Raw genomic sequence first — 115,343 nt, forward strand, 5'->3', positions numbered from 1 at the left:
AGATGTTTTTATTAACTTATGGTGACGGATTAGCAACAATAAATATTAACGAACTTATACAATTTCATAAAGACAAAGGAAAAGTCGCAACATTAACTGGTATTAAAAAAAGTAGTCAATATGGTCTTTTACAGATTGAAAACGGGATTGCTGTGGATTTCAAAGAAAAACCGCTATTGAATGCTGTAATAAATGGAGGTTTTTTTGTATTTAACAAAGAAATATTCAATTATTTGAATAATAACGATTGTATGCTTGAAGAAGAACCTCTACTAAATTTAATAAAAAACAAGGAACTTGCAGTTTATGAGCACAATGATTATTGGATTAGTATAGATACACCAAAAGATCTTAAAGATGCAAATGAAAGCTGGAACCCTAACAAAAATAGTTGAAAGGAGTGAATAAACATTGCGTTTTAACAAGAGAAATAAAAATTGGCCGCACCGCTATACTCCCTCTAAAGTAGAAAAAGATTTCCCATTATCTTCAGATGCTTCAGCTATTGATCGCTCCAAAAAATCTACAAGCGAACAAGTCTATCCTCAACCTCATAATAAACAGCCTCACTCCGAAAACCATTTTTGTGCCATAGTTGGAACAGAATACGCCTTGAAAATAATTGCTTTACAGCAATCCCTAATGAAAAATTCAAAAAGATTCACATTATGGATTTGTTGTATAGATGTGTTTGTGTATTCAATATTGAAAGAAATGAACTTGAATAATGTAAAGCTCTTACAGGTAGGTGATATAGAGGATACAACTTTGAAAGATATTAAAAAAAATAGGACAGTTAGTGAATACTGTTGGACTTTAAAGTCCGTACTTATTGAATATTTGTTAGTAAATTATAATTTGCCATCTGTTCTTTATTGTGATAGTGATTTATATTTCTTCTCTGATCCTAACATGATATTTAAAGAATGGGATGACAATTCTATTTATCTTTGTCCACAGAGAGACCTTGACTGGGTAGAAGGAAAATATGGAAAATATCAAGCTGGATTAATTGGATTTAAAAACGATTTCTACGGATTAAAGAGCGTACGATGGTGGAAAGATAAATGCTTAGATTGGTGTAGTGCTAATCCTGATAACGGAAAATTTGGTGACCAAAAATATTTAGATTTTATCCCTATTTATTTCCCAAAAGTAAAAATCTCCAGAAATCTAGGTATAAATGCTGCACCTTGGAATTGTATTTATAATAACAATTATAAAATTGATAAAAACCAAAATGAGATATACATCGAAACAGATAAACTAATTGTATATCATTTTGCGTGCATTACCATTTTCAATGAACAAGATTTTGACCTTTGGTCTTTAGGTAAAATTTCAATACCAAATAATATATTGCATCTTATCTATACCCCTTATCTAGAAGAAATTCAGTTTATCCTCACAAAATTAGCAAAAAAATTAGGTGACAAAACACAGCGCCTGTTAAGTGTTAAAGACATAAGTGCAGCGCAAACTTTATATAAAGATTCACAATTAAGAAGAAACATGAATCAATCAAATCATTTTATGAATTATTCAATGATTATAAGTCAAAAACGTTTAATTCAAGGCCTAACTTGCTATTATTCCCTTGAAAGCCACGGTACCGATTTTATAATGTGGATCTGCTGTATGGACAATTTAACTTATCGAATTCTAACAAATCTAAAATTGAAGAATGCTATACTGATCCATGTGAAAGACATAGAAAATCAAGAACTCCTAAGTATAAAGAATGAAAGAAGTTTGCAGGAATACTGTTGGACATTAAAAGCTCCTCTATGCCTCCATATTCTTCAATATTATTCTGAAGTCGATCACATTATATATTGTGACGCAGATATGTTTTTCTTTACAAAGCCTACCATAATTCTTGATGACTGGTGGAAATATTCTGTATTTCTTTGTCCACAGAGAGGTACTGCTGAACTAGAAAATGTACATGGCATGTATCAGGCGGGTTTAATAGGATTTAAAAATGATCAAAACTGTAAAGATATTTTAACATGGTGGAAAGATAAGTGCCTAGAATATTGTAAAGATGTATATGATATTGAGATGAATAGATGGGGAGATCAAAAATATTTAAATCACATCCCTGATTTATTTTCGAATATCAAAATCATGACTCATAAGGGGATTAATGCTGCACCTTGGAATCTAATTTTAAATAATCATTCTTCTATAACAAAAACAGAAAGCAAGATTTTTATAGATCAAGATGAATTAATCGCTTTCCATTTTGGGAGTATGCAAATTATTAATAAAAACGAATTTGATTTATGGAAACAAGAACCTGTAGAAATTGATCAATCAATTTTAGAATATATCTATATCCCTTATATCGAAAAAATAAGAAATACATGTCGCATACTTAATACTGCTTTTTCTCTTACTCCTTTATTTGCTGGACAATTAGATAATTCCTCAGTAAAAAACTATTTCCAATACCCTACCTCACATTTCAGATAAAGTCCATTCTCTCTTTTATACAAATAGCATTATTTTCTAACCTTTACAAAACAACTAAGTAAAATTATTTATTCCCTTCACCTAAAAAATTTTTAAGGAGACGAATGAAATTCCATGAATAGAATTTATAATTTTGAAAATAAAACGTTTCTTATCACTGGCGGATACGGTTTTATTGGTTCTCATTTAGTACGAAGATTACTAAGATCACAAGCAAAAATCGTTATTTTGGCAAGACATTCATCTAACACGTGGCGCCTTAAAGACGTATTAAAAAATGTCAAACTGTATGAAGTAGATATACGCAATAAGATACAAGTTCAAAATATTATAAAACAAATTCGTCCAGATTATATTTTTCATCTCGCTGCATATGGGGTAAATTCAGCTCATACAGATTACATGAATGCCATTGAAACGAATGTTTTAGGTACAATTAATATTATTCAAGCAGCAAAGTCTATAGATTGCAAAAAGATTATTAATATTGGAAGCAGTTCTGAGTATGGAGATAAAGCAGAATCTATTCATGAAGATATGGCATTAACACCGGTAGATATTTATGGAAGTAGCAAAGCAGCAGCCACTATACTTGCCCATCAAATTGCTGCTGAAAATAATACTAACCTTATCACCTTAAGACCTTTTGGAATATTTGGAGAAGGTGAAGAACCACATAAAATTTTTTGTTATATTATTTTACAAGTATTGCGGAATAGAACTGTAGATTTAACCCTATGTAATCAATTAAGAGATTACTGCTATGTAGATAATATTATAGATGCTTGTATGCTAACAATTGAAAATAATTCTATACAAAATGAGATTTTTAATATTGGAAGTGGAGAAATTTACCCTTTAAAACATTATGTAGAATTACTCTTTAAACACTTACAAACCGATAAAAGACCCAATTATGGTGCATTATCCTATAGAACGAATGAAAGAAGAATTTCTAAACCTAATATTAATAAAATTAAAAGTATGCTCTCCTGGGAACCACGCATAAGTATTGAAGAAGGTATTATTAAAACTGTAAATTGGTATAAACATAATGTACATCTATATCCGAATGTATGAAAATCTATTTCTAAGGTGTGAATCAATTGTTAAATAATAGCTTTAATAATGTATTTGATGGAAAAAAGATTTTAATCACAGGACACACCGGCTTTAAAGGCTCTTGGCTATCCATATGGTTAAAAGAGTTAGGTGCAACTGTAATTGGATATTCTTTAGATCCTAAAAATAAAAAAGATAATTTTATGTTAACAAATCTCCAAAACGACATAATTGATATTCGTGGGGATATAAGAGACTTTAATAAGTTAAATAAGCTTTTCAAAGAATATAAGCCTGAGATTGTATTTCATTTAGCCGCACAACCACTTGTTAAATATTCCTATGAGAACCCTAAAGATACGTATGATATAAATGTTATGGGAACAATGAATGTATTAGAAGCAATTCGTTTACATGAATCAACTAAAGTGGGAATTATAGTTACAAGTGACAAATGTTACGAGAACAATGAATGGGTTTGGGGATATCGCGAAAATGACCCAATGGGTGGACATGACCTTTATAGCTCTAGTAAAGGATGCTGTGAACTTTTAATTTCTTCCTACCGTAACTCTTTTTTTCCAGAAAAAAAATATGAGCATCATAAAAAAATAATCGCAAGTGTTCGAGCAGGCAATGTAATTGGCGGAGGAGATTGGTCAATAGACAGAATTATTCCTGATTGTATACGAGCATTGGAATCAAATCGAGAAATCTTTATTAGAAATACTAATGCAATAAGACCTTGGCAACATGTACTAGAACCCTTAAGTGGATATTTACTTTTAACAGAAAAAATTTTAACAGATGGTATCCTTTTTTCTGGTGCATGGAATTTTGGTCCAAAACTAAATAATATTGTCTCAGTAAAAGAGCTTGTTACCGGTATAATAAAGTCCTGGGGATGTGGGAATTGGATATCTTCAAATGTAAATCCAGAAGAATTTCATGAGGCAACACTCCTAAACCTGGATATAAGTAAAGCAAAATTCAAGCTCAACTGGGAACCAAAATGGTCTCTTCAACAGACTTTAGACCATACGGTAGACTGGTATAAAAATTACAAGGCGTACTCCAGTACAGAAATGAGAAATTTATGTATTGATCAAATTAAACAATATGTGCAGTCTTAAGAAAAGAAAATAACAATTTTGGTAGACCAAGTTGTTATTTCAAGGTGAATATCAATTTTCTCTTATACGTATTAACTTGAAACTTTTTATTCCTGCCAACAGTATTTCCTTTTAAGAAGTTAGCAAAAAACGTTTTAATATTAGGGAAATTCAATATGAAATTTTCATTCCATTTTCTCCTTTAACTGATACACACATATATTAATAATCTAAATAATCATTTTAGCTCTCTCCAAAAAAGCACTATTCGAAAGTGCTTTTTTTGGTTGATCCAGTCTTCGAGCGTAATGTTATATGACTGTCTTATTCTCACAAAATGTCTTTTGCATAATTAGATATGTCATTATCAAACACTTTTCTGCGGTATTTAAAATGATCATGCAGAAGAAAGACTGAATATTTATTACTATCTAATTCCATTGTGTTCTCAACTTTCTATGTGTATAGATTTATTTTGACAAAATCATCAGATAACTATAAGCACTTTAACTTACGCCACCAAAAATTCATCTCCCACTTATCGTTGAGCTACGCCCTTCACACGATTGAAGTGAGAGGATTCTTTTCGGTAACCTAGTTAAAAGATCCCGCTCCTCTTATATGAAAACATGTCCATTAAGCGTCTATTTTAGTAATAGGATTCTTCACCTGCTGTTTCCCTCTAAACCATGCAAAGATGATTGAGGCTATGAGAATAAATCCAAGATAGCCCGTTAGAGGGTATACAGTTCCTACTAGTTTAGTAAACCCGATGAAGCTCGCACTAAACGCTGCAATTCCAAATAGAACAACAAACATTTTGAATTTAGGTAATTCTGGTTTTATAATCCTTGCTGTGAAAGCATATAACATTCCTACGGCAGTATTGTAGATCATACCTAATAATACAATAGACATAAATATGCCGAATATTGGGGAAATCTCATTCGCCAAAAAGAGTATAGGCATATCTACGTCTGTTATTTTGTTTAGTTTTGTAAGCATACCAAGATTAATAAGTAAAATAAGAATGCCTAACCCTATACCACCGAGTATCCCTCCTAGCCCCGCCGTTTTCTCATCTTTTATTGTTCCTCCCATCACGATAAGCATAGCAGCACCTGCGGCAATGTTATATGAAACATATAATAACGCTCCTAATCCCCAATTCGATGCAGCTGCGTTTTGCTTATCTGCAATTTGTTGTAATTCATAGAAACTTACATCCATTGTAAAAAAAGAATGAATAGCAATGATGATGACAAGTATAAGTAAGAACGGTGTAACAAGTCCAATTATCGAAATAACTCTTTGAATGTTAAAACAAACTGTTACAATAGTTAATACAGTCATAATGATATTTCCGGCAATACCAGGAATACCAAACTGTTGTTCAAAAATCGAACCAGCTCCAGCCATCATCACAGCTGTAACACCAAATAAGAAAAATATAATGATTACATCAACAACAATACCCAGGTAAGAACCGCAAATATAGTAAATCACATTTTTGTGAGAAGTTGTCTGCAAACGGCTTCCCAGTTGAGTTAGATTCATTCCTAAAAATGCAAAAAGAATAGTTGCGACGCATGCGCCTATAACACTCATCCATCCAAAGCTTGTGAAAAATTGTAAAACTTCCTGTCCTGAAGCAAATCCCGCTCCGACAATTAAACCAATAAATGCTCCAGCAATCCGAATACTTCTCTTCATACTTACCTCCTTATAAATCTGAATTTTCCGATAAATTTAAGCGAATTAAGAAAAGGAGGAGCCTATCTCCCTCCTCTTTGGCCCTATTAAAAATAGTTTTTTTCGTAATCTGTAAATCGTTGAATCATTTCTCGATTTGGTTCATAGCCAATTCCTGGTTTATCAGGGACGCTAATCATTCCGTTTTCAACAACTACTTCAGGTTCAATAATATCTCGCTCCCAATAGCGAGAAGACCCCGCAGTATCACCAGGCATAACAAAGTTTGATAATGTTGTTAAAGCAATATTATGTGCTCTCCCTATACCCGATTCAAGCATGCCACCGCACCAAACTGGAATGCCTTGTTCCTGGCATAGATCATGTATTTGTTTTGACTCTGTTAGCCCCCCAACACGTCCAATTTTTATATTGATAATCTTACAGCTTCCCAGTTCAATTGCTTTTCTGGCATCTTCATACGAGTGAATACTCTCATCCAGGCAAATTGGAGTTGAAAGCTCCTTTTGTAACCGTGCGTGATCGATAATGTCATCTGGGGCTAAAGGTTGCTCAATCATCATTAAATCAAATTCATCAAGCGCCTTTAATCGCTCTATATCTTTTAGTCGATAGGCAGAATTGGCATCAGCCATCAGCGGAACATGAGGAAAATGTTTACGGACTTCCCTGATGACTTCGACATCCCAACCCGGTTTTATTTTTATTTTCATTCTTTTATATCCATCATTGACGTACTCATCAACCAATTGAAGTAAATCGTCAACCTTATCTTGGATGCCAATACTAATCCCGACCTCTATTTCTTTCTTTTCCCCACCAAGAGCGGCCGCGAGTGGAATTCCTTTTTGCTTTGTATATAAGTCCCACACAGCACCCTCAATCGCGGACTTTGCCATATTGTTCTTACGGATATATGATAGACGCTCAAATACTTCCTGCGGATGTTCAATTTCTTTATTAAGTATACTAGGGATAATAAAATCCTCTAATATATGCCAATTTGTCTTTAATGTTTCCTCATTATACCAAGGAGAATGAAATGCAACTGATTCTCCCCATCCACTAATACCGCTTTCATCTTTAGCTTCAAGTAAGAGAAATTCCTTGTCTTGAAATGTTCCAAAACTTGTCGTAAACGGCGCTTTCAATTGCATTTTTATATGTCGTAAAATAATCTCTTTTACTATCATTTTTCGTTTCCCCCTCTATATTTATATAAGTATAAATGCATCTTCTGTTATTGAATTTTTCTTATTATTCCATTTCCCTCCAAATTTTGCTGCTTAACTAAAACATAATAGTGAACAAGCTCACCAGCATTTTTTATTAACGAAACAGCAACGTACTGCTGCGAAAATAGAGTTTGGAAGATTTCTCTCGTTTTAAAACGCCAATCAATTGCAAGATCATAATCTGTATTTTTCATCTGTTGAAAGTTGGATGGTACCGGTACTAATAAAGGTGTATCCATAGCAGCAATATTATGTAAATCTTTTTCAAGATTTATGAGTTTTGGTAAATGATCCTTCGATTGTACCCATTGAATAACATGTTGTGCTTGATTCATGTAATCCTCTTGTTGCTTAGAAACATGCGAACTATCAATCCACCATTCAACTTTAAAACGATCAGAAGGGAGTCCCCGATTCAAGTTATCTTCCATTTCCCCATAGCAATTTTCCATATATGTAGAGCAAATAGCACGTAGCTTCGATAAGTTTAAATAAGCGTTTCGCGTTTCAAGTGGATCATACGTCCATGTGATTAAGTTATATCCCTTTTCATAAGCAAGTTTCTTTTGAGCTTGTTTCAGTCCAGCTCCAACTCCTTTTCCTTGATGACTTGGATGAATACCAAGCATGTGGGAACATAAATAGCTTTGTCCTTCAAAAAAGCCAGGAAAACTGTAGCTAAATCCAATCATTTCTCCATTTAAAAAGGCTCCTAGTAAAAGACCCCCATTTTGAGAAGCTGTAATCGTTTGATGAAGTGGAATTGGCTCCATATCCCATACATCTTTTTCAAGATTTTGCACGAACTTCATATCGGTATAATTGTTTAGTTCACGTATTTCAATTGTTGAATTCACGTTAACTCCCCCGTTTTATATGCTTCTATTGTATTCAATACTGTCTTTGCAAGAATTTCGATACCAGCATATATAGCCTTTCGATTAAAGTTCATTTGTGGATGATGAAGCCCAGGCTGCAAATCGCACCCTAATCCCAACATTGTTGCTTTAACGTCTGGATTTTCTAACGTATAAAAATGAAAATCTTCTCCCCCTGAAGTAATAATGGGTTCTTGAAGCTGACGTTCACCTAAAGACTCCACAATCGCTTTTCTCATAAAATGCTGCGCCTCTTTACTCACCTCAGCTGCAGCTACACTCGCTTTTGTTTCTAACATGATTTCAACCCCGTAAATCTTCTCCATACCTTTAACAATGTTCTCGATTTTTTCAGTAAGTTCATGCATGACTCTATTTGTTTGCGCTCGTAAATCAATACTAAATAAGGCTTTACCCGGAATAATATTTCCTGACTCACTCCCGGCATGGAACTTTGTCATTTTGGCTGTGTAAGGTACCATCGGATCTAAATGAATACTTTTCATTTCATTAATTATAGATGCCCCAATTTCAATGGAATTTTTCCCCAGATGTGGTCGTGCCCCATGTGCATCCTCACCATGGATTTCACCTGTCAAAAATTTGGCTGCCCCATGATAAATCGCAGGTGCAGCTTGACCATCTTGTAATTCTTGAATTGGTCTAAGATGAACACCGTATAAAAAATGTACATCGTCTAACACGTGCTTTTCGATCATCTTTAAAGCTCCGGTTCCCTTTTCTTCAGCAGGTTGAAAGATGAATTTAAGTTTAGTAGTAGAAACATTTAAGCTTTGAAGCAGAAGCATTGTTCCAAGAACCATTGTCATATGTGCATCATGTCCGCAAGAATGGTTCGCTTGGAATTGACCATCAACTTCTTGCCAAAGCGCATCCATATCTGTTCGTAAAGCAATACAAAATTCTCCTGTTCCTACCTCACTGACGAGACCTGGACAATCATCAAAAGTTTGCACCATAAAGCCCCGTTCCTGTAAAAAATGTTGAATATATTCCGTTGTTTTATACTCCTGCCAGCTAATTTCTGGATGATTATGTAAATGTTCGTAGACTGAGTCAATCTTCGGTTTAAGTTGTTTTATATATTCCTTCAATCTTTTCTTCCCCCGCTTTATACAAAAAAGTAATCTCCATTCAGCCTTTCGTACTGTTCCTTGCGCTTTTCAAATCGATCTTTATCCTTGATAGAAACACCAGCAACAATAGCATTCAAAAACGAAAACAGTACTGGAGTAGCATCAATCGTTGATTTCTCAGATGAATACATTTGGAAAATAGCATCTGCATATTCCCTAATTGGAGCAAGAGGAGAGTCCGTAATTCCAATCACAAAAGCTCCTTGTTCCTTAGCCATTTCGGCCACTTTAATTGTTTCCTTCAAATAACGATGAAACGAAATAGCGATTAGGGTTGATCGATGATCTATCTCACTTAAAGTACATAACAAATCGTTTGTTTCAGGATGAAGAATCTGGACGTTTCCCCTCACGAGACCGAGAGTCATTGTGAGCCAATTAGCTGCAGAAAATGAAGACTTTAACCCTAAAACATAGATTTTATCCGTCTTTACTAATTGATCGACAACCCGTTCAAATTCATTTTCATCAATATTATTGATGGTTTCTTGTATATGTTGACAATCTCGTTCCATTACTTTCGCATAAAAATGAGGTTGTTCGGCTAATTCAAGTTTGTTGGAAAAATATTGTCCAAGACTGCTCTTCATAAAAAGAAGTTGCTCACGAACCATTTTTTGAAGTTCGGAAAATCCTGATAATTTTATAGAGTAACAAAATCGAATCACAGTTGTTTCACTTACTCCAACCTGCTCTCCAATCTCACTTGCTGATTTAACAGCAAAATCGCTAGGCTTTTCTAATAAATATTTAGCAACTTTTTGTTGCCCTTTAGAGAGTTGATTGTATTCCTCTTGAATAATTTCTTTTAGATCCAAACATTTCATCCTTCCGAATTGAATTTAAAACTTCTACCAATCGCAATTATGAAGTTTAAACTTCATAATTGCGATTGATAGAAGAGTAACACATACCAAAACATAAATCAATAAAATTCTAAAAATTCAAACATAATAAATTTTAATACATTTTTTCTTATTTTGCTGATCGTAACACTTCGAAAACGCCCTTTAGGAAATTGAATGAACCGATACGATAGCTTAATTCTAGATTTAGAGTGAAGTAAGATACCCATCACGATAAACAAATAATGTTGACAATACACTATCCTTTGTAATACTTTTCATTACATATGCAAATTGACTCTATCAAAATACATTTCAAAGAAAGGGGCTATCAAATGATTATAAAAGTTGTAGATTATGATCAGAATTGGAACAACGAATATCGACAAGAAGAGCAATTGATAAGAAATATCCTTCAAAAAGAATTGGTGAATAGTTTTCATATTTGAAGTAAATCAGTTCCAAATTTAAAGGCAAAACCTATTATTGATATTTTACTTGTAGTCAATGATGTGAATAAATTGGATTCATTTTCTAACCAATTTCAAAATATTGGTTATGAAATTATGGTGGAATTCGGGATTCCTGAAAGAAGGTATTTCCGTAAAGGTGGAGATCATCGTACTCACCAAATTCACGCTTTTCAATATAACAACATAGAAGAAATTGAAAGACACTTAGCATTTAGAGATTACCACCGCGAACATCCAGCAATCTGCGAGCAGTATGGAGAATTAAAAAGCAAACTTGCGGGGCAGTATCCAAATGATATTGACGGATATTGCGATGGGAAGGACGAGTTTGTCAAATGTGTTGAAAAAGAAGCGATAAAATGTTATTGGACTGTACGTTAATATTCATTTTCAAATTACATTTATAACTATATTATGGTTTTGCAACTTTCTTCTTCAGCTCTCCTTATTTTTCTTAATTAAAAATACTCCATTAGTACAATAAGAAAAATAAAATATAATAATATTATTGTTACTTTAATATAAATTTGATTAAAAACATCCCATGAATCCCCATTTTACTCACATAAAAAGAATCCATTTTGAAAATATTAATCAAAATAGATTCTTTTCATGTGAACGATTATATAGAGGTTATAAGAATTTGATTCTTTTATTTTTTAATCATCATTGATGAATATAATCTTAGATTTTAAGATTCATGCATTTAAATCTGTTATGGCAGGAATAATAATTTCCTTTACACATGAAACAGGTGATAAATTTATCACGCATTGGACAATGGCTACAATATCTTGTACGGGAATACGTGTACCTTCATACAACATAATTGCCTTTTCTGCACCTTCTTCATAAGGGACTTCAGCAGCAAGCTCTCCTGGATTTATACACGTTACAGAGATCTTGTCTTTTCTCACATGCTCGCGTAAAGCATTTGTAATACCACGTAAGCCAAATTTAGATGTGACAAATGAAACTTGTGCATTATTCGTATGACCTAACCCTGCTGTTGAGCCAATTAAAATAATTTTTCCGTTTTTCGCCTGTCTTATATTAGGTAAAAGCGCCTGAATATAAGTAATAGTAGAGGTTAAATAAATATTGATTAAGTTCGAAATATCTTCAATTTCATCCTTATCGAACGTATAATCATCTTCAAAACCATGCTTTTCCCATACGCCGACATTATAGATTAATACATCAATAGGAACATCTTTTAACGTTTCTTTTAAAGAAGAAATTTGTTGTTGACTAGATAAATCAATTGCGAGCCATTTACGATTTACACCATCATTTATATCTAAACTACTTGGCCTAGTGCGTGACACCACCCATACTGTATCTCCCTTGGTGGGTAAACCTTTTACAAATGCATCACCTAGCCCTTGGCTTGCTCCAAATATAATAAAGTTCTTACTCATCCCATCACTCCTTCTTAACAACTAAAGTAATCCTATATAGGGGCACTCAACTACTTGTATGCCATTTCAAAAGTCTCTTTCTTTCCATCCCATTCAATTGTAACAAGAAACGCTTCTTCCTTATCATGCACTGCACAACCTGAACATGATGATTTTAATTGAATCGTTCCTCTATCAATGAATCCTGTTCCTTCTTGATTGCCACTATTACTTCCAACTTTCCATTTTACTTCATTAACTTTTTCTTTATTTTTTCCTTTGTAAGTAATCGTACCTTCTCCAGACTCATTCGTATCTGTTTGTGAAATGATATATTTTCCTTTCCAATGCTTACTTTCTCCAACATATGAATAGGTGCGATCACAACCACTTAACAGAAAAAAACATATCATTATACTGAGCACACTAATGAATTTCTTCATAACTTCCCCCTTTTCAAGATTTCATTAAGATATTGCATCTCCATAAATCAATAAAAAAGGTGTGGTTATATTATTTGCTCTCTCCTACTTATTTCGCATTGGTATTATAAGGACTTTTTTACATTTTCATTGATCCATCCCCGCATCATCAGCAATTCCTCATTTGAAGCAGTTCCTTCCCCATATCTCACTTTCTCATAAATTGGAATAATATCATTACTTTTGCGAATACGAGAAAACCATTGTTGAACCGTCTCTTGTAATCTTCTCTTTTCAAACTTCGGTAATGTCATTTCCCATTTGATTAGCATTGCTCTTACTTCTTCTGCTGGAAATATGAAACTATCTTGATTTTCTTGTTCTGCATTTCCCTCAGCTTTTCGTATTTCTTTTTGTTTCAAATGTATATGATGAATCGGCTGCTTCTTATTCCGTTTACGGCGAAAGATAAAAAGTACAATTAAAACCACTAAAAAAAGGATGCCAATCTGTATAAATACATTTCCATTGTTAAATCCTAAAAACTCTTCGCCACCAATTGGCACCTTTTTATCTCGAGGGATTCCTTTGAAATCCCCTTTCTGATAATATCCATCTTTATTAAAATCTGGTGAATCTTCAATTTCATATAATACTCCTGAATCCTCCCCTGGTTCCATCGGCGTTCCTTCTCCTATGAATTTCCATTTTCTTTGTGTTAGCGGTTCACCACCCTCTCCTATCTTTGATTGAGAAGAATCTATTACCTGTTCCTTTGCAAAAAAAGCGCCTTTCGTTATTCCAATCGCTAATATAAAGCAAAGACCAATAGCTAGGAAACAAAATATAACACGTGATCCCCATTTCAATTTACTCACCGTTCCTCCCTTTACTTCACGATTTGCACCCACCCCTTTTGCTTCTCAGGTGGATATCCAATAATTAATGGAATACAGCCCGCTTCTTGTCTTCGGAATCCTGTTTGATAAAAGAAATGCGCATTAAGCGGTGTATCTTTTTCTGTTAACGAAGACAATAGATCCATTGCTTTATAAAGTTGTTTTCGGTGCTTTCCGCCATTTAAGTGAATCACACCTTGTTCCCGTATTCCATTTATCCATAGTTCAAACGAGCAGTCTTGTGAAATTAACTCCCGACATACCCCAGCAGCGACTTGAATTAAATATTCCATATCCGTACGAAGCGTATATCCTGTTTTCCCCAATAGATTTACATACAGCGCATACCGATCGCCTTGTGTATATTCATACTTTTTCGCACTAATCACTCCAGTTTTTGCGGTTGCACCCCAATGAATCGAACGAAAAGATTCTCCTTCATATGCTTTCACACCTACTATTTTCGTTTCATCATATAACGGAGAAACAGCCGCTCTGCGAAACCCATGCTTCCAAGTTGTCATTTCTGGTATTGTTACTTTCGACATTTGCGGAAGAATATGAAATACAGGAAGTTTCTTTTGTTCGATAGGTAAGTAATATGTTAAAAGACCGAACGGATCTGATATTTTCACTTCTGCTGCTTGCCACCCTTGTCTTCCTCTTTCATTTGCATTCCCCTCTAACGTAATTGTTATCATATCTCTCCCTTCTATCTGGAAAGGGATTTGATAGGAGTGATTCGAACGCTTCATCTTCTGATCCGATTCCCACTCCACTTGTTCGTCAGAGCGAAACTGCAGAGCTGCTTTAAAAATTGGGAAACGGGCCTCATTTATAATTTGTATGACACATTCTCCTCTTTCGTTCATAAATAGTCTCTGTTGATTTTGAGAGATGCCCCATCTCACTCTCATGATTGCTTTCATATATAAATACAAAAATCCGACTAATAACAAATAAAACAAAAAGATAGCCACAATGAAAAATTGATTGGTAAATACGACGAGAATAAGACAAATAGCACCAATTCCCCCTATAAAAAGAGACTCTAACAACGGATGTTTCTTTTTTATAGTCTCATTCATACGCTTTCCACTGGAACTGCAAGTTTTTCTAAAATCCCTTGCAGTACATCTACTTTAGTTGTTTTCATATCCCCTTCAATTGTTAACGTTAAGCGGTGTGCACAAACCGGAGCTGCTAAAGCTTTCAAATCATCAGGAGTTACATATTCCCGCCCCTTTAATAAAGCCCTTGCTTGAACAGCTCTCATAAAAGCTAAAGATCCACGCGGACTCACCCCAATTTCTACTAAATCATGATTTCGCGTCGCTTCTACAATATCAAGCAAATATTCTTCCACCTCATCATGTATGTGAATCTTTTTAGATTGCTCTTGCAACTCCAATATGTCAGAAAGAGTTACAACGCCTTGTAAGTCATTAAATGGATTGTTTTCTTTAAAGCGTTTCAACATTTCCTTTTCATATTTACGATTTGGATATCCTTGGCGAATCGTTAATAGAAAACGATCTAACTGCGCATCTGGAAGCGTAAATGTCCCTGCCGACTCTAACGGATTCTGCGTCGCCAATACAATAAATGGGCTTGGTAATACATGTGTTATCCCTGCAATTGTTACTGTTCGTTCTTCCATTACTTCCAATAACGCTGATTGTGTCCGTGGAACGGCCCTGTTAATTTCATCTACTAAAACAAGATTTACAAAAATAGGTCCTTTCCTTGTTTTAAAATCACTCTCTTTCATATCAAAATATTCTAAGCCTACTACATCACCAGGTAACGTATCAGAGGTAAACTGGATACGTTGAAAGGCTCCATCAATACTTTTCGCAAGTGTCTTCGCCAGTGTTGTTTTTCCTGTTCCTGGTACGTCTTCTAATAAAACATGTCCGTTTGCGACTAGCGCAATCATTGCCAAATCAATTACTTCTTCCTTTCCTACAATGACTTTCGAAACATTTTCTTTAATTTTCTCTAATATAGACATATTTTGTATCCACCTCTATTATTTTACTTTTCTGATATTTTAACATGATAACCTTTTTCTATAAACTGGAAAATCTTTTTCTTCAGCCATACTTCACATATTCTTTTTTTCATGTAAAAAACTACTTGTACAAAAGAAATAAACCGTGAAATCTAGCGAATAAATGATAGGTTTCATCTATATAATCAAAGACTAAAATTTTGTAATGTTTATACCTTTCATCTCAATGGTATAAAGTGAAACTTCTATTAGTGGGGGTTTCTTCATCCCCCACTAATTGTTAGCCCTCACCAATCAGGCTTTTACGGGCAGTCACCTCCCACCTATCTTCCTCGTTTCACTTTGAATATTAAGATGGGGGACTTATGGCCCATAGATCAGGATATTTAGCTGAACGTCGGGAAAGATACACCTAAAAATGATTAGGGTGGTGTCGATGAATAGAATTTTTTACCTTTTCTTGTTATTTATTTTTTTCCAAATAGTTACTGTAAATAACGTATTTGCAAATTCAAATGATAAACCCCAACCTTTTGAACAAATCTATTCTGAAATTGGATATACAACTGTCGAAGAAGCTGTACGTGAAGTTGAAAAACATTTCAAACAAGACTTAAAACTGCCACTTAGAGTTCCTCCTATCGAATTCACACACTATTTTGGAAGATTTAGTGATTTAGAAGGTGAAATGAACGACTCATTTGAAATGGAATTTATTAGTGATAAATCTCCTGAAAACCATTACAAAATTGATGTGCGACCTGTTAAGCATAAAATCCCAATAAAAGATAAGTATGTTTTGGGTGTTTATAAGCTGAAAAATGACATTCAAGCCACATATATGAATATTTCTAGTTTTAATGTATTAGTTTTTGATAGAGATAATTGGCAATATATGCTTAGTTTTGATAAAAGGGGTTCTGACAAGGTGACACCCAAAGTATTAGTTAAAATAGCTAATTCAATTGATTACTCTTCCGAACAGAAAAACAAATATGATTGAAGGTATCGGGAACTTTGTATGAAGTTCCCTAATTTAGTTTAAAAATCTACATTAAAATTTAACAGATCCATTTCTTTAAATGTACAACACGATACATATACATTTTTCTCTTTCTATTACATTACAAAATTATTATTTCATTACCAGTGTTTCTATTTCCTTACTAACGTTTTAAAGCCTAATAACATATTGGAAAAGTCACTTTCATTCCTTTTAAAATAGGTGTTGGTATTACAGCCAGGAGGTGAAAGCATGATAAATAAACAACGTGAATTGTGGCTTGATTCAGCAAAAGGATTTGCAATGATTCTTGTTGTTGCAGGGCATGCTTACAATCATAACAGCCTTATAACCTACATCTATTGGTTTCATATGCCTGCCTTTTTTTTGTTTAGCGGTTATGTATCTAAACCGGTAGAACGATGGTCACAAATCGGACCTTATCTAAAAAGAAGAGCACATAGCCTTCTCATTCCTTATATAACGTACTTAGGTCTCTTCACAATCATTCGCTATGTAGAAGAATTAATACAAGGGAATGTTTCTTTAAATTGGTATATAGAAGATATTGGAAATGTACTGTTTGGTGGAAGGTTTATTACAAGCTATTACGGAGTATTTTGGTTTGTAACTTGTCTGTTCTTTACACAAGTATTATTCCTTGTTATCTTTCTTATTTTTAAAAGAACAAAAACCCGCTTGTTGTTTATTATACTCTTATATATAGTGTCTCATATTGAAGGAAGTTATATCGGTACATTGGGCGGCTTAGAGCCTTCCCTACATGTATGGATCCCTTGGAATATAGATGTGTCTATGCTTGCCCTTGTATATTATAGTATAGGGTATTATATAAAACCGTATATACAACAAATCCCTTCTGTACTTACAGGGGTCTGTATCTTATTGATAATTGGATTTATTACAATTCAGGAACTGAATATGATGGATTATCATTTAAGTATGAAGTATGTATCATATGAACACTATGGTTTGGATGTAGTGATTCCGTTAGTAATGACCATAGCATATTGCGGGATATTCCAGCTCATGAAATCCGGAACAATCCTATCGCTTTTTTCTCTTATTAACAAAAAAGGCATGGCTATCATGTATATGCACATAGGGGTTAATAAAATCCTCCTTCAATTTACAGATTACGGAAATATAATTTATACAATTGTAGGAGTAACAATCCCCCTATTCATTACTATATTTATTGTAGAGAAAAAAGATAAAGTTAGGAATCTCTTCTTATTCATAATACAAAGGCGTAGTGAATTAAGACGCTCTAGAAGGATGAGAACAGGATAAAGTGAAACTTCCATCAGTGGGGTTTTTCTTCATCCCCCACTGATAGTTAGCCCTCACCAATCGTGCTTTTACGAACAGTTGATTCCCCACTTACTTTCTTTACTCCTGCTGAATTTTGAGATGGGAGTCTTACTGCCCGTTAATGCGGGATAAATAGTGTATACAACTCTCTATACAAAAAAAGATGTCTAAATTAGACATCTTTTCATTTAGATACTAGATTAGCAAGTTTCCAATGGATATCTCCAAATGGATCAAGCTTGCTATCCATATATAGATACATACTATTGAAATCTTTTGGTAGATTTTCCATCTTAAATGAAACGTCAAAAGTTAAAGAGTAGCCAGCTGGAACACTTTTGAATTTCTCTTCGTACATAGGCATAACTTGACCTTCATATTTTTCTCCCGTCTTTTCATCTTTAACAAAATACTGTATTTCTGAAAGATCAATTGCTTTTTCATCAGCCCGAGCATTATTAATCGTAACACGAGCTACAATGCGCTCTATTCCATCTACTTGCTCATATTTTGCATTTTCAACTGTTGCTCTGTAGTACCCACCTTTTGCAATTTCTCCATATAGTAGTGCATCCTTCTCCATTTTGTTCTCTTCAGACACTTCTTTTGATTGAGTAGTTACTTCTTGCTTTGTTGTCGTTTGTTCACTACAAGCTACCGTTAAACTTGTAAGTAAAAATGCTGTACATGTTACTTTTAGTAAAGATTTCATAGAACTCCCTTTCCCTATCCAAAAAATTAAAACACAGGAATAATTTTACTCCAAAAGATAGATAGAAAGGAAGATTTTTTAGGGAATTTGTTTTTATTCCTAGAACGCTGATTATGTCAATGAAAAGTTCCTTAAGTATTTCTAATGTACTCTTTGTAAATGATTAGCCAAGCGTTCAGAAACAAGAATGGTATAAACCTTCACAACAGAGAAATAATACCAGTATAAAGTAACTATCTATTTAAGGAGGAACAATGCATATGTCTACTCATAAGCCAAATCGTTCAAAAAAAGAATTAACAACCAAAAAAAACCAACACACAAATGAGTTGAACGCCACGGAAGATGTAAGCATGCAGGATGGCGATAACATCTCAATTTACTGGGGCGATGAATGGAATGTAGAAGAGGGAGAAAAGAAACAAGAAAAATAAGGATAAACCTTAGAGATATTATATAAAGTGAAACTTTAATCAGTGGTTTTTTCCCCATCCTCCACTGATTCTCATTCCAATTATCTCGTAAAAAATATGTTCTGTTTAATCAGTAACGATACAGTTTTCAATAAACCTCAATATTCCATCAGTAATGTAGATACAATAATCTTTCTCCTCCCCCTGGAAGATGAGCAGTTAGCTATTTCTAGCTGCTCTTTTTAATTCATGTAATTTCTTTTCAAGTTCCTCCATTCGTTCATCTCTAATTTAAACATTATCTCTTAAAAACTCATTTTCTTCTTTTTAAGAAAATTCTTTCTAAATATTTAGCAACACTAACATCTGGAGGTATTTGTAAAATAAAAACGAATTCCTATATTTGCAAGATATAAAAATTTTAGGAGGATGTTAAAATGGAAAAAACAATGATGGTAGGAACAACAAACATGATGATGTCTATGGAAAAAATGATGTGCGAAATGAAATGTATGAAAATGATGATGAACAATATGATGCAAATGGATGTAGAAATGGATAAAGCTATGGTGAATAAAATGCAAGAATGTGATGAAATGATGAATTCTACTATGTCTATGATGAAAGCAATGAAAGAGAAATGTTGTTAATAAACAAAATTGTTTAAATACGTATATAAGGAAAGCTAGGTTTTTATCAGTCTTTCTTTAATTCATTTTTGATACGATTATATTTTAACACCTTTTTTTCAAAATGTTTGCCACTAAAAGGATATAACAAAATGTTTGAATCAAGAAACTTTTTGAGATTTTCAATGTCGTAATATATTTACATTAGCACTAACAATTGTATACATGTATCTTCTTACATTAGATTAGTTTTGCTTATCAACAAAAAAGGAAAAGAATTATTATAATTCTTTTCCTTTTCTAGTAGGGAAACTTCATATTCATTAGTTTTCCAATGAAAAATGTTGTAGAATTTATATCCCCTATTATAACAATATAAAGCATACATTAATATGAAATATTGCATATTAAAATGTATTTATGCCTAATACTTAGATTTTTTCTGGCTTGATAAATTGAAGGAGCTGTCCAATTTTTGTTTACTCGCTTGATAGTGATGTGAAGCAATCCATTTAAGATTGAATAAAAAAGAAGGAATTCCTACCTTTTCTCTTGAAAAGAAATATCGTCATATAATTGCTTCTAAGCAATAAGGCGCCCAAGCAGTTAATTGAAAAAATCCACTTCAAGAAGGTGTTGACCGTAAAAGAATTGTAAGCTGATCTAGATTAAATTGGCGCATTTCAAAAGAAACTTGTAGAGAAAAGGACACGATTGATGACGAGTATGCTCAAAATTTTTTCAATTAGATGAATCGTTTTCGTAGCATAATCCATCATTAATTTTTCTAGTAAAGAGGATATATAAGCCTTTTCACTCACCAATTAAACTGAAAGGAGTAAACAAATGAAAAAAATTACTCTTAGTGATTTAAACTCACCTGAAACTATGCGTGATCCTATTATGTTCTATAAGCCTCTCTTCGAAAAACAAGAACCCCTCTTTCGTCTGGATGACTTTTACGGTATGGGGGGAGCTTGGATCGCATTGCGCTATGACGATGTTTTTTCCATCCTGAAAGATCCTCGTTTTCTCAAAGATTTGCGAAAATTCGAACCACCCAAAGATAAACAGAAATTTATTGAAGAGAATACATCTGTGAGCAAGCTGTTTGAATGGATGATGAATATGCCAAATATGCTGACAGTCGATCCACCTGATCATACTCGCTTACGCCGGTTGGTCTCTAAAGCCTTTACCCCGCGTATGGTTGAGAACCTTCGTCCCCGTATTCAGGAGATTGCCGACGAATTGTTGGATGCGGTAAAGGAAAAAGGAAAGATGGATATTATTGCGGATTTTGCCTATCCTCTGCCCATTATTGTTATTTCAGAAATGCTTGGAATTCCCACTGCTGATCGAAATCGATTTCGTGCCTGGACACATGAACTCATGAACGCTGCTATGGATCCTCGTCAGGGTGCTACAGTTACTGCAACGCTCGAAAAGTTTATTCATTACATTGAAACATTACTAGCACAAAAGCGCGTAAATCCTAACGATGATCTGATGAGCGCTCTAGTCCAAGTACAAGAAAAGGAAGACAAGCTAAGTAAGAACGAGCTTCTTTCGACGATTTGGCTTCTCATTATAGCTGGGCATGAGACAACCGTCAATCTAATTGGTAATGGCATACTCGCGTTACTGCAACATCCCGAACAAATGGACCTGCTACGAGCCAACCCTTCGATGCTTCCCTCCGCTGTCGATGAGCTGTTGCGATATGCTGGTCCAATTATGGTAGGTAACCGTTTTGCCGGTGAAGACATCACGATGCATGACAAAACGATTCACAAAGGTGAAATGGTGCTGTTCTCTCTGGCAGCTGCCAACATTGATCCGAAGAAATTCTCTAATCCTGAAGCATTAGATATTACACGCGAAGAAAATGATCATCTAGCTTTCGGCAATGGTATCCATCACTGTTTAGGTGCTCCGCTGGCACGCCTAGAAGGACAAATTGCATTTGGCACATTGCTGCAACGTCTACCTAATCTGCGTCTAGCAACTAAACCCGAGCAACTCGTTTATAATTATAGCAAATTCCGTTCTCTTGCAACTCTACCAGTAGTTTTCTAGCTCTTGCTGCCCGTGATTACCAAAATCATTAAAAAAATTGGCTTTGCCTAACAAAAACTCATCCCCCACTTTCATTGATGTTTTCACACCTTCATGTTTAGACGTGGGGGATGAATTTCGAGATAGTATTAAATTTTACCCAGCAAATATTCTTCTTCGATCATAAGCAAAAATAGTCATCATTACACCTAAGATAGCACAAACCATATACATAAATGAGTATGAGGTAAAGTCAGCTATCGGCCCCATAATGACACTGCCTAGCGAAACACCTAAATCAGCCATGGCAATAAATAAACCAATTAACACATTACGATTCTTTTGTGGCAAGACAAAAGTCAAATACGTTGTTAATGCTGGATAAAGAAGAGCCTGAGGTATTCCCATTAAAATTGCACCTATGTAGAAAAAAACTGCTCCGCCTATTATAGAAAAACTTACACACTGTGCAGCTACTGCTAAAAGAATCATAGTCCCCATAACAAAAGACGAGTGCCATTTACCGTCTGAAGGAATTTTTTTTCTTAAAGCAAAACGAACGAAGACAACAGTCCCCGCCTGAAGCATTAAATAAACTCCAGCATTTCCACTTTTCAACTGTATAGCGTATAGTGGTATAAATGTTGTAATAGCTCCAAATACGATCGAAGCAACTAACATTAATATACTGCATTTGAACAAAAGTGGATTTTTTACTAACTGCCTGAAAGATTTAAGTATACTTTCTTCTTGCTCAGTACTATCTGAAACAGGTTGCTTCTTTCTTTTTTCTATTTTAACACTATAGCCAAACATCCCTGTAAAGATGGCAATTGTTATCAGCACCACTGTAAAATAATCCATACCTCCTGCCTTCCAAATGTTATATGCTACTACAGGCCCAATAATACCTGGCATATTAGCAAATAAAGAGTAAAGTGAAATTCCCTGAGAGCGATCCTTCTCTGACAGTGCATCAATTATCCCCAGCTGTAATGCCATTGAGAAGAAAGCTGTCGAAACTCCTTGTAAAATACGTGCAACGAAAAAGCCCCCTAACCCAGAAATAGTATATAATATTAAAGCAAAACCATTGAGAATGAGAATAATACGTAATACGTTTATCGGACCGTACTTTTGAATAATATGACCTGCCCACGGGCGAAAGAACATAGTTGTAAATAGATACCCTCCCATAATTAAACCAATTGTTGTATTGTTCGCCCCTAATATTCCCCCTTGCAAAGGAATAATAACGTTTAATATGGCATTAGCACTAAAATAAAGAAAAACTAATATATATAAACGTAGAAAAGGCCAAGACATAGCTCCATTCACAATTTCTCCTCCTAATTCTATACCTCTTTGCAACGAACTCTTTTTCTGAAATCGTTTCATTATTTACCTAAAAAGACCTACTCTTTTCATACCTACACTATAATAATGATGCATACTCAACATGGATCATATCAAAACGTTACTACCATCCCCAGTAATTTCCTTGCATATTCTGACCGAACATCCTTTAATTGCTCAATCTGGGCTATTTCTTCAATCTGACCATCTTTAAAGATTATAATTCTATCACAGATATAGGCAGCAGCTTGAATATCATGTGTTATAAAAATATAACTCATATCATAAATCTTTCTTAATTCCTTTAATAATTCAAGTACTTGTTTTTGAACAGATACATCTAAAGAGCTGATTGCTTCATCTAATAAAATGCATTTGGGCTCCGTTGAGATAGCTCTTGCGATACATACTCTTTGAATTTCCCCTCCCGATAACTCATGAGGGTATTTCTTTCTATAGGACGGATTTAATCCAACTTGACTTAGTAAATTATTAATCTTGTTGTTAAATTCTTTTCTATCCTTTTTCTGAGCTTTTAAGGGCTCCATAATCGCTTCTTCAACAGTAAAAAATGGATTGATTGAGGAAGCATAGTCTTGAAAGACAGCGCTAATGTTACCTAACCTCACTTTTCTGTCCTCTACACGATTTCCCTCAAATAAAACTGTTCCACGGTCAGACTTTTCAATTCCTAATATCAAGCGTCCTAATGTTGACTTTCCACTGCCACTTTCTCCGATAATGCCGAGACATTCGCCATTCCTACATTCAAAACTAACTTTCTTCACGATTTTCTGCTTTTTTCTAGAAAATAATCCGCCTTTATTATAAGATTTCTCAACACGATCAACTATCAACAATTAGAACTCCTCCCCACTATTCTCTTAAAATGATTGCTTAGTGCTAATCTAGTGGATACTAAATATCTTGTATATTCATGTTGTGCTTCTGAAAAGATGGTTTGGGTATTGCCCCTTTCAATAACTCTCCCATCCTTCATTACCAAAATGTTATCGGCAATTTTTTTTACAATACCTAAGTCGTGGGAAACAAAAATCATCGAACACCCCATTCTTTCCCTTAATTTAACAAATTGCTCAACGACCTCAAATTGTGAAATTGTATCTAGTGCTGTGGTCGGCTCATCAGCAATTATAATGTCAGGCTTCAATACTAATGCCAATGCAATCATAATTCGTTGTAACATTCCACCCGATAGCTGGTATGGATATTTATGCATTATCTCTATCGGATTTTTCAACATGACACTTTCCATAGCATGTTTCATTTCACCCACTATTTTGCTATTATTCCAACCAAAATGTTGGGCAAGCGTTTCCCTTAAATGAACACCAATCACACAGGAAGGATCAAATGCACTCATGCCATTTTGTAGAATCATACAAAGTTTTTTTCCTCTTTTCTTTCTCATCTCTTTCTCAGAAAGACTATTCAAGTTTTCTCCTTTAAATAGAATATCTCCCGATTGATGAATACAAGGTTTATTCAATCTAATAATTGACCTACACGTTACAGACTTCCCACTGCCACTTTCTCCCACGATTGCTAGACAGCTTCCATGCTCTAAATGAAATGAGCTATTATAAATAATCACTTTATTAGTGTTGCTATTCCAGATTCTTAAGTTTTTGACTTCTAATATATTCATAAATTTATTTTGCCACCTCTTTTTCTTTTAACTTATCTTTAGGGGTGATCCAATTTTCTCGAGCATTATTTTTAGAAGTTCTTAATTTAGGATCTAAAGCAATCTGAAATGCATCAGATAAAAAATTAAACGCCGATACCACAATAATAGTAGCTAGTCCAGGTGCTAACATTAACTCTGGTTTTGAAAACATAACTTTTCTCGCCTCATTTAACATCATTCCCCATTCGGCATCTGGGGCTTGAACTCCTAAACCTAGAAATGAAAATCCAGATATTTGTAAAATCATTGAACCAATAGAGCTACTTGAGATCACCGCTATATCAGGCAATGCAACAGGAACAATATGCTTACATATAATTTGCATATTACTAATACCAGATGCTTTAGAAAATTTCACATAGTTTAACTCAGAATACTGCATAACAGATGTTCTGATTACTCGAGCAAACCATGCCCATTTGATGAAAATAAATGCAATTAATATATTCTTAAAACCCACGCCTAGAATACCCACAACTGCTAATGCCATAACGTACCCTGGAAAAGAAAGCATAATATCACAAATCCTCATGATAAAAGCATCTACTCTTCCTCTAAAATAACCGGCTATGAGCCCTAAAATAGTTCCAATTGAAACAATTATCAATAGCGTAACTAAAACCCATAGAATACTAGGACGAATTCCATAAATCAGTCTAGATAAGACACATCTCCCTAAGTGATCATTACCTAATAGGTATTCCCACGATGGGGCTTCATACCGAAGTCTCATATTTACTTCCTCGGGATCATGTGGCGCAAGTAAAGGAGCAAATATACCGGCAACAATTATCACAACAATGACTACCAAAGATATAATGGCTAACCTATCTTTCCCTAAAGCTTTTAATATTTTCATTTAGAGATCATTCCTTAATTTAGGATTCATTACAGCATTTATAATGTCGGAAATCATATTAAACAACACAAATGCTACCGCTAGTATAAGGACATACGCTTGGATAACCGGTAAATCTCTACTTAGAATAGATTTAACACTCAGACTTCCTAACCCCGGCCATGCAAACACATTTTCTATTACTACTGTGCTTCCCAATATTATAGGTATAGACATACTAAATATTGAAACAGCAACTTGCAGTGAATTTCTTAAAACATGTATAGTAATTTTCCCCTCTGTTAAGCCACATGCTCTTCCATACAGTACATAGTCTTCATTTAAGTTACTTAACATCGAACTTCTAACAGTTCGAAAGTAAACACCTGCATAACTTATCGTGATGACAATAACCGGTAGAATATAACTTTTATACGAATTCATCCCGCTTGTTGGTAATAGATCGAATTTAACAGAAAAATACCAAATCATAACGGAAGCAAGCCAGTATGATGGCATTGCTGTTAGAAGAAATAAAATCCCTCTTACTGATTTATCAATTATCCTTCCTTCTTTCATTGCACAGATAACACCTAATAATATCGATAAAATAATAATAGAAACAGATGACACTATGGTTAGTTTTAATGTATTTAGAAAAGCTGGTCCTATTAATGACCAAACTGGTTTCCCTGTAACATATGAATTCCCAAAATCTAATTGCAAGCAGGCAATGGTCCAATGTAAATATTGTTCTATAAATGGTTTATCCAGCCCTAACTTCTCTTTCGTTTGTGCAATTAATTCACCTGTTATTTCTGGAGTATCTTGTGCACGTAATACCACTTCTGCCGGATCTAAAGGAGAAAGATTGATTAAAACAAACGTTGCCAATGAAATAACGAAAAGTAAAGGAATAGATATTAATAACCTTTTAATAATATAGCTTCCCATAGAAAATCTCCTTTTAATAAAAGGGGGAACCCCCCTCTATATCTTTATTTAAAGTTCATTCTCTCAAATGGTAACTCATATTGTGTTTGCTTAAATGAAATGTCTTTTAAGTTTTTGGGAGCAACTACAGTGACACGACCATATGAAATTGGAATAAAGACTGCTTCATCATGAACAGTTTTTAAAATATCAGCATACAATTGTTTTCGTTCTGCCTCATTCGTAGATACCATAACCTCAGCAATTTTATTGTAAAGCTCATCTGCCTTTGCAATACCACTAGTAGTCTGCAAATAAGAAGCATTGGAAGTAAAACCAGCTATTGTGCTTTGTGGATCATACGCTAGTCCCCATGTTTGATTGAATAGTAAGTCATAGTCTCCTGTTGACCTTCTATTAGCGATTGAAGTTGATTCTTCACCAATAATTTTTAATTGAATACCTATACTTTTTAACGAACTTTGAATAAATTCAGCCTCTGCTTTTTGGGAAGGAGAATTACTATCATAATAAAGATTCATTGCTAGTTTATTGCCGTCTTTAGTTCTAGCAACAGCATCACCTTCCAATACCCAGCCTGCTTTTTTTAAAATTTCTTTTGCTTTTTCTAAATCATAGCCTCGTTTCTTCAATGGAACATCTGCATAATTAACATTAGAAGAGAACAGTGTATTAGCTACTGTTTCGGTATTATTTAAAATATCCTTGGTAATTGTTTCTCTATCAATAGCGTACCAAATAGCCTCGCGAACAGCTTTTTCACTTACTGGATTATGAGATTTACTACTATTAGCCACGATCATTTTCGTATTCATTGCTTCACTTCTAGTAATTTTATAGTTGCCTGAATCAATCAATTGCTTCATTGCCTCAACATCAATACTGTCTGCACCTCTATCATCTGTGAAAGCAAAATTAACTTCTCCTTTTTGTAATGCTAAAAATGTTGTTTCCCCTGCTGGTAGAACTTTAGAAGTTATCTTCTTAATTTTAGGTAAGCCACCCCAATAGTTTTCATTTGCTTTAAAGGTTGCGGATTCATTGATTTTATGTTCATCGAGAATATATGGACCTGTACCGTTATATCCATTTACACCATCTTTTGTTTTCCCATTCACAAAATTTTCAGGTGATATAAATACATAAGGTCTAGTCATAGACAATTCAACTAGAGTTGGATAATATGCCTCTGATAGCACCAATTCAACTGTATATTCATCCACCACATTACAAGCTACTATTTTTGTTGATAGTTTAATCCATGAATGCTTTTCTGCATTATTTTGTATAGCATCAATATTTTTTTTCACTGCTTCTGCATTAAATGGTTCCCCATCATGAAATTTCACGTCTTTCCTTAGATGAAAAGTATATATTTTTCCATCTTTTGATATCTCCCATGATTTAGCAAGTAAAGGCTTAATCCCTTCTTTTGTATTTTCAACTAATGATTCATATACCATTCCTTGAGCGGACATTGAACCTGTATACAAATGCGGATTCATATCATTAATATCTTTAGATACTGCATAAGTTAATTCTTTTTTGTTACTTATTGAATGATCACCTTCCTTTTTCTTGCTATCTGAGCTTTTCAAAATTATAATGCAGGCAGCTAGAAGGCATAAGACCGAAAAAACTAGAATCGCTACCTTAAATCTTTTAATCAACAAAGTATTCCTCTCCCTTTCGTCTTCTTAATTTAGATGTAATTTATTTTTGCTATTTAACTATGATTGACGTTCCAAACATATTAATCAAAATATGAAAATAGTAATCATTACGATTTAAATAGTGTAGTGATTTACTTTAAGTGAAAGCTTATTCCACCATCTTATCTTCAATATTTTTTCCTATTTCACTACAAATCATATTCAAATCTTCATCAAAACTTTGAATACAATATGCATTAGATAATAATTCTCCTTTATAGAATTGAGCAACTTTTTCAATTTTACTCTCGTATGTCTTAATAAATTTATCTATTGTTGGACAATTTAAACCTAAATATTTTGCAATTCCTTGTATTATTTTAATACGATAATAGTCTTCCTTAGGCATTCTCGGGATATCCCAATACCCTTCTCTATTGACAAACATTTTTCTAATTGGAACAGCTGAAAAATCAAAATATTTTCCATCCTTATCTGGTTCTGAAAAAGGATCAATTAATAATGAGGAATAACGAATATACAATAAATATTCTTGATGGATATCTTCTAAATGATTAAAGTTTTCTATATCTTGTCGAGATAGACTTTCCAATCTTACTGGATAATTATCATCTGTCATGAATTTCAACAAATTAAGTCTTTTAATCTTCATTTTCTCTACAATATTCATAATTTCCTTCCATTGGGCCAGCATATCACGTATTAAATATTGTGTAATTGGACCTTCAGGGTAAATTTTATACACAAATTTTTGGGTATCTAAACCTCCGAATATTGCACTTAACGAAAAATCATTCATAAATAATGGTGGGTGAACATACAAAGAAATATTTCTTGTTTCTGCCTCAATTGGAGATTTCATGATTTCTAGAATAATTCCTAATTGTTCATATGCCTTACAGAGCATGTCGACATTTTTAGATGGATAATCCGTCGATCCTATAGCAATTCTTTTCTTAATCGCTGTTGTCAAAACATGATTAGAAGGGCTATCGTCCATCCATCGTGTATCCCCATAATATGTAGAAAAGCTAATAATTTCTGCTCGCGAATTAATACGATTCATATAATTACTTATTAAGCTATTTGAACCAAAAGTCGGAGAAATTAGAACAATACACCTTACTTGTTTCAAAATCTCTTTATTAATTTGCTTTATTACTTCAATATATGCATCCGTTGTTACAGAGAAAATAATGGTATCCCAATTACCTTTAATAGTTTCATACCCTTTAAAAACTTGATCAACGAAGCATTCACCTTCCATATTTCGATGTTGTTCATTTTGAATACTTACACGAATTAGATGATTACTTTGTTTAAGAGCCGAAAAAAAGTTCTCTGAACGAACTGATTCTCTTCCAGCAATCCCTACGTCACTTTTCAATTTCTTTTTTAAATTTACAGCAAGTTGAATAGATGTAGGACCAGTTCCTAATACTAAGACACGCTTAAAAGCACTCATAAAATCTTTCCTTTCTCATAAGTAAGCAATTTAAACCTTTTGATACAACTCAATATCAAACACATTATCTGGACGCAATATATCATCAACTTTATTCCATTTTTGTTTATCAACTTCCCTCGAAGGGTAATTAAATAGAGACTTTAACTGATTACCATATCTCATAGCTACCACTACATTATCATTTGTTAATGTATGTAATTGTTCTAGTATGTCATATTTATCTTTAACGGTTGAACTAAAAATGATATGAGTCGCATCTCTTGTAAAATCAAGATTTTCTACTGGTACTCTTTCTAATCTAATATTTAATCCTGCACCTATTCTTTCTACAACGTTTAATCCAAGTTTGATAGCCTCATCATCAATATCTATGCCAATAACCTCTGCTCCCGTTCGCTTAGCAATTAATATTGGTGTCATTGGAAATGAGCCAGCCCCTACTAGTAATACTTTTGAATCAGAAGTAATTTGAAAACTACCAAATTCCTTTTCAATACATGATTCTATATTCTTAAAGTAATCTGTTATTTCAGCAACTCCACTAAGAAGCTTTAATGCACGATATTTTTCCATAATAGCTACACAAAGCGCTGATTTTTCTCTTAAAGACACCGCAAGTTGGTTCAAATCACAGTATCCTTGTTGCTGTAATTTCTCCCACATTTCTTTGTTCCTCGTGTTTATAATGAAGTGTGAGTATTCATCTATTAAGGTCTCTAACTCCAAACAATCATTGATAGTGTGATCATATCTTCCTATCAAGGCATTAAATTTCTCTAGGTACTTACTCAAATATTTTAGAAAATCCCCTAAGTCATTCATTTATCTTCGCTCCAATACAATGTAATAGTTAAACATTTATAAACGCTTTTCCTTGCGCTACTATCTCAACACCCCCTTCAATTTTAAGACTTGAAAGCTCTTCTTTATGAAAGTTGGCAACAACAGTAATAGTTCCACCAGGTTGTCTTACATGTGCAACAACCTCCTTTTGATTTTTCCAAGCCAAATAAGCTCCTAAAGAGGCAGTACCTGAGCCGCATCCCCGTTCCCATACCATACTATCAAGATATGGAACATAGATAAGTGGAGCCAATTCATTAGAATTTGATTCATATAATAGGATGCCTATCAATTTAGTGTTTAAGGTTAGTGCCAGTGATTTTGCTAATGTTTGAGCTTTTTTTCTCATTGCTTTATTAATAGCCTCCACTTCTATCACAATATGAATAGACTCTTGATAATTCACTATAACGATGTCCAAATCATTTCCTTCATGCTTTATAGTTTTCTGCTCTATCTTTTTAGGGATAGGCATTGTAACTTGGCAATAATATTCCTCTAACTCTCTTCTCACTTGACACACTATGAGTTCCTCTGTTCCTGAAACTTCTAATAATATTTCTGATAAATCATTGTGTTTCAGTCCTTTTTTAGATGCAATAAAAGCTGCTAATGCCATACAGGCGTTACCACAGAACTCACCTCCAGCCATTTGTAGATGTGCGTCGGCTTCATACTTTGTAGATTCTTCTATAAATCCTACTTGTTCTGCATACACGCTGTCATACGACATAATTTTTTTTGCAATCGTCTTATACTCTATAACTGGATGATTAGTCTTAACGAGAATCGTCATATTTTGAGTTGGATTAAATTTTATAAACTCTATTTCCTGTGTCATCTCACTTATCCTTTACGTCATATTTTTATTGAACTTTCTTTGCTCAGTCAAATGAAAATAGTAATCATTACGTTTTACATCACGGGAATAGATTATATCATAATTTTGATGGTGTCAATATTTATTCTTAAATTAATTGGATGCTTCTGAGGCCGATGAAGAGCCGTTTTCTTTAAATCTAATTCTTACACTCTCTCTTTGTTCACAAAAAGTTCGATTATTTCACATAATAGGATACCCTATAATTATGATAAAATAATTTTGAATCTGCTATAACATAACTCCTGGGCAACTAGGAGTTTTTGCTATATTACGATTATAGTGTGAAAATACAATAGGAATCTACGAATCAAAAACTAACATTACGAATTCTACTTCAGGAGGTATACAATGAAAAAATTATATTATGCATCGTTCGTATATTTAGTCATCGGTTTATTATCAGGTGTATTTGCTAGGGAATATGCAAAATCAAAGGGTATTCTAGGATCTACACTGCTGAACCTTTTACATACACATACGCTCGTACTTGGGTTTTTATTCTTTTTAATTGCCTTAGCATTAGCAAAAGCATTTTCATTCCATAAAGTGAAGGGTTTTAATATGTGGTTCATCGTCCATAATATTGGATTAATTTTAACCCTTTCTTCACTGGCAACTCGAGGGCTTCTTCAACTAAATGGTGCTAATTTTAAAGAATTAACCTATATAATCGGATTCTCTCATTCTCTCATCGGCCTTACCCTAGTTTGGTTTATGATCCTATTAAAAAAATCGTTCTAAATGTAATGTGTAACAAAACATCACCAAAAATAGAAACGAGGCTGTCTATAAAATTTTTGTAAAGACAGCCTCGTTTCTATATGGATCATTCCCCTATTTCAGCAAACTTCTTAATGCGTTCACCAATCTCATCACGAACACGTTGGAATACTGACCACTCTTGTCCTGCTGGGTCATCAAATCCCCAGTGAACACGTTTTACATGTGATGATGTAGTTGGACATACATCATTCGCATGACCGCAAAGTGTAACTACAAGATCCGCTTTATTTAAAATGTCGCGATCAATGACATCAGATGTTTGATTCGTAATATCGATTTCTACTTCTTTCATCGCTTGAATCGCATTTGGATTTACGCCATGTGCTTCGATTCCTGCAGAATATACATTCCATTTGTCACCTAAATATTTCTTTCCAAATCCTTCAGCAATTTGACTACGGCAAGAGTTACCTGTGCATAAGAAGTAAATTATTTTTTTGCTTTCCATGTAAATTCCACCTTTATTACAATTGTTTTTGAAAGTATTTTTTCTGAAACATAAGTGCTATATTTACAAGCGCAATCATGACTGGCACTTCAACTAGAGGACCAATAACCGCCGCAAATGCTGCTCCAGATTGAATCCCAAATACCCCTACAGCTACAGCGATTGCTAATTCAAAGTTATTACTTCCAGCTGTAAACGCTAATGTTGTTGTTACCCCATAACTTGTACCAATCTTCTTACCCATAAAGAAAGAAACAAAGAACATCAATACAAAATAAATGAGCAATGGAATCGCGATACGTACAACATCGAATGATACGCTAACAATGACTTCACCTTTTAATGAGAACATCACAATGATTGTAAATAATAATGCGACTAATGTAATTGGACTAATCTTTGGTATGAATATTTTTTCATACCACTCTCTACCTTTTACTTTTACAAAAATCAAGCGGGTTAGCATGCCAGCGATAAAAGGAATTCCTAAGTAAATAAAGACTGACTTTGCAACCTCTCCCATTGTAATATCAATAACAGCACCTTCAATCCCTAGCCATTCTGGAATGACTGTTACAAATACATAAGCATACACTGAGAAAAATAACATTTGGAATACAGAGTTAAATGCTACTAACCCTGCCGCATATTCTGTATCACCTTTTGCTAAGTCATTCCAAACGATAACCATTGCAATACAACGCGCTAAACCGATCATGATGAGTCCTACCATATATTCTGGCTTATCCTGTAAAAATATAATAGCTAAAGCAAACATGAGGACTGGTCCAATAATCCAGTTTTGTACGAGTGATAAGATGAGTACCTTCACATCTTTAAAAACACGTCCCATCTCTTCATAACGAACTTTTGCAAGCGGTGGATACATCATTAAAATTAATCCAATTGCAAGCGGAATAGAGGTTGTTCCTACCTGTAACCGATTCATCCCATCCACAAAACCAGGTGATAGATACCCTATTACAATTCCCACTATCATCGCAAGAAAAATCCAAAGGGTTAAAAATCGATCTAAAAACGATAATCGTTTCATTTTTTCTCCTTTTTGTTTTAACAACATGAAGTTGAATTTATATTCTTTTCATCAGAACTTACACAGGACATTTCTACTTTATGAATTTCACTATCAGCCTTCGTATAGAAAAACTCCCATTCATTCCTGTCAGAATCCGTTACCCAAAACTTATCTTGCACAGCATAGCAACAAGTTGTATCCATTTCCTCACGAGCAAAGAACCCTTCTTTTTCTAAACGCTCTTTATGCATGACTATTTCTTCTTGATTCTCTACTTGGAAACCAAAATGATTGACCTGGCTTCCTTTTACTTCATCTCTTACATTTAAAGTGAAATTTAGTCCTGGACTTTCTAATAGAAACTTCGCATAATCTTCTTTTACTTTCACTGGTATTACCCCAAATACCTTACTGTAAAACTCAATTGATTTTTCCAGATTCGTCACATTAATCCCCACATGTACATATTGCATATTCCATTCCTCCTATACAATTAATCAAAAATATTTGATTTATATAACACAAAAAACTCAGTAGCAACTACCTCTGCCAGTTTTTCGGAACACACAACAAAGTTCTTCCGACAACAAATTATTCACTTCTTCATCATTTAAATCGTAATAGCTCCATGTTCCTTTTGTTTCTTTTACAATTAAATTCGCATCAAGTAATATTTTTAAATGATACGAAAGTTTTGATTGTGAAATCCCAAATACTTCTGTTAAATCGCATACACAAGTCTGTCCACGTTGACATAACTCATACATGATCTCTAATCTTTTTTTGTCTGCAAGAGCTTTAAACTTTTTTTCAAACTGACTGAAGTTTTCTTTCACACACGCCACTCCTTTCATCAACTTTTTTTGATATTTATATTATATGCACTGTTTCATTATAAATTCAACAAATAAATCAAAAAAAATTGATTTATTTGTTTGTTACATGAATACTAAATACTAGCCTTAAAGGGAAAGGATGTTCAAAACTACTCCTTTCCCTTTCTTTAATCTTTTCCTAACAATGTGAATTCATAATTTCACCCAAAGCAAAAAAAGAGTCTCATTTCGTCTATGGGACTCCTTTCACCTTATATATTTGTAGTTTTATATTTAAGCAGATTTTTTAATCTTATTATTATAAATAAACATCCGACTTAGAACTGTCATGACAACTGCAAGTAGAAGAAAATATACAGGCATAACAAGTAAAGAACCTGTATGCAACTGACTCATTCCCCATATCGTAATTGTAACAATTACATAATACCCTAAACTAAATATAGCACCTGCTGTTCCAATAACTTCCTGGAAATCTACTAACGCTAAGCTTAAACAGTTCGGCAAAGCAATCCCTATTCCTAATAGCAATACAAATATAGCTATAAGAAAGAGAATCATGTTTATCATATTTGCACTAGTGCCAGTACAAGCAACGATTGATAAAATAGTCGCTCCTCCCGTCATTACGATGCAACCTATATAAATAATCTTTTCTGGTTTATAAACTAAAAGTAACCGCTTTGAAATTTGCGCTCCAATAACGGAAGCGAAAGCTACCACTATACCTAAAAAACCAAATACGCCAGGTGATAACTTAAAATATTCAATGAAGATGAACGGTGCTTCAGCGTAATAGCTAAATAATATACCGTTTGTTCCTCCAATCAGCACACCAAATGTTACGACTTTTGGATCTTGAATCATTCGTTTTATGACAGAAAAAATGTTTATACTATTTACTGTTACATTCTTACGAGTTTCTGGCAAGTTCATACAAGTACAAACCAATAGCCCAATACTTATCAAAACTAAAGTAAGAAAAACACTTCTAAATCCAAATATTTGATCCATCCACCGATTAATGGGCCAATAGCTGGCGTGAATGCAATAACTGCTGAAATTTGCGCAAACATAACATGTCGTTTATGCCCATCTACACTTTCACGCAAAATAGTTTGTGTAACAACTGATCCTGTACTCGCTCCAAACGCTTGTACAAAACGGCTAAATAGCAATACTTCAATTGAATGTGCCAAGTAACATAATAAGCTACCAAATCCATAAACTACAATTCCCCAAATCATTGCTGGACGACGCCCAATTATATCAGACAACCACCCCCAGCAAAATACACCTAAAGCAAATCCTGCAAAGTAAATGCTAAGCGTTAGCTGCGTAGCATTATTACTGACATGCAACGCTTTCGAAATATCTGGTAAAGATGGTGTGTAAATTGTTTCACTAATTTGTGGGAATGCCACAAGAATAATCATTAACCATAACGATGGTACTGAGACTTTTTTCATTTTCTAATACCCTCCTATAACTTAGAAAATCTCAGATATTTAGAGTTTTTCTTCGCTACGGAACTGGAGGGGCCATTATCGAAATACGATCATAAAACAACAAACGAAACACCTCGATTGCTTCATGTTAATACCTATAGGAGGGTATGAATTAACATTAATTTTTCATTGCTTCTATTTACAAAGGTTAACATATATTATGAGTTTTTGTATATAAAAAACCTACTAATCAAATAGTAGGCTCTTCGTTTCATTCTCATAACCCGTCTACAAAGCATCTCTATTTTTCAGGTGTAAACCACACAATCTGCTGAATTCTCACAAATACCGGTATTTCATTTTCTTCTAATACAACATGATCTGGCTTCACACTTCGCAAAGTTCCATTTACACTTCCCCGAATTGTTTCCACTACAATTCTTTTTCCAACGATAGATTGCAATGTTTGTACAACATATGGATCAACAAGCGCAACCACTTCACCACTTATCTCATAACCATCTCGAAAATAACCGAACACGTCTTCATATGAATAGTACATATGGCTCCCCTCTTTTCAAGATTTACTGTAGTGTATGTGGCCTGCATGCAGAAAGTGCCTATCTAACAGAAAAAACGACGCCATAATATGACATCGTTTTCGTATGTAAGGAAGACTAGAAGAGACTCTTCTAACCTACTCCCATTTATAAGTCCAAAATTGTTCAATTTGTAACCATTTTAATGTTGCAGCATCTTTGTTTTGCAGTTTTACTTCCGTTTCTTCTAACATCGCTTCTGTTTGTGAACGATGCGCACGTAAAGCTGCTAATTTTTGTTCAAATGCTTCACTAATGTTGTTAACAACATCTGGTTCACCTAATACTTCTTCACGATTTTTTGTAATCGCAACTGCATGAATAACCGGGCGCGTTTCTTTTGGCATACGTGATACTGCACGGACTGTAGCACGACCGAATGCATCATGGTCTGGATGAACACCGTGCTCTGGATAGAATGTAATAATTCGTGATGGCTGCACATCGCGAATGACCGTTTCAATTTTATCTGCTACAAAGTCTATATCTTCAAATTCTAATGTTTTATCATGAAAACCAAGCATTCTTAAATCCTCAATGCCCATCGCTTCACATGCATCTTTTAATTCCTTTTCACGGATATTTGGAATTGTTTCACGGTTTGCAAACACATTCTTTCCCATGTTACGTCCCATTTGTCCAAGCGTTCCGCACGCATATGTTACAGGTACTCCTTGCTTTCTTAATAAACTAATTGTTCCTCCTGCTGCAAACGATTCATCGTCTGGATGCGGAAATACAACAAGTACGTGTCTTTCCATACTTTTCCCTCCTTCTTATTTAAATGGCGTTAAGCTTAACTCAAGTGCTACGGCTAAGCGACCTTTATTGTCATGTCCTGCTAGTAATAGACGATCTTGCTCGTCTACTTCCCAATGCGTAATACCTTCAGCATATACCCAGCCATGCCCCATTTTAAGACCTACTCGGTATGGATTTGTTCCTGTTATTTTCCCGCGTTCGAAACGAATCATTGCATTTCGAATAAATGCTCCAACTGTCATCATTTTTTCATTAAAATGTGAAGCGTATGCTCCATTTGTCGTTTCTAAATGAATATATACATCTTTATTTACAAAACGTTCGATTTCATGTTGAATAACAGCACTATCTTTTACTATTTCCATCGGATTTCACCTCTTTAAACCATTTTACGCAAAAATAATGTAAATTGCTATCTCTATATTAGAGTACAAAGCTCACTTTGCATAATAATTTGCATTTCGTTTTTTATTTTTATATAGCATGTGAAATTTATTAATCCTTTTCACTTTTGCAAATTATTTTCTTTCTCGTTTTGAATTTGCTACAATAGTGGTTATGCAGAGGGATATATTTCGACAATTGAATACATATTTTAAAGAAGGTGACATGTTGGAACATTCAGCACACGAAGTAGCAAACCTGCAATATTATTTTGCGATCGCCGTATTTTTAGTGATATATGGATTTATTATTTCTGAGAAATTGAACCGTGCTGTAATTGCACTGTTCGGTGCTGCCATTATGATTATTTTTGGAATTGTAGACTTACATACTGCTTTCACATCACATATTCAGTGGGAAACCATTACGCTCTTAATCGGGATGATGATTCTCGTACATATTACGAGTCAATCTGGTGTATTTGAATATGTAGCGATTAAAGCAGCAAAAGCAGCCGGCGGAAAACCGATTCGAATTTTATTATTTTTATCCCTATTAACCGCAGTCGGTTCTGCATTTTTAGATAACGTAACAACCGTTTTATTAATCGTTCCTGTTACACTATCTATTACACGAATTTTAAAGGTACAACCTGTTCCTTATTTGATTTCGGAAGTATTATTTTCAAATATTGGTGGGACCGCAACGTTAATTGGTGATCCCCCAAACATCATGATTGGATCTGCTAATAAACACTTAGATTTTAATGCCTTTTTGCTCAATTTGGCACCAATTGTACTTATTATTTCCATTGTTACATTAGGCATTATTTATTTGATGTATCGTAAAAAATTAAAAACAACACCTGAACAAATTACAAAACTTATGGCTTTAAACGAAAAGGACTATATTCGTGACCGAAGCTTACTCCTAAAATCTCTTTCCATTTTAGGTTTGACAATTCTCGGGTTTGTTCTTCATTCGATTATTCATGTAGATGCCGCAGTTATCGCGATGACTGGCGCAACACTTCTCATGTTGATTGGTATGAAACAACACGAATTAGAAGATGTATTTGCTCATGTAGAATGGGTAACGATTTTCTTCTTTGCCGGTCTTTTTGTTCTGGTTGGCGGATTAATTGATATTGGCCTTATTTCATCCCTTGCGAAAGAAGTAATCGATATTACAAATGGCGATATTGGCTTTGCTGCAATACTTATCCTTTGGGTATCAGGCGTGGCATCAGCTACTATTGATAATATTCCATTTGTCACAACGATGATTCCGCTTATTCAAGATTTAGCATCAGGACTTGGACTTTCTGTTGACTCTCCTCAAATTGAAGTACTATGGTGGGCATTATCACTTGGCGCTTGTTTAGGAGGAAACGGGACGCTTATTGGGGCATCAGCAAACGTAGTTGTTGCTGGGATTGCTAACCGCGAAGGACATGGATTTTCTTACCTTGATTTCTTAAAAATTGGTTTTCCGTTAACAATCATTGCATTATTATTATCACATGCTTATATATATTTACGTTATTTAATTTGACCACTCCCACGGCTAAAGCGCGTGGGCTTTCCCGCTCACAAATTCTGTAAAAAAGTTTGCAGCAATATGCTGGAAACTTTTTTGTCACCAAAATATCCCGATAATTGCCAGTGCTCCTAAAATCATACCGCCAATTTGTCCGACGATTGCCGGTGATAGTTGAACACCTTTTTTCACTTCTACAACCGGCCTTTCGTGTCTAAGCTGTTGAACTTCACTTTGTAGTTGATGCACACTACCATGCAATTCTTTTACAAGTTCTTTTAACTCCGCTAATTCTTCATTTACTGGCTTTGTTTTTTCTAAATTCATATAACATGACTCCTTATTTTAATCCATATGTTGTAAAATTTCGCCAGTCATTATTCTTTTTTCTGCAAATTATATGCATATTACCGAATATATTTATAGCATAGTTTTTACTCTTAATGAATCTATATAGGGTAGCACCACACGCCCATCAAGCTAAGGTTTTAATATCCCCCCTAAATGAAAATTTTCTTTCTCTATAGTTAGATACTTTAAGAAGTCTGTATCATCAAAATAGACTCTTATATTTTCCGGCAGAAGACTCCTTTCTCAAAAGTGTGAAGGTATGTGGGAGATATATGCTAAAGAACCCCAAGTTAACCAAAGCAATAAGCGAAGTATCTTGCTCACAATTCAGAACAATGCTTGCATACAAAGCGAACTGGTATGGCAAAGAAGTAGTTGTGGTATAAAACATTTGCTTCTAGTCAGTTATGTTCCAATTGATTACTAACAGGCAATACCGCATAAAGCGCAAGAGAATGAATAATATAGAAATTGACGGATTGGATATTTTTGGGGGTGTTTTCATCAATCGGTTTGTTCGTTATTGGTATCAATCGATGATAGATACAGATGCAAATTATGTTCATGTAAGAAAGATGGCCCTTGCAACCAAGTTAGTTATTACAGCTTTATTGAGTACAATTGCCACTATGTTTCAATCAGCGGGAGGCTTTATGCCTGGTATAGGCTTTCTGATTAGTTTTCTAGCGACATTACCAATTTTTTTAGCTACTTGCTTTTCTATCCGCCAGGGAATCCTTTCTTTTACCCTTACAATTTTCCTTTTATTTATTATTCAGCCGAGTGAACTAATTATCTTTCCCTTTACAACAGGTTTATTAGGTATAGCGATGGGTGTGGCCTTTTTACAATTGAAGAGAAGAATTGTGGTTGTTTCCTTTTCATCAATATGTCTACTTACGGGTATTATGATGATTCTATATGTATTCCGTTTTCCAGTGCTAGGCCCTACTGTTGATACAACTATGGATTTAAAGATTATTGCAATAATATTTATATTGAGTTTTCTTTACTGCTGGATCTTCGCGGAGTTTTGTAGACTACTCATGAATCGATTGTGTCAGACATTTCCTTAACAGTTGAGTAATATAAACAGTTTGAAGTTTCCATATATCCATCCTAATATCCACAACGTACCCATATAAAAAGGAAATTCACCCAATTCCCCATCCTTGATTTGATACTAATAGCACAGTTCTAATCATATTCTTATAAAAGAAAACAATTAGAAGGAGTGTAAAGTTAGTTGATAAAAGTTAAGGTTAGTTTACGACCCATTGTAAGTAAGATAAATTTACCCACTGTTTTGAAAACAGCTATACTTCCGGGTGACTCAATTGAAAGATTATTTATTGCAACCCAAGTAGGAGAGATCTTTTACATAGGAAACGGGGCTATAAGGACTTTTTTAGATATTCGCTCGCGAATCATAAAACTAGGTGATTCTGGTAATGGCTATGATGAACGGGGGTTGCTAGGGCTAGCATTTCATCCAGAATTTTATTATAACGGTCTGTTTTATCTTCATTATTCAGTAGCTGGGACACAAGGTCCAGGAGCTCTTTCTGAATCTTTTAAGCCTAACCCGTGTGATCTCAAAACTTTAAACCTAAAGTGGATAAATAGAGAAACTCAATATGATCATATTGATACAGTTGAAGAATGGATGTTACAGTCGAATGGCCAACCTCAAAAACGACGGACATTACTTAACTTAAGAAGACCATTTTCTAATCATAATGGTTTCAATAGCTTAAACTTTTCTCCTGAAACTGGAAAACTTGTTTTAACAACAGGGGATGGTGGTTCAGGCTATGATCCATTTAATTTAAGTCAGGACGACATGGAGATGGCTGGTAAAATAATTGAAATTGATGTAGTTAAGAATACATTTATCTATAACCCACCTGTAGTCACACGTTTTAATGAACTTTCCGTACCTATTCAGGAAATGCTTACAGTAATTGCTAAAGGAGTTCGCAATATACCAGGCATTTCATTTCAAAAGTTTTATAATCAGTATATTAAATATATTGGAAATGTCGGACAGGATTTGGTAGAGTCGATTTTTTCATTCGTTCATTATAAACCAATACCGGTTACTCAGCTTATTCAAGCTTCATTAATGAACGCTAAACCTGACCAAGAAGGATTTATAAACTTTGGCTGGCGAGGGTGGGAAGGTGCTTTTCCTACCTCAGTTATAAGGGGCTGCTCTGCAGATCCGACTTTGGATGAGAAAACACTTGCTTATTATTATGAAGCAGTACAAACTTCAGTGAGACGTCTTCAGCCTTTAACTAGTTATTTTCATAAAGATCCCCGACCCGATAAGTTTGGGGGAACTGCACTTACAGGAGTTCAGTCATATATGGGGAATAGAATCCCAAATTTAACAGGAAGCGTTGTATTTACCGATCTTGCTCGGCATGAAGAATCTCGGCCTCCGGTTAGAGGGGTTTTAGCTTATACGAGGGTAAGGACAGATTATAAATTAAATGATTTTAGTGTTATTGAAACCGATTATAATTTTGGGTCTCAATCAGCTTATTATGTTAATCTGGGAACGAACCTGGATCAAACTAAACTATATTTAGGGGTTTATGGCTCTATGAAAGTGACTGATTTTAACCAAGGTACTGTTTTTGAAATTGTTCCGTAATTAATAATTTTGAACTACCCCCACCTTCACTTCGTTTAGAAGAGGGGGTCTTCTCGTTTAAAATGATAGGCTGTTTTCAAGTCGATGAAGGGGCGCGAAATCATTTTTTCGTTATGAGGGAACTTAAGAATCTTAGCTTAATACCGATGGGGCGGCACCCCAATATGCTTGGATTAAAATTATTGCAAACAGCTAAAAAAGTGATTGTTGGAATAGAAGTTATGCATATGATTAAAAAAGGACAAACTCTCCAAGGGGAGAAGTCTGTCCAATAACAGATATATCTTATCCATAATCTCTTTGGTTTAACAAGATAAAATTCAATTCTTCTAGAAATCTTTCGTTCTTTTTTCATATCCCACTATTTGTGCACCAGAACCAATAATAGTGAATTAGAATAATGACTTAATACTTGCTAGGACAGTAAGTACACCTATAATAATGACAAATACATTGCTCATTTTCCCTCTGTATTTAGCTAGTACTGGTACTTTACGGATCGCATACATTGGTAATAGACATAAGATAGCGGCAACTAACGGACCGCTAAGGGCATCAATGATTCCAAGAATACTTGGATTTGCATAAGCAACATACCAGCATGTTAATACGACAAAAGCAAGGATCATTGTCTTAACTGTTTTTTCTTCTATATCTTTTCCGCGTGTTTTACTGAACTTGATAATCATGTCACGCATTACCTCATATGCTCCTATATAATGGCCAAGGAACGACTTTGTTATGGCCACAAAAGCAATGATAGGAGCCGCAATAGTGATTAGAGGCGAATTAAGCTCATTAGCAAGATATGATAGGATTGACAAGTTCTGTTCTTTTGCCATTATAAGATCATTTGGAGTCAAACTCAATGCACTGCTCCAAACAAAGAACATAACAACAGCGAATGTCATGATATAACAAACTTTTTGTATTTGAGCACATTTGGCATCAGTAGCTTCTATTCCATAGGTAGCTCTCTGTTTCATAACAAATGACGAAATAAGAGGAGAATGATTAAACGAGAATACTATGATTGGTAGTATCATCCACATCGTTCCAAAATATCCTGTTCCTGTTGAAGCAGTAGAAACACTTGAAAAACTAAGCATTGACGTATTCCACTGTGGAATCAAAGATATTGCGATAAAAAGTAAAGAAGCTATGAAAGGATATACTAGCATGCTCATTATCTTTACAGTGATATCTTGACCAAAATTTAGTATAGCTATAAGGCCGAGTACTAATACAAGCGATAAAATGGCCCTTGGAGGCTCCTTCATGTGCAATTGATTCACGATAAAACTACTTGCAGTATTTGTAAGTGCAACCGAATACATCAGCACGATAGTATAAATTGAGCCGAAATATACTATGTTAAAAGTGATACTTGCCTTATTTCCAAAATACTCTCTTATTGTACCTGTAATCCCCTCATCAGCAGAATTTGAAGCGTATATCATTTTAGCAAGCGCTCTATGTGAGTAATACATAACAGGATATGCAAGTATGGTAATTAACAGTAATGATAATAAACCACCTGAACCTGCATTAATAGGTAAAAAGAGTACTCCTGCTCCAATTGCTGTTCCAAAAAGGCTCAATACCCAGGTAGTGTCCTGTTTATGCCACTTTTTAGGATCTGGATATTTCTCATTTTTTACTGCAGTATTTTCAGTTTGAAATTCTATTTTTTTTGCAGTATTCCCATTCATATAATAATTCCTCCTTGTATCCTATTTTTACATCTCTTTTTAAGGCTTAGGAATATAGAACATTCTTGAAAAATGAATTGCTTACAAGGTGCGCCACATCGTGTGCCCTTCTTCTAAGTTACTCAAAATCAAAAAATTCGCGAGGCGCCTGTCTTCCAACTCTATACATCGCTTCAATAACTTCGTCAGTATTAATGATATTGTTTGCGCCAGCTAATGCGATGTCCGCTGCTACTAAAGCATGTTGAATAAATTTCCCTTCTGATCACACACCTTTCTTAGAGTAATCGTATCAGTATTTCCAATTTTAGAAAGTTTGATATTTTCTCCTTAAGTGATAGATTATCTCTCGACGTCCTAATTATAACTTTTATATTCATAAGCTTAATATTTTTTTATTTTTAGAAAGATTGAATAAACAGAATTTTGAATAGGTAATAAATTACACTTGGCATGTAGCAATTGTGTCCATTGTTTGAAGCTGTACTAATTAGTAGAAAAGTAAAAACAACACAGAATTCCTTTGATGAACACAATGATTATATTGAAAAATCATTAGAAAGATACTTACATTTTCTTTTGTTGAAACATCTTATTTTAAACGTGAGAGCTGTTGTAATAAATGATTAATGTAGATGGAAAGGAATAAATCAAGGAAATAAAAAGTTGTTTTTAGTATATTTACCATTAAAATTGTATTTTTATTCATTTTTTCAGAAAAAAGAAACTTCTTTTTTTAGGGTACGCCACATCGCTATTAAGCTAGCAAAACAAAATTTCCTTAAAATGAAAAAATACGCTATTTTTTCTGTAGAATCATAGAAAAGGATAGCGTTTTTGTATGATTCTACCGATTTTTGACGAGTTACAATTATTTCTAAAGAATTACAATGGAATATGCCACTGCATGCTTTGGAGCAGTTAGCTAGCGAAATAGGATTTGTTAAACGGAAATGTAAATATCGTGCACAAGACCTAGTAGCTCCATGTGTTTGGTTAAGCAGGAATATAGCTCATACTTCACTGACACAATTATGCAGTAGATACTCGTTCTTATAGGATTCAATATTCGCTTGATGGGTATGGGGTACCACCAAATGACATCAAAACCACTCTAAGACATTTTTTAATCAAAATGAAAAAAACAGTGCAACTTTTTTAAAACGGTTGAACTTTATTTCCAATCAACAATTCATGTTGCTTTAAAATAAAGTTTAATCGAATTAATACTAATAATCTTGATAAACAATCATAGAAAAGAACGTGTTTTGAAAAAAGATTAATCAATACACGCTCTTAATACTTTCAGTTAGTTCACTCTTTTACTAAAAAGTTTGTTTATTTCCTATCTATCAGTGATTTTGTTTGATTTTTGACACGCTGAAATAAACATTTGCTCCTCTTGTTTTTCAAAGGAAAAATTCTTGTCCAATTCGAGCCATCTGAACCAATAAAGCAACAACCTATACGAAAACAGCCAAATGATAAAAGTATTTTTGAACAAATGTCATACAAACACCTTAACACCCTTTAAATGAAGTTTTATAGAGGTTGATACTTATATAATTAATTATCAATCTAAAATTCATTAAATCGAGATCTGAGAATCCGTTTTTCTACATCACCTCTATATTAATTTTACAAACAATCTTCTCGTTATAACCGAAGCAATTCCAAAAAAGAGAAATCTAACCAGCTATAAAGCCACTAGATTTCTCTTTTTTTCTTTATATTTCGCATAAAGTGAAACTTTAATCAGCCCTCACCAATCGGGCCTTTACGGGCAGTTTATCTCCCACCTAACTTCTTTGCTCCCGCTGAATTTTGAGGTGGAAGTATTACTGCCCTAAAGTAGCGGGATAAATGGTCAGTTCACTTTATGATCCATATTCCAATTATTTTTTCATTGTTATCCATTCATTTTGTAATATGCCCATAATAATGCGATCAAAGCTCTTCCCATCTCGCTGAACTGCTTCTCTCATACATCCCTCCACCTTAAACCCAACCTTTTTATATACTTCAATAGCCGTTTTATTATAAGAAATAACATCGAGCCCTACACGATGTAAGTTTAATTCATAGAAAGCATATTTCAGAATAAGGCGTAATCCTTCTGTACCATATCCCTTACCTCTATAATTTTTATCACCTATACCAACTGCCAGCAAGCCAGCTCTATTATTCCACTCTATGCTATGAAGTGCCACAAAACCAATTAGAATGTCTTCTTGAATTGTTCTTAACATGAATGAAACACCATTTGATTTCCGTCCTTTTAATAGTTCATGCTCCTTTATTTCCTGTAAAGATTGCGGAACTGCAGCATCCGTATCTACATTCCTTAAATACTCACTATCCTCTTGCCACATAGCCATTTGTTCAATATCTTCAGCTCTAATTGCTGCTAATTTAATATTTTCACCTAAGAATAGATTATTCATTTCAAAAATCCCCCTTTTCAATTATGGGGATAGTTTCATAGTTTATCTAACCTAGCTATCCCTATTTTCCATAAATACTAATGACAGTGGGATACTTACAATAAGTGCTAACATTGGCACATCTCCTTTTAATATGATTAAATTCATTGTACATATTTCAGATTATTCATTCAACTTATTTGTTAATTCCTCCCTGTATGGATATAACTCACATTCACTATTTTAGTCTTTTCTATGTTTTTACTCGTTGTCATTAATAGTATGGTTGTGACACAGCTTAAACATTTGAAAGGACATAAAAACAAGCCAACTTCTCATACAAATCATCAAAATGCAAGGCGCACAAGTCATTGGTCTTACTTCATCTAAGGAAAAAGCAGACGCAGCCCATTCAGCTGGAGCAGACCATGTATTTTTATATTCAGAATCATGGTGTGAAGAAATACTACAAATCACAAAAGGTCGTGGTGTAGATGTTGTATACGAATCAGTAGGTTCTACATTAGAAGAGAGCTTTAAAACCACAAAAATTGGTGGTACCGTCGTATTTTACGGAATGGCTGCTGGCGATTCAGCTCCTGTTGATCCGCGGATGCTGATGGACACTTCGAAAACTTTAACTGGCGGAGATCTTTGGAATGTACTCACAACGTATGAAGAACGTAAACAACGTTCTAATCAACTATTTAATTGGATAACTGCTGGAAAACTAAACATCCAAAATCCAACAACTTTCGCTTTAAAGAATGGTATTGAAGCACATCGATTATTGGAAAGTCGAAAAAGTACAGGAAAAATTTTATTAATACCATAATCATTTTAAGTTAAAACCTGAACTAAAATGAGTAGCCAGAAAATTTCTTCTAGCTACTTTTTTTCAATTCTACTCAGAAAAAGCTTCCGAATATTGCACAACACCTTGCACATTTTGAAGAGCATTTTCCGTTAATTCCATTGCCATAAATACTTCATCTGGCACATCAAATGGTGCACGTATATTCCATAGACTAGCCGGTTTAAAACCAAATTTCGGATAATACTCTTTATGTCCTAGTACAATTACAGAATGATATCCAAGCTCTTTCGCTTTTCTTATTACACTAGAAATCAACAGACTTCCAATTCCCTTTTTCTGATACTCTCGTGCAACAGATACTGGCGCAAGAGCCAACGAATCTACAGATTTATCACCATCTACTATTTTAATTTTAGATAATAGAACGTGACCAATAATTTCTTTATCTACCGCTACTAATGATAACTCAGGAATAAACGTATTAGATTTTCGAAGTCGATGTACCAATTTATGTTCTGTTTGGTCACTAAATTCTTCATCTAAAAACGCTTGTTTTACAACCTCTTCTGTTCTGTTATAATCTTTCTCACATTCTTGTCTAATCTTTATATTCATAAACTCTTACCCTCTATTCTTTCTTATTTCTTTTTGAATTTTACGAAGCGCTTTTTTCGATCCACGCTCTATATCATGCTGCATTTTCCGCTCTTTATAATCCACAAACAACGTGTCCAAATCATACCCTTCTGGATATAATTCCTTTGCCTGTACTTCTAAAGAAATTCGCTTCACGTTTACTTCAATAAATTCACTATTATAAAATACAACGACATTGGAGAAATTGTCTTTTTCTTTATATACAATACCGAAGTCATCATAGTCTAATAACTTCACACGGTCTCCTTTTTTATATTCATTCGTCTCATCTATTTTTTGTTTTATATCCTTAGGCTTTCTTACTTTCCCTTCATGCAGCTTTTCTAAACGGTATTCTTTATTTTCCATATATCCTTTTGCTCTTTGCAACACATTGTCTTTTACATTCATTTTTCTAGAAATCCAAAGAGCATTACTTTCTCCCGATTTCCCTATTACTAGCTGATACAATGGTTCCAATGTTTCATTGTTGAACTGCATCGCCGCATTCATAAAATCACTATGCATTTCGGAAAATCGTTTAATCTCACCATAATGCGTAGTCGCAACAGTGATACAACCCATATGATAAAACTCTTCTAAAATCGAAATCGCAAGCGCAGCTCCTTCATTCGGTTCCGTACCGCTTCCTATTTCATCAAATAATAAAAGCGTATTATTACTTGATACCCTCATAATTTCTGAAAGGTTTTTCATATGAGATGAAAATGTACTTAGTGCATTTTCAATACTTTGATTATCACCAATATCTACAAAAATGTTTTCAAAAACCGCAATCTCCGTTTCCTTATTTGCTGCAATATGGAATCCTGACATTGTTGCTAATGTTACTAAGCCTATTGTTTTCAGAACAATTGTTTTCCCACCAGCATTTGGCCCTGTAATAATTAAACTTCGGTAATTTTGCCCAATTTCAAAATGAAGTGGTACAACTTCTCCTGATAAAAGCGGATGCTTGCACTGAACTAACTTTACATACCCATAATCATTTAATTTCGGCTCTATCCCGCCAATATGTTTACTAAATTTCGCTTTTGCAAACACCATATCGTATTGACTAATCAGTTCCATATTAATCTTAATATTATAAATGTCCTCTAAGATCATTCCTGATAAAGTAGCTAATATTTGATATTCTTCCATCGCTTCTTCAGCTTTTAAACTTGCTAATTCCACATTTAATTTTGTCACTGTATGTGGCTCTATAAAAACAGTAGAGCCTTTAGAAGAAACTTCAACAATCGTTCCAGCAACTTGATTTTTATAGGAAGCTTTCACTGGAATTGTATATCGATCATCTTTTTTACTAATAAAGAACTCTTGAATATACTTTTTGTTTATACTACTATTTAAAAATTTATTTAAACGTTCTTTAATTTTTCCTTCTGCTGATTCAATGCTATTTCGGATTCGTTTTAATTCTTTACTTGCGGAAGAGGCCACGCTATTTCCTTTAATCGAATAATTAATTTCCTCTTCTATACTTTGAAATTCAGACATAGAATTCGCATATGATGCTAGTACTGGTGCAAAAAATTCTTTATCAAGCATAAATTTTTTAACTTTTCGACACCCTCGTAAAAAGTCTGATACACTAACTAACTCATTTGGATCTAAAATCATCCCTTTCTCCAATTTTTGAATTGTACTATCGATATTAGAAATTCCGAGAAAAGGTACATGCCCTTCTGCATCTACTATAGCTCGTGCTTCCGTCGTTTCATTCAAACGATTTTTCACTACTTTGATACTGGAGCTAGGCTCCAATTTATCTAACAATTGTTTTCCTAATCCACTTACGCAATACGATTTAACGATTTCCTTCAACTCGTTATATTGCAACTTTTCAAAAGTCATTTTATTCAATTTCTATTCTCCTCACTATGATTTACTCACACCATAAATGAAGATACCTACCCATTAGATTTCAATGAGTTGTAAATAATTAAATTTTCATATGATAAAAATAAACACAAAAAAGCTGCGGAGACACCGCAGCTTTTTACATTTACAAGGCCTGTGCATGATATAAAGAAATAAAGCCATCTCAAAAAACACATGGCTATCCCATCATCATTACACGCTTTATAAAGTATTGTAGGTATCTTCATAGGTATTTGAAATAAACCCACGACAAAACTAGGGGTATGAATTATACAAAAATCCCCTGTTCTCATCCGATTTATTTCATTCAATTTTTCCTATTTAGAACCTACCGCACTCACAAAAAGCACCTCTCATTAATTTATTATTTCATTCATTGAAATCTAATTGATTGAAATCATCATACTATATGTTATAAAAGAAGTAAAGGTGTTATGACTATAATACTTTAGTCATAAATATATATGGATTTTCTATCCAACGTATTGCGGATGTTTTCTTGATTGATTTCGGTACAATGATTACATAGATAAGTAAAAACAAATAAGGAGTGATCCACTTGACAGATTTTCAAAAACAATTTTTCTCTAGATTAAATATAGAAGCAAAAGATTCTATTTCATTTGAAGATTTAAATGAAATTCTTTATGCGATGGCACAAGCGGTTCCATTTGAGAATTTGGATATTATTCAAGATACAGTGAAAGAAATATCAAAAGAACATCTTCAAGAAAAAATCTTAATGAACAACCGAGGTGGCCTTTGCTATGAATTGAATCCAACGATGTATTACTTCCTGAAAGATTGCGGTTTTGATGTTCACTTAGTATCAGGAACAGTTTATAATGCCGCTTCTGCAACCTGGGCTGTTGATTCAGGGCATGTGGCAACCATTTTAAAACATAATGATGAACTTTATTTAATTGAAGTAGGTTTCGGTTCATACCTGCCCCTTTCACCTGTTCCTTTCTCTGGTGAAACTGTTCACGCTGTTACCGGAGACTATCGTATTCGAAAAGAAACAACTGCAAAAGGAAACTATATGTTAGAGATGAAAAAGAATAATGAATTTCTAGACGTTGCTTCATCTGAAGAGTGGACATTAGGCTATGCATTTTATCTTGAAAAAGTTGACGAAAGAACATTAAATTCAGCTCAAAGAATAATTGTAGAACATAAAGACTCTCCTTTTAATAAAGTACCGCTTATTGTAAAACTAACTTCTGACGGGCATGCTTCCTTAACAAAAGATAGTTTTACAGTAACAAAACAAGGGAAAAAGAGAAAAGAAGAGATTTCAAAAGAACAATATACAGATCTATTACAGGAAACATTTGGTATACAATTATAATCGACACGATAAAAAATCTTGCCAATGGTGGCAAGATTTTTTATTTTCTTCTATTCAAACTGTTTTTTTATCTCGAATTCTACCATTGTTAAAATACAGAAAGATAGGTAGCGGAATAACGATAAAACCTAAGCTTTTAATCATTGTATTTTTCGCTTCCTGCTTGACTGTTTCTTTTCTATCTTCTACATTCCGATCATATTCTGCACGAATTTGCTCTTCACTTACTGTTTGTTGTGAGTCTTTCGCTTCCACCAATTTCATCTTTTGAAATGAATCATAAGATTCGTAGTAAGAAGGTGGACTGATATAATCTGATAGTCCCATAAATATGCCGATTCCTCCTCCAATAGATAACATCAAGGTCGCAAATAGTACTAAATGTACATATAATTGTCTAAACACATCTTCCTCCCCCTCTTTTTTCCATTTCATAATCGCTAACAAAATAAACACGATAATCGCAAGCGGTAAGCCTAACATAATGAATGGGATTAGAATCAATACACTTCCACCTCCTTAATTAAATATATTTTTCTCCTATACATACATGCACTATCTCCTTACAAATATTTCAACTAAAAAAATTCATATAATATTATTATACCTATGCTCTCTGTTTTTATTTTTGTGTAGCAGGGATTCTTTGCAATTTGTTGTATTTCATAGTTAGATAGAATATACAAAATACATATTTGGAAAGGAAATAATTATGGCAGAATTTAAAAATAGAATGGATGTACCTAATCAGGAAAAGTGGGATTTAACAGATATTTATAAAACAATGGAAGACTGGAAAAACGACTATGAAAAAATCGAAACTTTAACAGAGGACTTAAAAGAATTCAATGGAAATATCCACGATAGTCAAAGCCTGCTTGCTTATCTTACAAAAAGTGAAGAAGTATCCAGTTTGTTCAGCCTCGTTTATGCCTATGCAAGGCTGCAAGCAGACCTTGATACACGTGATACGGAAGCTCAATCTCTTGTAGATCAGACATCACAATTACACGTTAAAATAAGCGCGGCTCGTTCCTTCTTTTCCCCATTTTTACTAAGTATCGATGAGAAAACATTACATTCTTATATAGAAGAAAATGAAGGCTTACAATATTATAAAGAAGACTTATTGGAATTATATCGATATAAGAAACATGTGTTAAACAAAGATAAAGAAGAAATTTTATCGCAAATGGGCGAGGCCCTCTCCTCTCCTCAGCAAACATACGGAATGCTCAATAATGCAGATATAACATTTGGAGAAGTTACAACCGATGATGGAAATAAAGTAAAGTTAACACGCGGGATGTATTCAAAATTAATAAAAGATGAAAATAGAGAGAAGAGAAAAGAAGCTTACAAAGCATACTATCAACCATATGTGCAACTAAAAAATTCTATCGCTTCTACTTTAGCAGCAGCTATTAAAAATAATGTTACCATTTCTAAAATTAGAAATTACCCATCTGCTTTAGAAAAGTCTTTATTTGGTGATATGGTTCCGAAAGAAGTGTATGATAATTTAATTCATACAACGAAAAAGAGCATTGCATCTCTACATACATATAATCATTTACGAAAAGAAAAACTGCAACTAGATGAATTAAGACAGTATGATTTAGGCGTTGATTTAGTAAAAGGTGTAAAACAAGATATTCCATATGATGAAGCCTATGAAATTATGCTTACAGCCTTAGCTCCATTGGGTAACGACTATATTCAAGTGCTTCGAGAATTTAAAAACAAACGCTATATAGATGTGAGAGAATTACCTGGTAAACGCTCTGGGGCTTATAATTTCGGAGTATATGGCATTCATCCATTTATCCTTTTAAATCACCATGATGACTTAAACAGTCTATTTACACTAGTTCATGAATGTGGACATGGCATGCATACTTATTATTCACATAAGTTTCAGCCAAGAATTTCTGCTCACTATACAATCTTTGTAGCAGAAGTCGCTTCTACGGTGAATGAGGTTCTTTTAATTCACCATCTATTAAAAGAAGCAAAAGATGTAGACATACGCAAGCATTTAATCAATCATTTTATTGAACAATTTAAAGGAACGTTCTTTACACAAATTATGTTTGCTGAATTTGAAAAGATTACACATGAAATGGCGCAGCAAGGAAAACCACTAAATGTGCAATCCTTCAATGATGTTTATGAAAAATTATTTAGAGAATACAACGGTGATACACTCGTATTCGATGAAGAAGTAAAATATGGCTGGGCTAGAATTCCACATTTTTACAGACCATTTTACGTTTATAAATACGCTACCGGATTTGCTTCTGCAATTCAAATTGCAGATCAACTATTAAGCGGTGGCCCTATCGCTAAGCAAAATTATATCGAATTCTTAAAAGGCGGAAGTTCGGATTATCCACTCAACCTTTTAAAGAAAACAGGTGTAGATTTAACAACGCCTGAGCCAATTGAAAGTGCACTAAATCGTTTTAATAAACTAATTGAAGAATTTTCTTCACTATAACAAAAAAAGCCTCTCACGCTAGAGGCTTTTTCAAATTCATTTTTCTTCTAATAAATCTTTTGCCATCTTTCGAAATTCCTGATTAAATGCATCATTCATTCCGTTTTGAACATTTGAGAAAAGAATGACAAAAATTTGCTTATCCCAATCGAAATTATTAAATGTATTCCACCCAGCTAATACACCATGGTTATGGTAATAATCTGGATAAATATAAAAACTAAATCCATATTTCCTCGCGGGTGATACAGTGAACATATATGCTAAACTTTGTTTCGAAAGTAGTTTACCCGTCATAATTGCTTCATCTAACCTTTTCATATCTTCTACAGTTGTATACATTTCACCACAACCATATAACCAGTTCATTCTTAACTTAGGAGTCGATACGAATTCATTCTCTTTCTTTGTATAACCTTCTGCGAAAAATATATCTCCAGGGAACTTTGCACCCATACCAGATTCATGCATTCCAACTGGATTAAAAACATGTTCTTTTACATATTCAGCTAATGGTTGCTTCGAAATTTGTTCTACAATATAGGCAAGTACCATATAATTATAGTCTGTATATCTCCAGCCCGTCCCTGCAGGGAATTCAAGGTTTTGCGAACCAATCCATGCCACTAATTTTTGACGTGATGCTGCATCTACTTTTCCTTTTCCTTGCTCTGGTAGCCCAGATGTATGTGTTAATAAATGTCTCAAAGTAATATTTTTATCCACTGGGAATGAAGGGATATATTTATTCACATTATCTTCTATATTCAACTTCCCTTTTTCTTGTAACTGCAATATAGATACTGCCACTACTGTCTTCGTTATAGAACCGATACGATATTTCGTTCTTGGTGTTGTTAGAACTTTATCTTCCATATTTGCGTACCCATAGCCTTTTCGCAAAATCACCTTATTTTTATCAGTTACAAGTACCGTTCCGTTAAACCCTTTTTCTTTTAAATATTGATCTAATTTTTCCGCTGCGACCTCATAACGGGTACGCTGCTCGGTATTTACTTTTGGCTTATCATTTTCTATTTTACTATTAGAATCTGAAAATGCTTTTAATGTCTGTGTCTCATTTTTATTTGTTTGCATGAACATATATACACTTAAACAAAAAATTGCGATAATAAAGCAAACGATTAAACATCTCTTAAACATACAGGAGCCCTCTTTTTACTCATTTTGTACTGATTATCATTCTCATTGTTATATTTATTCTATCTCTTTTTATTTAAAAGAAGACCTTAATTTTTGCTTAATTCCATTAAAGAACGAATCTGATTACTATAATCTAGCATATATTTTGATTATCCATCTCTACATGTGTATGGAACGAAACTGAATCTGTATCTCCCTAAAGAATTAACAAAACTAGAAATTTATTCAAGGAAAGCTTTCCATATTCAAATTTTTAACCACTCTTTATTGTATTTACTTTCTTATAAAATTTCCAACCCACAATCTGATTCGTCTAACTATAATTTCTTTTTTTATGTAACATTCATTACGATTCGCATATAAAGGAGGAAATCTATTGGGAAACATCGATAAACGGAATCGACTAGATCTCAAAATGTTCAGTTATCGAACAAATAAAAATAACATAGTTTTTATTGAATATTACGGAAAATAAATTATGGTTTTAAAAGGGAAAGAAGCAAGTGCTTTTCTAAATAAAATACATCTTGCAAATAACGAAAAAGAACGACAGCTCATTATGGCCAAAATAATAGGGAATTTCAAAAGAGGAAATGAGCGGAGAAGAAATAATACTAAGGATTAAGTTTATTTTTCTCACTATTTATCAGTACTCCCATTACGACAAAAGTTTCTATTGATATGTCGTGATATCATTCCTTTCAAAATTGATTATACAGCATATTCTTTTAAAAAATGTCACTTGCATGGCATTTTTTTCGGATGTTTCAATAAAATTATCACTGAAGTAAACATCAATATCACTAGCCCTATCCAGGCCCACATATACCCTTTTACATCCACAATGAATCCAAAAATAGGCGGAGCTAAAATGATTGCAATTTGATTTAGCGTAAGTGCAAAACTAACCGTCATTCCTACTAAATCCTGCCTTGCTGTTTCAGCAATCTCAACCATAAAAAGACTAAACCATCCAATCCCAAAGAACCCTAGCAACCCACTCATTAAAAATAAACTCCATACCGAAAGATTGTGTATATTTAATATTAAAATGAATATGCACATACATGTTGCGAATACAGAAATTAGCAGCGGCCTCCTGCGGTTACCCTTATAAAAGAAATCACTGACTGCGGCTAAAACAATTCGCCCCATCATTCCAAAAAATAAAGTAACCGCAAATACCTTTCCAGCCAAAATGGGAGATATAGATTTAGCAGTAATCAAAAAGTTTATAAAATGTCCAATCAACACCATTTGCAATGAAATCATGCAAATTCCTGTGAAGAACACTGGATACAATTCCTTATTACTCATTATCTCTTTTAACTGTTTCCAAAAGGAAATCCCTTTATTATTTAATACAGGTTCATGATGAACAAGAGGTTCCCTATAAAAAACTAAAAACAGTACTCCCCCTGCAATGCATATACTTGAGAGAACATATATCGCGAATGACAAACTAACATTTACAGAGAGAATCGGAATCATTGCCCCTGCAACTGCGCCACCTATAGGAATGCCAGCTTGCCTAATTCCCATAGCTAGCCCTCTATTTTCTTTCAGGAACCATTTTAAAATCACTTTGCTTCCTCCTGGTTGTGCAGCACTATAAAACACTCCAACTATCATAAGAACAAATAACAATCCAGTAAACCTTTCTACTACATGAATAAATAAAAGAGATCCACCGAGCAATATAGAACTACCTCCGATTAATACCCTTTCATTATATTGATCAAGTAATCTCCCGACAAAAAGCATACAAAAAAGCGGACCGATATTAACAGCGGTTAACAACATGCCCAGTTGCATATCAGTAAGATGATATATTTCTTTCCAAAAAAATGCTAAAGGTCCTATCCCATATGTTATTAACGTTGCACTTGCTTGTACTGCTGTTGCCAACATTAATACAATCCATTTATAAGAACGATTACTCTTCATGATTTTTTCTTGATTTAACACTCTCATCCCCTCCACACTTTTTAATTGTATAAAGATTCAGATATCACGTAAAATGAGTATTACTGATAAAAGGGATCAAAATAATTGATATCTTTAGGGGGGGATTGAACTGGATATAAAAGATTTAACTGTTTTTTATGAAGTAGCTAAGGAAGGCAGTATCTCACATGCAGCCCAAAATTTAAATTATGTACAATCCAATGTAACAATGCGTATCAAACAATTAGAAAATGAACTAGGAGTACCATTATTTTACCGAAATGGGAAAGGCGTTTCCTTAACTTCAAATGGGGAAATTTTATTAACTTACGCAAAACAAATTATATATTTAACGGAACAATCTATTAAAGCTGTCCAAAACAATGGGTCAACTCCAAAAGGAACATTAAAAATTGGCTCTACGGAATCTACAACTGCAGTCCGTCTTCCTTCAATTCTAACATCCTATTGTGAGACGTATCCTGAAGTTGAATTCCTGTTAGAAACACATTCAACAGAAAAATTAATTCAGCTTGTTTTAGAAAGAAAACTGGAAGGTGCATTTATTGCTGGCAATATACATCACCCTGATCTCGATTCAATCTTATTTCAAGAAGAAGAATTAGTGCTCATTAGTAAACTACCCCTATCTTCTTTCAATGATTTAGGAGAGATGAATTTGTTGGCTTTTAGTCAAGGTTGTTACTATCGTAGATTGCTAGAAAAATGGCTCCATGAAGAAGGTATTGTTCCAAAACGGGTGTTAGAATTTGGAACAATTGAGGCTATACTTACATGTGTAAAGTCCGGCATGGGTACTGCAATTATGATAAAGTCTATCGTACAAGATCACGAGCACTCCTTAGTATTAACTCCTTTACCCAAAAGCCTTTCAAAAGTATCTACTGCTTTTATTGTCCGAAAAGATATTTTTTATTCAGGAGCCTTACGCAAGCTGATCGACATGATAACAAGTACGTCATGCATAATAAAATGACCCTTCCATCCGAATAGTAAAATTCTCCTTTTCCCACTGATGATTAGCAAGGTTAATGATGCTGTTACGTGTAACCCCCCACCTAACTCCTTTGCTTTCGCTGAATTTTGAGTTTTTGGGTCTTACTACCCATAAATAGCGGAATAAAAGGGGAATTTTCAAGTGAAATGATTCCTTTTTCCCTTCAACATTATTACCATATATTTGAATCCCAAGACCTTCTGACCTTTTCTTAAAAAACATACAAAAACGCTATTCTTTCCTATGATTGTACAGAAAGAATAGCGTTTTTTCATTGCGAGATATTTATTTTTATTAGCTTGATAGTGATGCATTGCGTCCTTTAAGGAGCTTCTTCCTGTTCTTTGCTTTACAAGGTCAGTTAGATTCAACCTTTTGGGATACTGTCATTCCGAGTTGCAATAACCCATGTCCTTCTTCTAGTCTGCTGTATCCCAGCGACACAGTATGCTGTATTAAAATTTCAAATAATTGTGGCTCAGTAATGATCTGATTATTCTCAGCTTCATATTGTTGAATTAATAAAGCAATGGATCCGGATACATGTGGTGCCGCCATAGACGTACCGGACAGTACAGCATACTGATTTGTCGGATACGTAGAAAGAATCTTTTCTCCTGGAGCTAACAAATCAATGGTATCATTTGTATTACTAAAACGTGATAAGCGCTTTTCAAGATTTATTGAACCAACCTCTACCACCTCTTGATAAGCACCAGGATAGCTATATTCACTAGTTCCGCCATCCCCATCTCCTTCATTCCCGGCTGCACATACTACAACAATATTCTTCTCCACAGCCTCTTGTATTGCTTTATGCAACTCAGCATTATCCTCGGGACCTCCCAGTGACATAGAAATCACTCGAACAGTTTCTCCTTTCGCCCCTTTCCATGTTGTTGCATATTGAATGGCCTGTGTAATAGATTCTATGGTTCCTTCCCCTGTACCAGTCAGTACTTTCAGAACAAGTAACTTCGCTTTAGGTGCTACTCCTACCACACCCTTATCATCTTCAGTGGCAGCAATGGTACCGCAGACATGCGTTCCATGACCATTATTATCTAAGAATACATGAGGGTCTCCCCCATAGTCTTCTGTAAAGTTATAACCTCCCATAATCCGTTCTTGCAAATCTGGGTGGTCAGTTTGGCAGCCAGTATCAATAACTGCAACAACCACATCTTCCCCCTGATACCCTTTCGCCCATATAGACTCAGCTTCGATTAAACGGACCCCGGGAGGAACTTCTTTAGTACGATCCTTAACCTCTTCCAATTTGTAAGGAATTAACTTGAACTTTGACATGTCTATCCTCTCCTTTTTGGGATTTTTCAGGTTATGAATCTTCATATGCATAAATCTTTAAAGTTTATATTCTACATCCATCTATAATTTACCTCGTTAATTTTCAGATTTTGAACCATTTAATTTCACTTGATTCTCATCAACTCTTATCCTATTCTTTACAAACATACTAGAATACTATAGCGAAGGCGGTTTTATCCTACTACTAGGATTCCCTCCCATATGCCCATTAAGCTAGTGAAAAAAGGACTTCAAAATAGTAAAATTAACATCTCTAGAGTGAAAATATGTAAAATTCTTTTTAGTAACAGCATAAAATCTCAGCTTGATAGCGATGTGATGGTCCGCCAAAAATTGTACCGTATACTTTTTTCTCTTTTATTGGAATTTGCTTTACACTTCCTGAAACAGGTGCTCCTTTTACCTATTTCTTCTATTCTTAGCTCTGCTAATTAGAAAAGAGGAGGCGGTTATTTGGTTCCCTTTTTGTTTGTTAGAAGGTGAAAGTATGAAGTTAGAGTTTACTGATGGCATTAAGATCGATACATATCTATTCTCTCATTCTTCTTCGACTGATAATAAAATCTAATTCACCTCTTGAACATATGAACGACATATATAAAATGTATCATTCCATTAGAAAACCACATTTTATTTCATTGAATGTATAACACGATACATGTACATTTTTATATTTCCATTTTATCACAAAACAATCTTTTCATTACCATTATCTCTATTTATTTACTAATGTTTTAAAGCCTAATAACATATTGGAAAATTTGCTTTCGTTCCTTCTAGAATAGATGTTGTTATTACAACCAGGAGGTGGAAACATGATAGATAAAAAACGTGAATTGTGGCTTGATTCAGCAAAAGGATTTGTACTAATCCTTGTTGTTGCTGGACATGCTTACAATCATAATAGCCTTATCACCTATATCTATTGGTTTCATATGCCTGCCTTTTTTTGGTTAGCGGTTATGTATTTAAGCCAATAGAAAAATGGTCACATATTCAGCTTAATACATGTAACAAATTAAATAACCAATATAAAGATAAAAGGTATACCCAAATAAATGGTATACCTTTTATTCATATTTCCTTTTACTTTTCCTTTAAAACACTATGTAACCGATCTGGATAATTTGTAAACATACCCGTTGCACCCCATCTAATTAACAATCTCATATCTTCTTTCTCATTGATTGTATAAGGATGGATTAACAAACCATTCTCCCTCGCCTTTTTCATATACAGTTCATCAATAATTAATTCTCCATTATCATTGCGTAAGTTTGGTCCAATACCAACGGCGTACTTTTTAATTTCTTGAAACTCTTGATTTGTTACACCCTGTGGAGCATGAGTAACCCCTGACCATTCAATAATCTCATTGTTTTCATTTGGATAATACCAAAGCAGTTGCACTAGTGGAATATTTTTATTCATACTATGAATCTTTTTTAAACTTTCTTGACTGAATGATTGAATCATAACTCGGCTTGAAGACATATTTTGGCCAATTAAATTATATTTCTTTAATAACTCTAATAATTTCTCTTCCATTCCTGGATACACGTCCGGAGATTTCGTTTCAATATAGTATTTCATGCTTCTTCCATACTTTTGAAATATCTCTTCTAGTGTTGGAACTTTTTGCCCCACATATTCTTTTTTTGCCTTTTCTGGATATGTAGCATTAAACCAAGACCCTGCATCTAAACTTTTTATTTCACTTAATGTTTTTTCTCTTACTTCGCCAGCTCCATTTGTAGTTCGATCCACTGCTGTATCATGCATTGCAATCAATTGACCATCTTTTGTTAATTGAATATCTAATTCTAAATAATCCGCTTTCATTTTTTTCACAAGATTATATGAAGCAAAAGTATGCTCAGGAGCATGTCCACTCGCTCCTCGATGAGCAATATTTAAAAACTTATTTTCATTGAATTCATGTTTCTTTTCTGTTTTCGCATCAACTGTTCCCCCGTAAAAAAAACTCCCTACTGTAAAGAAAACAACCAAGAAACTTATTATCTTTTTCATACTCTTAAACCCTTCCCACGTTGTAAATTTCAACAAGCTAATGAGCTTTACACGAAATAGAAGAAATACCCTAAATATTATTATAAGCTTTTAATAATATGGCAATCTCACAAATAAAATGTAAGCTATGATTCTATACTGTTTATCATGTTCTATGTAACTAAATATATTTTAAATTCATCTATGTTTCTAGCTGTCAGCCCCTTCCCCCTATTATAACTAAACAATTATGAAGCATTCTCTACTGTGTTCCCGTAACTCAACAAAAAAGCCATAAAACGTTTGAGAATACATTGGTACTCACAAACAGTTTTATGGCTTTTCTCAAATATCTCCGGCCTTCAATTAACTTGTTGGACTCAATCATAACAAATCTTATAAACTTTGTGAATATTTTTTGTTATATTAATAATAATAAAATGATACTCTATTATAATAATTAATATAGAGCGATTCATTTACGATCTGCATAAAGAAGAAATTTCTATATGCAGATCGTATAACCTTAATCAATAGAAATGTTTTTTTATGCCTATCTACCTTTTATATGCTAAAAATTGGAACAATACATATTTAAAATTACTTTGTGTTCAAAGATGTGTTACATAGTATGCAATTTAATACCTCTTCAAGTACGATATCCGATGTGAAAGTAGCCTCTTTTGTCCGCCACCCAATAAATCCATCTGGTCTTACCAACACTGCCCCTTCAGGCTTAATTCCATATAGCGTTACAAAAGTGTTATCCTGATCAATAAAATCCCCTTTCTGAGAAACCTGATACACTTCAATACTGATCCCTAAATGAGATGCAACCGTACTTGCAGCCTTTGACCAAAAATCGTGTTCTGATCCAGTAAATAACACAAAATTTCTTCCTAATAAATCAAGTATTGAAATCCGCTTTCCTTGATACGTTCCCCACATATGCGGAGCGCGTGTTCCCGGTCTTCCCTTGAGCTCTAAAATATCCATTCTATGCGGATTCTCATCTTGATCTATTACTGCCGCAGAACTGTACTTATAACCTACAGTAACAGCTAAACTATCCGTAGTATTCAAATTAGCTTCTTCTCTATTCGCAGCCCGCAGTAGAATGCTGCTTGCATAATCCGTGGTTAATTGTACTACAGGACGTCTCTCCACATGATAAGTTTCTAATAATTTTGGATTCGCTTGACCATGTATAACAGCAGCTAATTTCCAAGCTAAATTATGAGCATCCTGAACACCTGTATTTGAACCAAATCCTCCTGTAGGTGGCATAAGGTGTGCAGCATCTCCAACTAAAAAAACACGGTTATCTTGAAAACGTATAGCTGTACTTTCTGTCGCCTCCCAAGGTGAAATGCTTAATATTTCAACTTTAAGATTTGACTTTCCAATGGCTTTTCGAACAATTTGCTGGCAATACTCTACAGAAAAATCTTCAGGTGTTTCCCCTTTTAAAGGATTATAGGCTACATGATAAATCCAGCAATCCTTATTATTGACCGGAATCAATGCACCAAAAACTTCAGGATTTGTAATCATTGTGAAAGCAAAGACATCCCCTTTTATGAAATCACTCAAATCTGCTTTAAAGTGGATGTTAATATAATGACCGCCTATCGTACCACGACCATCAGTGGAAATACCAGAATATTTACGTATCGAACTTTTTGCACCATCTGCCGCAATCATATACTTACTATATATAATTTGTTCCTCTTTCGTCTCACAATTTCGCACAATAGCAATTACTCCCAGTTCATCCTGTTTGTAAGAAACCAGTTCATGATGAAACCACAGCTTTCCACCTAATTGCTTAGCCTCTTTGAGCAACATCGGTTCTAAAGTAATTTGGTAACATGAAGTCGGCTTTGATGGACTAATTTTTTGAATCAACTCGAACAAACTTTTATCATTTTCATCCTGAACCATCTTTACCCTTTTTAATTCTTCATAGTCTGCTTCAGCGATTGTATTTACACTAACCCTTCCACGGCAGTTCTCCAGCACTCTTCCAGCGGCGCGAATCTTCTTTTCTAAACCTAATTCCCGGAATAATTCCATCGTGCGAAAAGTAATCCCTCCCGCTTTTGGGTGAATAGCAGTAGTTGGATGTCTTTCAATAAGTAAATACTCCACTTTATGACGGGAAAGAAATAATGCAGAAGTTAACCCCGTTAAACCTCCTCCAATAATTAAAACTGGAACATGAATGGATTTCATGCGTATTTCTCCTTTCATGTAAACTACACATAAAGTGAAACTTCAATCAGTGGGGTTTTCTCCATCCCTCACTGATTGTTAGTTAAACCAATCGGGCTTTTATGGGCTGTTTATCTCCCACCTAAACTTCTTCGCATTCTCTTAAGTTTTGAGGTGGGAGTATTACAGCCCGTTAAAGCGGGATAAATTTTACTGAGCTCAGTAGGTTAACTATAATAAGGAAATCTAGAAAAATATAGACTTATTTTTCCGAATTATTTATCATATAGATAGAGTACGCCCCAAAAACACAATCGATCTATACGATAAATTTCTTTATACAAAATAAAAGCGTAGTTCCAATTTATATATTATTAACTTGAAAATTAAACTAACTATAAAAACTAAAAAGTCACATTCATTATAAAATGAGCGTGGCTTTTTCTTTTCTTAATATCCCACCAATTAGCACTTCACTTTATCAAAAGATTCTATATCTCAACTTGCTGTCTTAATGTTCCATCACCGACTAAAGACATTTACATAATGAAAAATGTTTACGTTTTGGTTCTGTGAATAAAAGTGTTACTATATATATCAGAACTATTTGAATACAACTCAGTTGTTGATGCGTTTTTTATTTGCTATTGATTAAAGTTGTATCATACATATTTACAAGTAGATCACAAAAACGAAGGACAAAGACGCAACAAAATTAAACTCTTTCCTTCTATATTCCACAAATAAAATGGAGAATATTATGAAATACTTTTTATATTATGCTTTAAACTAGAATGAAAAAGAAAAGGAGATCAAATGGAAAACAAAAAAGAAATAAACGAAACTGGATGGAACTTTGACAACAGTTATGCTCGTCTGCCAGAATCATTTTTCACAAAAACTTCTCCAACGCCCGTACGTTCACCAAAGTTGATTATTCTTAACGATTCTTTGGCAACATCTTTAGGGTTAAACGTAGAGGCACTTCAAAGTGAAGAAAGTGTAGCAGTGTTTGCCGGCAATGAAGTACCTGAAGGCGCTTCTCCTCTTGCTCAAGCTTATGCCGGACATCAATTCGGGCACTTCAACATGCTAGGGGACGGACGTGCTCTGCTAATTAGTGAACAGATTGCACCTTCGGGTAAACGATTTGATATTCAGCTAAAAGGATCTGGAAGAACACCATACTCCCGCCGCGGGGATGGACGCGCTGCACTTGGTCCAATGCTCCGTGAATATATTATCAGTGAAGCAATGTATGCACTTGGTATTCCTACTACTCGTAGTTTAGCTGTGGTAACAACGGGTGAGTCAATCTTACGCGAAACAGCTTTACCAGGTGCAATCTTAACACGTGTAGCCAGCAGCCATATACGCGTCGGCACATTCCAATACGCAGCAGCAAGCGGTTCAGTTGAGGATCTTAAAGCTTTAGCTGATTATACGATTAAACGTCATTTTTCAGCTATTCAATCAGATGAAAACCAATATTTAGCGCTACTTCAAGAAGTGATAAAACAACAAGCAAGCCTAATTGCAAAATGGCAACTCGTCGGCTTTATTCACGGAGTCATGAATACTGACAATATGACAATTAGCGGAGAAACAATCGATTACGGTCCATGTGCTTTTATGGATGAATATGATCCAGCAACTGTATTCAGTTCTATTGACAAACAAGGGCGATATGCCTATGGCAACCAGCCTTATATTGGCGTTTGGAATCTTGCCCGTTTTGCGGAATCTTTATTGCCACTGCTACATGAAGACGAGGGACAAGCTGTCAAACTAGCTCAAGATAGCCTCTCAACATTTGGTGTGCTATTCGAACAACATTGGCTTACTGGAATGAGAGCAAAACTAGGCATATGTAATGAAGAAGCAGAAGATAAAGCGCTTATCGATGAGCTCCTCAAATTAATGGAGAAATATCGCGCAGATTATACGAACACCTTCCTTGCTTTAACTTTTGATACTGATAAAGATACCGATTTGTTTACAAGCCAAGAATTTACGGCTTGGAATGGAAAATGGCAAGAACGATTAAGCAGACAACAGGAATCAAGCCCTTCTTCACACCAGTTGATGCGAGATAACAATCCTGCGGTAATCCCACGAAATCACCGCGTGGAAGAAGCTTTAGATGCAGCAGTAAAACAAGGAGACTACAGTGTGATGGAACGACTGCTTGCGGTTCTTTCAAGCCCTTATACACATTCACCTGAACAATGTGAATATGCTACATTGCCTGCCGCCTCTTCTAAACCTTATCGAACTTTTTGTGGTACATGAGTGGTTAGCTCCTTCTCATAATGAATTTGCTCGCCCTTCAATTGAAGGGCGAGCATTTCTTTTACTTAATTCGATTTATTCTTCATCAACATAGCAATCTCTTTATGATTCTCACTATCCATTTGTTCCAGGTGCTTCACAACTCGTTCTTGTCGCTTCGCTGAATGATTTTGACTTAGCTTCCATTTCCCCTCAATTCTATTAATCTTTATTTTAAATCCAACAATCCCTTTACTTAACCCTTCAACATAATTAGGTTCCACTTCATCTAATGAATAGGAGCTCGCCGGATCTTCATATTTATTTACTAAATCACGAAGAGAATCGATTAATTCTTGTTCATCGTCTACAATTTCCATTTCACCATATACATGAACTGCTACATAGTTCCAGGTTGGCACTGCTTCTTTTGTTTCATACCATGAAGGAGAAATATAACAGTGCGGACCTTGGAAAACTGCAAGTATCTCTTGATTTCGAACGTCTTGCCATTGTTCATTCGGCCGTGCAAAATGACCATATAAAATGCGCTCATTTCTATTTAATAGTAAAGGAAGATGCGTTGCATATGGTGCTCCATTATGCTGAGAAAATAGCGTTGCAAAACTATTCTGTTCAATGATTTCATATTTTATTTTTTCATCTTTTATATCGAAGTATTTAGGTATATACATATTTTCCCTCTTCTCTTTCTTATCATTTTATTTTCTAATTATATTTTGAAAAAAATCAACCTAACAGGGACAGATAATGATTATTTTATAAGGACAGTACTACTTCTATACATCATAAAACGCCTTTCAGTATTTGAACTGAAAAGCGTTTTAAATAGATACGCGTTTACCTTTCCACACCCGCTTGAATACTTTGATTCCGCACAATATCCACAGTTTTTTTCGACCAAAATGTAGCAAGAATAGGTCCTGCAATATTATGCCATACTGCCGCTAAAACACTTGGCAATGCTGCTAATGGTCCAAAATGCGCGGCTGCTAACGCTACACCTAAGCCAGAGTTCTGCATCCCCACTTCAATGGAAATCGCTCGTCTCGTTCCTTCATCAAGCCCGAGTACCAATGCTGTCAAATAACCAAGTAAAAATCCAAATGCATTATGGAGCATCACCGCTACAAGAATTAACAAACCAGAAGAGGCAATACTGCTTACATTCGCTGAAATAACTGCAGAAACAATAATGATAATTGCTAAAACTGATATAAGAGGTACCACTGTGATACCTTTATTCACTACTGTCGGAAAGAATTTTCTAACTGCTATTCCTAAAATAATTGGGACAATGATTACTTGTACGATAGAAAGAAACATCGACATAGGATCAACTGGCATCCACTGCCCTGCTAATAGCAACAAAATAAAAGGTGTAGCAATTGGTGCAAGCAATGTTGATAATGATGTCATCGCAATGGATAAAGGTAAGTTTCCTTTCGCTAGATACACCATTACGTTTGACGAAGTTCCACCTGGCACTGAACCTAGTAAAACTAACCCCGCGGCCAATTCTGCTGGTAAATTCATCATATAAGCAAGTGCATATGCAACAAGAGGCATAATAATAAACTGAGCACACACCCCAATAATGACTGGCAACGGCTTCGTTACAATCATTTTAAAGTCAACTGCTTTTAGCGTCAGTCCCATTCCAAACATAACAATACCTAATAAAATTGTAATATACCCATTAAACCAAATGAATGGTGCAGGAATGATAAAAGCGATAACTGCGATACAAATAACCCAAATGGCAAAATATTTTCCTGCTACGTTACTGATTGCTTCCAACGTTTTCATCGAACCATCCCTTATTCTTTGATTTTAAAAATCTTATTCGGATTCAAAATATTTTTTGGATCAAGAGTTTGTTTTATCTTTTTCATCACAAGAAGTGCTGCCCCGTGCTCTTTTTCTTGATATTTCCGTTTACCAATCCCTACCCCATGTTCACCTGTACACGTGCCGCCGCGCTCCAGAGCATACATCACAATTTTTTCATTGACCGCTTCAGTTTTCTGTACTTCCTCTATATCATTTGGATTCACCATTAATAGAACGTGAAAATTCCCATCTCCGACATGTCCAAGTATTCCCCCAACGATCCCCATATCATCTAAAGTCTCTTTTGCATACTGGATTGCATTTGCTAATTCTGAAATGGGTACACAAACATCCATACTCATCAGTTTTTTCCCTGGATAACTGTGAACATAAGCGTATGCTAAATTATGTCTTGCTTCCCATAATTTATTTCTGGCTGCTGTTTCTGTTTCAAATGAAATACCGTTACACTTATGATCTTTCACAATTTCTTTTGTAAAATCAACATCTTGTTTTAATCCTGCTTCATTCCCATGAAACTCTAAAAACAATGTCGGCTCTTCTCTATAGTTTATTTCACTATATTTGTTAACTTGTTTCATAGATAGTTCATCAACAAGCTCAATTCTCGCAATTGGAATACCGGCTTGTAAAATATCAATCACAGCTTCTACCGCATCATTCACTGTCGGAAAAGACGCTCTTGCTGCCATCGTATGCTCAGGTATTCCATACACTCTTAATGTTAACTCTGTAAAACAACCAAGTGTTCCTTCTGATCCAACGAAAATGCCATTTAAATGATAACCAGATGATGACTTTGCAGCTAGCGTCCCTGTATGTATAATCATTCCATCTGCCAGTACCACCTCTAAATCCCGAACTTGATCACGCATAACGCCATACTTTACTGAAGTCGTTCCACTCGCATTTGTAGCAGCCATTCCACCTAGTGTAGCATCTGCTCCTGGATCCACACTGAAAAACAGGCCATACTTTTTTAATTCTTTATTAAGCTGTAAACGAGTTACACCAGGTTGAACTTTAACAAGAAAATCCTTTTCTCTTACCTCTAGCACTTGATTCATAAGTGAAAAATCTATTGTAATCCCGTTTTCATATGGAATCACATGCCCCTCCAAACTTGACCCCACTCCAAATGGGACAACTGGTGTTTGGTACTTGTTTGCTAGTTTCATTATTTCACTAACCTCTTTTGTCGTTGTTGGAAATACAACAACATCAGGTAGACTACTGGCATGATAAGATTCATCCTTACTGTGCAATTCTCTCACCGTTTCATTCACTACTACTCCTGTTTCAGGAAGTATCTCTTTTAAAGCAATTAGTAAATTTGCAGTTTCAGCTTTCATTTCATTCTCTCCCATCATTCTGTTACAGATTTGATATAAAATTTAGGATCGTTTTATAACGATTCATCTGATGAACTATTTCATACATAATAATCTGAAGAATCAAATAATTCAAGTCTTAATTTAGAAGCACCCCCTAATTCTTCCTATCATCAAAAAAAACGAAAAAGAGTCCACTCCTAGTAGACTCTTTTGTATTTATGTGAAAAAGTTTATTCGTTTAGAGATTTTGAAGTTCCTTTTCCATTTTTCATGTATATCTTGATTTGCAGCAATAATTTCAAAAGCAATCCAATTAAACATGCAAACCTTTCTCTTTGAAATAGCTTAACATTTTCCGGTAATTCTCTCCATACTTCTCTTGGAATTCTTTTCCAAAATCTTCTTCTATATGTTGCATCATCATATCATGGTAAAAAGCATTTTTTATTACTTCAATTACTGCCGGGTGATTCGTCTCTAATGCAGATGGCTTCATATCGCCTTCGAAACTACCAATTAAAGCTGAACTAGAATCACAAAGAATAGAAAACTTTCTTTCTTCAGTAGGCCACTCTTCATCTCTATAATGTTGGAATACATGTTTAAGAGGTGTTTTACATGCTCCCATTGTAATTAAGATGACACTAATTCCTTTACATTCGGCTACAAGTAATGCTTCCTCTATATAATGCAAATCTTCTGACCAAATATCTACAACTATAGATGTTTCTGCATTTGCAATAACGCGGCGTACAGCATTATCTAGCGCATTACTTCCTTGCCAATTATAAAAAGCAGGTGCAGGTCTAGGCGGAGTTTTTAATTGATTCATAAGAGCCTTCGAAGTTTGCTCAAATTCAGTTTGGAAAAGACGGACTAATTGCTCAATTGGAACAGCATTATATAGCACTGTCTCCCCTTCTATACTACGGCAAGCCCCTTTATCCGTTAATGATCGTAATGCAGCATATACATTTGTTCTTGATACAGATACCCGTTTTGCAACTTCATAACCGGACAACTCTGGCTCTTCATGTAACGTCAAATAACACCTTGCTTCTAAATCAGACAAACCTATTTTCTTTAATAAATCAATCATGGGAGACCTCCTTGCTTAACAATTAAATTCAACACTTACCTCGAGTGGTATTTACCAATACTCCTAAAGGTGTATTACCTTTAGTTTAAACGAAAACCAACAAAATTTCATCTGTTTATTCTTGTTAATTAACATGATAAACATGGTGAAATATTACAAGCCTCCATGTACATGTTCATTGAAACAATGAATAATATTTAGACATCTTAATCCATAAACTCTAAATTCAGAAACATCAATGTCTGGAAGTACTTTATTTCTCTAACATCCAAATTATGTTAAGATTATTTCAATATTTCAAAACACACTCAAAAGGAGTCTAATTAAAATGAATGTCTACTTAGCAGAGCCTACAATTGACTTACAAGAAGAATATCTAGAATTCTATCAAGAATGGAAAAATAGTGGTGAAACGATGGTTCCCTGGGTTATTGCAAAAGATCCTTCTTATTTTCCAGAAATGGTCCAAGAACTACTCGATGCAGCGGAAGGAAAAAATCTCCGTAACGGCTGGGTACCTGATTCTACTTATTGGCTTGTCGCAGATAATAAGAAAATTGTTGGAGCTGTAAATATTCGCCACCGTTTAACTGAACATTTATTCAATGCTGGTGGGCATATTGGCTATGGTATACGCCCTTCCGCAAGACAAAAAGGATATGCTACAAAACTATTAGCTTTATCATTAGAAAAAACAAGAGAATTAAATATTACAAAAGCTCTTGTCGTTTGCGACGAATGGAATATTGCTTCTGAGAAAACAATTTTGCGTAACGGTGGCCTTCGTGACAGTGACTTTATCGAAGAAGACGGTAATGTTGTAAGGAGGTATTGGATTGAGCTGTAAACGTCCATTCATTAATGAAAACGGAGGGATTCACATGTCTACATTAGCAACCCAATTAGAAACTACAATTCATACTGCTTCTCAAAAAATGATACTTCTTTCTGACATGGACATAAAACTCAATCTAACAAAATGGTCTAAAAAAGAAATATTAGGTCACCTTTGCGATTCCGGCACGGTCAACCATAAACGTTTTGTTGATATCCTTACTTCAAAAGAAGCTATTACACTCACTGGTTATGATCAAGATTCATGGGTGTATGCACATAATTATCAACAATCTTTTTCATCAAATGAAGTTCTAAAATTATGGGAAGCTATTAATACACAAATTATAAAATTACTAAGCAATGTAAAGGATGAACAATGGCAACTTACATGTAAGTTAGAAAATCAACAGGAAGTAACTTTAGAATGGCTTGTTACAGATTATATTGATCATATGGACCATCATCTTACACAAATATTTACAACCCGAAAAAAATAAAGTGAAACTTTAATCACCTCTCATCAATTGGGCTTTTACCGGCAGTTGATCCTCCACCTATCTTCCTCGTTTTCTTTGCATCTTGAGGTGGGGGATGAATTTTCGGTAGGCGGTAGCTTACATGTTTTTTGTACACGATTTTTTGATCCTATACGATATAATAAATATGAAAATAGAAAGAAAGGAGAACGTATATAGCAACCACAAAAGAGGATGTATATATAAAAGGAACAAAAAAGTCACTGCCGGATGGCTGGTCTACCTATGCCTTTCGATACGCCATTTTCCCCACACAAGAACAAGCCGCAAGATTAGAAAGAGCGTTCGGATGTGAACGTAAAGTGTATAACGAATATGTTTCTGGTTTGTATGAATATCTGGAATCGATTTCCTTTGAAGGTGGGTTTATTCGTTATAAGGTGCCGAATTACACAACGATTACCACCAAATATGATTACTTAGATAAAAGTAACGATTCTTTTGTGTATAATGACGCAAAAATGAGATTCCAGGCAGCCATTAAAAAATATAATGAGACGTATGCAAAACGCCCCGTACAGTACAAAAAAGCAGTGCGAAAAAAGATGAAAACAATCGGATATGTTCCCACGTTAAAAGACATCAAAGGTATGCCCAAGTTCCACAGTAAAAAACAAGGAAAATTCAGCTATACGACAAATCAAACAAATGGAAATATTAAATGAAGCAAGTAAATGAATCTTATGTGTTATGTATTCCGAAGTTCCAAGAAAGTATTTCGATTCATCTTCACCGAGAATTACCGATTGGCGGGATCATAAAAAAAGCAACCGTGAAACGAGAAGGCACAAACTACATTGTTTCTCTTTCTGTTGATTCGTTTTGTCCACATGAAAAACAGGTAGAATTCCTTACTTCTGAAGAGGTAATTGGATTAGATTACAGTCAAAGTGAATTGTATGTAGACAGCGAAGGACGAACAGCGCAGTATAGCCGCTACAACAAACTTATCGAAAAACGTCAAAGAAGAATGAACAAATCCTTAGCACGCAAGAAGAATCATGCGAAAACAGATGAAACAGGGCATACCCTATATAGTCAGAATTATGAAAAACAAGTTAAAGAATATCAAAAAGTAACAACAAAAGCAAAAAACCAAAGAAAAGATTTTCTACACAAGAAAAGTAATCAGATAACCAATGATTACCACGCTATTGTTGTAGAAGATTTGAACTTAAATAACTTGGCGCAATGTTTGCGTTTTGGAAAAAAGCTACATGACAATGGATTTGGTATGTTTCGCAAGATGTTACAATACAAGGCTAAGAAAAAAGGCAAACACTATATCGTTGCGGATCCGTATTTTGCATCGAGTAAAGTATGCAGTGCGTGTCATCACAAAAAAGATACGTTGAAGTTGGAAATCACATTTCATTAGCTCTTGAATTAGATAGTGAAAATGAGATTCAAAAAATTTACGATACATTAATCGAAAAAGGAACTGTACTTATGGAATTACAAGATACATTCTGGGGAGCAAAATTTGCGAAAGTGAAAGATTGCTTCGGTGTTATTTGGGATTTAAATTATACAAAAGCTTAGTCTCCATAGAAAAAGGTGCTCTCTACATAAGCACCTTTTTCTATATCATTTTACAATACGATTCATTTGTCTTCTTTATTCTTCTTCCTTCTATTGACATCTTTTAACGTTTTACTAAATCCTAAAACCAAAATGATGAATATGATTCCAGCAATTGCTACCGTTTCCAAAATGAATTGCACAGTTCCTCCTCCTTTGAGTTGCACCACATGCCCATCAAGTTACTATTTCGAATTATCCATCGCCCTCAAGCTAAGAAAAAGAAATTTTCCCATAATGAAAATAGCTATTTGTTTGGTTTCTAAATTTAGAAAAAATATATGGTGATACTATAATTGATATTACATATGAAATGCAAAAAATAAAAATCCTATAAAAGAGAACGAGTTAGAAAATTTAATTATTCTTGTATTCCCCCTTTAGAATACCATATATTTCTAAGTCAACAACTCCTTTTCCAGACCATAATGAAGCTTGTCTTAACAATCCTTCTTTTATAAAACCATTTGTTAAGAGGACCTTTTTTGAAACCTCGTTTGCAGGCATGACCTCTGCTTGAATTCTGTTTACATTTACTTCTTCAAATAAAAATTTTACTAGCATACGAACAGATTCAGTTGCAATCCCCTTTCCCCAATAATCTTCTGCCAAAAAATAACCGATAGATACCATGTTCACTTTTTGGTTAAAATCCACAGATTCTATAATTCCTACCAATTTATTAATTTGATTCTTCTGAAAGATCCCCCACTTGACTCTACTTTTTTTATGGTAATCTCTCTCAAAATGACCAATCATTTTACTTACCGTTTTTATGTTATGCTTAGGAATGATCCCACAATAAGCAAATACATTTTCGTTGTCGTAGATTGTAAATACTTCCTGTAAGTGTTCCTCTTCAATTTTTCTTAAAACTAGATTCGTTGATTCTAATACTGGAAAATCTCCAAAAATCATTTCTAGATTCATTTTATTCTCTCCTTAAGTTATCCTTTAATAGATATGTAAATTTTCATTTGCATCTCCTTATTTTATAATATAAACAAAATATTTTTTGATAATTCGTGCTATTTTTCACATTTATATTGTAACCTATACAGTGTTCTTCTTTATGAGGTTTGAGCGTAGATGAATGCCCCCTCTGGAGTACCGTAAAAAAACAGCTCTCCTTTAGCGTACGGAATGCCTCCTTTTTAATTTCGTCAAAGCAGCTACAAACAAGAAAATTCCCATTACTGCTTTATGTGTATACAAAAAGCCATTCTTTCTACAAAAATACTAGAAAGAATGGCTTAAACAATGCTAATGCGAAACTTCTATTAGTGATTATTCTCCTTCCACCACTAATAGCTAATTAACGCAATCAGGCTTTCACGAGTGGTAACACTACTCTTATCTTGCTGCACGTACCTCAGCAACAAGCTTCCCACCTTCTACACTCATATAAAGCTTCACAGGTACATCATTTGTATTTTCAAATACTAAATCTAAATATGGATATGCGATTGTAGCATCTCGGCCTTTTGGAACGTATCCTACCGTTTTAGAGTGCGTTGTTCTTTCTACCATTTTTAAACCAGCTTGATCGGCTGCATTATAAAGAGTAGAAGATGTTTGACATACTCCACCACCATAACCATCTACTAATTTTCCATCAACAATTTCTTTCCCTAACTGATACCCTTTATCTGGTGTTGTATCTCCGATTAGCGCATTAAAAGAGAAACGATCTCCTTTTCCTAGTACTACACCACTAATGCTATTCGCAGACAAACGGATATTTTCAATTCTACCACCTGTAGAACCACCTAAGTTTGTTTCATATCTCCCTAAAACTGCACCACTTCCACTTGCATCAGCCGGTGTCGCTACTGGTTTTTTCTCAACAATCGGCAATTGATAAGAAGAATCCCACATACCTACGTTCATCAATTTGTCTACTAGTTCTTTTTCCATTAATTCATAAGAAGGCTTACCTTCTTGCCATGTTCCATCACTTGCCATACGGGACGGAACCATCTTTTGATCAATGCTTTTTCCTACTTCCTTAGCAACTTTCGTTACTTCTTTTTTAAATTTATTTTCATCTTCAAAATAACCTAAGCTTGCTAGATTCACATTTTTTACTTCTTTCCCACTTCTAGCATCAACCAAACTTACACTTTCACTGACACCAGTCTTAGCTTCTACAACATGCTCTCCTATGCCACTTACTAATGAAACTTCACTTACTTTTGTACCACACCCACTCACTATACCTACGCATAGTGCCCCTATTACTACACTTTGTACTTTACGTAACAATACACTCTCTCCTTTACCCTATACTATTACTCTTTGTTTTTAAATTTATGTATGTATGATTACTAAACTTTGCAATATGACTACAAAATATTACAATCTGATTTCTACTATATTAAAATTACTCTTTTCTTTGAGAAATGTCTACACATATTTACTTAAAAAATTCAAGTTTGTTAAAAATGTAATCTTTCTCTTATTTAACCAGTATATACCAAACAATAATTTGAAAACAATTTTAATACATTACTAATTTCGGAATTTTTTATAAGCAAATATAATTCATAAAAAACACTTCACAAATTCTCTTCCATACGTTCGATGAAGTACTCTATTCAAAATAGGTATTTGCCGTGCCACCCATCCGCTCTTACACATACATTATGATGAATTCAACCCAATTTAAAGAACGGAGGATGTTTATGTATCCCTACAATTCATATGATCCATACAACCCTTATGTACACCAACAACAATATGATGTACACCCGCTACACCAACCATATATAGAACAAACAGAACAATTCGATCCATATGATCCAAACAGACAATTTCAAATTCCAATTTCATTCCCTGGTGGTGGCGGCCGGCAACTAGAAAGACGAGTAAACGAGCTAGAACAACGAGTCAATCAATTAAACCGACAAGTAAATCAACTTCAAAACACAGTAGAACGTCATACACGTAGACTCAATCGATTAAATCAACGTTTACGTACTGTAGAAAATCGACTCAACATTCCATTTTCAGCACTTGAAGATGGATTTTAATCCGTAAAACAAAGAACTATATAAGGAAGGGACTCTCCCTTCCTATATTCTGAATTAGCAGATAGTAAATCCCCAATATTCGTTTTATTTTATAAAATTGACGAAAGTTTTCTCCATCTCTATACTGATAAGAGTCAATGAAATGAAACAAGGTGATAAATATGGATTTTGAAATAAATTTCCTCTCCTTCTATGTCGTACAAGTAGAAGGAAAAGGCGAACAAGCAGATAAGCGATATAAACATTTCCAAACGTTAGATGCTGAAGAATATGAAGACAGCCCTTTAAAGGAATTCTTAGATGGCGAATTACTAAAAATATCCAAGCGAAAAGTAGAGCGTCACGCAAAGACCGAACAAGCCCCAACAAAGATCGGTCGATTTATTGTAGAAGCTGGGCACGAATTCGATTCAAACCCTCATTATAATTTATTTAATCGTATCCGCTTTGCAGAAACGAAAGAGAATTTTAAAGATATGAGTGAACCTCTCGTTTATACATATATCGATACAAGTGCAGTACGTGGTGGTGTATTTTTAGTTGCCCAGGCAAAACTACGTAAATACTTTGACGATCCATTTGTATTCGTTATGAAGTGTGACTTCGAACCAAAAGTTGCTTCCATTTCTGACGAAGCAACACTTATTCATAATGTTGAAATGGCAATTACGACAAAAAACATGAAATCCATTCAATACCCATACATGCCAGAAGAAGGCATGGTCGAAGTAGGCGAACTAAAAATCCACCAAGCATCACACGCCCGCTACTTTGAGGATTTCTTAAAATTTGTTGAATATGAGCGCTCTATGCCTGAAATTATGAAAACACAAGTAATGGATATGGTATATGACCAAATTGAAGATGTCTTCGAAGAAGGTACAGAAGAACGCGAACAATTCGACCAAGCCATGGAAGTATGGGCTGCGAGTCCGAAGCGTGAGATTATGGAACAATTTTCAACAGAAGAAGTAATGGAGGCAACAGCACACATTGTCGAGCATGCTCCTGAGGTTGAATTGAAAGTAAAAGCAGATCATATTTCTGTGAAGGCCTTACTTGCAGACTTTGGAGACCAAATTCATATTGCAAAGGTTAATCACAGATATGTGCTCATGATAGAGGCAGATACACTTACGTTTGAAAAGGGATTCTCTCCGATTGAGTTTTTGAAGCCGGATGAGCTGCAAGATGTGATTGAGCGGATTGAGAAAAAAGCTTCGAATCCACATGAATATTAATTCAATCACTAAAAATTACAGTCCTATTCACAAAGAACGTTATGTTCTCTCATTCAATTTAATAATGTTCAAAGACGTCCATACCCTATTTTTTGTTGAGCGCTAATCTGTAGCGCTCTTTTATTTTCACTCATAATCCTGCGCTCATACTTTAGTTACGAATCATATCCGTATTTAAAATGGACCAACATGGTTCAATCTTAAATAAAAACTAAAAAGAGTACCAAGAATAAAAGAAAGGGCTATGACAAGGAAATAGTGTTTTTTTCTCATCTTCATAACATGTAGAAACTTTCTGGTCGTAAATAGGAGTATCGGAAAAAGAATAGCACTCATGATGTAACTATCCCCACCATAAGACCCACGCATTCTTCCCCTACCATATCTGAACAACCATTAAATAGACAATCGACTGAGTAAACAGTTACTAACACACCTAAAAGAGCATACGTAAAAAGAAAACCAAAAATAAAATTTAGAAGTACACTTATTGATAAGTACAATTTTTTCATCTATTCACCTCAAAAAATAATACACTTTCGTACATGTAATTTCAGAAAATTCACTCATCACCAGTATCATCCTTCAAATCAAAGAAGCTCGACTAAAAAATGAATCTTTTTATATTCATTTTCACGAGCATTTTTACCTATACATCATTCATTTTGTTGTTCATTTCCTGTAACACTCGTAATTGCTGCTCCCCTTTCTGTACAGCAATAGTAAAATAATTTTGTAAAAGTTGTATTGTGTTATTATCAATATAGTATCGTTCCGTTATATTCCCCCATGTCTTGCTATTTTGAAAATCTCCCCAAGTAAATTGAACATATTCTTTTTTCTTTAATTCTTTAAATACCCATCTCTTCATTTTCTTTTTTGCTTTTTCAGTTAATACATCATTCTTTGTAAGTATGAGCTCTTCATTTCTTTTATATCGCTTATAAATATCCTTTTCCTTGGATACTTTAAGAAAGATATTTACGGTGTTCTGAGCGTCTGCATAAGCACGGTGCTGTTTTCCTTCCCATTCTAAAGCGAATTGTTCCACCGCGGATTTCAAACTTGGCGTATGTATAAATAATTGCTCATATGCTTGAAATACAAATTTTTGCAAATCAAATTTTCTTTCTGTCTCTATATTAGGGCATTCTATATTATGTAGCTTACAATCTTGCGCGAGAAATTTGTAGTCTTCCTTCCCCCATGTTATAAACATGCTATCATCTCCAGCGAATTGAAGGAATCGCCCCATTACCTTTGGGAACATTTCGACCTCTTTTAGATCTCGCTTTGTAATTCCTGTTAATTTTGTTGTATGGCGAGTTAGAGGTGCGGTTGGTTTAACAAGTGAAGAAAATCGTCCTATAATACGCATTGTACTTGCTTCTACTTTGATTGCTCCAATATCAACTACCTCTAATGGATCTTGCGATTTATAAGGTCGAAAATTTCTCTCAACATCAAATACAATATAACATTTAGGTTCATTCAATTCACATACCTCTTCCTTGTTTGATTATATTTCCTCCGTATTAATGGACAGTAAAAGCCCGATTGGTGAGAGCTGATAATCAGTGGAGAATGAAGCCCCCCACTGATTAAAGTTTCATTTTATAACTATATAGTCTCCACTGTACAAATGCACAAAACAAAATTTCTAAAAAAGATCACAGAATTATTTTTTAAATATTAAGATAAAAATAAAAACAAAAAAAGGAGAAGGGCAAGCCCTTCTCCTTTTAATTCAATTACTTCTTAACTACGTTAGTAGCTTGTGGTCCACGGTTACCTTGTTCTACTTCGAAAGTAACTTCTTGACCTTCTTCTAAAGTTTTGAATCCTTCGCCTTGGATAGCTGAGAAATGAACGAATACGTCTTCTCCGCCTTCAACTTCGATGAATCCGAAACCTTTTTCTGAGTTAAACCATTTTACTTTACCGTTTTGCATGAAAAAATCCTCCTACAATGTACCTATATGTACATATTCATTTTCGACCACTTTACACAATAATAAAGACATTAAAAAACTGCAACCGCAGAGGAGATTTAACATTGCTATCCTCCTCTGAAGTTACAGCTCATTTAAATCTCTATATTATTAAAAGTAAAATGGTTTATAATTACTATATCATATCAATATAATAAAAGTAAAGCGAATTTTATTTTCTTCACATTTTACACAATATTCCTTTGCCACTGCATCACTTTTGATTCTCCTGATCCAGCCACAACATAGCCTTCCTTCTGATTAACAATGCGCCACCCGTGACCTTTAATAGATCCACATACCGTTACCGTTCCTTCATCAAGGAGGACACGACATACCATACTAATTCCAGCTTTATTCTGTGTAGATGTTGTATATAATACCTGTTGATCAACACTCAAATCTAAATAGCTACTTGCTTTTTGTTCACTTTGACATGTATGCCAATTTAATTTTTTCTTTTTAATGATCTCATCTACCATACAAAAAGAAATATTTCCACTTATTCCTCTGCAAGATCCACTTGCTGCTACTATGTAGGAGTTATGTAATGTCAACGCAGAAATCATTTGATTCGTGGCTATTTTAATTCTTTTTAACTTACGCATTTGCAGATCAAAAAGCCAAACACCACCATACTTCGCATGAATTTTGGTACCAATAAATAAGTAATGCTTGTATAAAAATAGCGAACGAATAGACGGTGCACCACTACCATAACAAAGAAATGGATGAATAGTTTCCCAAGTAGAACCGAAGTTATTAGAAAGATATAACGTTTTATCTCCATGTGCAATAACTGTCCCACTCTCATTACTACATACGTTCCAACTTGTTGCCTTTGTTGGAAAACGTTGAATCGTCCAGTTATCACCACAATCCATACTACGAATAAAAATCCCTTCGTCACCTACACCATAAATTACATTACCACTACTCTGTAAATCCCGAATTCTTTTTTGAAACCCACTTAAAATCCGTTTCCATTTCCCATCTTGTTCAATGAATAATCCATCATATGTAGTTGCTAACATAAGTTTCCCATCTTCTAATTTCGTTACGGCAGTTGCACTTAACATTGTTTCCACGATGACACTCCCATTCCTAGAACTTTTCAGCAAATGCGATTGCAAAGTTACTGCATTTCTCGATATCTTCTTCCTCTTCTGGAGCTAACTCAATCTTCAATCCTTCTTGTACAAGTTCTGCCCCGCATTCTACAAGACGTTCTTCAAAAATTGTTACTGCCTCACAAAATTGCTCATAAGCCGTATCACCAGATCCAAATACAGCAACTTTTTTTCCGGCTAAATCTACGCTTTCTAAATCATCATGAAAATCTTCTGCTTCAAATGGCAGCTCCCCGTCTCCCCACGTATACGATCCCAAAATGATACCATCATACGCTAATAATTCTTCTGCATCCATTCCTTCCATTTCCTTTAATTCCACTTCATGATTAAATGCATCCAAGCTCACTTTAATTAAATCAGCAATACTTTCTGTATTTCCTGACATACTTGCATAAGCTATTAAAATTTTCGCCATATCGACATCCCCTTTTGCAATTGATTCTTATTCTCATTATATTAATAATGAGAATCAATTTCAATTATATTTTTTTCCTTACCATAAATAACTTTCAAGGCATTGTAGAGAGTGATGAAACTTTCTTTCGTGAGTCTTTCACACATAGAAAAGAGAAAAACGCGTAGACCAAATGCTTATTTCAGCATGTCAAAAATCAAATTATATAGTAGTAGAAGTGGTAAGAAATGCATAATAAAAGACCTCAAAAAGAGGTCTCCTTACTTTAAAAATATTGATGCAACTATAAAACCAATTATGATTACAAGGATAAGTATTCCAATACCCTTCCAACCTAAACTACCTACTAAATCAGCAAGGTTTCTAGTTTCAGCCCTATTAAACGCATCGTTCATATTTCCAACTGGGTTTCTTTTTAATTCTTCCTGTCTTAGTCTTTCTCTTCTTCTTTCAGGTGTTTCTTTGTCTTCACTCACTACCACACCTCCATTTTCTATAATCCTAATATATATTCCTTAATTCTCTTTAATTGAACTACCCCCACCTTCACTTCGTTTAGAGAAGGGGGTCTTCTCGGTTAAAATGGTAAATTTCATGTTTAAAAACAACAGTCTTTTAGAAAACAACCTATAAAAAAACACGAATGACCATTCTTGTCATTCGTGTTTTTCATTCTTATTTTTTAAAAATGCCAAACGGCTTTCCTACTGGTAATACAACTTTTCCAAAATGAACATTTAATACAGCTGCTGCTGAACCGTAGAAAGATAGTAATGAAATACATAGTTCAGAATACGCTGCTAAGTTATGCATAGCATGTGGCATAACACCTAAAGTACTAAATGAAAGACCAATAAATAAGAAATCAATAAGTACAAAAATCATAAATAATACTTTATGTGTTTCCATTGCGCCAATTGTCATAAAAATCGTAAAGATTAAATATCCAATAAAGGCTACACCAAGCTGCTTTGGATCTACAGATTGGGCTAATTTTTCGCCGAATACTCCAAGTTGAATTAACCAAGACGTTCCAACACCTAACCAAAATAGGCCATATGCACCAAATGCAGTTGTACCGAACGTGTTGTTATGCTTCGCATCGTGAATACACGCAAAGAGTTGTGCAAATCCTCCTAAAAAGATTGCCCATGGTAATACAAATGAAACACCATCCGTTAATCCTAATTTTTGTGATGATGCTACAAGTGTTACCATTGCTAATCCAAATAGACCAATTCCAGATGGATCCGCTGTTGTCATTTTTACATGATGTGTAGTTTGATTACTCATAAAAACCTCCTGATTTTGAACACATACCTGAATACAATACTCAAATCAGAAGCCTATGTCAATGGTTTTTATTGTATGTTATCAGACTTCATATTTTTATAATAATGAACGATAATCTTTGCTACTTCATATGGCTTGATATTTAGATTAAATAGCTCTTTTATAGGAATCCAAACTGGAATGTATTGTCCTCTATCACCCTTTGTAAACTCTTCAGCTTTTCCTGTACCCAAAACACCACCAATAATACGTGCTTCATAAAAATATTGCGTGCCTTTATACTCATACTTCGTAACCAATTTTTGAATTTCAATATGCACGCCTAGTTCTTCATAAGCTTCACGTATAGTTGCCTCTTCTGGTGTTTCATTCTCTTCAATTCCTCCACCTGGAAATACAAAGTATACTTCATTATTTCGAATACGTTTTATAAGGGCGATTGTATCATCCTGTATAATAATAGTCACACCACGATTTCGAATCATGCTATCACTTCAATCCCAATTGCAACGGTTCCCCACTTCTGCTCTTGTTCTTTCGTATATATTTCATATGTACTTGCTAACATTTCTTCAAATGTTTTATAACATTTCAATTCCTTTACCTTTACACAAATTGTTTCTTTTGTTTTTAAATTTGTAAATTCGATTTCATCTTCTATTTGTATATCTTGACGTTTCTTATCATATAAGCGTACTTCAAACACTTTTTTTCCAGATTGAATAGATTGAAACGGCTCATTATATAATCCCATTTTATGTTTCATTTCTTCACCATATTTGTGATTATAATCACTTCAATCTTTTTTCTAAAACATTATGCTAAAAACATACAAATGAACAGAGGAGTGTTTGATATGGCTATACCTTTTACAAAAACATCTATTGTAGGTGAAATTGTTACGGCTTTTCCACAAGCAAGTGATTTATTTAAAAAACATCGTATCGACTTTTGTTGTGGCGGAGACAAGACAATTGAAGTAGCAACACAAACAAAAGAAATTTCTCCTGATGAACTTTTAAAAACATTAAATGAACAATATACTTTATATCAATCAAAAAATAATGAATCTACAAACTGGAATGAAGTTAGCTTTTCTACACTAATTGATCATATTATCCAAACACATCATCGCTATATTCAAGAAGAATTACCACAACTCAGTCCATATGTAACAAAAGTATTTCGCGTACACGGTCAAACAGAGTCGCATTTAAGTGACGTGCACCGACTGTTTCATGAATTAAAACTCGAACTTGAACAACATATTATCAAAGAAGAAACTCTTGTATTCCCGCTTATCCAAAAATATGAACAAAATCCTACTCAAGAAAATTTAGTTTTGGCAATCGAAAAACTTGAAGAATTAGAACAAGAACATGATGGAGCTGGCGATCTTATAAAAGAATTGCGAAGTATTACAAATGATTTCACTCCTCCAGAGCATGCATGTCGCACATATCGTATGGTTTATAATCGTCTAGAAGATTTTGAATCTGATTTATTCCAACACGTACATCTTGAGAACAACATTTTATTCAAGCGATTACTTTCTATTAAGTAAAATGAATAAGCAGTGAGGACTATTTCTCGCTGCTTATCTTTCTCCTTAACTCCAACTATAATCTGTTACTAATTACTCCATTTCTACAAAAGAATCCTCTATACTATATAAGTAGATTATGCACACCGCATAATCAAAAAAATATACATAGGAGAGGAGCTCAACAAACGATGCGCTATGTTATTGTAACAGGTACTTCGCAAGGATTGGGCGAAGCAATCGCCATACAATTACTAGAAGAAAATACAAAGCTCATTTGTATTTCTAGAAGACAAAATGAAACACTTATTGAAAAAGCAACACAAAAAGGTATTTCTTTTATTTTTCACTCAATTGATCTCCAAGATGTACATAATCTAGAAACTCATTTTGAAACCATCTTTTCATCCATTGAAGAAGAGAATGTCTCATCTATTCATTTAATTAATAACGCAGGTACACTTGCACCTATGAAACCGATTGAAAAATCAGAGAGTGAACTTTTAATTACAAATGTGCAAATTAATTTAATTGCCCCAATGATTCTTACCTCTTCTTTTATGAAACATACAAAGGATTGGAAAGTAGATAAACGTGTTATCAATATTTCCTCAGGCGCTGGACAAAAACCTTACTTTGGGTGGGGGGCTTATTGTACAACGAAAGCTGGTGTAAATATGTTTACGCAGTGCGTTGCTACAGAAGAAGCAGAAAAAGAGTATCCCGTAAAAACAATTGCCTTTGCACCAGGTGTTGTGGATACAAATATGCAACAACAAATCCGTCAAACGAAAAAAGAAGACTTCACAAACTTAGAACGCTTTATCACCTTAAAGGAAGAAGGAAAATTACTTTCTCCTGAATATGTCGCGAAAGCTGTTGTTCATCTATTAGAAACTAAGGAATTTGAACAAGGTGGCGTCATTCGGATTGATGAAAAATAATTTCATAGCAAAAGGCTCGCATATAAGCGAGCCTTTTATTCTATCTTCTCTAAAAATATTAATACAGATTCCATGATTCGTTCATACCCTATCTCTTGATAAATCTTATTCGAAGTTGGATTTGCTAAATCTGTATATAAAGTAGTCGTTTTATAACCTTGATCTAACATGTACTGACTAAGGGCAGCTACACAGTTAGAAGCGTACCCTTTCTTTCGTGCTTCTTTTGGCGTATATACAAAGTTAACTGTAATATTACTCTTAGTCGGTCTTGTTATGGCAGCTACCGAAACCAATTCTCCATCTACTTCCAAGCCGAATAACCGATTTGTACTTACTAATGCATATGCCGTTTGTTTCGCATCTTCTGCTGTAGTAGGCAAATGAACATCTTCACAAAATTGATGCACCCACTCTTCTATAAATGGTAGCTCATCATCATTTACTTGACGGAAAACACCCTGTTCATTCCATTGCTTCTTTACTTTTTCCAGCTTATATATCCCTTGATTCATGCGAATAGAAAGTTTCTTTTGCTCTAGTTGCGCAATCTCTTCTGCTAATTGTGTCACCACTCTCTTTTCTCCAATCAATCCAGGTATGTTGGGATACACCGTTACTAATTGTTTTGCTATTTCCTTTACCTCCTCCCTCGAAGCTACGGATTTAGCAACAATCATTTGTTTTCTCTCAGTTTGAAGAAATATAAGTATGGTGTTTTCATTTCGCTTTGCCGCTGCCATAAATAGTGGATTTTCTCCAGACTGCAATACCCCTAATAGTAAATTATTTTCTTGTTCATTCATTTCTAAAATTGGAACGAAATCCTTCTTAAAATGAGAAATATCTTCATACACCTGTAATTGAATCATCGACAATCTCTTCCTTCTATTTATATTTCAATAGATTATTGGCGATTAATTCACAAAATCCTTCTTTTACGATTCAATAATATTCAATAAGATCGTCATGACTTCTTGTTCAGCTTGTGAAATTCGCTGTTTTTCCGTTTCAAATTTAACTTCTTCTTGCTTAAAACGCTCTCTCCTCTTTTGAATCATACGTATCATTTCTTTTTTACTTGTTCCCCCATATACATTCCTTTTCTCAATAAATGCTTCTGGCGATATAATGTCATTCCATTCTTTTTCTGAAAGTATCACGTGCAATGTTTTTTGTAAGTACTTATTTACTTCTATGAGTTTTAGTTCATGCAACTCTTTTTGTTGCCCCATAGACACTTTTGCAATATCACTTGCAGCATGATGAGCACGCCGGAAAGGAATATTGTAATTTTTTGTTAAGGTATCCGCAAAATCCGTTATCGTAATTGCATGTTTAAACGAGCGCTTTTTTAAAACTCCATCTTCTACCTTCATTGTTCGAATCACTGCATTCATTATACAGAACACACGAATTGCCTTTTCGATTCCTCCATACAAATAAGGCTGCAAATCATCTTCTGTATCAACAATGTCTCCAAACGGTGTATTATGGATCGTTTGAAATACAGTGAAAGCTTCACCAAATGCACCGCTAGCTAGCGATCGAGCATGTTCGATTGAAACTGGGTTACGTTTTTGTGGCATTATACTACTGATCTGTACATATGGGTTTGCAACAGTAATTCCATTGTATTCTTTTGTTGCTAGTAGTAAGAAATCATGGAGCCATCTACTCGTATTCGTCATTGTCATCATCAGCAAGGCACTGACTTCCAGTAAATAATCAGCACCTGCGACTGCATCATATGAATTCTCAATAACACCTGAAAAACCAAGTAACTGAGCAACTCTCTGTCTGTTAATAGAGAAACTTGTTGTAGAAAGAGCAGCTGCACCCATCGGCGAGTTATTCACAAGATCATACGTCTTCCAAATCCGTTCTAAATCTCTTTGCATCACATCATACACAGCTAACATATAATGACCAAATGTTGTCGGTTGAGCAGGCTGCGTATGTGTATAAGCAGGCATAATTGTTTCCATATGATCATCAGCAAGTTGTAATATACTTTCTTGCAATAAGATAAAATGCTCCATAAAACGTAGCAGGTAGCGGCGTAAACTCATCCGATACATCGTTACTCCCATATCATTACGACTTCTACCAATATGCATATTACTTACTAGATCATCATTTGCTTCTTTTACAATTAAATGTTCTATTAAAAAAAAGAGATCTTCATGTTCCTGCTCATACAATAATTGACTCTTTGGAATTTGCGCCACTTTCTCTAGCGCTGTTAAAATAACTTTTGCATCTTCTTGCTTCATTAATTTTTCTTCCACAAGCATGATAATATGAGCACGATGAACCATAAACATCTCTTGCAATAAATAATCTCGCTGAAATTGAAACACATGCTGTAACACGCAGTTTGCATAGGTTTTTCCAGGGAAATCAGCGCCTTCACTCTTAACAAACTCTTCCTTATCCCATTTCATCACTTTTCCCCTTTCGCCCAGTTATTTACTAACCATCATACCCGGAGCTTCTGAAAAGGTGCTTGTATGAGGTGAAACTTTCATTGATGAAACACAAATAAACCCGCTGCCACACGCATCGGGTTTATCTAATAACAGTTGCATCATATTTTTCACTTTTTAGTACCTGGAAATGTAAATTACGCAAGTGCTTACGAAGCTCTGCACTATCATCTTCATCTAATTGGTTTGCTAAAAACACAATTTCTGTACAATTCCCAAGTTTATCAGTAGCATAAACAGCTTTTGCTAACGTCCATGGTGTATATCCATTTTTTTGCCCTGCATGCCTGAATGATTTACGGTACTTCTTCCCTTTCATATCCGTTTCAACGAGATTCGCCCATTCTTTTTCTTCATCTTTTGTAAAACCTTTTTTGTGGTTCGCTTTTTCCAGAAGCACCATATAATCATTTGCAGATGCAGCTGGAAACTTATCTGACCATATTTTTTCATATTTTCCTTCTAAATACAGCGGAATTTCTTTTTGTAATAACGGCCCTTTCTCTTTTAACCGTTCATGTATTAACATGGCATAACGACGATATTCTTCTTGAGACATTTCTTTTAACTTTTTCTCTAATTTAGATTTTGGAACATGCAATTCCTTATGCAAATATCCCGGAATATATAGAGAAGAGACGATAGGAAATAACGGTTGGTGTGAAGGAAGTGATAGGTTTTGTAAATTTTGATTAATATGATCTAGTCCAAGTCGCTCCATTAAATACTCTGTATTCGCATTTGAACTAAACTTCACCATCCCTTTCGCAACTTCTTCTAATGGCACTGCATTTTCATCTATTTTATCAGTTTTTATTAAATACTTTTGCCATCGATCCTGCGCACCACCATCTGTATTTGGAACATAATAACGATTTACATCATCAATTGATACATAACCATTCGGGTCAATTCTCCCATCTACAACTTGTTTCGTAAATTCAAATGCAACAATTAACTTCATCGTGCTCGCAACTGGTAACACAACATTGGGATTTACAGAATAAACAACTTTATCATTTCGTTTTATAAGTAAGGCACTGTTTTTTTCATCTTTATGCTCTTCAACAAATGAGGCAATAAACTGCGCATCATCATTATTAGAGCTCCAAACTTTTTTCGCTAAGAAGTTACCGGATATAAGCACTATGAATACGCCAATAATTCCCGCACATATTATAACTTTTCTCAAGTGAATTTCCTCTCCTAATTTATATCTTTTATCTGTTATATATCGTTATAAACAAAATAATAGAGACGATTTTCTAAATAATCGTCTCTATTATTTTAACTTGTCATCTCCTATTATGTCTATGTCATAATTCGAACAAAGTTTTCAACAAATTTCTTATAATTTAATTTCCATCCAATTCTCACCCAATCTTTAAGAGCTTTTGCATCAGGTTGTGGCCGGAAATCAGCAATACTTTCCCCCTTTGCACTCCCTTCTAAATCCACGTCTACTTTCCGGTATACATATTCAATCATAGAAGAATTTACAACTGCCATCATCGTAACGACATCATGAATGGGGCTTCCGGTAATTTTGGGATTTATTTTCTTATATGCCATATAATAATATTGAAATATAGGTTCAATTAATTTGTTAAATGCAGTTTGTGAATGTTTTTTTATATATTGTACAGTTTCAGGTGTAACGATTGATTCACTTGTAACATTAAGAGGGATTAATGTTACGTTTTTTGCATGCTGCATTACTAAATTTGCAGCAAGTGCATCGCCATGAAAGTTAGCCTCTGCTACAGGAGTAACATTCCCTGGAACAAGAAATGCCCCCCCCATACAGTAATATTCTTTTACATCTTTCATTACATCCTTTCCTAATATAAACGCCGTTGCTAAACTTGTTGACCTCCCTGCATCAACAATAATAACTTCTTTTTTATAACGATTGATAATGTCAAAGATTGTGCAAAACGATTTAATATTTGGTCGAATCGTTTGTGGAGGGCGAATTGGCCCTAACCCTTCCGCTCCATGAATTTCAGGATAATATGTTGCAAATTCACCCGACAACGGCATTTTCGCTCCATTTATAATCGGTATATCTTCTCTACCTGCTAGTTGCATTAAATACGCAGCATTACTTGTTGCTTGCTCTTGTGTTACATTTCCATACCCAGTCACAATCCCAACAATTTCAATTTCTGGATGTAACAGCCCATACATAATTGCTAAAGAATCATCAATACCAGGATCCCCTAAAAAAAGCACCTTTTTCATAGGTCTCAACTCCATCCCATCAATTGTTACTACTGTATGAATGAGCAAAAGAATGCAGAATGAAAAAACTTAATTTTTATCATAAAAAAACGCAGTGCTTCTCATCTTTGAAAGCACTGCGTTTTTGTTTTATTGGTTCTATTCTTTTTTCAACGTCAATACACTACCAACTATATAAGCGATAAACGCAAAACAAATCGGAAAGACTACTGTATGTATATGAAACGGATTCGGGAACCAAAGATGGATGATCATATAAGAACCTACCCCAACCAATATGGATGCAAGCGCACCAACTGCATTCCCTTTCTTCCAATATAGCCCTAAAACAATCGGCCAAATAAATGCTGCTTCTAAGCCACCAAAAGAAAATAAATTTAACCAAATTAAGAAATCCGGTGGTTTAATAGCTGCTGCATACACAAGTAAACCAATGATTCCGGTAATCCACAAGCTTCCTTTTTTAATAGCCGTATCAGTAGCCTTTTCGTTAATGTAGTTCACATATATATCTTTAATAATTGATGAACTCACAAGTAATAAAAGTGAATTTACCGTTGACATAATTGCAGCCATTGGAGCAGCCAAAAAGACCCCAGCAAGCCAAGGCGGCAATACTTCCATTGCAAGAAGTGGCATTACTTTGTCTGGCACAGTTACGCCTGGAAGCACCACCCGTGCAAATACACCTGTTAAATGCATACCAATCATAATTGTACCGACAACAATTGTTCCGATAATTAAAGCTTGATGCATCGCTTTTGAATTTTTATAGGACATCGCACGCACGCTAATTTGAGGTAATCCAACAACACCAACACCAATTAATACCCAAAATGATGTTACATATGTTTTCGTTAAACTGCCATCTGCACCAAATGGCGTAATTAAATTAGGATTAATTCGAACCAGTTCCTGCATAATCTTTTCGATTCCGCCACCAGCAATCACCGTTGCAATTAAAATAATTGTCGTGCCTGCTAACATAATAATACCAAGTAATGTGTCAGATAAAGCAACTGCACGGAATCCACCAATTAAAACGTATACAAGTACAGAGAATGTAAAAAGAAATAAAGACGTTGTATACGAAAGACCTGTTAACGATTCAATTAATCTTCCGCCTCCAACCCACTGGGCAACTGTTGCTGAAAATAAAAAGATAATAATACATAATGCCGAAAGAATGACCACTGCTTTATGATTGTATCTTCCTTTTAAGTAATCAATAAGCGTAATTGCTTCCATCTTTCTTGCAATGATTGCAAACTTTTTACCAATTACCGTCAAGACGATGTAACCCGTTACAACCTGGATTGCTGACAACAATACCCATCCAAGCCCCATATTATATGCAATTCCAGGTCCACCAATAAAGCTACTCGCACTACCGTACGTAGCAATCATTGTCATAGCTAATAATAGACCGCCAAGTTCACGTCCACCAAGAAAGTATTCTTGTAAAAATTTATTATGAGCCGTTGCTTGTACACGTCTTGATGCATATACACCAATTAAAAATACAACGATAAAAGAAATTATCATTGGAATTATTACGTACCAATTCATTTATCATTCCTCACTTTTTTCTTCCTCATCGAGCGAAATATCTTGAAATGCAAAACGCACGATTAAAATAAGAAGTATAACTACTACAACAAAACCGACTATACAACTATAAAAAAACCATGCTGGAAAACCTAATACATATGTATATTCACTTGGATCCTTACTGCCAAGCCCATAAGCAAACCCATACCATATTATAAAATTGATAAAAGCAAGTCCAAGACCAATTAACGCCTCTCTATGGGCAATTCGAAAGCGTGGATCATCATGATAACCCTTCATTTTCTCCCTCCTCTCACGAGGTATAATTGTAACATTGTTTTTCTAGTTTTTCCTACTAGAAAAGAAAAACTAGAAGGATTTTTTGCAAAGATATAGAATTCAATTCTGTATTACATAATTTTTACAATTGTAACGTAAATGAAATTTGAATTTTCAGTCTTTGTTATTTATGATTAAAATTAGAGTTCTTTCATCTAGTTTCTTTACAACCCTGTTACAGGAATAAACGCCGTCTTGTACTGCGTTTACATTATATTTTCAAGGGGGTTATACAATGAGTCAACTAGCTGTAAATCTTCATGAAAAAGTAGAGAAATTTCTTCAAGGAACAAAAAAATTATATGTGAATGGAGCTTTCGTCGAAAGCGCTTCCGGTAAGACATTTAAAACTCCAAACCCAGCAACTGGTGAAACACTTGCGATTGTTTCAGAAGCTGGTCGCGAAGATATTCATAAAGCTGTAATGGCTGCAAGACAGGCCTTCGATGAAGGTCCTTGGTCACGTATGAGCAGTGCTGAACGAAGCCGTCTAATGTACAAGCTTGCTGATTTAATGGAAGAACATAAAGAAGAATTAGCACAGCTTGAAACATTAGACAACGGAAAACCAATCCGTGAAACATTAGCAGCAGATATTCCGCTGGCAATTGAACATATGCGTTATTACGCTGGCTGGGCTACAAAAATTGTCGGTCAAACAATTCCAGTCTCCGGTGAATATTTTAACTATACACGCCATGAAGCAGTTGGTGTTGTCGGACAAATTATTCCTTGGAATTTCCCTCTCCTAATGGCAATGTGGAAAATGGGGGCTGCTCTTGCAACTGGATGTACAATTGTGTTGAAACCTGCAGAACAAACACCTCTTTCTGCTCTATACTTAGCTGAATTATTTGAAGAGGCTGGATTCCCGAAAGGTGTTGTCAACATCGTACCAGGATTTGGTGAAACAGCTGGACAAGCTCTTGTCAATCATCCTCTCGTTGATAAAATTGCATTTACAGGGTCTACTCCAGTTGGTAAACAAATTATGAGACAAGCCTCTGAAACATTGAAACGAGTTACATTAGAACTCGGTGGTAAATCACCGAATATTATTTTACCAGATGCTGATTTATCTCGTGCAATTCCAGCTGCACTTTCTGGTGTCATGTTTAACCAAGGGCAAGTATGCTGCGCAGGGTCCCGTTTATTTATTCCGAAGAAAATGTATGATAATGTTATGGCTGACCTTGTTCTGTATTCAAAAAAATTAACACAAGGTGCAGGTCTAGATCCTCAGACAACAATCGGGCCTCTTGTTTCAGAAGAACAGCAAAAACGCGTTATGGGATACATTGAAAAAGGTATTGAAGAAGGTGCAGAAGTACTTGTTGGTGGAAATAAACCATATGAGCAAGGTTATTTTGTCGCTCCAACTGTATTTGCAGACGTAAATGATGAAATGACAATTGCCAAAGAAGAAATTTTCGGACCTGTCATCTCCGCGTTGCCGTTTAATGATATTGATGAAGTAATTGAACGTGCAAATAAATCATCATTTGGTTTAGCTGCTGGTGTATGGACAGAAAATGTCAAAAATGCACATTACATTGCAAGTAAAGTCCGTGCTGGTACAGTATGGGTAAACTGTTATAACGTATTTGATGCCGCTTCTCCATTTGGTGGATTTAAACAATCCGGTCTTGGCCGCGAAATGGGATCTTATGCATTAAATAACTATACAGAAGTGAAGAGTGTTTGGGTGAATCTGAACTAAATGAAAAAGCCTGACCTACTCTGTAAAATAAAGTGAAACTTTAATCAGTGGGGGTTTTCTTCATCCCCCACTGATTATTAGTTGAACCAATCGGGCTTTTATGGGCAGTTGATCCTCCACCTATCTTCCTCGGTTCTCTCTGAACCTTGAGGTGGGGGTCTTACTGCCCGTTAATGCGGGATAAATAAGTAACAATATCTATCTTTCCTTAGAAGGATAAGAGGATGTGCATAATGTTGCACATTATATATGTATTAGTACATCGCTCAATAAGAGTGATGTACTTTTTTATTATGCTGACCTCTTTATGGCCTCATATAGGGGTTCAGCCGAGATACATGTAAAAACGGGCCATATACTTACTTTTATTTCCATATGATGACCCATTTTATGTTTATACCGGTATATTCTCCTCTACTGATTGAGGGATGTTTTGTAAATCGATGACATAATCATCAAAACGTTTAATGAGCCTTGTAAGGTATGGACTCAGCATAACAAGATCTTCTCGCGAAAACCTATACCATTCATGAGAGACCATAAAATTAACATTATATCAACAATATTCTGAAAAATAAAAGCATTACAACGAAATCATTATATTTAATACGTTTTTCTTGTTCTTCCGGATCATTTTCAGAAATAATCCCATCTCCACCGAAAAAAACATTTTGAAAAGCCATGATCATGATATGCCTCAACTTTATTTGTACTAGCTGTTATTTGTTCCCGTAATTTTATATCTGAAATATATTTTAGGAGAAAGGCGGTCCTTACAACGCGTACTAGTTCTCTAAATGCTTTATAAAGTCGATTTTTTTACTCTCAGTTATATCTATGGGCTTTATTCTTTTAATTTCTCCTCCTGCGAAAGAGCACTACCCGCTGTAAATTCTTCAAAGGCATGCATGGCAAACCTCACGTTGGAATAAGTGATCGAGTCGCCACCAATCACACCAATTTTGAGGGTTTCCATGATTTCATCGATGGTTACCCCGGCATTTAAGCAGCCTTTCATGTGATAGCAAATGCATTCATCGCAGTGGCTGACTATTGATATGACTAATCCCATAATGGTGTACTTACCCTAACTGACGTTTAAATACTTTACTGGCGAAGAAGTAAGCGATGACCATGATGCCGACGCACCAGGCAAGCGCGACCCAGATACCGTTTCCAACAGACCCTTCATACAAGAGGGCACGAATCGTATTCACGATTGAAGTCACGGGCTGGTTCTCAGCGAACGCACGGACAATTTTAGGCATGGTTTCGGTGGGAACAAAGGCCGAACTGATAAACGGCAGGAAAATCAGCGGGTACGAGTAGGCTGTCGCCCCTTCCATAGACTTCGCCGTCAATCCGGGAATGACCGCCAGCCATGTCAGAGCCAGCGTAAACAGCCCGAGTATCCCAGCTACCGCGAGCCAATCCAGGATATCAGCACTGGAACGAAAGCCCATCAAGAGGGCGACGAGGATAACCACCACGACAGTAAGCGCATTGGAAACAAGCGAGGTCAACACGTGAGCCCACAATACCGACGAGCGCTTGATGGGCATGGTAATGAAACGCGCCATCAGCCCGCTCTTTACATCAGTAAACAGCCGCAGTGAAGTGTAAGCGACGCCGGATGCGATAGCCATCAGCAAGATTCCCGGCAATAAATAATTGACGTAATTGTCCGTTCCTGTCTCTATGGCGCCGCCAAATACGTAGACAAACAGCAGCAGCATCATAATCGGCGTAATCGCCACCGTGATAATCGTATCCGGGCTGCGCATGATGTTGCGCATTAAACGTTCTAGTAATACCCCTGTTTTGCTTTTCATTTACATCTCCTCCTTTTTGCCAATGATCGCGAGAAAAATTTCCTCCAATGTCGGCTGCTTCTCGATGTACTCCACTTTCGCTGGCGGGAACATCTCTTTGAGTTCGGTAAGGGTACCGGTCGTGATGATTTTTCCGCCATGCAGGATGGCGATACGGTCCGCCAGTTGTTCGGCTTCCTCCAGGTACTGGGTCGTCAGCAAGATGGTCGTGCCGCTGCCAGCAAGCTCCTTGACGGTATCCCAGACTTCAATCCGCGCTTCGGGGTCAAGCCCTGTCGTCGGTTCGTCGAGAAAAATGACTGCTGGCGTCCCGATCAGGCTCATGGCGATATCAAGCCGGCGCTTCATCCCGCCGGAATACTGATCCGCCCGGCGGTTGGCCGCATCGGTCAGGCTGAATCTTGCAAGCAGATTGTCGGCGACTTGAGCGGGATTGGAAACTCCCCGCAACTTGGCGATCATCATCAAGTTTTCCCGCCCGGTAAGCATGCCGTCTAAAGCTGCGAATTGCCCTGTTAGGCTGATGCTCTGGCGAACATAATCCGATTGACGCTGGGCGTCAAAGCTGCAAATACTTACTTCGCCGCCATCGGCCTTCATCAGCGTCGAAAGGATGTTGACCGTCGTCGTCTTGCCCGCTCCATTTGAGCCCAGCAGTGCGAAAATTTCGCCACGCTGCACCTCAAAATCCACCCCCTTTAAGACTTCCTTGTCTTTAAAGCATTTTTTTAACCCTTTTACGGAAATCGCTGCATCGCTCATACTTTTTCCTCCTTATAAAGTGAAACTTTAATCAGTGGGGGTTTTCTTCATCCCCCCACTGATTATTAGTTGAACCAATCGGGCTTTTATGGGCAGTTGATCCCCCACCTATCTTCCTCGGTTCTCTCTGAACCTTGAGGTGGGTTACTGCCCATTAATGCGGGATAAAAAGCGCTTTGTGGAGCTAGATTCCCTATACTCTTCTATTTAGTCTGACTGATAATCTGTATTACTTATTACCAGGTTAAAAATATAACTGAATAGCGAAGGTGGCAATTCACATTTGTAACCAGCTAATCAGTCGGTATTATCTATTGAATTTATTTTTTTCTCAATCGCTTCATGATACTCTGATTCAAATCTTCACGGTACTTGGAGACATAGGTTTTAGCGTTTGCCACTAGTTCGTCAGCAAAGGAGGCCACGTCGTCCCCAGTGATTTCCAGCACTTGTCTACCTTCCGCCGCACCGGCTTCGAACAACTCGATTAATTCATACTGTATGTGTAGCATATCCATCCCGTTGCCCGCTGAGAAATTCCACATGTAGTTTTGAATTTTCTTAAATACAAACTGATAGTCCTCTGGCAGGGCTCCAACCCGTGCCATCATCATTTTGTACTCTTTTTTATCACCAATCATTTTTTTGAACATTTCCATCATGTTATTTTTCCTCCTTTTTTATAAAGCTGAACAAGACACTCCAAAAATATCAGACGGAATATCTTATGCAGCTAGATTGACTTCAAGACGTTAATTTTTGATGATACAAAATCCCATTTTTCCCAAAATAATTCAAGTTCCTGGCGGCCAGCCTCATTGAGTGAGTAAAACTTGCGGGGCGGTCCCATATCTGATGGTTTCTTTTCTATATTCACAAGTTTTTTCTTTTCTAATCGCACGAGGATGGTATAGACCGTTCCTTCCACGACTTCGGTAAACCCAAGCTCGTTCAGGCGGCGGGTAATCTCGTAACCATAGGTTTCATGGCGGCTAATGATTTCCAGCACGCAGCCTTCCAGCGAACCCTTCAGCATTTCAGTTAAATTTTCCATGTTCAGATCCTCCTCTACCTCCTCTATTTTGTCTGACTTATATTCAGTATAACAGAGTACTGAGGGATTTTTTACTGAATAGCTTTTAGGAAATCCTACTATTCAGTATTACTTATTACATGTGTATTATAACACCGAGTAGAAGGTGTCAAATATTTTTCTTAAATTTTTTTTACAACCTCATTATTCAGTAGTGCTATTATCCAGTGTGACTTACTACAGGTATATCGTAACACGTAGTAGATAGACCGTCAACTGGATTTTCTAAATATTTTAAAACCAGCTATCCCTATTGGATACAGCCGATTTTCTTTATGGAGCTTTTACTTCCTCCTATGCTTCTTTCACAATGATTCTACCGCGGATTATTCCCATCCAGCAACTGTACATGTAGGTTCCTGGTTTCTCTGGTTTGAAAACGATGAGGTTTTCTCCTACTTCCAGTGACCAATTTCTTCCGAAGAAATGTTAAAGAGTATTCCCGAAATGAAAGAAGAACTTCGTAGACCTATGTTCTTAATAATCACAGCAGAAAAGTAAATATTTATTATGCGTTCCTGCAAGATATGAGGACGTTTTTCTTTTTGGATTCACGGGAGCAGCTTTAGTAAAATAACTGAGGATTATTCTATTTCAAGTATCAAAATTAAACATCATTATTATTTCTATACACAAAAAGCAAATACATTGTAGTAGTAAATGAAGTCATTTGTAGTACAACAAAAGGATAGAACAAGCAGAACTTCTCTGTTTGTATCTATCCTCTTCTTTTTATCTATATAATGTTGCACATTATATAATTATTCTTGGTATACATATACCAAACGCACATCCCTTGATTCTAAATAAAAAAAGATGGTCAGACTCTACTTATTATGTAACAAATCATTTAGAGAATTCAAACATTTTATTCCGTAACGTATTAAAAAATATAGAACTATCTCTTACACTTGTAAGCCACCGCTCACATTTAATACCTCACCTGTAATATAAGAAGCATACTCTGAAGCGAAAAAGGCTGCTGCATTTGCGATATCTTGCGGCGTTCCAATTCTTCCAACTGGAATTGCACCAACCATCTTCTCTTTCACTTTATCTGGTATTGTTTTTGTCATATCTGTATCCATAAACCCTGGACAAATGGCATTACAAGTAATACCAAATCCACCCACTTCTTTTGCTGCCGTTTTTGTTAATCCAATGACACCTGCTTTCGTTGCAGCATAATTCGCTTGCCCAATATTCCCTTCCCTACTAATCGAAGAAATATTGATGATACGTCCAAATTGTTGCTGCCTCATGTAAAGAAGTGCCGGTTGCATACAATAAAACACACCTGTTAAATTCACTTGCATGACTTGCTCCCAAGCTGATTTCTCCATTTTATGTAACATCGCATCTCTTGTAATCCCAGCATTATTCACTAAAATATGTATCCCACCGAATGTTTGAACCGCATATTCAATTAATGATTTTGCTTCGTTTTGATTACTCACATCACATGCATATACACTTACTTCATATCCTTGGTCTAAAAACTCTCTTGCTGTTTCTTTTAATTTCTCCTCATTTACATCACTTATTAACACCTTTGCACCTAATTTTGCAAAAGTACAAGCAATTTCCTTCCCTATTCCTTGTGCAGCTCCTGTTATAACAGCTGTTTTCCCATGTAAAAAGTTCATTCCTCTCCCCCATTTCTATTACTTATACTGTATATTTCGGCTCTATGCTTTCCAAATCCTTTTTGTATAAAAAAGTCTATTTGTGTCAAACTAAACTTGCAACACAGCATAAACACAAGGAGATTGTGTCGAATGAACAAAAAGAACCTAGGACGAAATAAAACTTCTGATGGCATCGATGTAGAGTTTTCTCGTGAACTCGCTGACCATGATGACTTAGAAGCAAACGCACGTGCTGACGCCGCCGATGCACGTCAAAAACGCCAATCCGAACAAAAATAAGGTGCCTATCTAGCCCTTATCACTTTGCAATTGGGACCTACTACTACCCATAAAAAATGAAATAAACCGAGATGATTTCTCGGTTTATTTTCTATATTTTTTTATATAATGAGCAAAAGTAAGGAGTGGAAATATATGATGATAGCTATGGTAGCGAATATAAAATCCATCTGGTAACCCTATACCTGTAGGATAATCTTGATTCTGAGTTGGATGTGCAAGTAAATAAGAAATCCCTTTTCGAATGACAGGTGTTTCCGTATCATAAAAAGCAATAAGTGCGTCAAGTGCCCATGCCGTTTGTGATGGTGTACTAAAAGGTAACGAAATAAATTTCTTTTCTACACTACTCCTGCAAGACTCTCCCCACCCTCCATCGCTATGTTGAATGCTCTCTAACCATGTAGCTGCTTTTTGTAAAGCTGTATGATTAGATGGAACACCTACAGCACGTAAACCTGTGAGAGCTGCCCAAGTGCCATATATGTAACACACTCCCCATTTCCCATGCCAGGATCCATTCTTCTCCTGTGTATGAATTAACCAACGAATCGCTCGATCTTTTAGATCACCTTGTAACTCGTTTGGAGCGTATGTTCCAAAAAACTCCAGCACTCTACCTGTAATATCTGACGTAGACGGATCCGTAATCATGTCCCCTGAGTTATCAAGAGGTAAATGTGTTAAAACTTTACTTGTTACACCTCTTTCAAAAGCTGCCCAGCCCCCATCAATATTTTGTAATCCCTTGACCCATTCAATTCCTTTCTTCCAAGCTTTTTCTATTCTTTGATTTCCTTTTCGGCTTCGCGCTAACGCTCTAAGTACAGCTGTCGTATCATCAATATCAGGAATTGTCGTATTCACATCTGAAAATCCCCAACCTCCAGCATCAAGTGATGGGGCATGCACACTCCAATCTTTTTTACCTTTATGTTGTTTTTGTAGTAAATAATCTGTTGCTTTTCGAATCATTTGGTTATCATGTGGTACATGCGCTTCTTGCAATGAATAGCTTAGTAGAGCTGTATCCCACACTGTAGATGGTGAATTTTGAAGATGAAATCCCTTATTCATATTCCATATATAAGTTTTCAATCCTAATACTGCATTTGAAATAAGCGGTGACTGAATTGAGTGTCCCAGTGCGAGCAATGCATAAATCATGTAAAATGTAGCACTCGCATAACTATATAATGTTCCATTTGTATCAATCCGCTCAATCATAAAACGCTCCGCTTCCCTGTCCCCTTTATGATGCAAAGATAAGGGGTATGATAAAAACTTCTTCACATCTCCAAGAAGCGTTTGAAACAATGATGAACGTTCTTCACGAAACCACTGCTTTTTACTCCCGCCTGAAATATAATCTAAATTAGGAAGAAGTGCTTTAGACACAGTAAATCGTTTATTCATACAAATCATCATCGGAATGAGGTGAATGCGCGCGGAACTACTTAGCTCAAATATGCTAAGCGGGGAATCTTCAGGTAAAAATAAAATAGGCGTTGGAAAGTGAAACAAGGAAGGATATTCATATTCTCCATGAAGTGCCAATAAAAATTTCGTCATAAAGTGTGCGCGTGCAATACCACCTCGCTCACGAATAAAAGCTTCAGCTCGTTTCATATTTATGTTTTCTTTTGCATACTTTCTAGAAACAAGTAAGGCTGCATATGCTTGAATGGTAGCAGACAAGTTCCCAACAGATTCGTCTTCGTATAACTTCCAAGTCCCTTCATTTGTTTGAAGAGATGCTAATCTTGCAGCAAACGGCTTTATTTCTTGCTCTTGATCTAATAATTTAAGCAAAAAAATCATATGACAATCTGTTAATGGTGATCCCTCAAAACAAAATCGCCACGTTCCGTCTTGATGCTGCATCGTCCTGAGTGCGGTAATTTTCCGATTAACTTCCTCACGCACTTTTTCATGTAATAACACCTTTTTCACCCACCCTTTCTAAATCCGTATACGATATTCCGCTTCGCACGCAATTATGTATAAAAATAAATAGAAGCAGAACATGTAAATACACATTCTGCTCACAAACAATATCCAATTCCAACAACAATTCCTAAAATAGCTCCGACAACAACCTGATACGGCGTATGTCCGACAAGCTCATTTAATTTCTTATACTCTGTTTGTCTACCATGAAAAAAATCATTTAAAATCTTCGCCTGTTTACTTACCGCGAGCCTTACCCCTGATGCATCATACATAACAATAATTGCAAAAATAGCGGCCACTGCAAACACCGCACTCGTTATACCTTCTACCATTCCAACACCTGTCGCTAATGCCGTAACCGTTGAAGAATGAGAGCTTGGCATTCCTCCAGAAGCAAAAAATTGCGCAAAATCAAATTCTCTCGCCTTGACTAATTTAAAAATGACTTTCGTTAATTGTGCTAAAAACCAAGCGAGTACAGCTGCCATAAGCGGCTCGTTATGTAAAATTGTTTCCATATTTCCAGCCCCCTACTTGCAGTAATGGAAATTCTATACTTATAAGTATAAAGAAAAAAGCGTAGAAAATACTACGCTTTATGATACTTTTGCCGATTTATTTTTAAGAAACTTTGGTTGCTTCCGAAGCAAAAACTTTGTTTTTGCCATCGAAAATATCAATAATGCAACCCAAATAAAGAAAAAGGCTGTCATATAAACCGATGTAAAATGCTCATGGAACACAAAAACACCTAAGATAAGATTAATGGTTGGAGAAATATATTGTAAAAAACCAATCATATATAGCGGAATAAGTTGTGCCCCTTTTGCAAAATAAAAAAGCGGTAATGCAGTAACAATACCTGCTCCCATTAAAATTAGCGTTGAAATAAATGAAATAGAGCCAAACGAACCAAAACCATGCTCACCAATCATAACTAAGTAAATGAATGCAAGAGGCGTCACAATCATTGTTTCCATCGTAAGTCCTATCATTGCATCATAATTCAGCAATTTCTTGGTTAACCCATATAATCCAAATGTAAATGCCAGTGAAAGAGCTATCCATGGAATTGAACCGTATCGAAATGCTAAAATAATCACACCTATTCCTGCTAAACCAACTGCAACATATTGCCAAAAGTTAAGTTTTTCTTTCAAAACAACTGTACCAAGTAAAATACTTACAAGAGGATTAATATAATAACCAAGACTCGCTTCAATAATATGATTCTGATTCACAGCCCATATGTACACAAACCAATTCCCACTAATTAAAACGGAAGCAATCGTTAATGAGATTAATAATTTAGGTCGTTTAAAAAGACTTACAAGTTCGTTCAGAAATTGCCTCAATCGTCTTGATACTCCCAAAATTAGTAACATAAAAACAAATGCCCAAACAATACGATGTGCTAATATTTCTTCTGCAGGAACTTCCTCAACCCACTTCCAATAAACCGGAAGAATGCCCCACATCATATAAGCACCGGCCGCATATACAATCCCTTTCTTTTGCAGTGCTTTTTGACTCTCCATCTTCCCTTTTCTCCTCTTCTCTTTTTTCTCTTCATTATAAGGCGTATCTTTAAACCTTTACAAATATTCTTCCCCTATCTTTTTCGACAATGTAATTCCTTTTTCAAAAAACTTACTTATTTTTAATATGACATGCTTCAGAACCTAGCAGAAAACAGCTAACTTCCTTTTAGAATTATCATAGAATCCTAATTTATAGCACTAGTAAACTTAAATTCCCCATAAAACATATGAAGTGATGACAACAAGAAGTGGTATACCAATTTTAAATTTATTTTTATGAGTTTTATGGTGAAAAACATACATTCCAATCCATGTTCCGATCGCTCCCCCTGCTGCAGATACTAAAAACAATGTACTTTCAGGGGTACGCCATTGTTTTTTCACTGCTTTACGTTTATCAAGTCCCATCATCGAAAAAGCAACAACACACATACACAATATATACATAAATTTTACGAACATTATTAATTCTCACATCACTTTCTTTTTTTAATCCTCTCTACAACAATAAGGTTTTTTAGTTATATACAAATAAAAATCGCTGTAGACAGTCAAGAATTACTTGTAAACAAGCTATCTTTTCAGCCTACAGCTTTTATTTCAATATTTATCCCGCTATTCGCAGGTAGTAAAAGCTAAATTGATGAAAGCTAACAACCAACCTTAGGGGATAGTTGTTACACTTTATACGCTATTTCTTTTTCTCATATTACTATGCTTTTTAGCATACACAAAATAAACCAAAATACCTATCATAATCCAAACCATAAAACTGATTAACGTTACTTGAGAAAGATTTAAAGCTAAATACATACAACTTATTATTGACATGATTGGTAAAAAAGGAACCAATGGTGCACGAAATGGTCTTTCTATATTTGGGTTTGTTTTACGCAGTACAATTACCGCAATAGATACAAATATAAAAGCTGTTATCGTTCCCATATTCACTAAATTCGCCAATAAATTCAAATCTAAAAGCCCAGCTAAAAGTGCTGCGAGAATTCCTGTAATCCATGTATTAAGGAATGGCGTTTGGAAACGTTTATGCACACTTGAAAGCTTCTTTGGAAGTAATCCATCACGACTCATTGAGTATGATATCCGTATAAAAGCAAACATGGCTACTAAAAGCACTGTAGTTAAACCAGCAATGGCTCCTACTGATAACAAACCTGCAATTTTATCCTCTCCTACAATACGTAATGCATATGCAACTGGATCAGCTACATTCAATTCAGTAAATGGTACCATTCCTGTTAATACAAATGAAACACCAATATAAAGAATTGTACAAATACATAACGATACAAGAAGACCAATTGGAACATTGCGTTGTGGGCGTTTCACTTCTTCAGCTGCTGTAGCAACTGCATCAAAACCTAAAAAGGCGAAAAATACAGTAGCCGCTCTCCAATAACACCGTGAAATCCAAACGGAAGAAATGGTTGCCAATTCTCTGGTTTTACATATTGTCCACCTACAATAATAAATCCTAAAATAACAGCAAGTTTAATAATAACCATTATATTGTTAATACGCGCACTTTCTTTCGCACCACGACTTAATAGAAATGTAACAACTAAAATAATAAAAACTGCAGGTAAATCAATGATTCCACCTTTCCCCATGCCCGGTGCCGAGGCAAAAAAAGTAGGAATTTTAATATGAAATCCTAGAAGTAATGATTGAAAATAAGCGGACCATCCAGCTGCTACTGCAGAGGTTGCTAATAAATACTCTAACATGACACACCAACCAACTATAAAAGCAAAAATTTCTCCTAATGTAATATATGTATAAGAATATACACTACCGGATACTGGAACAGTAGAAGCAAATTCAGCATAACAAAGTGCCACACAGGCACAAACAATTGCTGGGCCAGCATGTTTCGCCGCCACAATACCTGTTAATACAAAAATACCAGTTCCAATAATTGCCCCAATTCCTAAAAGAGTTAAGTCAAATGCTCCTAACGTTTGGTTCAATACCCTTTTCTTTTATTCATTCATTTCCTTTTTAATTAGTAAACTCATTGATAGAAACCTCGTTTTCAATATAATCCTTACTAAACAACCTCTTCTATTCCTTTTTAGAGTTTTATAATTATTATTTTTTAATAACTATAAACTTCACCTTTGTCCATATTTCACATTTTGAAAACACGAAATTTTTAAAAATATACATTTAAAATTCCCAATACGATATCCTTTCAAATGATGCATCACTGAGAAACAGGATTGAATTTATCATATAATTAATTCAATTGTCAATAATAAGACCCCTCATTTTAAATGGATAATTATGTAACAAAGCGTGTTATTTTACAAATCCAAATCATTACATTTCAATTATTACCAGGAATATCTCTTTATTTATTTTTCTAATATTAATTTTTATTCACTATTCCCCTACAAGACACATGTGCTCGCAACTATTTCGTAATTAAAATTATTTTTGCGAAATAAAAACAATAATCATTTGATTATATCTTAACTCTATTATTTGTAAGATTTGAATTTCAAATCTTAAATTTATTTTTTATTATTCATTCAAAAAAAGAAATTTTTTGTTGCTATATAAAATTCATATTAGTATAATAAAAAACGTTGTACACATAACAATTTTAAAATTCAGAATTTTCTATGTAACATTATGGTATTTTTAAGAATTATTTCGATGGAGGTTTTAAGTTGGCAAATAAAGCACCCTTTTCTCGTATCCTTATAATCGGACTTATGTTATTCGCACTGTTTTTTGGTGCTGGAAATTTAATTTTCCCAGCTATGTTAGGACAAGCAGCTGGGCATAATGTATGGATTGCTACTGCTGGATTTTTAATTACAGGAGTAGGTCTTCCTTTATTAGGTGTTCTAGCATTTGGCATTTCTGGTAGTGATGATTTACAAACATTAGCGAATCGTGTTCATCCTTGGTTCAGTGCTGTGTACACATTTATTCTTTATTTAGCAATTGGTCCGTTATTTGCACTCCCTAGAGCTGGAAGTGTTTCTTTTGAAATAGGTGTAAAGCCCTTTTTATCTAACGGAACCGAAACGGTTGCATTACTTATTTTCACAATCATTTTCTTTAGTATTACATGTTGGCTCTCATTTAATCCAACAAAAATTGTAGATGTTGTTGGGAAGCTTTTAACACCTATCAAACTTACATTCATCGGGATTTTAGTAGTTGCAGCGTTTGTCCAACCAATTGGCCCTATTCAGGCACCTGCAAAAGAATTTGTAAACAATTCTTTTTTTAAAGGTTTCCAAGAAGGCTACTTAACAATGGATACACTTGCATCCTTTGTATTTGGCATTATTATTATCAATGCTATAAAAGAGAAAGGTATTTATAATAAAAGAGAAATAGTGAGCGTTTGTGCAAAAGCTGCTGGTATTGCAGCAATTGTTTTAACAATTGTCTATACTTCACTTGCTTATATGGGAGCCGCTAGCGTATCTAAACTAGGGCACTTAACAAATGGAGGAGAAGTATTAGCTAAAGTAGCTAATTATTATTTTAGTTCTTTAGGAAATTTATTGTTAGGCTTAATGATTACTGTTGCATGTTTAACAACAAGCGTTGGACTTGTAACATCATGCTCTTCATACTTCCATAAAGTATTCCCGAAAATATCTTATAAAACATTTGCTGTTATGCTTTCTGTTTTTAGTGCATTGATTGCAAATCTTGGTTTGACAGAATTAATTGCGGTTTCTGTACCAGTACTTACAGCGATATATCCACTGGCAATTATGCTAATTGTTTTAACATTTTTGCACCCTATATTTAAAGGTAGAACAGAGGTATATCAATGGAGCTTACTCCTAACTTTTGTCGTTAGTTTGTTTGATGGACTAAATGCAGCAAATATACCTATTCAAGCAATCAATGTTATTTTTTCTAAAATTCTTCCTTTATATGGTGCAGGTTTAGGTTGGATCTGCCCTGCATTTGTTGGAGGGTGTATCGGTTACTTCATTTATGTATTCCGAATGAAATTTATTACTAGTACTCCGAAAACGAATCATTAAAAAACCATGCAGATAAAGCTCTGCATGGTTTTTCCTAACCTTCCATTTCTATTTCCGTATTGTTCTTTTCCACATGCTCATTACGCAATTCTTCTTCCTGCATTTCCATCGAAATCATCGCATGATAAATTTCTGGATATAATCCAAATATTTGATACACGCTTCCTAAAAACGGCATCTGAACCCCTCTTTTCAAAAATAATATTGGCATACTTAAGGGTTCCCTATCTTCACTCTATACATTCGTTTTTGTGTCTTGTTCCTCATCTTGAACATGTAATACATGTTGCCATTTTTTATAAGGCGCACTATTTGGATCCACATATCCTTTCGCATGCGAACGGTCCCATAGTTGTTTTACAAACAGCTCCGCTTCTTTCTTTGCCACCATTTCAGCACCAGTTCCATAATAATCTTGGAAATAAACTAAAATTTCATCAAGAAGTAACCGTAACAATTCATCTGATGTTTCCTCAAGCGTCGGGTCATACTTTGCCTCCCGATCATACATTAAAATAATATCTAAAATATTATGGACATGTTCTTTTCTAAGCCACCTTACATCTTGTGCACCTAACACAAAAGCTTGTGTATATAAATGTCCGCCTTGGAGCATTGCTTTTTCTTGTTCTTCTTCAAAACGTGACAAAATATTTTCATAAATAAACGGATTATGAAGCAATGCACGGTGCAATTTATAACTTTCACTTGAAATATTTTTTCCCATGGACTGAATTAAGAAACTACGCCCTACACCGTTATATTGATAGACAAATTGACCGTCGACAGCGACAAGACTAATCCACCGGTACATATATGCATAAAGAAGAGCACGATTACATTTATCATAATCTAACTTTGTTTGCGTCGCATTTAAGTCGGGCATAAAGGCTGGTAAGTGCCAATATTTATCTAAATGCGGTGTTAAATTCGATTTTTTGATATTTAATTTATTCACACGACGATAATAAGATTGAAAATAATCACCTTTATCATGCATAAAACCATTTGCAATATGCCCCGAAGAAAGCTTAGGAAAATCTTGCAATGACAATCCATAATGTGCTCGATAACAAATAACCTCAAATGGCGAAAACGCTTCATTCACCGTATCCTTCTCTTGAAACATTTCTTGCAATAGTTCTTCCTGCAATTCTTGTTTTAGCGAAGGATGCACACCCCAATATTGTAACTCTCGATGATGAGCTACTTTCGGAATAAACGGACTTGCTAAATGAAAGAGGTCTTCAATTTTTTCTCTCACATATTCATTACGATCACGCTTTTTAAAATCAGCTTCTTTTCGTAATGCTTCAATAATATTGAGTTCTAGTTTGTCTCGATATCGAACTTGGAGCTCAGCATAACAATATGTTAAAATATGTTCCCGATAAAAATCCTCTACCTTCTTGGACTGGCTCTCTTCAGCTTGTGCATCGCGGCAATATTCTCCGTACAAACTCATATAAATCTCCGCTGATATATCCTTTGGAAGCACACCTAAATTTAAATGTTGCTGCATATCTTGCCATATTTTTTCTTGTAATTTTTCATCTGCTAACACATACACATTTGTCGGATTTGTTTTCCCTTCAAATTCTTTACTTCGCTTTTGAATTTCAAATAGCAAGTTTTCGCGTGTCTCTTGTAAATTATCAAAGAATCTTTCCCAATGTTGGATCATTTTATTTACAGCTTGATATAGTGATTGATAAACGAGTTCCAGTAACATTTCTTTACGATATTCATTCAATTTATGCACATATTGCGTGACGATATCTTCAAATTCTTTTCGGAATGTACGCTGCTGATTATAGAACATCTTACCAAACCAACCTTGTTGCTGCGCCAGTTCAACACGGCGCACTGCCGTAACTGTACCATCGATATTGCTTACATTAAATTTCTTATCATAGTTTTGAATTAAATTACGCTTCTGTTCATTATTCTCATGCAATCGATTCATCTTCTCTACTAATTGCTTTCGAATCTCATACAACATAAAACGAGCGGCCACTGGATGAACGGCTTCTGTTTTCTTTAGAAACCATGTATTTAGTTGGTATGACTGTCCCTCTGACCCACTTGGTGTATAGCGGTCTGATTCAATCATGTCGTATAAAAGTGTCGTCACGTGCTCATGTACACGGCTTGGTATCGCATAAGCATACAACCGAACGGCATGATCAACTCTTGCCACTTCCCCCTTCATTTGCTCCATTATTTTAAGCTTTGCGGCATATATCTTGCACTCATGCTGCAACCTATTTAACTCTTCATCTTTTTGTACAGTACGTTGTACATAACTTTCAACCGCTTCTAAAAACAGCTTTGATTTCGCAACGCCAACCTTCCCGCCTTCAGCTCCTTCACGCGTTTCATTATACATTTGTCGATAGAAAATATGTGCTTGCTCTGGGCGAGTAGCAAGATGCTCTAAATCTTCTAAATAACTCTTTCCTCGCTCTGGTTTCTCACGCTGCATACCACGGCGAACATCTTGTTCATACCGCTGTTTTTTCTCTTGAAACAATTGATCTAAATGTAACCATGATTCATCTAATCCTTGCACCGCCCATTTCAAAGCACAATATTTTAACACATGCTCATATGGATAAATAAGCTTTGCAGTTCCAGCACCGCAATAACGTGCTTTCCCGTTCGATTCCGCCAATTGCTGAATTTGATTATCTTCTTGTGCGAAATGACTTGTGGACATTGGACTAAATAGCTGTAAATAAATCGTATTTGTCATTTGTTCCATGTAATCTGATAGATTGTGTAAATGATGACCATGTAAATTTTCATAATCATATAAGAAACAATAATTATATGGTAAATGATGCTCTTTAATTGTATGATTCGTTCTTCCGTCTTCATCTACTTGATCCGGACGATACTCTAATTCAATTGTTACACCGCCCCGTTTTGATAATTCACCTGTTGAGCCAAGTGTAATCGCATGTAATTCTTTTAATGACGCATAGCCATTCGCCTGCACAGTCTCAAATTCTTTCGCACTAACCGTGCGCGTTTTAACAAGTGCATCTGGCATTAAAAATGCACCGCGTATTAAAATGTTATGATGCTGTAATTTTTTCCGAAGCATCTCGCGTAGATATAACGCAATTTGTAAAAACATCCCTGAACCCGTACCACCAGCTAATGATGTAACGATAATAACACGAACACCATACTCTGTTTGATCACTTGTAACCGGAAAAATCTTTTCGATTTCTTGCCAAAAAGCAGTCAATTTATCTTCTTTCATCGCCGCCCGAAGAGCTAAGCGTGAAATCACACGAAGTTGACCAGCTCCTTCTGTTAACGGTTTATCCAGAATGGTCGGGTCCATTGGAAACCATTCCGGAATCGTTGGATCCCCCGCAATATATTCTCTTGGCGTTTTACTAGAGCTCGTTTGTGTCTTAAACTTACGAATATGTTCAAATTTACTTAATGTATTCACATCTGTATCAAACACATGCATTGCAACCTTTTTACGTCGTTCTTCTGGTAACTTCTCATATATTTGATGAGTAACAGTACTACCAATTCCACCTAAACCAATTAAAATTGTAGGAACTTGTAATGTCATGTGAATCACCTTCCTATTTGTAAAATTCCTATTAAAATATACATTCAAAAAGGAGGATAAAGAGAACCAAGCAGCTCAAAGCACGGTAGCCAGGAGGATACGGAGTGTAGCTGACACTACATGAGTACCGGACTGGCGACGTAACGACGAAATGCGAAAGCTATCTTTTACCGGACTTTTTGAACTTCCTCTAAAAATATGTGTTCAAAAAGGAGGATAAAGAGAGCCGAGCAGTTCGAGGCGCAGAAGCCAGGAGGATACGGAGTGTAGCTGACACTACATGAGTACCGGACTGGCGATGCAACGACGAAATGCGAAAGCTATCTTTACCGGACTTTTTGAACTTCCTATCATTCACATTCGTACCGATAGATTTCCTTTCCATACCCCCGATCAATCAATAAAATCTCATTTGGATATAACGTCTTATGCTCATTTCCGACCTCTTCCTCTGTGATAAACATACCGTCAATGATCATACCAATTACTTGTGATTCCTTTGCTACAAACACAGACTTCGAACCTTTTTTCGCTATAAAGGTTACGGATTGCACTGTCTTTCGTTCTGCTCGAAATGGAATACCAAAATAATGTTTCCACCATTTATTTTTTAATAATTCTGGTTCAGATTGATAGAGCCAATCTTTCGCTACCTCTTGATCCCATTCGTAGTACAACATTGCTTTCCGATGAAATCTTGGCCGGACAATCCATCCTAAAATAAGAATTGCAACAAGCAAAAGCAGTAATGTAACTGGAATTACGAATTGAAAAATTAGTGCATAACGTTCCCAAAATGGTGCATTTTGAATATGAAACGAAATCGTTTTTTTCACTTTTTGTAACCTTGAATCGTTTATAGTGATGGTAGCTTCTATGGTGCCGGTATCTGTAAAATTGAATGTATCGGAGTAATAAGGACGAGGATACACATAAATTTGATTGTCATGTTGCCGCAGTTCGTAGTTGATCGATTGATGAGATGTGACACCAGTAGATTGCAGTAGCTTCTTTACTTCCCCTTCTGCCATTGGTTCACCATTCAGTAATGGCTGCAACACAAATGGTTGGCTCTTTTCTAAATTCGTTACCTTCTCTTCATAATCTTTCGTTATGACCTGTAGAGATAATTTTGCCTTTGGCATCGGATTAATTCGGAACTCTCTTGTTTGCCTGTAAAATCCTTTTATATTCATATGAACTTTCCCACGTATTGGTTGTTTTCCAACTTGTGTTTCGTAGTAGAATAGGTTTCTTTTATTATCCCATTTCATTGGATATAGCTTTCCATCTAGCTCTATTTCTGCTTGAAAATAAGAAGATTGAATAGGTAAGTCTGTCGGTTTCGCTTCAATCACTGCTTTCGTTCCCTCATACATTCTCTCAACGTTTTTTTTCGCTTTATCCTCTTTGTCGTAAGTAGAAATGGTATAATCAAGTGCTGGTTCGACAAGTACTTTCAATCCTTCTTTCACAATATCTCTATCAATTTCTAACGTATATGTCCCTGGTTTCATCACTTCATGATTCGCAGCACCGATATGGATAATACCACCATATAATTTCGATTCTCCTGGCGCATGAATTGAAAAGGACGATTGCACTGCTAATGGTTTAGAAAGTTTTTCTATCCGATATTGTGATACGTTGGAAGATTGTTGTACGAGCGTCATTCGTTTTAATGGAAATGGTGTAGTAATCTCTAATTTGTTACCAGATATGTGCGTTTTCACGATAGATTCAACAGAAGAAAATGGATCTCGATTTGCAACCAAAGCAGCAGCTTGATTTACACTCTCAATGACCCCATCTTCCCCGCTTGTCGGCATGATAATACCATTTATTTCTTGCTTCCAAATTTCTTTGAACGTATTCATCTGTTGTTGCTCTTGCTGTCCTAAGTTTTCTTCCATTGTTATTAAAACTGGATGCAATGATATTTTTTTCGCTTCCATATCTTTTTTAAATTGTTTTAGTTTCTGTGTGATTTGCTCTTTACCACCAGTCTTTTCTTTTTCTAATTCATTAAATGCCCCGTCAGTTAATACAATAAGCCAAAATTCACGTTTTCCATTTATGTCAGCTTCCTTTTTAATAGATTGCATTGCGGTCTCTACTGCGCTAAACGGCGTATTTAAATAGTTCTTCCACGCCCCAATTTGATTGATCTCTGTTTGCCTTTCGTCATTTGTTAACATGACATTTAAGGCTTCAGTAGGACGACTCATTGGAACGTATGAAAATCTATCTTTTTCATCTAATAATGCAACTAAACTTTGCAAAGCATAATTAGCATATTTCCAGCGATCGTTATTTCTCATGCTGCCAGAATCATCATATACAAGTGAAACGACCCTTTCTTTTGCCTCCTCTCCTTTTGCAAAAGTTGAAAAAGGATTCAAACATACAAATAGAAAAAAGATGAATGTGGCACAAATTCGAATCTTCATGATGAGGCTTCGCCACCTTTGTAGACAAATTCCTATGTTTAAATTTATGAAAAGAAACTAGATATATGACTTGTATTTTTGGGTAAACAAGTTTCTATAATTTTATTATGTAAATAAAATTGCTAAAAATAAAAATCCATTCTTTGACCACCCTCTTGTAAATTCTGATTGATTCGCTCTGTATAAACTTTAGTTTCCACATAAACAAGCCTGCATGAGAACAGCAGGCTCTCACTACATTTCATATGAAAAATTACTGTGAAAAAGTTTGATTTTCTCCTGAAAGAAATAAATCTTTAATAGAAGAAAAAGCTATATAATTATTAACGAAATGATAAAAATTAATATGATTAACAGAGTACTTCAATTGTATAGCCACCAGGTGCTTCAACATAAAAAGTGTACGCATGCGCATATTGCGGTGGCTCAACATGAAAACCATCCTCTTTCAGCCGTTGATTAATCTTATTCACCTGTTCTTCATTTTCTTGTGGAAATCCCACATGAAATGTTTTTGGATATTGTACCTCTTTCCCTTTCATTAAAGTTAATATAAATCCATCATCATCCAATAGAACTGCAAAACCATTCCCCCTTGTCCCACGACAAGTCAAGCCAAAATATTTTTCTAAAAACTCTCGAGCAGCTGGTACATCCGTAACAGTTAGATTAAGGTGATTAATTTTCACTTTTTTCATCCTTTCCTTATTTCATTCTTCTACCACATCCATACAAGGTAAAGTAACTTTCACATCACTCTTTATTCTACTGAAAATAGTCTCTCACCTTTGAATACGGTATTTCTTCTAAAAATTTTCCATTTCCACTTGTCGTTTTTGCCATGCATAAAGCATTCCAAATCGCCTCTTCTACAGCTTCTACAGTCATCGCAAACAGATGTGTAACTTCTTTACCATCTTCACGTAAAAAGGAGTATTGTAAAGTTTCAGTAGTAGGAATATGAGGAATACGATGCGCGGTGGAAAAGGCAATGACAATATCACCACTGCCATGGGCTCCATATGAACCTGCTTTAGCTAAACCAAATGTTGCACGTTTCGCGATTCTGTTTAATTGCCGTTCACTAAGCGGCGCGTCTGTTGCAATTACAATCATAATTGATCCATCCGGTAGCTGTTTATTATCTGTTTCATTCCTATATAAATCTTCTTTTCTACCAAAATTCGTAACGACAAGTACGCCCAATGTATATGTTTTAGTTGTGAAAGTTATAACCCTAGAACTCGTACCGATTCCACCTTTATAACCAAAACAGGCCATTCCTGTACCAGCTCCCACACAACCTTCTGTAACTGAACCAGTTTGGGCTACTTCAATTGCCTCAATTGCATGCTCTGGTTTCACATGCATCCCGCGAATATCATTTAAATAGCCATCATTACATTCACCAATAACAACATTTACCGTTCCCGCAGTTTGACCAATTTCTTCATTTTGCTGTAACATATATTGAATGGTTCCATGCAAAGTAGCCGCTACTGATAATGTATTCGTTAACAAAATTGGGCTTTCTATGACGCCGAGTTCTTGTAATTGAATTGTTCCAATCGTTTTTCCAAACCCATTAATTACGTAACTACTCGCAAATACCTTCTCGTAAAATAAGTTTCCTGGGTGGGGTAAAATAGCCGTAACACCTGTACGAACTGTATCCTTTTCAAAAAGAGTAACATGTCCCACTTGGACTCCTTGTACATCCGTTATCGTATTACACAAACCCGTTTCATAGTTCCCTATTACAATTCCACACTCTCGCAACCGTTTTCGTTTCATAGCCTCTCCCTTTGTTAAGAATTTTCTTACATCTTATCATATAAATAAAAAACACACCGATAAAAGCGTGTTTTTTATTGTTTTACGTATACTTCAACAATTGGATTATCTTTACGATCCGCATGTAAGCGAATATTTTCTTCGCTTGTATGATAAATGCTTGCTAATAACATAACTGTTAACAAGTTGGAGATTTCCCCATCACTTCCAAATTTCCGTTCAAATATCTCTTCATATTCAAAATCCAAATCTCCTTGTATATACGTGTACACTTCAAATCCATCTGCTAAATCACAAACAATCCTGTCGATAATATCTGCCCCTACTTGCTTTTCCATCTCACTACGAAGGGCATTTGTAAATTCATTCCAAGGAACTTCATATGTTTGAAACTTATCTTTAGGTTCCATATGTCTCACTCCTTTTTCACATACACTCTCCCCTTATCTTTTCCCTTTCTCATAACAATTATGAAACTTAGGTTAATCGTACAAGCCGCACTTGTCCCGACGACATATCGTATTACTGTATATGGAAGGAGGCAAAAGAACATGCATTTCCAAAAATGTTATAGTACTTGTCATCGTTATTTTGGTAAAGTTGTACGTATCGAAGATGTAGATGGTTATGTTCATATTGGTAAGATTGTCGATGTGACAAATGATTCTGTTTGGATTGATCCTGTCTATAACTCCTCTTTTAATAAGGGATTTGGTTACTATGATGCGTATGCAGGTGGTGGTTGCGATTTTTGTGGCGGATTACGTCAATGTAACCGTTGTGGATTTGGTTTTGACCGTTGTTCTGGTGGAGGTTGCTGTAGTAGAGGTCGGTGCGGAGGCGGCGCCATTGAACTAGCTTTCGGATTTATTTTTGGTATTTCTTTAGCTGCATTATTTTTCATCTAATATATAAAGGAGCTGACTACATTTTCTAGTCAACTCCTTTTCAAAAATAACGCAATATAATAACCCTATCATGCACGAATACGCGCAGCAGATTTTTTGATCTGCTTTTTATTTTTCACAAATAAATACACGGTGACCTAACATATGTTGGTACATTTGTAATACTTGCTCGTGCTGTACCCACGCATCATACAATTCTGCTGGAATAAAATGTGACAGATTCCATTCTGGCTGCTCTATTTGTCCTGCAACCGTCTCAGCAATCGTTCCTCCACCTACAATTGTTATCCTTTGGAAGTTTGCTATTTGAAATACATCCATCCATTCCTTTTCTGTTTGTAACTCTTTTATTCCATATAATTGTGTTATTTTATTCTCTTCTTCTTTTGGTAAATGTTTCTCAATAATCATTTCAATAACAAGAAGCTTCCCGTTCTTTCGCAAGACACGATAACATTCTGGAATCGCCCGCTCTTTCTTTGTAAAAGCAAGTACAGATTCGCCTAATACAAGGTCGAATTGCTCGTTCAAAAAC

At 35.1% G+C, this 115,343-nt stretch carries 106 protein-coding genes and 10 pseudogenes (2 of these 116 cut by a window edge); 37 read left to right on the top strand and 79 right to left on the bottom strand.

All coding sequences use genetic code 11. The features are described 5' to 3' along the window. The 4 genes from AC1M36_RS02775 to rfbG all read left to right on the top strand — a co-directional run. On the top strand, positions 1-395 hold the 3' portion of the coding sequence (locus AC1M36_RS02775; RefSeq protein ID WP_479845573.1) for a sugar phosphate nucleotidyltransferase. Its footprint begins 355 nt before the window's first position; 395 of the gene's 750 nt are visible here — the last part of the coding sequence; its start codon lies beyond the left edge, outside the window; it ends in the stop codon at positions 393-395. Between the two features lie 16 nt (positions 396-411). Beyond that, positions 412-2,478 (top strand): glycosyl transferase, encoded by a 2,067-nt coding sequence (locus AC1M36_RS02780; protein ID WP_479845574.1) that lies wholly within the window; start codon positions 412-414, stop codon positions 2,476-2,478. A gap of 114 nt (positions 2,479-2,592) precedes the next feature. Further along, complete coding sequence (locus AC1M36_RS02785; protein WP_479845575.1) at positions 2,593-3,558, top strand: NAD-dependent epimerase/dehydratase family protein; 966 nt, start codon at positions 2,593-2,595, stop codon at positions 3,556-3,558. A gap of 26 nt (positions 3,559-3,584) precedes the next feature. Further along, on the top strand, positions 3,585-4,673 hold the full coding sequence (gene rfbG / locus AC1M36_RS02790) for a CDP-glucose 4,6-dehydratase (RefSeq protein ID WP_336452415.1): 1,089 nt from the start codon (positions 3,585-3,587) through the stop codon (positions 4,671-4,673). 615 nt (positions 4,674-5,288) lie between these two features. Here the strand turns inward: rfbG and AC1M36_RS02795 are convergent. The 5 genes from AC1M36_RS02795 to AC1M36_RS02815 all read right to left on the bottom strand — a co-directional run bounded on the left by AC1M36_RS02795 (position 5,289) and on the right by AC1M36_RS02815 (position 10,453). Beyond that, positions 5,289-6,365 (bottom strand): YkvI family membrane protein, encoded by a 1,077-nt coding sequence (locus AC1M36_RS02795; protein ID WP_336452416.1) that lies wholly within the window; start codon positions 6,363-6,365, stop codon positions 5,289-5,291. 86 nt (positions 6,366-6,451) lie between these two features. Beyond that, complete coding sequence (gene menC / locus AC1M36_RS02800) at positions 6,452-7,558, bottom strand: o-succinylbenzoate synthase (protein WP_479845576.1); 1,107 nt, start codon at positions 7,556-7,558, stop codon at positions 6,452-6,454. A gap of 47 nt (positions 7,559-7,605) precedes the next feature. Then, complete coding sequence (locus tag AC1M36_RS02805) at positions 7,606-8,412, bottom strand: GNAT family N-acetyltransferase (protein WP_336452460.1); 807 nt, start codon at positions 8,410-8,412, stop codon at positions 7,606-7,608. A gap of 41 nt (positions 8,413-8,453) precedes the next feature. After that, on the bottom strand, positions 8,454-9,593 hold the full coding sequence (locus AC1M36_RS02810) for a M20 peptidase aminoacylase family protein (protein WP_479845577.1): 1,140 nt from the start codon (positions 9,591-9,593) through the stop codon (positions 8,454-8,456). A gap of 17 nt (positions 9,594-9,610) precedes the next feature. Next, the gene (locus AC1M36_RS02815; protein WP_336452419.1) at positions 9,611-10,453 is read right to left on the bottom strand and encodes a MurR/RpiR family transcriptional regulator; all 843 of its coding nucleotides are present in this window, start codon (positions 10,451-10,453) and stop codon (positions 9,611-9,613) included. Positions 10,454-10,941: 488 nt separating this feature from the next. On the opposite strand from AC1M36_RS02815, the pseudogene AC1M36_RS02820 reads away from it, so the two are divergent. Next, a pseudogene (locus tag AC1M36_RS02820) lies at positions 10,942-11,334 on the top strand (GrpB family protein); the annotation flags it as partial. Positions 11,335-11,651: 317 nt separating this feature from the next. Here AC1M36_RS02820 and AC1M36_RS02825 read toward each other — a convergent pair. From AC1M36_RS02825 to AC1M36_RS02845, 5 genes are all read right to left on the bottom strand, one after another. Next, entirely contained in the window at positions 11,652-12,374 is a 723-nt protein-coding gene (locus tag AC1M36_RS02825; protein ID WP_479845578.1) for an SDR family oxidoreductase, read from the bottom strand. 50 nt (positions 12,375-12,424) lie between these two features. Next, a complete protein-coding gene (locus tag AC1M36_RS02830) occupies positions 12,425-12,796 on the bottom strand; it encodes a hypothetical protein (RefSeq protein ID WP_336452422.1) in 372 nt (123 codons plus the stop codon). A 104-nt stretch (positions 12,797-12,900) separates the two neighbouring features. Continuing rightward, positions 12,901-13,653, bottom strand: a complete 753-nt coding sequence (locus AC1M36_RS02835; RefSeq protein ID WP_431613168.1) for a hypothetical protein — start codon at positions 13,651-13,653, stop codon at positions 12,901-12,903. A gap of 11 nt (positions 13,654-13,664) precedes the next feature. Beyond that, a complete protein-coding gene (locus tag AC1M36_RS02840; protein WP_479845579.1) occupies positions 13,665-14,762 on the bottom strand; it encodes a DUF58 domain-containing protein in 1,098 nt (365 codons plus the stop codon). Then, positions 14,759-15,688, bottom strand: a complete 930-nt coding sequence (locus AC1M36_RS02845; RefSeq protein WP_479845580.1) for an AAA family ATPase — start codon at positions 15,686-15,688, stop codon at positions 14,759-14,761. Before AC1M36_RS02845 ends, AC1M36_RS02840 begins: the two co-directional genes overlap by 4 nt. Before the next feature lie 436 nt (positions 15,689-16,124). On the opposite strand from AC1M36_RS02845, the gene AC1M36_RS02850 reads away from it, so the two are divergent. Both AC1M36_RS02850 and AC1M36_RS02855 read left to right on the top strand, forming a co-directional pair. Beyond that, on the top strand, positions 16,125-16,691 hold the full coding sequence (locus AC1M36_RS02850) for a hypothetical protein (protein ID WP_336452426.1): 567 nt from the start codon (positions 16,125-16,127) through the stop codon (positions 16,689-16,691). A 252-nt stretch (positions 16,692-16,943) separates the two neighbouring features. After that, positions 16,944-18,005 (top strand): acyltransferase family protein, encoded by a 1,062-nt coding sequence (locus tag AC1M36_RS02855; protein WP_479845581.1) that lies wholly within the window; start codon positions 16,944-16,946, stop codon positions 18,003-18,005. Positions 18,006-18,210: 205 nt separating this feature from the next. Here AC1M36_RS02855 and AC1M36_RS02860 read toward each other — a convergent pair whose 3' ends face one another. Beyond that, complete coding sequence (locus AC1M36_RS02860; protein WP_479845582.1) at positions 18,211-18,738, bottom strand: hypothetical protein; 528 nt, start codon at positions 18,736-18,738, stop codon at positions 18,211-18,213. Between the two features lie 260 nt (positions 18,739-18,998). On the opposite strand from AC1M36_RS02860, the gene AC1M36_RS02865 reads away from it, so the two are divergent. The 3 genes from AC1M36_RS02865 to AC1M36_RS02875 all read left to right on the top strand — a co-directional run bounded on the left by AC1M36_RS02865 (position 18,999) and on the right by AC1M36_RS02875 (position 21,859). Further along, positions 18,999-19,172, top strand: a complete 174-nt coding sequence (locus tag AC1M36_RS02865; RefSeq protein ID WP_336452429.1) for a hypothetical protein — start codon at positions 18,999-19,001, stop codon at positions 19,170-19,172. Between the two features lie 416 nt (positions 19,173-19,588). Continuing rightward, positions 19,589-19,801: a hypothetical protein gene (locus AC1M36_RS02870; protein WP_174102717.1), complete on the top strand. Its 213-nt coding sequence runs from the start codon at positions 19,589-19,591 to the stop codon at positions 19,799-19,801. 825 nt (positions 19,802-20,626) lie between these two features. Next, positions 20,627-21,859, top strand: a complete 1,233-nt coding sequence (locus AC1M36_RS02875; protein ID WP_336452430.1) for a cytochrome P450 family protein — start codon at positions 20,627-20,629, stop codon at positions 21,857-21,859. 135 nt (positions 21,860-21,994) lie between these two features. Here AC1M36_RS02875 and cntE read toward each other — a convergent pair whose 3' ends face one another. The 9 genes from cntE to AC1M36_RS02920 form a co-directional block, all read right to left on the bottom strand. Further along, positions 21,995-23,176 carry a staphylopine family metallophore export MFS transporter CntE gene (cntE, locus tag AC1M36_RS02880; protein WP_336452431.1) on the bottom strand — a complete coding sequence of 394 codons (1,182 nt, stop codon included), beginning with the start codon at positions 23,174-23,176 and terminating at the stop codon, positions 21,995-21,997. 131 nt (positions 23,177-23,307) lie between these two features. Next, positions 23,308-24,054: an ABC transporter ATP-binding protein gene (locus AC1M36_RS02885; RefSeq protein WP_336452432.1), complete on the bottom strand. Its 747-nt coding sequence runs from the start codon at positions 24,052-24,054 to the stop codon at positions 23,308-23,310. Further along, positions 24,048-24,863, bottom strand: coding sequence for a staphylopine uptake ABC transporter ATP-binding protein CntD (cntD, locus tag AC1M36_RS02890; protein ID WP_336452433.1), 816 nt, complete (start codon positions 24,861-24,863; stop codon positions 24,048-24,050). The genes AC1M36_RS02885 and cntD overlap by 7 nt, the downstream gene beginning before the upstream one ends. A gap of 4 nt (positions 24,864-24,867) precedes the next feature. Further along, positions 24,868-25,764 carry a staphylopine uptake ABC transporter permease subunit CntC gene (gene cntC, locus AC1M36_RS02895; RefSeq protein ID WP_431613163.1) on the bottom strand — a complete coding sequence of 299 codons (897 nt, stop codon included), beginning with the start codon at positions 25,762-25,764 and terminating at the stop codon, positions 24,868-24,870. Beyond that, entirely contained in the window at positions 25,765-26,697 is a 933-nt protein-coding gene (opp1B, locus tag AC1M36_RS02900; protein ID WP_336452435.1) for a nickel/cobalt ABC transporter permease, read from the bottom strand. Between the two features lie 44 nt (positions 26,698-26,741). After that, complete coding sequence (cntA, locus tag AC1M36_RS02905; protein ID WP_420792355.1) at positions 26,742-28,367, bottom strand: staphylopine-dependent metal ABC transporter substrate-binding lipoprotein; 1,626 nt, start codon at positions 28,365-28,367, stop codon at positions 26,742-26,744. A 151-nt stretch (positions 28,368-28,518) separates the two neighbouring features. Next, entirely contained in the window at positions 28,519-29,835 is a 1,317-nt protein-coding gene (locus AC1M36_RS02910) for an opine metallophore biosynthesis dehydrogenase (protein ID WP_336452436.1), read from the bottom strand. Between the two features lie 30 nt (positions 29,836-29,865). Then, positions 29,866-30,660 carry a methyltransferase domain-containing protein gene (locus AC1M36_RS02915; RefSeq protein WP_336452437.1) on the bottom strand — a complete coding sequence of 265 codons (795 nt, stop codon included), beginning with the start codon at positions 30,658-30,660 and terminating at the stop codon, positions 29,866-29,868. Between the two features lie 28 nt (positions 30,661-30,688). Next, a complete protein-coding gene (locus tag AC1M36_RS02920) occupies positions 30,689-31,522 on the bottom strand; it encodes a histidine racemase CntK family protein (protein ID WP_336452438.1) in 834 nt (277 codons plus the stop codon). 390 nt (positions 31,523-31,912) lie between these two features. Here AC1M36_RS02920 and AC1M36_RS02925 point away from each other — a divergent pair, with 390 nt between their 5' ends. Next, positions 31,913-32,305 (top strand): DUF2871 family protein, encoded by a 393-nt coding sequence (locus AC1M36_RS02925; protein ID WP_336452439.1) that lies wholly within the window; start codon positions 31,913-31,915, stop codon positions 32,303-32,305. A gap of 85 nt (positions 32,306-32,390) precedes the next feature. Here the strand turns inward: AC1M36_RS02925 and arsC are convergent, their stop codons facing one another. The 8 genes and pseudogenes from arsC to AC1M36_RS02965 form a co-directional block, all read right to left on the bottom strand. Next, positions 32,391-32,795, bottom strand: coding sequence for an arsenate reductase (thioredoxin) (arsC, locus tag AC1M36_RS02930; RefSeq protein WP_431613160.1), 405 nt, complete (start codon positions 32,793-32,795; stop codon positions 32,391-32,393). Between the two features lie 16 nt (positions 32,796-32,811). Beyond that, complete coding sequence (arsB, locus tag AC1M36_RS02935) at positions 32,812-33,849, bottom strand: ACR3 family arsenite efflux transporter (protein ID WP_431613159.1); 1,038 nt, start codon at positions 33,847-33,849, stop codon at positions 32,812-32,814. A gap of 17 nt (positions 33,850-33,866) precedes the next feature. Then, positions 33,867-34,304, bottom strand: a complete 438-nt coding sequence (locus tag AC1M36_RS02940; protein WP_431613158.1) for an ArsI/CadI family heavy metal resistance metalloenzyme — start codon at positions 34,302-34,304, stop codon at positions 33,867-33,869. 57 nt (positions 34,305-34,361) lie between these two features. Continuing rightward, a complete protein-coding gene (gene arsR / locus AC1M36_RS02945; protein WP_420792354.1) occupies positions 34,362-34,667 on the bottom strand; it encodes an arsenical resistance operon transcriptional regulator ArsR in 306 nt (101 codons plus the stop codon). Between the two features lie 273 nt (positions 34,668-34,940). Then, positions 34,941-36,136 (bottom strand): annotated as a pseudogene (locus AC1M36_RS02950) (multidrug effflux MFS transporter). Positions 36,137-36,416: 280 nt separating this feature from the next. Then, positions 36,417-36,677 carry a YuzF family protein gene (locus tag AC1M36_RS02955; RefSeq protein WP_336452445.1) on the bottom strand — a complete coding sequence of 87 codons (261 nt, stop codon included), beginning with the start codon at positions 36,675-36,677 and terminating at the stop codon, positions 36,417-36,419. Between the two features lie 135 nt (positions 36,678-36,812). After that, positions 36,813-37,475 (bottom strand): bacillithiol biosynthesis deacetylase BshB2, encoded by a 663-nt coding sequence (gene bshB2, locus AC1M36_RS02960; protein WP_336452446.1) that lies wholly within the window; start codon positions 37,473-37,475, stop codon positions 36,813-36,815. 15 nt (positions 37,476-37,490) lie between these two features. After that, a complete protein-coding gene (locus AC1M36_RS02965) occupies positions 37,491-37,841 on the bottom strand; it encodes a YojF family protein (protein WP_479845583.1) in 351 nt (116 codons plus the stop codon). Between the two features lie 247 nt (positions 37,842-38,088). Between AC1M36_RS02965 and AC1M36_RS02970 the strand changes: the two genes are divergently transcribed. Beyond that, positions 38,089-39,414: an ArsB/NhaD family transporter gene (locus tag AC1M36_RS02970; protein ID WP_479845604.1), complete on the top strand. Its 1,326-nt coding sequence runs from the start codon at positions 38,089-38,091 to the stop codon at positions 39,412-39,414. Positions 39,415-39,498: 84 nt separating this feature from the next. Here AC1M36_RS02970 and AC1M36_RS02975 read toward each other — a convergent pair whose 3' ends face one another. Next, the gene (locus tag AC1M36_RS02975) at positions 39,499-39,726 is read right to left on the bottom strand and encodes a hypothetical protein (protein WP_336452449.1); all 228 of its coding nucleotides are present in this window, start codon (positions 39,724-39,726) and stop codon (positions 39,499-39,501) included. Between the two features lie 296 nt (positions 39,727-40,022). Between AC1M36_RS02975 and AC1M36_RS02980 the strand changes: the two are divergent. The 4 genes and pseudogenes from AC1M36_RS02980 to AC1M36_RS02995 all read left to right on the top strand — a co-directional run. Continuing rightward, positions 40,023-40,164 (top strand): annotated as a pseudogene (locus AC1M36_RS02980) (zinc ribbon domain-containing protein); the annotation flags it as partial. An 89-nt stretch (positions 40,165-40,253) separates the two neighbouring features. Continuing rightward, complete coding sequence (locus tag AC1M36_RS02985) at positions 40,254-40,826, top strand: YybS family protein (RefSeq protein WP_431613195.1); 573 nt, start codon at positions 40,254-40,256, stop codon at positions 40,824-40,826. Positions 40,827-40,996: 170 nt separating this feature from the next. Then, complete coding sequence (locus AC1M36_RS02990) at positions 40,997-42,412, top strand: PQQ-dependent sugar dehydrogenase (RefSeq protein WP_336452450.1); 1,416 nt, start codon at positions 40,997-40,999, stop codon at positions 42,410-42,412. 161 nt (positions 42,413-42,573) lie between these two features. Beyond that, positions 42,574-42,687: pseudogene (locus AC1M36_RS02995) on the top strand (IS6 family transposase); the annotation flags it as partial. Between the two features lie 117 nt (positions 42,688-42,804). On the opposite strand, the gene AC1M36_RS03000 reads toward AC1M36_RS02995, so the two are convergent. Together AC1M36_RS03000 and AC1M36_RS03005 are read right to left on the bottom strand one after the other, a co-directional pair. Further along, positions 42,805-44,124: an aromatic amino acid transport family protein gene (locus tag AC1M36_RS03000; protein WP_479845584.1), complete on the bottom strand. Its 1,320-nt coding sequence runs from the start codon at positions 44,122-44,124 to the stop codon at positions 42,805-42,807. Between the two features lie 136 nt (positions 44,125-44,260). After that, positions 44,261-44,368: pseudogene (locus AC1M36_RS03005) on the bottom strand (L-serine ammonia-lyase, iron-sulfur-dependent, subunit alpha); the annotation flags it as partial. A 597-nt stretch (positions 44,369-44,965) separates the two neighbouring features. Here AC1M36_RS03005 and AC1M36_RS03010 point away from each other — a divergent pair. Next, a pseudogene (locus AC1M36_RS03010) lies at positions 44,966-45,168 on the top strand (IS4 family transposase); the annotation flags it as partial. Between the two features lie 851 nt (positions 45,169-46,019). Here AC1M36_RS03010 and AC1M36_RS03015 read toward each other — a convergent pair. Continuing rightward, positions 46,020-46,568 carry a GNAT family N-acetyltransferase gene (locus AC1M36_RS03015; RefSeq protein ID WP_336454239.1) on the bottom strand — a complete coding sequence of 183 codons (549 nt, stop codon included), beginning with the start codon at positions 46,566-46,568 and terminating at the stop codon, positions 46,020-46,022. 307 nt (positions 46,569-46,875) lie between these two features. On the opposite strand from AC1M36_RS03015, the pseudogene AC1M36_RS03020 reads away from it, so the two are divergent. Beyond that, positions 46,876-47,382 (top strand): annotated as a pseudogene (locus tag AC1M36_RS03020) (zinc-binding dehydrogenase); the annotation flags it as partial. A 69-nt stretch (positions 47,383-47,451) separates the two neighbouring features. On the opposite strand, the gene AC1M36_RS03025 reads toward AC1M36_RS03020, so the two are convergent. Both AC1M36_RS03025 and AC1M36_RS03030 read right to left on the bottom strand, forming a co-directional pair. Beyond that, complete coding sequence (locus AC1M36_RS03025) at positions 47,452-47,979, bottom strand: GNAT family N-acetyltransferase (RefSeq protein WP_336454238.1); 528 nt, start codon at positions 47,977-47,979, stop codon at positions 47,452-47,454. A 6-nt stretch (positions 47,980-47,985) separates the two neighbouring features. Continuing rightward, positions 47,986-49,887, bottom strand: a complete 1,902-nt coding sequence (locus AC1M36_RS03030) for an endonuclease MutS2 (RefSeq protein WP_336454237.1) — start codon at positions 49,885-49,887, stop codon at positions 47,986-47,988. A 577-nt stretch (positions 49,888-50,464) separates the two neighbouring features. Between AC1M36_RS03030 and AC1M36_RS03035 the strand changes: the two genes are divergently transcribed. Continuing rightward, positions 50,465-51,256, top strand: a complete 792-nt coding sequence (locus tag AC1M36_RS03035) for an arylamine N-acetyltransferase family protein (protein ID WP_336454236.1) — start codon at positions 50,465-50,467, stop codon at positions 51,254-51,256. A 54-nt stretch (positions 51,257-51,310) separates the two neighbouring features. Here AC1M36_RS03035 and AC1M36_RS03040 read toward each other — a convergent pair whose 3' ends face one another. Further along, complete coding sequence (locus AC1M36_RS03040; protein ID WP_336454235.1) at positions 51,311-51,760, bottom strand: hypothetical protein; 450 nt, start codon at positions 51,758-51,760, stop codon at positions 51,311-51,313. A gap of 208 nt (positions 51,761-51,968) precedes the next feature. On the opposite strand from AC1M36_RS03040, the gene pepF reads away from it, so the two are divergent. After that, the gene (gene pepF, locus AC1M36_RS03045) at positions 51,969-53,756 is read left to right on the top strand and encodes an oligoendopeptidase F (RefSeq protein WP_479845585.1); all 1,788 of its coding nucleotides are present in this window, start codon (positions 51,969-51,971) and stop codon (positions 53,754-53,756) included. A gap of 36 nt (positions 53,757-53,792) precedes the next feature. Here pepF and AC1M36_RS03050 read toward each other — a convergent pair whose 3' ends face one another. Further along, a complete protein-coding gene (locus AC1M36_RS03050) occupies positions 53,793-54,920 on the bottom strand; it encodes a serine hydrolase domain-containing protein (RefSeq protein WP_431613491.1) in 1,128 nt (375 codons plus the stop codon). Between the two features lie 376 nt (positions 54,921-55,296). Between AC1M36_RS03050 and AC1M36_RS03055 the strand changes: the two are divergent. Beyond that, positions 55,297-55,545, top strand: a pseudogene (locus AC1M36_RS03055) (hypothetical protein). Between the two features lie 113 nt (positions 55,546-55,658). On the opposite strand, the gene AC1M36_RS03060 reads toward AC1M36_RS03055, so the two are convergent. Continuing rightward, entirely contained in the window at positions 55,659-56,888 is a 1,230-nt protein-coding gene (locus AC1M36_RS03060; RefSeq protein ID WP_336454232.1) for an MFS transporter, read from the bottom strand. A gap of 109 nt (positions 56,889-56,997) precedes the next feature. Here AC1M36_RS03060 and AC1M36_RS03065 point away from each other — a divergent pair, with 109 nt between their 5' ends. Continuing rightward, positions 56,998-57,864 (top strand): LysR family transcriptional regulator, encoded by an 867-nt coding sequence (locus AC1M36_RS03065; protein WP_479845605.1) that lies wholly within the window; start codon positions 56,998-57,000, stop codon positions 57,862-57,864. A gap of 378 nt (positions 57,865-58,242) precedes the next feature. Here the strand turns inward: AC1M36_RS03065 and AC1M36_RS03070 are convergent, their stop codons facing one another. Next, a complete protein-coding gene (locus tag AC1M36_RS03070) occupies positions 58,243-59,193 on the bottom strand; it encodes a S8 family peptidase (RefSeq protein ID WP_336454231.1) in 951 nt (316 codons plus the stop codon). A gap of 836 nt (positions 59,194-60,029) precedes the next feature. Between AC1M36_RS03070 and AC1M36_RS03075 the strand changes: the two genes are divergently transcribed. Next, on the top strand, positions 60,030-60,194 hold the full coding sequence (locus AC1M36_RS03075) for a hypothetical protein (protein ID WP_336454230.1): 165 nt from the start codon (positions 60,030-60,032) through the stop codon (positions 60,192-60,194). 106 nt (positions 60,195-60,300) lie between these two features. On the opposite strand, the gene AC1M36_RS03080 is transcribed toward AC1M36_RS03075, so the two are convergent. Together AC1M36_RS03080 and AC1M36_RS03085 are read right to left on the bottom strand one after the other, a co-directional pair. Continuing rightward, positions 60,301-61,245, bottom strand: a complete 945-nt coding sequence (locus AC1M36_RS03080) for a glycerophosphodiester phosphodiesterase (RefSeq protein WP_336454229.1) — start codon at positions 61,243-61,245, stop codon at positions 60,301-60,303. Between the two features lie 579 nt (positions 61,246-61,824). Then, a complete protein-coding gene (locus tag AC1M36_RS03085; RefSeq protein WP_479845586.1) occupies positions 61,825-63,459 on the bottom strand; it encodes an FAD-dependent monooxygenase in 1,635 nt (544 codons plus the stop codon). Positions 63,460-64,254: 795 nt separating this feature from the next. Here AC1M36_RS03085 and AC1M36_RS03090 point away from each other — a divergent pair. Then, positions 64,255-65,730: a protein adenylyltransferase SelO gene (locus tag AC1M36_RS03090; RefSeq protein WP_336454227.1), complete on the top strand. Its 1,476-nt coding sequence runs from the start codon at positions 64,255-64,257 to the stop codon at positions 65,728-65,730. A gap of 65 nt (positions 65,731-65,795) precedes the next feature. On the opposite strand, the gene AC1M36_RS03095 is transcribed toward AC1M36_RS03090, so the two are convergent. The 4 genes from AC1M36_RS03095 to AC1M36_RS03110 all read right to left on the bottom strand — a co-directional run bounded on the left by AC1M36_RS03095 (position 65,796) and on the right by AC1M36_RS03110 (position 70,017). Further along, a complete protein-coding gene (locus AC1M36_RS03095; RefSeq protein ID WP_336454226.1) occupies positions 65,796-66,404 on the bottom strand; it encodes an FMN-binding negative transcriptional regulator in 609 nt (202 codons plus the stop codon). A gap of 166 nt (positions 66,405-66,570) precedes the next feature. Beyond that, positions 66,571-67,539, bottom strand: a complete 969-nt coding sequence (locus AC1M36_RS03100) for a bile acid:sodium symporter family protein (RefSeq protein WP_336454225.1) — start codon at positions 67,537-67,539, stop codon at positions 66,571-66,573. Positions 67,540-67,550: 11 nt separating this feature from the next. Then, positions 67,551-68,936: an FAD-binding oxidoreductase gene (locus AC1M36_RS03105; protein WP_336454224.1), complete on the bottom strand. Its 1,386-nt coding sequence runs from the start codon at positions 68,934-68,936 to the stop codon at positions 67,551-67,553. A 295-nt stretch (positions 68,937-69,231) separates the two neighbouring features. Continuing rightward, positions 69,232-70,017, bottom strand: coding sequence for a TrmB family transcriptional regulator (locus AC1M36_RS03110; protein ID WP_336454223.1), 786 nt, complete (start codon positions 70,015-70,017; stop codon positions 69,232-69,234). A gap of 328 nt (positions 70,018-70,345) precedes the next feature. Between AC1M36_RS03110 and AC1M36_RS03115 the strand changes: the two genes are divergently transcribed. From AC1M36_RS03115 to AC1M36_RS03135, 5 genes are all read left to right on the top strand, one after another. Beyond that, entirely contained in the window at positions 70,346-70,864 is a 519-nt protein-coding gene (locus AC1M36_RS03115) for a GNAT family N-acetyltransferase (RefSeq protein WP_336454222.1), read from the top strand. Beyond that, positions 70,854-71,351, top strand: coding sequence for a DinB family protein (locus AC1M36_RS03120; protein ID WP_336454221.1), 498 nt, complete (start codon positions 70,854-70,856; stop codon positions 71,349-71,351). Before AC1M36_RS03115 ends, AC1M36_RS03120 begins: the two co-directional genes overlap by 11 nt. Before the next feature lie 242 nt (positions 71,352-71,593). Beyond that, entirely contained in the window at positions 71,594-72,055 is a 462-nt protein-coding gene (locus AC1M36_RS03125; RefSeq protein WP_479845606.1) for a helix-turn-helix domain-containing protein, read from the top strand. Next, positions 72,052-72,768: an RNA-guided endonuclease InsQ/TnpB family protein gene (locus AC1M36_RS03130; protein WP_431613455.1), complete on the top strand. Its 717-nt coding sequence runs from the start codon at positions 72,052-72,054 to the stop codon at positions 72,766-72,768. The genes AC1M36_RS03125 and AC1M36_RS03130 overlap by 4 nt, the downstream gene beginning before the upstream one ends. Continuing rightward, positions 72,720-72,932, top strand: coding sequence for a VOC family protein (locus AC1M36_RS03135; protein WP_431613454.1), 213 nt, complete (start codon positions 72,720-72,722; stop codon positions 72,930-72,932). The genes AC1M36_RS03130 and AC1M36_RS03135 overlap by 49 nt, the downstream gene beginning before the upstream one ends. Before the next feature lie 396 nt (positions 72,933-73,328). On the opposite strand, the gene AC1M36_RS03140 is transcribed toward AC1M36_RS03135, so the two are convergent. Beyond that, positions 73,329-73,901: a GNAT family N-acetyltransferase gene (locus AC1M36_RS03140; RefSeq protein ID WP_336453799.1), complete on the bottom strand. Its 573-nt coding sequence runs from the start codon at positions 73,899-73,901 to the stop codon at positions 73,329-73,331. 423 nt (positions 73,902-74,324) lie between these two features. Further along, a complete protein-coding gene (locus tag AC1M36_RS03145) occupies positions 74,325-75,236 on the bottom strand; it encodes a VanW family protein (protein ID WP_336453800.1) in 912 nt (303 codons plus the stop codon). Positions 75,237-75,655: 419 nt separating this feature from the next. Here AC1M36_RS03145 and AC1M36_RS03150 point away from each other — a divergent pair, with 419 nt between their 5' ends. Together AC1M36_RS03150 and AC1M36_RS03155 are read left to right on the top strand one after the other, a co-directional pair. Continuing rightward, positions 75,656-76,003 carry a hypothetical protein gene (locus AC1M36_RS03150; RefSeq protein WP_336453801.1) on the top strand — a complete coding sequence of 116 codons (348 nt, stop codon included), beginning with the start codon at positions 75,656-75,658 and terminating at the stop codon, positions 76,001-76,003. Between the two features lie 161 nt (positions 76,004-76,164). Continuing rightward, the gene (locus AC1M36_RS03155; RefSeq protein ID WP_479845587.1) at positions 76,165-77,244 is read left to right on the top strand and encodes a DUF3900 domain-containing protein; all 1,080 of its coding nucleotides are present in this window, start codon (positions 76,165-76,167) and stop codon (positions 77,242-77,244) included. A 649-nt stretch (positions 77,245-77,893) separates the two neighbouring features. Here the strand turns inward: AC1M36_RS03155 and AC1M36_RS03160 are convergent. The 8 genes from AC1M36_RS03160 to AC1M36_RS03195 form a co-directional block, all read right to left on the bottom strand. After that, a complete protein-coding gene (locus tag AC1M36_RS03160) occupies positions 77,894-78,739 on the bottom strand; it encodes an exonuclease (RefSeq protein ID WP_336453803.1) in 846 nt (281 codons plus the stop codon). A gap of 256 nt (positions 78,740-78,995) precedes the next feature. After that, positions 78,996-79,196, bottom strand: a complete 201-nt coding sequence (gene cspB, locus AC1M36_RS03165; RefSeq protein ID WP_003198964.1) for a cold shock-like protein CspB — start codon at positions 79,194-79,196, stop codon at positions 78,996-78,998. A 227-nt stretch (positions 79,197-79,423) separates the two neighbouring features. Then, complete coding sequence (locus AC1M36_RS03170; protein WP_336453804.1) at positions 79,424-80,323, bottom strand: WD40/YVTN/BNR-like repeat-containing protein; 900 nt, start codon at positions 80,321-80,323, stop codon at positions 79,424-79,426. Between the two features lie 16 nt (positions 80,324-80,339). Continuing rightward, positions 80,340-80,783, bottom strand: a complete 444-nt coding sequence (locus AC1M36_RS03175) for a flavodoxin (RefSeq protein ID WP_174101450.1) — start codon at positions 80,781-80,783, stop codon at positions 80,340-80,342. A gap of 260 nt (positions 80,784-81,043) precedes the next feature. After that, complete coding sequence (locus tag AC1M36_RS03180) at positions 81,044-81,259, bottom strand: DUF6366 family protein (protein WP_336453805.1); 216 nt, start codon at positions 81,257-81,259, stop codon at positions 81,044-81,046. A 199-nt stretch (positions 81,260-81,458) separates the two neighbouring features. Then, entirely contained in the window at positions 81,459-82,076 is a 618-nt protein-coding gene (locus tag AC1M36_RS03185) for an acetate uptake transporter (RefSeq protein ID WP_336453806.1), read from the bottom strand. Between the two features lie 68 nt (positions 82,077-82,144). Further along, a complete protein-coding gene (locus AC1M36_RS03190) occupies positions 82,145-82,561 on the bottom strand; it encodes an NUDIX hydrolase (protein WP_336453807.1) in 417 nt (138 codons plus the stop codon). Continuing rightward, entirely contained in the window at positions 82,558-82,842 is a 285-nt protein-coding gene (locus AC1M36_RS03195) for an ASCH domain-containing protein (protein ID WP_336453808.1), read from the bottom strand. The genes AC1M36_RS03190 and AC1M36_RS03195 overlap by 4 nt, the downstream gene beginning before the upstream one ends. 90 nt (positions 82,843-82,932) lie before the next feature. Here AC1M36_RS03195 and ric point away from each other — a divergent pair, with 90 nt between their 5' ends. Both ric and AC1M36_RS03205 read left to right on the top strand, forming a co-directional pair. Beyond that, positions 82,933-83,640, top strand: coding sequence for an iron-sulfur cluster repair di-iron protein (ric, locus tag AC1M36_RS03200; protein ID WP_336453809.1), 708 nt, complete (start codon positions 82,933-82,935; stop codon positions 83,638-83,640). A 170-nt stretch (positions 83,641-83,810) separates the two neighbouring features. Beyond that, the gene (locus tag AC1M36_RS03205) at positions 83,811-84,563 is read left to right on the top strand and encodes a (S)-benzoin forming benzil reductase (RefSeq protein WP_479845588.1); all 753 of its coding nucleotides are present in this window, start codon (positions 83,811-83,813) and stop codon (positions 84,561-84,563) included. A 35-nt stretch (positions 84,564-84,598) separates the two neighbouring features. On the opposite strand, the gene AC1M36_RS03210 is transcribed toward AC1M36_RS03205, so the two are convergent. From AC1M36_RS03210 to AC1M36_RS03235, 6 genes are all read right to left on the bottom strand, one after another. Further along, positions 84,599-85,435 carry a GNAT family N-acetyltransferase gene (locus AC1M36_RS03210; RefSeq protein ID WP_336453811.1) on the bottom strand — a complete coding sequence of 279 codons (837 nt, stop codon included), beginning with the start codon at positions 85,433-85,435 and terminating at the stop codon, positions 84,599-84,601. 66 nt (positions 85,436-85,501) lie between these two features. Continuing rightward, complete coding sequence (argH, locus tag AC1M36_RS03215) at positions 85,502-87,010, bottom strand: argininosuccinate lyase (RefSeq protein WP_336453812.1); 1,509 nt, start codon at positions 87,008-87,010, stop codon at positions 85,502-85,504. 124 nt (positions 87,011-87,134) lie between these two features. Beyond that, complete coding sequence (locus tag AC1M36_RS03220; RefSeq protein ID WP_479845589.1) at positions 87,135-88,244, bottom strand: serine hydrolase; 1,110 nt, start codon at positions 88,242-88,244, stop codon at positions 87,135-87,137. Positions 88,245-88,363: 119 nt separating this feature from the next. Then, positions 88,364-89,296, bottom strand: coding sequence for a nucleoside hydrolase (locus AC1M36_RS03225; protein ID WP_336453814.1), 933 nt, complete (start codon positions 89,294-89,296; stop codon positions 88,364-88,366). Between the two features lie 138 nt (positions 89,297-89,434). Continuing rightward, positions 89,435-90,865 carry a sodium/pantothenate symporter gene (gene panF / locus AC1M36_RS03230; protein ID WP_336453815.1) on the bottom strand — a complete coding sequence of 477 codons (1,431 nt, stop codon included), beginning with the start codon at positions 90,863-90,865 and terminating at the stop codon, positions 89,435-89,437. A 3-nt stretch (positions 90,866-90,868) separates the two neighbouring features. Beyond that, positions 90,869-91,147 carry a YhdT family protein gene (locus AC1M36_RS03235; protein ID WP_336453816.1) on the bottom strand — a complete coding sequence of 93 codons (279 nt, stop codon included), beginning with the start codon at positions 91,145-91,147 and terminating at the stop codon, positions 90,869-90,871. A 274-nt stretch (positions 91,148-91,421) separates the two neighbouring features. Here AC1M36_RS03235 and AC1M36_RS03240 point away from each other — a divergent pair, with 274 nt between their 5' ends. Next, the gene (locus AC1M36_RS03240; protein WP_097795916.1) at positions 91,422-92,906 is read left to right on the top strand and encodes an aldehyde dehydrogenase family protein; all 1,485 of its coding nucleotides are present in this window, start codon (positions 91,422-91,424) and stop codon (positions 92,904-92,906) included. Between the two features lie 394 nt (positions 92,907-93,300). Here AC1M36_RS03240 and AC1M36_RS03245 read toward each other — a convergent pair. The 7 genes and pseudogenes from AC1M36_RS03245 to fabG form a co-directional block, all read right to left on the bottom strand. Further along, positions 93,301-93,725, bottom strand: a pseudogene (locus AC1M36_RS03245) (Tn3 family transposase); the annotation flags it as partial. Positions 93,726-93,750: 25 nt separating this feature from the next. Further along, a complete protein-coding gene (locus AC1M36_RS03250; protein ID WP_479845590.1) occupies positions 93,751-93,978 on the bottom strand; it encodes a carboxymuconolactone decarboxylase family protein in 228 nt (75 codons plus the stop codon). Positions 93,979-93,988: 10 nt separating this feature from the next. After that, the gene (locus AC1M36_RS03255) at positions 93,989-94,738 is read right to left on the bottom strand and encodes an ABC transporter permease (protein ID WP_431613453.1); all 750 of its coding nucleotides are present in this window, start codon (positions 94,736-94,738) and stop codon (positions 93,989-93,991) included. Next, complete coding sequence (locus tag AC1M36_RS03260; protein ID WP_431613452.1) at positions 94,739-95,500, bottom strand: ABC transporter ATP-binding protein; 762 nt, start codon at positions 95,498-95,500, stop codon at positions 94,739-94,741. A gap of 320 nt (positions 95,501-95,820) precedes the next feature. Then, positions 95,821-96,162, bottom strand: a complete 342-nt coding sequence (locus AC1M36_RS03265) for a DUF1048 domain-containing protein (RefSeq protein ID WP_017151751.1) — start codon at positions 96,160-96,162, stop codon at positions 95,821-95,823. A 71-nt stretch (positions 96,163-96,233) separates the two neighbouring features. After that, the gene (locus AC1M36_RS03270) at positions 96,234-96,554 is read right to left on the bottom strand and encodes a PadR family transcriptional regulator (protein ID WP_033796096.1); all 321 of its coding nucleotides are present in this window, start codon (positions 96,552-96,554) and stop codon (positions 96,234-96,236) included. A 944-nt stretch (positions 96,555-97,498) separates the two neighbouring features. Further along, positions 97,499-98,239 (bottom strand): 3-oxoacyl-ACP reductase FabG, encoded by a 741-nt coding sequence (fabG, locus tag AC1M36_RS03275; RefSeq protein ID WP_336453820.1) that lies wholly within the window; start codon positions 98,237-98,239, stop codon positions 97,499-97,501. Between the two features lie 132 nt (positions 98,240-98,371). Here fabG and AC1M36_RS03280 point away from each other — a divergent pair, with 132 nt between their 5' ends. Next, positions 98,372-98,521, top strand: coding sequence for a YfhD family protein (locus tag AC1M36_RS03280; protein ID WP_017151502.1), 150 nt, complete (start codon positions 98,372-98,374; stop codon positions 98,519-98,521). Between the two features lie 84 nt (positions 98,522-98,605). Here the strand turns inward: AC1M36_RS03280 and AC1M36_RS03285 are convergent, their stop codons facing one another. The 5 genes and pseudogenes from AC1M36_RS03285 to AC1M36_RS03305 all read right to left on the bottom strand — a co-directional run bounded on the left by AC1M36_RS03285 (position 98,606) and on the right by AC1M36_RS03305 (position 104,006). Beyond that, positions 98,606-100,465 (bottom strand): terpene cyclase/mutase family protein, encoded by a 1,860-nt coding sequence (locus tag AC1M36_RS03285; protein ID WP_479845591.1) that lies wholly within the window; start codon positions 100,463-100,465, stop codon positions 98,606-98,608. A gap of 101 nt (positions 100,466-100,566) precedes the next feature. Continuing rightward, on the bottom strand, positions 100,567-100,992 hold the full coding sequence (locus tag AC1M36_RS03290) for a divergent PAP2 family protein (RefSeq protein ID WP_336453822.1): 426 nt from the start codon (positions 100,990-100,992) through the stop codon (positions 100,567-100,569). 78 nt (positions 100,993-101,070) lie between these two features. Then, positions 101,071-102,012: an EamA family transporter RarD gene (gene rarD / locus AC1M36_RS03295; RefSeq protein WP_336453823.1), complete on the bottom strand. Its 942-nt coding sequence runs from the start codon at positions 102,010-102,012 to the stop codon at positions 101,071-101,073. 210 nt (positions 102,013-102,222) lie between these two features. Continuing rightward, the gene (locus AC1M36_RS03300; RefSeq protein WP_336453824.1) at positions 102,223-102,477 is read right to left on the bottom strand and encodes a DUF1294 domain-containing protein; all 255 of its coding nucleotides are present in this window, start codon (positions 102,475-102,477) and stop codon (positions 102,223-102,225) included. Between the two features lie 222 nt (positions 102,478-102,699). Beyond that, positions 102,700-104,006: pseudogene (locus tag AC1M36_RS03305) on the bottom strand (amino acid permease). 705 nt (positions 104,007-104,711) lie between these two features. Here AC1M36_RS03305 and brnQ point away from each other — a divergent pair. Then, a complete protein-coding gene (gene brnQ / locus AC1M36_RS03310; protein WP_336453825.1) occupies positions 104,712-106,058 on the top strand; it encodes a branched-chain amino acid transport system II carrier protein in 1,347 nt (448 codons plus the stop codon). 34 nt (positions 106,059-106,092) lie between these two features. Here the strand turns inward: brnQ and AC1M36_RS03315 are convergent, their stop codons facing one another. The 6 genes from AC1M36_RS03315 to AC1M36_RS03340 all read right to left on the bottom strand — a co-directional run bounded on the left by AC1M36_RS03315 (position 106,093) and on the right by AC1M36_RS03340 (position 114,310). Further along, positions 106,093-106,236, bottom strand: coding sequence for a phosphonate ABC transporter permease (locus AC1M36_RS03315; RefSeq protein ID WP_336453826.1), 144 nt, complete (start codon positions 106,234-106,236; stop codon positions 106,093-106,095). A 57-nt stretch (positions 106,237-106,293) separates the two neighbouring features. Then, a complete protein-coding gene (locus AC1M36_RS03320; RefSeq protein WP_336453827.1) occupies positions 106,294-109,656 on the bottom strand; it encodes a tubulin-like doman-containing protein in 3,363 nt (1,120 codons plus the stop codon). A 350-nt stretch (positions 109,657-110,006) separates the two neighbouring features. Next, on the bottom strand, positions 110,007-112,106 hold the full coding sequence (locus tag AC1M36_RS03325; RefSeq protein WP_336453828.1) for a vWA domain-containing protein: 2,100 nt from the start codon (positions 112,104-112,106) through the stop codon (positions 110,007-110,009). A gap of 350 nt (positions 112,107-112,456) precedes the next feature. Continuing rightward, a complete protein-coding gene (locus AC1M36_RS03330; protein WP_336453829.1) occupies positions 112,457-112,795 on the bottom strand; it encodes a VOC family protein in 339 nt (112 codons plus the stop codon). 76 nt (positions 112,796-112,871) lie between these two features. After that, a complete protein-coding gene (locus tag AC1M36_RS03335) occupies positions 112,872-113,900 on the bottom strand; it encodes a DmpA family aminopeptidase (RefSeq protein ID WP_479845592.1) in 1,029 nt (342 codons plus the stop codon). Positions 113,901-113,974: 74 nt separating this feature from the next. Next, entirely contained in the window at positions 113,975-114,310 is a 336-nt protein-coding gene (locus AC1M36_RS03340) for a hypothetical protein (RefSeq protein WP_336453831.1), read from the bottom strand. A gap of 141 nt (positions 114,311-114,451) precedes the next feature. Between AC1M36_RS03340 and AC1M36_RS03345 the strand changes: the two genes are divergently transcribed. Beyond that, positions 114,452-114,808 carry a hypothetical protein gene (locus AC1M36_RS03345; RefSeq protein ID WP_336453832.1) on the top strand — a complete coding sequence of 119 codons (357 nt, stop codon included), beginning with the start codon at positions 114,452-114,454 and terminating at the stop codon, positions 114,806-114,808. A 108-nt stretch (positions 114,809-114,916) separates the two neighbouring features. Here AC1M36_RS03345 and AC1M36_RS03350 read toward each other — a convergent pair whose 3' ends face one another. Next, positions 114,917-115,343, bottom strand: partial view of a class I SAM-dependent methyltransferase gene (locus AC1M36_RS03350; RefSeq protein ID WP_336453833.1) — the 3' portion only. The gene runs 293 nt beyond the window's last position; 427 of the gene's 720 nt are visible here — the last part of the coding sequence; its start codon lies off the right edge, out of view; it ends in the stop codon at positions 114,917-114,919.

Source organism: Bacillus sp. Medicinal_06, assembly GCF_056711665.1.

What these genes read in the sequence shown, in the direction of transcription:
- AC1M36_RS03090 (WP_336454227.1), top strand. Translation starts at nt 64,255, where the DNA reads ATGGAAAACAAAAAAGAAATAAACGAAACTGGATGGAACTTTGACAAC.
- AC1M36_RS02795 (WP_336452416.1), bottom strand. Translation starts at nt 6,365, where the DNA reads ATGAAGAGAAGTATTCGGATTGCTGGAGCATTTATTGGTTTAATTGTC.
- AC1M36_RS03265 (WP_017151751.1), bottom strand. Translation starts at nt 96,162, where the DNA reads ATGATGGAAATGTTCAAAAAAATGATTGGTGATAAAAAAGAGTACAAA.
- AC1M36_RS02785 (WP_479845575.1), top strand. Translation starts at nt 2,593, where the DNA reads ATGAATAGAATTTATAATTTTGAAAATAAAACGTTTCTTATCACTGGC.
- AC1M36_RS03340 (WP_336453831.1), bottom strand. Translation starts at nt 114,310, where the DNA reads ATGGAACCTAAAGATAAGTTTCAAACATATGAAGTTCCTTGGAATGAA.
- AC1M36_RS02965 (WP_479845583.1), bottom strand. Translation starts at nt 37,841, where the DNA reads ATGGAAATAGTAAAAGATAGTGCTGTTATTCAACATGAAATCGAACGT.
- AC1M36_RS02955 (WP_336452445.1), bottom strand. Translation starts at nt 36,677, where the DNA reads ATGTACTATTCATATGAAGACGTGTTCGGTTATTTTCGAGATGGTTAT.
- AC1M36_RS02925 (WP_336452439.1), top strand. Translation starts at nt 31,913, where the DNA reads ATGAAAAAATTATATTATGCATCGTTCGTATATTTAGTCATCGGTTTA.
- AC1M36_RS03070 (WP_336454231.1), bottom strand. Translation starts at nt 59,193, where the DNA reads ATGTCAAAGTTCAAGTTAATTCCTTACAAATTGGAAGAGGTTAAGGAT.
- argH (WP_336453812.1), bottom strand. Translation starts at nt 87,010, where the DNA reads ATGAAATGGGATAAGGAAGAGTTTGTTAAGAGTGAAGGCGCTGATTTC.
- AC1M36_RS03260 (WP_431613452.1), bottom strand. Translation starts at nt 95,500, where the DNA reads ATGAGCGATGCAGCGATTTCCGTAAAAGGGTTAAAAAAATGCTTTAAA.
- AC1M36_RS03175 (WP_174101450.1), bottom strand. Translation starts at nt 80,783, where the DNA reads ATGGCGAAAATTTTAATAGCTTATGCAAGTATGTCAGGAAATACAGAA.
- AC1M36_RS03095 (WP_336454226.1), bottom strand. Translation starts at nt 66,404, where the DNA reads ATGTATATACCTAAATACTTCGATATAAAAGATGAAAAAATAAAATAT.
- bshB2 (WP_336452446.1), bottom strand. Translation starts at nt 37,475, where the DNA reads ATGGAAAGACACGTACTTGTTGTATTTCCGCATCCAGACGATGAATCG.
- AC1M36_RS03185 (WP_336453806.1), bottom strand. Translation starts at nt 82,076, where the DNA reads ATGAGTAATCAAACTACACATCATGTAAAAATGACAACAGCGGATCCA.
- AC1M36_RS03110 (WP_336454223.1), bottom strand. Translation starts at nt 70,017, where the DNA reads ATGATTGATTTATTAAAGAAAATAGGTTTGTCTGATTTAGAAGCAAGG.
- AC1M36_RS03015 (WP_336454239.1), bottom strand. Translation starts at nt 46,568, where the DNA reads ATGAATAATCTATTCTTAGGTGAAAATATTAAATTAGCAGCAATTAGA.
- panF (WP_336453815.1), bottom strand. Translation starts at nt 90,865, where the DNA reads ATGAATTGGTACGTAATAATTCCAATGATAATTTCTTTTATCGTTGTA.
- AC1M36_RS02920 (WP_336452438.1), bottom strand. Translation starts at nt 31,522, where the DNA reads ATGACACAGGAAATAGAGTTTATAAAATTTAATCCAACTCAAAATATG.
- AC1M36_RS03255 (WP_431613453.1), bottom strand. Translation starts at nt 94,738, where the DNA reads ATGAAAAGCAAAACAGGGGTATTACTAGAACGTTTAATGCGCAACATC.
- AC1M36_RS02910 (WP_336452436.1), bottom strand. Translation starts at nt 29,835, where the DNA reads ATGAGTGCTTTTAAGCGTGTCTTAGTATTAGGAACTGGTCCTACATCT.
- AC1M36_RS03270 (WP_033796096.1), bottom strand. Translation starts at nt 96,554, where the DNA reads ATGGAAAATTTAACTGAAATGCTGAAGGGTTCGCTGGAAGGCTGCGTG.
- cspB (WP_003198964.1), bottom strand. Translation starts at nt 79,196, where the DNA reads ATGCAAAACGGTAAAGTAAAATGGTTTAACTCAGAAAAAGGTTTCGGA.
- AC1M36_RS03205 (WP_479845588.1), top strand. Translation starts at nt 83,811, where the DNA reads ATGCGCTATGTTATTGTAACAGGTACTTCGCAAGGATTGGGCGAAGCA.
- AC1M36_RS03080 (WP_336454229.1), bottom strand. Translation starts at nt 61,245, where the DNA reads ATGAAAAAGATAATAAGTTTCTTGGTTGTTTTCTTTACAGTAGGGAGT.
- AC1M36_RS03050 (WP_431613491.1), bottom strand. Translation starts at nt 54,920, where the DNA reads ATGTTTAAGAGATGTTTAATCGTTTGCTTTATTATCGCAATTTTTTGT.
- arsB (WP_431613159.1), bottom strand. Translation starts at nt 33,849, where the DNA reads ATGAAACGATTATCGTTTTTAGATCGATTTTTAACCCTTTGGATTTTT.
- AC1M36_RS03320 (WP_336453827.1), bottom strand. Translation starts at nt 109,656, where the DNA reads ATGACATTACAAGTTCCTACAATTTTAATTGGTTTAGGTGGAATTGGT.
- AC1M36_RS03025 (WP_336454238.1), bottom strand. Translation starts at nt 47,979, where the DNA reads ATGAATATAAAGATTAGACAAGAATGTGAGAAAGATTATAACAGAACA.
- AC1M36_RS03345 (WP_336453832.1), top strand. Translation starts at nt 114,452, where the DNA reads ATGCATTTCCAAAAATGTTATAGTACTTGTCATCGTTATTTTGGTAAA.
- AC1M36_RS03115 (WP_336454222.1), top strand. Translation starts at nt 70,346, where the DNA reads ATGAATGTCTACTTAGCAGAGCCTACAATTGACTTACAAGAAGAATAT.
- menC (WP_479845576.1), bottom strand. Translation starts at nt 7,558, where the DNA reads ATGATAGTAAAAGAGATTATTTTACGACATATAAAAATGCAATTGAAA.
- AC1M36_RS03240 (WP_097795916.1), top strand. Translation starts at nt 91,422, where the DNA reads ATGAGTCAACTAGCTGTAAATCTTCATGAAAAAGTAGAGAAATTTCTT.
- AC1M36_RS03280 (WP_017151502.1), top strand. Translation starts at nt 98,372, where the DNA reads ATGAACAAAAAGAACCTAGGACGAAATAAAACTTCTGATGGCATCGAT.
- AC1M36_RS03075 (WP_336454230.1), top strand. Translation starts at nt 60,030, where the DNA reads ATGATAGATAAAAAACGTGAATTGTGGCTTGATTCAGCAAAAGGATTT.
- AC1M36_RS02870 (WP_174102717.1), top strand. Translation starts at nt 19,589, where the DNA reads ATGGAAAAAACAATGATGGTAGGAACAACAAACATGATGATGTCTATG.
- AC1M36_RS03315 (WP_336453826.1), bottom strand. Translation starts at nt 106,236, where the DNA reads ATGCCGTTTTTAGGAAGCGTGTATCAAATATTTGGATTATATCCAGAA.
- rarD (WP_336453823.1), bottom strand. Translation starts at nt 102,012, where the DNA reads ATGGAGAGTCAAAAAGCACTGCAAAAGAAAGGGATTGTATATGCGGCC.
- AC1M36_RS02805 (WP_336452460.1), bottom strand. Translation starts at nt 8,412, where the DNA reads ATGAAGTTCGTGCAAAATCTTGAAAAAGATGTATGGGATATGGAGCCA.
- AC1M36_RS02845 (WP_479845580.1), bottom strand. Translation starts at nt 15,688, where the DNA reads ATGTCTATATTAGAGAAAATTAAAGAAAATGTTTCGAAAGTCATTGTA.
- AC1M36_RS03155 (WP_479845587.1), top strand. Translation starts at nt 76,165, where the DNA reads ATGGATTTTGAAATAAATTTCCTCTCCTTCTATGTCGTACAAGTAGAA.
- AC1M36_RS03195 (WP_336453808.1), bottom strand. Translation starts at nt 82,842, where the DNA reads ATGAAACATAAAATGGGATTATATAATGAGCCGTTTCAATCTATTCAA.
- AC1M36_RS03190 (WP_336453807.1), bottom strand. Translation starts at nt 82,561, where the DNA reads ATGATTCGAAATCGTGGTGTGACTATTATTATACAGGATGATACAATC.
- AC1M36_RS03000 (WP_479845584.1), bottom strand. Translation starts at nt 44,124, where the DNA reads ATGAATGGGAATACTGCAAAAAAAATAGAATTTCAAACTGAAAATACT.
- pepF (WP_479845585.1), top strand. Translation starts at nt 51,969, where the DNA reads ATGGCAGAATTTAAAAATAGAATGGATGTACCTAATCAGGAAAAGTGG.
- AC1M36_RS02975 (WP_336452449.1), bottom strand. Translation starts at nt 39,726, where the DNA reads ATGAATTTAGAAAAAACAAAGCCAGTAAATGAAGAATTAGCGGAGTTA.
- AC1M36_RS02915 (WP_336452437.1), bottom strand. Translation starts at nt 30,660, where the DNA reads ATGAATGACTTAGGGGATTTTCTAAAATATTTGAGTAAGTACCTAGAG.
- AC1M36_RS03140 (WP_336453799.1), bottom strand. Translation starts at nt 73,901, where the DNA reads ATGAATCTAGAAATGATTTTTGGAGATTTTCCAGTATTAGAATCAACG.
- opp1B (WP_336452435.1), bottom strand. Translation starts at nt 26,697, where the DNA reads ATGGGAAGCTATATTATTAAAAGGTTATTAATATCTATTCCTTTACTT.
- AC1M36_RS02830 (WP_336452422.1), bottom strand. Translation starts at nt 12,796, where the DNA reads ATGAAGAAATTCATTAGTGTGCTCAGTATAATGATATGTTTTTTTCTG.
- fabG (WP_336453820.1), bottom strand. Translation starts at nt 98,239, where the DNA reads ATGAACTTTTTACATGGGAAAACAGCTGTTATAACAGGAGCTGCACAA.
- AC1M36_RS03225 (WP_336453814.1), bottom strand. Translation starts at nt 89,296, where the DNA reads ATGAAAAAGGTGCTTTTTTTAGGGGATCCTGGTATTGATGATTCTTTA.
- arsC (WP_431613160.1), bottom strand. Translation starts at nt 32,795, where the DNA reads ATGGAAAGCAAAAAAATAATTTACTTCTTATGCACAGGTAACTCTTGC.
- cntC (WP_431613163.1), bottom strand. Translation starts at nt 25,764, where the DNA reads ATGAAAATATTAAAAGCTTTAGGGAAAGATAGGTTAGCCATTATATCT.
- AC1M36_RS03105 (WP_336454224.1), bottom strand. Translation starts at nt 68,936, where the DNA reads ATGAAAGCTGAAACTGCAAATTTACTAATTGCTTTAAAAGAGATACTT.
- AC1M36_RS03290 (WP_336453822.1), bottom strand. Translation starts at nt 100,992, where the DNA reads ATGGAAACAATTTTACATAACGAGCCGCTTATGGCAGCTGTACTCGCT.
- AC1M36_RS03235 (WP_336453816.1), bottom strand. Translation starts at nt 91,147, where the DNA reads ATGAAGGGTTATCATGATGATCCACGCTTTCGAATTGCCCATAGAGAG.
- AC1M36_RS02855 (WP_479845581.1), top strand. Translation starts at nt 16,944, where the DNA reads ATGATAAATAAACAACGTGAATTGTGGCTTGATTCAGCAAAAGGATTT.
- cntD (WP_336452433.1), bottom strand. Translation starts at nt 24,863, where the DNA reads ATGAATATATTAGAAGTCAAAAACTTAAGAATCTGGAATAGCAACACT.
- AC1M36_RS02840 (WP_479845579.1), bottom strand. Translation starts at nt 14,762, where the DNA reads ATGAATGAGACTATAAAAAAGAAACATCCGTTGTTAGAGTCTCTTTTT.
- AC1M36_RS03250 (WP_479845590.1), bottom strand. Translation starts at nt 93,978, where the DNA reads ATGGGATTAGTCATATCAATAGTCAGCCACTGCGATGAATGCATTTGC.
- AC1M36_RS02825 (WP_479845578.1), bottom strand. Translation starts at nt 12,374, where the DNA reads ATGAGTAAGAACTTTATTATATTTGGAGCAAGCCAAGGGCTAGGTGAT.
- AC1M36_RS02860 (WP_479845582.1), bottom strand. Translation starts at nt 18,738, where the DNA reads ATGAAATCTTTACTAAAAGTAACATGTACAGCATTTTTACTTACAAGT.
- AC1M36_RS02875 (WP_336452430.1), top strand. Translation starts at nt 20,627, where the DNA reads ATGAAAAAAATTACTCTTAGTGATTTAAACTCACCTGAAACTATGCGT.
- AC1M36_RS03300 (WP_336453824.1), bottom strand. Translation starts at nt 102,477, where the DNA reads ATGTTCGTAAAATTTATGTATATATTGTGTATGTGTGTTGTTGCTTTT.
- AC1M36_RS03150 (WP_336453801.1), top strand. Translation starts at nt 75,656, where the DNA reads ATGTATCCCTACAATTCATATGATCCATACAACCCTTATGTACACCAA.
- AC1M36_RS03130 (WP_431613455.1), top strand. Translation starts at nt 72,052, where the DNA reads ATGAAGCAAGTAAATGAATCTTATGTGTTATGTATTCCGAAGTTCCAA.
- AC1M36_RS02850 (WP_336452426.1), top strand. Translation starts at nt 16,125, where the DNA reads ATGAATAGAATTTTTTACCTTTTCTTGTTATTTATTTTTTTCCAAATA.
- AC1M36_RS02940 (WP_431613158.1), bottom strand. Translation starts at nt 34,304, where the DNA reads ATGCAATATGTACATGTGGGGATTAATGTGACGAATCTGGAAAAATCA.
- AC1M36_RS03100 (WP_336454225.1), bottom strand. Translation starts at nt 67,539, where the DNA reads ATGAAAACGTTGGAAGCAATCAGTAACGTAGCAGGAAAATATTTTGCC.
- AC1M36_RS03335 (WP_479845592.1), bottom strand. Translation starts at nt 113,900, where the DNA reads ATGAAACGAAAACGGTTGCGAGAGTGTGGAATTGTAATAGGGAACTAT.
- ric (WP_336453809.1), top strand. Translation starts at nt 82,933, where the DNA reads ATGGCTATACCTTTTACAAAAACATCTATTGTAGGTGAAATTGTTACG.
- AC1M36_RS03210 (WP_336453811.1), bottom strand. Translation starts at nt 85,435, where the DNA reads ATGATTCAATTACAGGTGTATGAAGATATTTCTCATTTTAAGAAGGAT.
- AC1M36_RS03085 (WP_479845586.1), bottom strand. Translation starts at nt 63,459, where the DNA reads ATGAAATCCATTCATGTTCCAGTTTTAATTATTGGAGGAGGTTTAACG.
- AC1M36_RS02865 (WP_336452429.1), top strand. Translation starts at nt 18,999, where the DNA reads ATGTCTACTCATAAGCCAAATCGTTCAAAAAAAGAATTAACAACCAAA.
- AC1M36_RS03325 (WP_336453828.1), bottom strand. Translation starts at nt 112,106, where the DNA reads ATGAAGATTCGAATTTGTGCCACATTCATCTTTTTTCTATTTGTATGT.